Origin of the sequence: Mycobacterium sp. 29Ha (assembly GCF_032883055.1) — a bacterium.
In the GTDB taxonomy this organism is placed as follows: domain Bacteria; phylum Actinomycetota; class Actinomycetes; order Mycobacteriales; family Mycobacteriaceae; genus Mycobacterium; species Mycobacterium gallinarum.
In genome coordinates this window covers 168,249-256,849 of the sequence record NZ_JAMQTI010000008.1, presented here as the reverse complement: position 1 = coordinate 256,849, position 88,601 = coordinate 168,249, and the positions used below count along the sequence as shown (strand labels likewise).

Annotated in this window: 83 protein-coding genes and 1 pseudogene; 43 read left to right on the top strand and 41 right to left on the bottom strand. The window is 64.4% G+C overall.

Features of this window, described 5'->3' with window-relative positions; genetic code table 11:
• Positions 1–49: 49 nt before the first annotated feature.
• The gene (locus tag M1248_RS13295; protein WP_317148671.1) at positions 50–742 is read right to left on the bottom strand and encodes a guanylate cyclase; all 693 of its coding nucleotides are present in this window, start codon (positions 740–742) and stop codon (positions 50–52) included.
• 41 nt (positions 743–783) lie between these two features.
• On the opposite strand from M1248_RS13295, the gene M1248_RS13290 reads away from it, so the two are divergent.
• Positions 784–948: a hypothetical protein gene (locus tag M1248_RS13290; RefSeq protein ID WP_174262089.1), complete on the top strand. Its 165-nt coding sequence runs from the start codon at positions 784–786 to the stop codon at positions 946–948.
• On the opposite strand, the gene M1248_RS13285 is transcribed toward M1248_RS13290, so the two are convergent.
• On the bottom strand, positions 945–1,721 hold the full coding sequence (locus M1248_RS13285; protein WP_317148657.1) for an adenylate/guanylate cyclase domain-containing protein: 777 nt from the start codon (positions 1,719–1,721) through the stop codon (positions 945–947). The two genes, M1248_RS13290 and M1248_RS13285, sit on opposite strands and share 4 nt — an antisense overlap.
• 31 nt (positions 1,722–1,752) lie before the next feature.
• Between M1248_RS13285 and M1248_RS13280 the strand changes: the two genes are divergently transcribed.
• Both M1248_RS13280 and M1248_RS13275 read left to right on the top strand, forming a co-directional pair.
• Positions 1,753–2,751, top strand: coding sequence for a hypothetical protein (locus tag M1248_RS13280; RefSeq protein WP_317148656.1), 999 nt, complete (start codon positions 1,753–1,755; stop codon positions 2,749–2,751).
• 118 nt (positions 2,752–2,869) lie between these two features.
• Positions 2,870–3,727: a hypothetical protein gene (locus tag M1248_RS13275; protein WP_317148655.1), complete on the top strand. Its 858-nt coding sequence runs from the start codon at positions 2,870–2,872 to the stop codon at positions 3,725–3,727.
• Here the strand turns inward: M1248_RS13275 and M1248_RS13270 are convergent.
• Positions 3,724–6,633 (bottom strand): aminotransferase, encoded by a 2,910-nt coding sequence (locus M1248_RS13270; RefSeq protein ID WP_317148654.1) that lies wholly within the window; start codon positions 6,631–6,633, stop codon positions 3,724–3,726. The genes M1248_RS13275 and M1248_RS13270 overlap by 4 nt on opposite strands.
• Positions 6,630–7,502 (bottom strand): alpha/beta fold hydrolase, encoded by an 873-nt coding sequence (locus M1248_RS13265; protein WP_163730365.1) that lies wholly within the window; start codon positions 7,500–7,502, stop codon positions 6,630–6,632. Before M1248_RS13265 ends, M1248_RS13270 begins: the two co-directional genes overlap by 4 nt.
• 99 nt (positions 7,503–7,601) lie before the next feature.
• On the opposite strand from M1248_RS13265, the gene M1248_RS13260 reads away from it, so the two are divergent.
• The 11 genes from M1248_RS13260 (at position 7,602) to M1248_RS13210 (ending at position 19,932) form a co-directional block, all read left to right on the top strand.
• A complete protein-coding gene (locus M1248_RS13260) occupies positions 7,602–8,204 on the top strand; it encodes a TetR/AcrR family transcriptional regulator (RefSeq protein WP_232076152.1) in 603 nt (200 codons plus the stop codon).
• 30 nt (positions 8,205–8,234) lie between these two features.
• Entirely contained in the window at positions 8,235–8,705 is a 471-nt protein-coding gene (locus tag M1248_RS13255) for a VOC family protein (RefSeq protein WP_163730363.1), read from the top strand.
• A gap of 192 nt (positions 8,706–8,897) precedes the next feature.
• Positions 8,898–9,665: an MlaE family ABC transporter permease gene (locus M1248_RS13250; RefSeq protein ID WP_163730362.1), complete on the top strand. Its 768-nt coding sequence runs from the start codon at positions 8,898–8,900 to the stop codon at positions 9,663–9,665.
• A gap of 101 nt (positions 9,666–9,766) precedes the next feature.
• Positions 9,767–10,537: an ABC transporter permease gene (locus M1248_RS13245; protein WP_410506664.1), complete on the top strand. Its 771-nt coding sequence runs from the start codon at positions 9,767–9,769 to the stop codon at positions 10,535–10,537.
• Between the two features lie 4 nt (positions 10,538–10,541).
• Positions 10,542–11,999, top strand: a complete 1,458-nt coding sequence (locus M1248_RS13240) for an MCE family protein (protein ID WP_163730361.1) — start codon at positions 10,542–10,544, stop codon at positions 11,997–11,999.
• A gap of 34 nt (positions 12,000–12,033) precedes the next feature.
• Positions 12,034–13,065: a virulence factor Mce family protein gene (locus tag M1248_RS13235; RefSeq protein WP_317148653.1), complete on the top strand. Its 1,032-nt coding sequence runs from the start codon at positions 12,034–12,036 to the stop codon at positions 13,063–13,065.
• The gene (locus tag M1248_RS13230) at positions 13,062–14,414 is read left to right on the top strand and encodes an MCE family protein (RefSeq protein WP_163730359.1); all 1,353 of its coding nucleotides are present in this window, start codon (positions 13,062–13,064) and stop codon (positions 14,412–14,414) included. Before M1248_RS13235 ends, M1248_RS13230 begins: the two co-directional genes overlap by 4 nt.
• The gene (locus M1248_RS13225) at positions 14,411–15,736 is read left to right on the top strand and encodes a virulence factor Mce family protein (protein WP_317148652.1); all 1,326 of its coding nucleotides are present in this window, start codon (positions 14,411–14,413) and stop codon (positions 15,734–15,736) included. The genes M1248_RS13230 and M1248_RS13225 overlap by 4 nt, the downstream gene beginning before the upstream one ends.
• Positions 15,733–16,890 (top strand): virulence factor Mce family protein, encoded by a 1,158-nt coding sequence (locus M1248_RS13220; protein ID WP_317148651.1) that lies wholly within the window; start codon positions 15,733–15,735, stop codon positions 16,888–16,890. The genes M1248_RS13225 and M1248_RS13220 overlap by 4 nt, the downstream gene beginning before the upstream one ends.
• Position 16,891: 1 nt before the next feature.
• Positions 16,892–18,346, top strand: a complete 1,455-nt coding sequence (locus M1248_RS13215) for an MlaD family protein (protein ID WP_317148650.1) — start codon at positions 16,892–16,894, stop codon at positions 18,344–18,346.
• Positions 18,346–19,932: an AMP-binding protein gene (locus M1248_RS13210; protein ID WP_410506663.1), complete on the top strand. Its 1,587-nt coding sequence runs from the start codon at positions 18,346–18,348 to the stop codon at positions 19,930–19,932. The genes M1248_RS13215 and M1248_RS13210 overlap by 1 nt, the downstream gene beginning before the upstream one ends.
• Before the next feature lie 9 nt (positions 19,933–19,941).
• Here the strand turns inward: M1248_RS13210 and M1248_RS13205 are convergent, their stop codons facing one another.
• Entirely contained in the window at positions 19,942–20,124 is a 183-nt protein-coding gene (locus tag M1248_RS13205) for a hypothetical protein (RefSeq protein ID WP_317148648.1), read from the bottom strand.
• A gap of 20 nt (positions 20,125–20,144) precedes the next feature.
• Complete coding sequence (locus tag M1248_RS13200) at positions 20,145–21,065, bottom strand: spirocyclase AveC family protein (protein WP_317148647.1); 921 nt, start codon at positions 21,063–21,065, stop codon at positions 20,145–20,147.
• Positions 21,066–21,152: 87 nt separating this feature from the next.
• Here M1248_RS13200 and M1248_RS13195 point away from each other — a divergent pair, with 87 nt between their 5' ends.
• Both M1248_RS13195 and M1248_RS13190 read left to right on the top strand, forming a co-directional pair.
• Entirely contained in the window at positions 21,153–21,659 is a 507-nt protein-coding gene (locus M1248_RS13195; protein WP_317148646.1) for a MarR family winged helix-turn-helix transcriptional regulator, read from the top strand.
• Positions 21,656–22,846, top strand: a complete 1,191-nt coding sequence (locus M1248_RS13190) for a phosphotransferase (protein ID WP_317148645.1) — start codon at positions 21,656–21,658, stop codon at positions 22,844–22,846. Before M1248_RS13195 ends, M1248_RS13190 begins: the two co-directional genes overlap by 4 nt.
• 2 nt (positions 22,847–22,848) lie before the next feature.
• On the opposite strand, the gene M1248_RS13185 is transcribed toward M1248_RS13190, so the two are convergent.
• From M1248_RS13185 to M1248_RS13165, 5 genes are all read right to left on the bottom strand, one after another.
• Positions 22,849–24,054 (bottom strand): cytochrome P450, encoded by a 1,206-nt coding sequence (locus M1248_RS13185; protein WP_317148644.1) that lies wholly within the window; start codon positions 24,052–24,054, stop codon positions 22,849–22,851.
• Between the two features lie 11 nt (positions 24,055–24,065).
• Positions 24,066–24,752 carry a helix-turn-helix domain-containing protein gene (locus M1248_RS13180; RefSeq protein ID WP_317148643.1) on the bottom strand — a complete coding sequence of 229 codons (687 nt, stop codon included), beginning with the start codon at positions 24,750–24,752 and terminating at the stop codon, positions 24,066–24,068.
• A gap of 10 nt (positions 24,753–24,762) precedes the next feature.
• Positions 24,763–25,992 carry a CoA transferase gene (locus M1248_RS13175; RefSeq protein ID WP_317148642.1) on the bottom strand — a complete coding sequence of 410 codons (1,230 nt, stop codon included), beginning with the start codon at positions 25,990–25,992 and terminating at the stop codon, positions 24,763–24,765.
• 200 nt (positions 25,993–26,192) lie between these two features.
• Positions 26,193–26,984 carry a FadR/GntR family transcriptional regulator gene (locus tag M1248_RS13170; protein WP_317148641.1) on the bottom strand — a complete coding sequence of 264 codons (792 nt, stop codon included), beginning with the start codon at positions 26,982–26,984 and terminating at the stop codon, positions 26,193–26,195.
• A 78-nt stretch (positions 26,985–27,062) separates the two neighbouring features.
• Complete coding sequence (locus tag M1248_RS13165; protein WP_317148640.1) at positions 27,063–28,058, bottom strand: LLM class flavin-dependent oxidoreductase; 996 nt, start codon at positions 28,056–28,058, stop codon at positions 27,063–27,065.
• Positions 28,059–28,108: 50 nt separating this feature from the next.
• On the opposite strand from M1248_RS13165, the gene M1248_RS13160 reads away from it, so the two are divergent.
• The 9 genes from M1248_RS13160 (at position 28,109) to M1248_RS13120 (ending at position 39,055) form a co-directional block, all read left to right on the top strand.
• Complete coding sequence (locus M1248_RS13160) at positions 28,109–28,246, top strand: hypothetical protein (protein ID WP_317148639.1); 138 nt, start codon at positions 28,109–28,111, stop codon at positions 28,244–28,246.
• A gap of 1,259 nt (positions 28,247–29,505) precedes the next feature.
• Positions 29,506–30,216, top strand: coding sequence for an MlaE family ABC transporter permease (locus M1248_RS13155; RefSeq protein ID WP_410506662.1), 711 nt, complete (start codon positions 29,506–29,508; stop codon positions 30,214–30,216).
• The gene (locus M1248_RS13150; RefSeq protein WP_317148638.1) at positions 30,213–31,064 is read left to right on the top strand and encodes an ABC transporter permease; all 852 of its coding nucleotides are present in this window, start codon (positions 30,213–30,215) and stop codon (positions 31,062–31,064) included. Before M1248_RS13155 ends, M1248_RS13150 begins: the two co-directional genes overlap by 4 nt.
• A gap of 4 nt (positions 31,065–31,068) precedes the next feature.
• Complete coding sequence (locus M1248_RS13145) at positions 31,069–32,535, top strand: MCE family protein (protein WP_410506659.1); 1,467 nt, start codon at positions 31,069–31,071, stop codon at positions 32,533–32,535.
• A 45-nt stretch (positions 32,536–32,580) separates the two neighbouring features.
• On the top strand, positions 32,581–33,606 hold the full coding sequence (locus M1248_RS13140; RefSeq protein ID WP_317148637.1) for an MCE family protein: 1,026 nt from the start codon (positions 32,581–32,583) through the stop codon (positions 33,604–33,606).
• Positions 33,603–34,988 carry an MCE family protein gene (locus M1248_RS13135; RefSeq protein WP_317148636.1) on the top strand — a complete coding sequence of 462 codons (1,386 nt, stop codon included), beginning with the start codon at positions 33,603–33,605 and terminating at the stop codon, positions 34,986–34,988. The genes M1248_RS13140 and M1248_RS13135 overlap by 4 nt, the downstream gene beginning before the upstream one ends.
• On the top strand, positions 34,985–36,442 hold the full coding sequence (locus M1248_RS13130) for an MCE family protein (protein WP_317148635.1): 1,458 nt from the start codon (positions 34,985–34,987) through the stop codon (positions 36,440–36,442). Before M1248_RS13135 ends, M1248_RS13130 begins: the two co-directional genes overlap by 4 nt.
• Positions 36,439–37,578, top strand: a complete 1,140-nt coding sequence (locus M1248_RS13125) for a virulence factor Mce family protein (protein WP_317148634.1) — start codon at positions 36,439–36,441, stop codon at positions 37,576–37,578. The genes M1248_RS13130 and M1248_RS13125 overlap by 4 nt, the downstream gene beginning before the upstream one ends.
• A 1-nt stretch (position 37,579) precedes the next feature.
• Entirely contained in the window at positions 37,580–39,055 is a 1,476-nt protein-coding gene (locus M1248_RS13120; protein WP_317148633.1) for an MlaD family protein, read from the top strand.
• Positions 39,056–39,105: 50 nt separating this feature from the next.
• Here the strand turns inward: M1248_RS13120 and M1248_RS13115 are convergent, their stop codons facing one another.
• Both M1248_RS13115 and M1248_RS13110 read right to left on the bottom strand, forming a co-directional pair.
• On the bottom strand, positions 39,106–39,537 hold the full coding sequence (locus M1248_RS13115; RefSeq protein ID WP_317148632.1) for a hypothetical protein: 432 nt from the start codon (positions 39,535–39,537) through the stop codon (positions 39,106–39,108).
• 54 nt (positions 39,538–39,591) lie between these two features.
• Positions 39,592–40,206, bottom strand: coding sequence for an isochorismatase family protein (locus M1248_RS13110; protein WP_317148631.1), 615 nt, complete (start codon positions 40,204–40,206; stop codon positions 39,592–39,594).
• A 78-nt stretch (positions 40,207–40,284) separates the two neighbouring features.
• On the opposite strand from M1248_RS13110, the gene fadD4 (M1248_RS13105) reads away from it, so the two are divergent.
• Positions 40,285–41,802 (top strand): fatty-acid--CoA ligase FadD4, encoded by a 1,518-nt coding sequence (fadD4, locus tag M1248_RS13105; RefSeq protein ID WP_317148630.1) that lies wholly within the window; start codon positions 40,285–40,287, stop codon positions 41,800–41,802.
• Between the two features lie 7 nt (positions 41,803–41,809).
• Here the strand turns inward: fadD4 (M1248_RS13105) and M1248_RS13100 are convergent, their stop codons facing one another.
• From M1248_RS13100 to M1248_RS13090, 3 genes are read right to left on the bottom strand one after another with little or no spacing between them, the layout of a single operon-like run.
• Positions 41,810–42,991: a cytochrome P450 gene (locus M1248_RS13100; RefSeq protein WP_317148629.1), complete on the bottom strand. Its 1,182-nt coding sequence runs from the start codon at positions 42,989–42,991 to the stop codon at positions 41,810–41,812.
• 13 nt (positions 42,992–43,004) lie between these two features.
• A complete protein-coding gene (locus tag M1248_RS13095) occupies positions 43,005–43,802 on the bottom strand; it encodes an SDR family oxidoreductase (protein WP_317148628.1) in 798 nt (265 codons plus the stop codon).
• An 8-nt stretch (positions 43,803–43,810) separates the two neighbouring features.
• Positions 43,811–44,638, bottom strand: a complete 828-nt coding sequence (locus tag M1248_RS13090; RefSeq protein WP_317148627.1) for a mycofactocin-coupled SDR family oxidoreductase — start codon at positions 44,636–44,638, stop codon at positions 43,811–43,813.
• 166 nt (positions 44,639–44,804) lie between these two features.
• Between M1248_RS13090 and M1248_RS13085 the strand changes: the two genes are divergently transcribed.
• Positions 44,805–45,632, top strand: coding sequence for an enoyl-CoA hydratase/isomerase family protein (locus M1248_RS13085; protein ID WP_317148626.1), 828 nt, complete (start codon positions 44,805–44,807; stop codon positions 45,630–45,632).
• Positions 45,633–45,693: 61 nt separating this feature from the next.
• On the opposite strand, the gene M1248_RS13080 is transcribed toward M1248_RS13085, so the two are convergent.
• Genes M1248_RS13080 through M1248_RS13065 form a run of 4 tightly spaced genes read right to left on the bottom strand, consistent with a single transcriptional unit; the run spans position 45,694 to position 49,589 of the window.
• A complete protein-coding gene (locus M1248_RS13080; RefSeq protein WP_317148625.1) occupies positions 45,694–46,473 on the bottom strand; it encodes an SDR family oxidoreductase in 780 nt (259 codons plus the stop codon).
• Positions 46,470–47,576 (bottom strand): acyl-CoA dehydrogenase family protein, encoded by a 1,107-nt coding sequence (locus M1248_RS13075; RefSeq protein WP_317148624.1) that lies wholly within the window; start codon positions 47,574–47,576, stop codon positions 46,470–46,472. Before M1248_RS13075 ends, M1248_RS13080 begins: the two co-directional genes overlap by 4 nt.
• Before the next feature lie 60 nt (positions 47,577–47,636).
• Positions 47,637–48,785, bottom strand: a complete 1,149-nt coding sequence (locus M1248_RS13070; protein WP_317148623.1) for an acyl-CoA dehydrogenase family protein — start codon at positions 48,783–48,785, stop codon at positions 47,637–47,639.
• Between the two features lie 12 nt (positions 48,786–48,797).
• Complete coding sequence (locus tag M1248_RS13065; RefSeq protein WP_410506661.1) at positions 48,798–49,589, bottom strand: SDR family oxidoreductase; 792 nt, start codon at positions 49,587–49,589, stop codon at positions 48,798–48,800.
• Here M1248_RS13065 and M1248_RS33375 point away from each other — a divergent pair.
• From M1248_RS33375 to M1248_RS13045, 5 genes and pseudogenes are all read left to right on the top strand, one after another.
• Positions 49,549–49,641: pseudogene (locus tag M1248_RS33375) on the top strand (hypothetical protein); the annotation flags it as partial. The gene M1248_RS13065 and the pseudogene M1248_RS33375 overlap by 41 nt on opposite strands.
• A 133-nt stretch (positions 49,642–49,774) precedes the next feature.
• Positions 49,775–51,001, top strand: a complete 1,227-nt coding sequence (locus M1248_RS13060) for a Zn-ribbon domain-containing OB-fold protein (RefSeq protein WP_317148621.1) — start codon at positions 49,775–49,777, stop codon at positions 50,999–51,001.
• Positions 50,998–52,158: a thiolase C-terminal domain-containing protein gene (locus M1248_RS13055; RefSeq protein WP_317148620.1), complete on the top strand. Its 1,161-nt coding sequence runs from the start codon at positions 50,998–51,000 to the stop codon at positions 52,156–52,158. Before M1248_RS13060 ends, M1248_RS13055 begins: the two co-directional genes overlap by 4 nt.
• 11 nt (positions 52,159–52,169) lie before the next feature.
• Positions 52,170–53,009, top strand: a complete 840-nt coding sequence (locus M1248_RS13050; protein ID WP_317148619.1) for an enoyl-CoA hydratase/isomerase family protein — start codon at positions 52,170–52,172, stop codon at positions 53,007–53,009.
• An 18-nt stretch (positions 53,010–53,027) separates the two neighbouring features.
• Positions 53,028–53,423 (top strand): thioesterase family protein, encoded by a 396-nt coding sequence (locus M1248_RS13045; RefSeq protein ID WP_317148618.1) that lies wholly within the window; start codon positions 53,028–53,030, stop codon positions 53,421–53,423.
• Between the two features lie 37 nt (positions 53,424–53,460).
• On the opposite strand, the gene fadD4 (M1248_RS13040) is transcribed toward M1248_RS13045, so the two are convergent.
• The 7 genes from fadD4 (M1248_RS13040) to M1248_RS13010 all read right to left on the bottom strand — a co-directional run bounded on the left by fadD4 (M1248_RS13040) (position 53,461) and on the right by M1248_RS13010 (position 61,350).
• Positions 53,461–55,005 carry a fatty-acid--CoA ligase FadD4 gene (gene fadD4, locus M1248_RS13040; RefSeq protein ID WP_317148617.1) on the bottom strand — a complete coding sequence of 515 codons (1,545 nt, stop codon included), beginning with the start codon at positions 55,003–55,005 and terminating at the stop codon, positions 53,461–53,463.
• The gene (locus M1248_RS13035; protein WP_317148616.1) at positions 54,992–56,272 is read right to left on the bottom strand and encodes an alpha/beta hydrolase; all 1,281 of its coding nucleotides are present in this window, start codon (positions 56,270–56,272) and stop codon (positions 54,992–54,994) included. Before M1248_RS13035 ends, fadD4 (M1248_RS13040) begins: the two co-directional genes overlap by 14 nt.
• Before the next feature lie 28 nt (positions 56,273–56,300).
• Positions 56,301–57,137, bottom strand: coding sequence for a PaaI family thioesterase (locus M1248_RS13030; protein WP_317148615.1), 837 nt, complete (start codon positions 57,135–57,137; stop codon positions 56,301–56,303).
• Positions 57,134–57,874: a FadR/GntR family transcriptional regulator gene (locus M1248_RS13025; RefSeq protein WP_317148614.1), complete on the bottom strand. Its 741-nt coding sequence runs from the start codon at positions 57,872–57,874 to the stop codon at positions 57,134–57,136. The genes M1248_RS13030 and M1248_RS13025 overlap by 4 nt, the downstream gene beginning before the upstream one ends.
• 106 nt (positions 57,875–57,980) lie before the next feature.
• Positions 57,981–59,123 carry an acyl-CoA dehydrogenase family protein gene (locus tag M1248_RS13020; RefSeq protein ID WP_317148613.1) on the bottom strand — a complete coding sequence of 381 codons (1,143 nt, stop codon included), beginning with the start codon at positions 59,121–59,123 and terminating at the stop codon, positions 57,981–57,983.
• A gap of 8 nt (positions 59,124–59,131) precedes the next feature.
• Positions 59,132–60,082 carry an acyl-CoA dehydrogenase family protein gene (locus tag M1248_RS13015; protein WP_317148668.1) on the bottom strand — a complete coding sequence of 317 codons (951 nt, stop codon included), beginning with the start codon at positions 60,080–60,082 and terminating at the stop codon, positions 59,132–59,134.
• Between the two features lie 44 nt (positions 60,083–60,126).
• Positions 60,127–61,350 (bottom strand): acyl-CoA dehydrogenase family protein, encoded by a 1,224-nt coding sequence (locus tag M1248_RS13010; protein ID WP_410506658.1) that lies wholly within the window; start codon positions 61,348–61,350, stop codon positions 60,127–60,129.
• A 98-nt stretch (positions 61,351–61,448) separates the two neighbouring features.
• Here M1248_RS13010 and M1248_RS13005 point away from each other — a divergent pair, with 98 nt between their 5' ends.
• The 5 genes from M1248_RS13005 to M1248_RS12985 are packed head-to-tail and all read left to right on the top strand — an operon-like array spanning position 61,449 to position 66,763.
• A complete protein-coding gene (locus M1248_RS13005; RefSeq protein ID WP_317148611.1) occupies positions 61,449–62,954 on the top strand; it encodes an aldehyde dehydrogenase family protein in 1,506 nt (501 codons plus the stop codon).
• Positions 62,951–64,162 (top strand): CoA transferase, encoded by a 1,212-nt coding sequence (locus M1248_RS13000; protein ID WP_317148610.1) that lies wholly within the window; start codon positions 62,951–62,953, stop codon positions 64,160–64,162. The genes M1248_RS13005 and M1248_RS13000 overlap by 4 nt, the downstream gene beginning before the upstream one ends.
• A gap of 20 nt (positions 64,163–64,182) precedes the next feature.
• Positions 64,183–64,764, top strand: a complete 582-nt coding sequence (locus M1248_RS12995; protein WP_317148609.1) for a nuclear transport factor 2 family protein — start codon at positions 64,183–64,185, stop codon at positions 64,762–64,764.
• Positions 64,764–65,699, top strand: coding sequence for a VOC family protein (locus tag M1248_RS12990; RefSeq protein ID WP_317148608.1), 936 nt, complete (start codon positions 64,764–64,766; stop codon positions 65,697–65,699). Before M1248_RS12995 ends, M1248_RS12990 begins: the two co-directional genes overlap by 1 nt.
• Before the next feature lie 11 nt (positions 65,700–65,710).
• A complete protein-coding gene (locus tag M1248_RS12985) occupies positions 65,711–66,763 on the top strand; it encodes a dihydrodipicolinate reductase (RefSeq protein ID WP_317148607.1) in 1,053 nt (350 codons plus the stop codon).
• 19 nt (positions 66,764–66,782) lie between these two features.
• On the opposite strand, the gene M1248_RS12980 is transcribed toward M1248_RS12985, so the two are convergent.
• The 10 genes from M1248_RS12980 to M1248_RS12935 form a co-directional block, all read right to left on the bottom strand.
• A complete protein-coding gene (locus M1248_RS12980) occupies positions 66,783–67,700 on the bottom strand; it encodes an SDR family NAD(P)-dependent oxidoreductase (RefSeq protein ID WP_317148606.1) in 918 nt (305 codons plus the stop codon).
• A gap of 8 nt (positions 67,701–67,708) precedes the next feature.
• Positions 67,709–68,899: an acetyl-CoA hydrolase/transferase C-terminal domain-containing protein gene (locus tag M1248_RS12975; RefSeq protein ID WP_317148605.1), complete on the bottom strand. Its 1,191-nt coding sequence runs from the start codon at positions 68,897–68,899 to the stop codon at positions 67,709–67,711.
• Positions 68,896–70,026: an acyl-CoA dehydrogenase family protein gene (locus tag M1248_RS12970; RefSeq protein WP_317148604.1), complete on the bottom strand. Its 1,131-nt coding sequence runs from the start codon at positions 70,024–70,026 to the stop codon at positions 68,896–68,898. The genes M1248_RS12975 and M1248_RS12970 overlap by 4 nt, the downstream gene beginning before the upstream one ends.
• Positions 70,027–70,042: 16 nt before the next feature.
• Positions 70,043–70,282 carry a hypothetical protein gene (locus tag M1248_RS12965; RefSeq protein ID WP_317148603.1) on the bottom strand — a complete coding sequence of 80 codons (240 nt, stop codon included), beginning with the start codon at positions 70,280–70,282 and terminating at the stop codon, positions 70,043–70,045.
• Positions 70,283–70,288: 6 nt separating this feature from the next.
• A complete protein-coding gene (locus M1248_RS12960) occupies positions 70,289–71,440 on the bottom strand; it encodes an amidohydrolase family protein (protein WP_317148667.1) in 1,152 nt (383 codons plus the stop codon).
• 125 nt (positions 71,441–71,565) lie between these two features.
• Entirely contained in the window at positions 71,566–72,714 is a 1,149-nt protein-coding gene (locus tag M1248_RS12955; RefSeq protein WP_317148602.1) for an acyl-CoA dehydrogenase, read from the bottom strand.
• Positions 72,711–74,207 (bottom strand): class I adenylate-forming enzyme family protein, encoded by a 1,497-nt coding sequence (locus M1248_RS12950; protein ID WP_317148601.1) that lies wholly within the window; start codon positions 74,205–74,207, stop codon positions 72,711–72,713. Before M1248_RS12950 ends, M1248_RS12955 begins: the two co-directional genes overlap by 4 nt.
• Positions 74,208–74,357: 150 nt before the next feature.
• Positions 74,358–75,185 (bottom strand): alpha/beta hydrolase, encoded by an 828-nt coding sequence (locus tag M1248_RS12945; protein ID WP_317148600.1) that lies wholly within the window; start codon positions 75,183–75,185, stop codon positions 74,358–74,360.
• Between the two features lie 3 nt (positions 75,186–75,188).
• Positions 75,189–76,409 (bottom strand): cytochrome P450, encoded by a 1,221-nt coding sequence (locus tag M1248_RS12940; protein WP_317148599.1) that lies wholly within the window; start codon positions 76,407–76,409, stop codon positions 75,189–75,191.
• 23 nt (positions 76,410–76,432) lie between these two features.
• Positions 76,433–77,587 carry a thiolase family protein gene (locus M1248_RS12935; protein WP_317148598.1) on the bottom strand — a complete coding sequence of 385 codons (1,155 nt, stop codon included), beginning with the start codon at positions 77,585–77,587 and terminating at the stop codon, positions 76,433–76,435.
• 143 nt (positions 77,588–77,730) lie between these two features.
• On the opposite strand from M1248_RS12935, the gene M1248_RS12930 reads away from it, so the two are divergent.
• From M1248_RS12930 to M1248_RS12920, 3 genes are read left to right on the top strand one after another with little or no spacing between them, the layout of a single operon-like run.
• Positions 77,731–79,227, top strand: coding sequence for a fatty acid--CoA ligase family protein (locus M1248_RS12930; RefSeq protein ID WP_317148597.1), 1,497 nt, complete (start codon positions 77,731–77,733; stop codon positions 79,225–79,227).
• An 11-nt stretch (positions 79,228–79,238) separates the two neighbouring features.
• Complete coding sequence (locus M1248_RS12925) at positions 79,239–79,538, top strand: hypothetical protein (RefSeq protein WP_317148596.1); 300 nt, start codon at positions 79,239–79,241, stop codon at positions 79,536–79,538.
• 2 nt (positions 79,539–79,540) lie between these two features.
• Positions 79,541–80,428, top strand: coding sequence for an alpha/beta hydrolase (locus M1248_RS12920; RefSeq protein ID WP_317148595.1), 888 nt, complete (start codon positions 79,541–79,543; stop codon positions 80,426–80,428).
• A 56-nt stretch (positions 80,429–80,484) separates the two neighbouring features.
• Here the strand turns inward: M1248_RS12920 and M1248_RS12915 are convergent, their stop codons facing one another.
• Genes M1248_RS12915 through M1248_RS12905 form a run of 3 tightly spaced genes read right to left on the bottom strand, consistent with a single transcriptional unit; the run spans position 80,485 to position 83,913 of the window.
• Positions 80,485–81,432 (bottom strand): class I SAM-dependent methyltransferase, encoded by a 948-nt coding sequence (locus tag M1248_RS12915; protein ID WP_317148594.1) that lies wholly within the window; start codon positions 81,430–81,432, stop codon positions 80,485–80,487.
• Between the two features lie 46 nt (positions 81,433–81,478).
• Positions 81,479–83,101, bottom strand: a complete 1,623-nt coding sequence (gene fadD12 / locus M1248_RS12910) for an acyl-CoA ligase FadD12 (RefSeq protein ID WP_317148593.1) — start codon at positions 83,099–83,101, stop codon at positions 81,479–81,481.
• 5 nt (positions 83,102–83,106) lie between these two features.
• Positions 83,107–83,913 (bottom strand): 1-acyl-sn-glycerol-3-phosphate acyltransferase, encoded by an 807-nt coding sequence (locus M1248_RS12905; protein WP_317148592.1) that lies wholly within the window; start codon positions 83,911–83,913, stop codon positions 83,107–83,109.
• Between the two features lie 118 nt (positions 83,914–84,031).
• Here M1248_RS12905 and M1248_RS12900 point away from each other — a divergent pair, with 118 nt between their 5' ends.
• On the top strand, positions 84,032–85,417 hold the full coding sequence (locus M1248_RS12900) for a wax ester/triacylglycerol synthase family O-acyltransferase (protein WP_317148591.1): 1,386 nt from the start codon (positions 84,032–84,034) through the stop codon (positions 85,415–85,417).
• A 30-nt stretch (positions 85,418–85,447) separates the two neighbouring features.
• Positions 85,448–86,461: an NAD-dependent epimerase/dehydratase family protein gene (locus M1248_RS12895; protein ID WP_317148590.1), complete on the top strand. Its 1,014-nt coding sequence runs from the start codon at positions 85,448–85,450 to the stop codon at positions 86,459–86,461.
• 75 nt (positions 86,462–86,536) lie between these two features.
• Here M1248_RS12895 and M1248_RS12890 read toward each other — a convergent pair whose 3' ends face one another.
• On the bottom strand, positions 86,537–87,775 hold the full coding sequence (locus tag M1248_RS12890) for an amidohydrolase family protein (protein ID WP_317148589.1): 1,239 nt from the start codon (positions 87,773–87,775) through the stop codon (positions 86,537–86,539).
• A 148-nt stretch (positions 87,776–87,923) separates the two neighbouring features.
• On the opposite strand from M1248_RS12890, the gene M1248_RS12885 reads away from it, so the two are divergent.
• On the top strand, positions 87,924–88,535 hold the full coding sequence (locus tag M1248_RS12885) for a TetR/AcrR family transcriptional regulator (RefSeq protein ID WP_317148588.1): 612 nt from the start codon (positions 87,924–87,926) through the stop codon (positions 88,533–88,535).
• Positions 88,536–88,601: the final 66 nt, after the last annotated feature.

Here is an 88,601-nt window from a genome sequence, read left to right as displayed (position 1 = left end):
TTCCCAGCCGGAAACCGCTACTGCCATCACCTTGGACGAAAAATCGGGGCTAGCCGTCGCGCGGAGGATCGACGATGACCGAGATTTCCTTGCCCAGTTGGTATCCCGGCATCAGCGGTAGCTCGTCTCCGCTCCAGAACACCCCGGGGTCGAACCAGTTGTAGCTCTTCTCCGTCGACATCAATCCCATCTCCTCATAGGTGATCGCGACGGTCTCGGCGCAGTAGGCAGTCTCCACACCACCTTGCAGCTTCGCCTGCTTCTTCTTCTGGGTGGCCTCACTGACTTTCCGGTGCAGGAACGGAATTCCGCGCGTGAAGTCGGCGGTGTTCACCCGGCCACGAAACCACCGGCCGGTGAGCCTCGCCGTGCTGGGAAAGGGTGTGCCGTCCATGCGGGCAACCACTTTCAGCGCGCGGTCCTCCTGCTCGCGGGTGGCCTCCGGCGTGAGCTGACGAAACCAGCAGCGCTGGTGATAGTTGTGCACCCAACGTTCGACGACCTGGCGTGCATCGTTGAGCTGAACTCCGCGGTGGTTGCCGCCGGACCACATGTCGGTGAGCTTGTCGCCGAGTTCGGCGTGCCAGATCAGCGGTGGCAAATCCTCGATGGCGATCGTCATTCCGACGTGGTTGACCGGGCTGTTGCTCATCGCCTGAATGGCGCGATCGGGTCCCGACGTGCCCCGGAACAGCCAGAGATCGCCGGTCCGGGTCTCTTCGAGCGCCTTGGCCAGCGACACGGAGCTTGGATTCACGAGAGCAGCTTAGGCAGACTCTCGGTATGCGTGGCATTTGGAAGTGGGTCGGACTGGCCGGGGTCGCCGGTGTCGTGGCGGGCGGGGCGCTGGTGGCGCGCGATCAGCGGCGGCGCAATGCGTACACACCCGAGGACATTCGCGATCGATTGCACCAGCGCGTGGCCGAAGCCGAGAGGACCGGAAGTTAGGCCGCCACGGCGTAGAGGCGGTACGTCCCGCTGAACCCCTTGAGGTTCGCGTCGCGGCCACCGTCGAACGCGAACTCGTCGTTGAGCGAGTCGCGTACCTCCTTGCTGACCAGCACCTCACCGCCTTCGGCCTCGCCGGCCACGCGGGCGGCCATCGCGACGTTGCGCCCGAACAGGTCGTCGCCGCGCCGCACGGACTTGCCCACATGAATTCCGATTCGCACCCGAATGTTCTCGGACTCTCTGCGAAGCGAGCGCTGGATATCGAGGCTGCATCGCACCGCCTGATCCGGCTGGGCGAACGCGACCATGAAACCGTCGCCCTGGCTCTTCACCACGTGGCCCGAATGCTTCGTGACGTGCCTGCGCACCATTTTGTCGTGTCTGCCGATCAACCTGACCCACGCGCGATCCCCGATGCGTTCGTTGAGTGCCGTCGACTCTTCGATGTCGGAGAACAGGATCGCGACGCGACCGCTGGGCGCCAGTCGAGCCAGGTCTGGACGTTCGACCTCGGCCCAGTCGGCGAGGTCTTCGATCGAGGACCGCACCGCGGCGCCGAATCCGTCCTTACGCAGGATGTTGGCCGTCTGCCACACCGTCTTGACGGCCTCGCGACCACCGGTGAGCAGCATGTTCCTGGTGTCGACGCGGCTGCGTAGCGCTTCGAGTTCCTCCCGGTCGCGGTTGCGCTGCACGTAGAGCACGACGAGCGCGACGGCCTCTGCCATGGCGATCGCACCGAGCACGTAGGCCGCGATCTGTGCACCCATCACAGCTCAAGTATTGGATGCTGAAGCCGTGATGTCTGGGAAGTCTGGGATGTCGGCGCAAGCCCCCTATTACGAGAGTCGCTATATCCGCGCGAACCACCCTGACCGGCCGCAGGCGCTGTGGTTGCGCGAGACGCTACTGATGCCGACGGCGGGTGATCCCGTCGCGGACGTCTGGGTGATGGTGTTCGACCCCGGCGGGTCGGGTAACCGCGCGCTCAAGGAGCCCTACGCCATCGACGCGGCCTCCTACGAGTACGACGATTGGACCGCGCGGATCGGCGCCGCGACCCTCGATGATCGGTCCGCGCAGGGCGTCGTGACCGGCGGCCCAAGTCTGATTGCCGGCTCAGCCGGCGGTCGATCGGCGCGCTGGGATCTCCGGATCACCCCCGGACTGGACGCACCGGTCAAGCTCCTCACCGAGCGTGCGTACCGGGCGCGGATCCCGACGGCGAAGACCACGGTGCGACATCCGCTCGCGCGGTTCAACGGAGCACTCGAGCTCGACGACGCCCGCGTCGTCGTCGACGACTGGACCGGAAGCGTGAACCACAACTGGGGGACCAAACACACGCCGGCGTATGCCTTCGGCCAGGTGTGCGGGTTCGACAATGCGCCGGATTCAACCCTGGAGATCGTGACGGCGCGAGCTGCGATCGGCCGGTTCCTGACGCCGGCCGCCACGCTGTTCGTGTTCCGGCACGAGGGTGAGGAGTTCGCGGTCCGATCGATCCTGAGCAGTTTGCAGACGCACGCGCGTTATCGACCGTTCGCGTGGACCTTCGGTGGCCGGATCGGGGATCACATGATCGAGGGGGAGATCGTTGCCGAGCCCGAAGACGTCATCGGGCTGACGTACACCGATACCGACGGCGGGCAGAAGTACTGCTACAACTCGGCCATCGCGACGTGTCGAATCCAGGTGGCGGGCAGGGCATTTTCACGAGCGGAACTCGTGGCCTCCCAGCGTGCCATGTTCGAGATCCTCGCCGACACCCGTCATGACGCGGTGCCATTGCTGGCTTAGGTGAATGCCTTCGTCACCGTCATCCCGCGGATGTGAAGCCACTGCGTTTCTTCGGCCGATTTCTCGCAGTGGTTTCACACGCGCGGGGCTTGTCGGGGTGAGTCGGCACACTCACGCCATGGGGGAGTGGCCATTCATCGGTAGCGAGGCGATCGCAGGAGGACGGTTGACGCCTTACGCCCTCCGAAGCCGGTTCGCTTCGATGCATCCCGACGTCTACATCGCGAAGGGTGCAGAAGTCACGGCGGTCATCCGCGCCAAAGCGGCGTGGCTGTGGTCTCGGCGTAAGGCGGTGATCGCGGGACAGTCAGCCGCTGCGCTGCACGGGGCGAAGTGGGTCGACCGTCGCGGTCCTGCTCAGCTGATCTACGACAATCGACGTCCTCCTCGCGGTATCCGCACTTGGGCCGACCGCTTTGACGATGACGAGGTTCAACTGTTGAACGGCATGATGGTGACGACGCCTGCACGCACCGCGTTGGACATTGCCTGCCGCTACGACGTGGAGTCCGCGGTCGCCAAGATCGATGCGCTTGCCCGCGCGACGAAACTAAAGGTGGCCGACGTCGAACTGCTCATCGATCGGTATCGCGGTCGGCACGGGATCAAGAATGCGCGTGTCGCATTGGATCTCGTTGACGCGGGAGCCGAATCGCCACGCGAAACGTGGCTGAGATTGCTGCTCATCCGGGCGGGGTTTCCCAGACCCCAGACCCAGGTACCGGTGTACAACGAGTACGGCGTGCTGGTGGCGATTTTGGACTTGGGCTGGGAGGACATCAGGGTAGGTGCCGACTACGAAGGTAAGCACCACTGGAATAGCCGCAGTCAGATCGACCACGACATCAGGCGTTTCGAAGACATCGGCGAATCGGGCTGGATCGACATCCGAGTGACGGCACGGGACACCGAGGCTGGTGTCATCCGTCGTATCGCTGCCGCTCGAGCGCGCGGAGAGCGCGGAACTACCGGCTAGAAGCCTTCGGTCAGCACCCGGTCCAGTGTGTCGACGTAGAAGTCGGCGCCCTCGATGTCAATGCACAACGGCGGCTTGGTCTTCAGGATGTTCAGATGATCGCCCGTCGGCTGGATGATCACGCCGAGTTCGAGCATGCGGTCGCAGATCGCGGCGGTCTCTTCGGTCGCGGGCTCGAGGGTATGCGCATCGCGGACCATCTCGACGCCGAGGTACAGCCCGATCCCGTGCACGGTGCCGATGATGGGATGCCGCTGCTGCAGCGCCTGCAGCCCGGCCTTGAGATGCGCGCCGACGTGAGAGGCGTTCTGCTGCAGCGCCTCTTCCTCCAGTACGTCGAGCACCGTGATGCCAATCGCGCACGACAGGGGGCTACCGCCGGTCGACGAGAAGAAGTAGCCCTGCGACGCGAACCTTTCCGCGACTTCGCGACTGGTGATCACCGCCCCGAGCGGGTAGCCGTTGCCCGTCGACTTGGCGATCGACACGATGTCGGGCACGGCCTCCTGCTGCTGAAAACCCCAAAACCATTCGCCGAGACGGCCATATCCGACCTGCACCTCGTCGGAGATCGCGAGCCCACCGCCCGCCCGCACGGCCGCATACACCTGTTGCAGATAGCCGTCGGGCAGCGCCATTCCGCCCGCATTGCCGTACACGCTTTCGCAGATGAACCCTGCGGGCGCGCGGCCGGCGGCGATCAGTTCGTTGATCTGTCGCACCGCCTCATCGGCGTACCGCACCGCGTCGGCCCCGCGATACTTGCCACGGAAGCTGTTGGGCGATTCGACCGTGTGCACCCACTCCGGTCGGGTCGCGAGCGCGTTCGGGTTGTCGGCGATCGAGGTCGACACCGCGTCGGTGCCGTACGTCCAGCCGTGGTAGGCCTCCCTGACCGCGACCACATCGCGGCGGCCCGTCGCCGCCGTCGCCAGCCTGATCGCCAGATCGCTTGCTTCCGAACCGGAGTTGACCAGAAAGACCGTGTCCAGCGGGTCGGGCAGAGTCGCGGCCAGCCGCTCACTGAACTCGACCACCGCCTCGTAGTTGAACCGTGAGTTCGTGTTCAGCTTCCGCAGCTGACGGGCGGCGGTGGCGGCGACGCGGGGGTGTGCGTGGCCGAGCACGGTCACGTTGTTGACCATGTCGAGATAGCAGCGGCCCCGGGTCGACAGCAGGTAGTTGCGCCATCCGCGCTCGATCTGCGGGGGCGTGCGGTAGTAGTGCTCCTGCACCTGCGCGAAACTGGCCTCTCGACGCGTCAGCAGATCCGGCGCCGCCGCCACCTCCGTCGGGCCCAGCCCGAGCAGGGGACGTGGATCCCGGGTCAGCGCAAGCCATCCCGGCGCCAGCTCTGCGGTCGTGAACTGCGGCGCCGCAGGTGCACCTGTCGGCCGCACCGATACCTGCACCCAGCGTTGCGCCGACGCCTCCGCCAGGGTTTCGCCGGCGCGCAGGCTGCCCGACCCCACCGGACGCACCCCGGCGAGCATCAGCTCGTAACCGGAGCCCTGAAAGGTGATGCCATCGGCGGACGCGTCGGCGACGACACCATCCCACGGGGCGCGCAGCGCGATGTCCGATGCCGGCCACATACTGACGCCGGTTGGTACGACGGCCGGGCTGTCCTGGCTCAACTTCGGCGCCCGGTTCAGCCTTGGCTGACCGTAAACGGTCACCACCAGCTCGGCGCCGTCCCGAACGGCGGCGCGCGCCTGCGAATCCTCGAGATCTGCTGTGAGCCAGCCGCCGTCGTCGTAGCTGTCAGCCGTCGTGGACAGGTCGAGTGTCACCGCCGCGGCGTCGACGAGCGGCGTCGTCACCTCGATCGCCGCAGGTGTCCGGCTCAGCCCGAGGTCGGCCTTGACGATCTCGGTCATGACGTCCATCGGCACCGAGACGGCCTGCTCGAACATGCGCCATTCGCCGTCGGACTGCTCGGTCACGTAGTCGTTGTCGGGGTCGAGCGCCGCCTGCTGTGCACCGCTGACGATCAACACAGCGGTGCGCAACACCAACAAGGGCCACAGCGCGTCCGCTTCGACTGCGGTGAGTGGGCGAATGTCGTTGAACGCGCGGATCGCCGGCAGCACCGACGTCGGATCGCTGCCCGCATGCCCCAGCACACACGACGCCGTGATCGCGAGCTCGGCGACCGCCCAGCTGTCGGTCAGGTCGCCAAAGTCGATGACTCCGTCGGCATGGGCGCCCGACACCACCATGTTGGCATCGGTGAGATCCAGATGGACCGCCTGCCGCGGCAGGTCATCGGCCAGTGGCGCGATGCGCGACCACGCCTGCCGCGCCGCCGTCTCGAGTGCGGTCCGGTGTCCGGTGTCCGATACGTGCGAAATCAGTTCGGCGACAACGTCGGCGCCGTGCCGTAGATCCCATTGCAGGATTCGGTCCAGGCCGGGATGGGTGAAACCGGCGAGCGCACGGCTCACCCGGCCCGCCACCTCGCCGAGGCCGGCGACCGCTGTCGGCGACAGGTAGCCGGACTGCAGCAGGGTGCCGCCGGGAAGGTACTGCAGCAGCCGGACGTAGGCAGGTCCGTCGACCAAACCCATGATGGTCGTACACTTCTCGCCGGCGATGTTCGGCAGTGGGACCGCGACGCGTAAACCGGGTTCGCTCGAGGCGATCAGATCGGCCGCGAGGTCCTGAGCCTGCAGCTCGGTGGCGTTGAAGGCGGGGTTGGCGACCTTCAGCACACCGGCGATCGTCCCGTCTTCAGAAATGACGGTGAAGTTCCGGTCTTGCTGGCTGCCAAGGGATTCGGCGCTGGCCGACAGTCCGTAGTGCTCACGCAGGATCTGCTCGGCCTGCTCCTCGCTCACCTGCGGCGCGGGCAACCCCGGCTCTTCGAGGAAATTGAAGCCGACGGTGCGGCGATCTCCGGTCACTTGCAGACGAACTGAACAACGACTTCGGAGAAGGCATCGTTGTCGTCTCCGGCTGCGGTGTGCCCGGCGTCCGACAATTCGACGAACTCGGCGCGGGGTACCTTCTCCAGAAAGTCTTTGACACCTTCGGAACTGACCACGTCGGAAAGCTTGCCCCGGATGAGCAGGATCGGGATCGTCGACTCCACAACCGCGCGCTCGAGCTTCTCCACCCGGACGAACGGGTCGTCCATCGGTGCGGTGAGGAACGCCGGATCCCAGTGCCAGTACCACCGCCCGTCACGCAAACGCAGATTCTTCTTCAAACCCTCGGGGCTGCGCGGCTTCGTCCGGTAGGGGAGATATGCGGCGACCGCGTCGGCCGCCGCGTCGAGCGACTCGAAGCCCTCGATGCCGCTCGACATGAACTCGCGAATGCGGGCGCTGCCGTCCTTCTCGTAGCGCGGCACCACGTCGACGAGTACGAGTTTGGTCACCCGCTGCGGTCCGGCGGCGTGTGCGACCAGCATTCCGGTCATTCCGCCCATGCTTGCGCCGATCAGGATGACCGGACGGCCGATCTGGTCGATGACGGCCAGGGTGTCGTTGCACAGCGCATCGATCGTGTAATTGGCATCAGGTGCGCGGTCGCTATCGCCGTGTCCACGGCTGTCCAGAGCGACGACGTGCAGCCCGTGGTCGGCCAGGATCTGCCCGGTGCCCTTCCACGAGAAGCGGTTCTGGCCGCCGCCGTGGAGCAACAGCACCGTCGGCCGATCCTGCGCGGACGGTGCCCCGCGGTTCCACTCGTCGGCGACCAGGGTGATGTCGGCGTCGACGCCGGCTACCCGGAACTTCACCGTTTGCGGCTCACTGCGTGTGGCATCCAACCGACTTCCTCTCCGCCGATCCGGAGCCTCACGTTACCGAGGCAGAATTTGCGTGTAACTTCGGCCCAGCTGGCGAACGGCCTTCCTATGATTTGCGACGTGCAGCCAGAAACCGCCGAGGGTGATGACCGTGGTTGCATCATCGATGCTGCATATACCTGCCTGTCAGAGCCCCATTCCGGCGCGATCCCGATCGCGGCGATCCTGCAGCGTGCGGGTGTGTCGACGCGGGCGTTCTACCGCCACTTCGAATCCAAGGACGAATTGTTCCTGGCGATGCTGCGCCAGGAGACCGACTTGTTGGCTGAGCGCCTGGACCGCATCTGTGCCGAAGTCCCCGGCGGCCCGGCGGATCAGGTCAGGGCCTGGATATCCGGCATGTTCGGATTGATTCACGACGACCAGACCCGAATGCACTTCTCGGTAATCGATTCCGACGAAGTGCGCGCCGCGAAGGGATACCGCGAGACGCGCGAGCAAGCCCACGCCGACCGCGAGCGCTCGCTGGTCGGGATCCTGCGCCGCGGCCGCGACGACGGGACCTTCCCGCTCACGAATCCCGAGCAGGACGCGATCGCCATCAGCGCAGTGGTCAGCAGGGTGATGCTCAGCCAGCACTACGAGGACAGGGAAGGTGTGCAGCGGGCGCAGAACCGGGTCCTGGACTTCGCGTTACGTGCCCTGGGCGCCACCCCGCGATGAGTTTTGCTTGCGCCGGAAGTCGGTTCTGACATGCCTTCCATTACGCCAAGCCTGTGGTTCGACAACAATCTCGAGGAAGCCGCGGCGTTCTATACCGCAATCTTCCCCAACTCCTCGATCGAGGGGTTCGAGCACTACACCGACGCCGGCCCGGGTACGCCCGGTGAGGTCGCGTGGGGCACATTCTCGCTGGACGGGCAACGTTTCATCGGCATCAATGGCGGTCCGCAGTTCCCGTTTTCCGAGGCGGTGTCCTTCGAAATCCGCTGCAAGGACCAGGCGGAGGTCGACTATTACTGGGAGCGGTTGCTCGACGGGGGCGAGGAGTCGCAGTGCGGCTGGCTCAAGGATCGATTCGGCCTGAGCTGGCAGGTTGTGCCCGACCGGCTCTATGAGCTGCTTGCCGACCCGGACCCCGCACGCGCCGCTGCGGCAAACAAAGCGATGCTCGGAATGCGCAAGATCGTCATCGCCGAATTGGAGGAAGCAGTCCGTATTTGACGGTTACTGCATCTAAATAGCATCTCGGAAGTAGCCTTTCGTATGGCTTTCGGCGGGGTGCGACGTCAGTGTCACGGTCCAGATGGCGTGATTCAAATCCGTGATGCTACGGTCACCCGCGTCCCATCGCGCTGCCCAGATTCACAGCACTTGTGGGGGCAGGGGATCGGTTCAGGCGGAAGGAAGTAGCACGTGGTCGCTTCCGACGTCCTCGTCAAGCCGGTCCGCGCAGTCGGCGGTTTCTACGGGATGGCGCTCGACACGTTCGTCGCGATGGTCAGGCCGCCGTTCGCATGGCGCGAATTCATCACCCAAGCCTGGTTCGTCGCGCGGGTGTCGATCGTGCCGACCTTGATGTTGACGATCCCCTACACCGTGCTGCTGACGTTCACCTTCAACATTCTGCTCAGGGAGTTCGGTGCGGCCGATTTCTCGGGAACCGGTGCCGCGCTCGGCACGGTGCGGCAGATCGGTCCGATCGTGACGGTGCTGGTTGTCGCGGGCGCGGGCGCCACGGCCATGTGCGCCGACCTCGGTGCCAGGACCATTCGTGAGGAACTCGACGCGCTGCGGGTGATGGGCGTCGATCCGATCCAGGCGCTCGTGGTACCGCGCGTGCTGGCCGCGACCCTGGTGTCGCTGGCACTGTCCGCGACGGTGATCCTCGTCGGCCTCGCGGGCGCCTACTTCTTCTGCATCTACATCCAGAACGTGTCACCCGGTGCGTTCGCTGCGGGCCTGACGCTGATCATCGGCGCGCTCGACGTCACCATCGCGCTGATCAAGGCGGCCTTGTTCGGGCTCTCGGCCGGTCTGATCGCCTGCTACAAAGGCATATCCGTGGGCGGCGGCCCGGCGGGCGTCGGCAACGCGGTCAACGAGACCGTTGTCTTCACTTTCATGGCGCTGTTCGCGATCAACGTCGTCGCGACCGCGGTGGCAGTGCGGGTGACGATGTGAGCAGCGCACCTGTGGAACGGACCCGCCGGCCGATCGACCGGCGGTTCCCTCGCTTGGCGAAGCGGCTCGACGGTTATGCCGGAGCCTGGAATCACGTCGGCATGCAGACGAAGTTCTACGGCAAGACGCTGCGCAGCATCCCGTACGTGTTCACCAACTACCGGATCGAGCTGATGCGCATCATCGCTCAGATGGGCCTGGGCACAGGCGCTCTGGTGGTGATCGGCGGAACGGTCGCGATCGTCGGCTTTCTCACGGTGACCACCGGCGCCCTGGTGGCGGTGCAGGGCTATACCGACTTCTCCGAGATCGGCGTCGAGGCGTTGACGGGGTTCGCGTCGGCGTTCTTCAATGTCCGCCTCATCGCACCGGCGACCACGGCGATCGCACTGGCGGCCACCATCGGCGCCGGCGCCACGGCGCAACTGGGCGCCATGCGGATCAACGAGGAGATCGACGCGCTCGAGGTGATGGGAATCCGCAGCATCGCGTACCTCGCGTCCACCCGCGTTATTGCGGGCCTCGTGGTCGTGATCCCGCTGTACTGCGTCGGCGTGCTCGCCTCGTTCTGGGCCGCACGATTCGGCACCACCGTGATCTACGGCCAGTCGACCGGTGTGTACGACCACTACTTCCGCACATTCCTGAATCCGACGGACCTGGTGTGGTCGTTCGTTCAGAGCATCGCGATGGCCGTGGTGATCATGTTGATTCATACCTATTACGGCTTCTCGGCAAGCGGCGGACCGGCGGGCGTGGGGGAGGCTGTGGGACGTGCGGTGCGCACCTCGCTGATCGTCGCGGCTTTCGTGGTGATGATGATCTCGCTCGCGGTGTACGGGCAAACCGGCAACTTCAATCTGGCTGGATGACGCGATGGCTGACGCGAGGGACGACGAAGGGTTGCACCCGGCTTGGTGGACGCTGTTCTTGGTGCTGCTGGTGATTGGCGCCATCTGGTTGACGGCGGCGTTGTTCACGGGTTCGCTGGAGAAGTTCGTGCCGGTCACGCTGACGTCCGAGCGGTCCGGTCTGGTGATGGAAACCGACGCCAAGGTCAAGCTGCGCGGTGTTCAGGTCGGGCGGGTCGCCGCAATCGAGGGCGGCAGCGAACCGGTCAAGCTCAAGCTCGAGATCTACCCGGATCAACTCCAGTACATTCCGGCCAACGTCGAGGCGCAGATCCGCGCCACCACGGTGTTCGGCGCCAAGTTCGTGGATCTCGTCTATCCGAGCGATCCCAGCTCGGAACGGCTGAGGGCCGGCCAGGTGCTGGTGTCGCGCAACGTCAGCGTCGAGGTCAACACGGTGTTCGAGAACGTCGTCGGCGTGCTCGACCAGATCGACCCGGCCAAGCTCAACAGCGTGCTGTCGGCGCTCGCCGAAGGTGTCCGCGGCAAGGGCGAGCGGATCGGGGAGGCGACCACCGACGCCAATCAGGTCCTTCTCGCACTGAACCCGCGCAGCGAGACCATCCGCGCCGACTGGCAGTCGATCAAGAACTTCAGCGACACCTATAGCGTTGCGGCACAAGACATTCTCGCGACGCTCAACGCAGCCAGCACCACCAGCGAGACCGTCACCAGGAATGCGGACGCCTTGGATGCATTGCTGCTCAGCACAATCGGGCTCTCCAACAGCGGTATCGCGCTGCTCGCGCCGAGTCAGGCGAATCTGATCAAGGCCATCAACGTGCTCGAGCCGACGACCAACCTGCTGTACAAGTACAACCCCTCCTACACCTGCTTGCTCTTGGGCGCCAAGCATCTACTGGACCACGGCGGGTACGAAGCGCCGGGCGGCAATGGGCGATCGATCGTCCTCGACGCCGGTCTGGCCCTCGGGGATGACCCGTACAGCTTCCCGCGGCACCTGCCGATCGTCGGCGCCAAGGGCGGTCCCGGGGGCAAGCCGGGTTGCGGGTCGCTGCCCGACGTCAAGGAGAACTGGCCCGTCCGCCAGCTCGTGACGAACACCGGCTTCGGAACCGGAGTCGACTGGCGACCCAACCCCGGCATCGGCTTCCCCGGCTACGTCAACTACCTGCCGACCACTCGTGCGGTGCCCGAGCCGCCGAGCATCCGGAACCTGTTCGGCGGCCCCGCGATCGGTCCGGTCCCGTATCCGGGCGCCCCCGCGTACGGTGCGCCGCTGTACGCGCCGGACGGAACGCCGCTGTGGCCGGGCCTGCCGCCGGCCCCGCCACCGGGAGCGCCGAAGGATCCGGGTCCGCGGCCGGGGTCTGAGCCCTTCGTGGTGCAGGCGCCCGCCTTCCAACAACCGACACCGTTGCCACCGGTTCCGCTGCCGCACTTCGCGGCACCAGGACCGTGACCGCCCGACACTTCGACCGGAAAGGAATGCCGCAATGACCGCCAACTGGAAAAGCGCAGCCGTGCGTCTCGGCGTCTTCCTTGCCGTGTGTCTGCTCGGCGTGTTCGCGCTGTACGCGGTGTTCGGGCAGATGCGCTTCGGAGAAAAGGCCAACACGTACAAGGCCGAGTTCCTGAACGTGACCGGCCTGGAGAAGAACGACTTCGTCCGCATCGCGGGCGTGGAGGTCGGCAAGGTCGAGAACATCTCCATCCAAGGGGATACGACCGCACTCGTCGAGTTCACCGCCGACGACTCGGTCGTGCTCACCGACGGCAACCGGGCGGTGATCCGGTACGACGACCTGATCGGCGGCCGTTACCTGTCGCTGGTGGAGGGTGCGGGTGGCACCACGAAAGTCAAGCCGGGGGAAACGATTCCGCTGGCCCGGACATCGCCCGCACTGGATCTCGATGCGCTGATCGGTGGCTTCCGGCCGCTGTTCTCGGCGTTGGACCCCGACCAGGTGAATGCCTTGTCCGGACAGCTGATTCAGGCGTTCGAGGGCCAGGGCGCGACAATCGGCTCATTCCTGTCGCAAACCGCGGCGCTGACCAACACACTGGCCGACCGCGATCAGTTGATCGGTGAGGTCATCGTCAACCTGAACACCGTGCTCGGATCGCTCGGCAGCCAAAGTGACCAGTTCGCAAAGGCGGTCGACTCGCTCTCGGAACTGGTGCAGGGACTCGCGGAGCGCAGGACCGATATCGCCAACGGTGTCGCGTACGCGAATGCCGCAGCAGGCAGTGTCGCGGATCTGCTGTCGCAGGCACGTCCGCCGTTCGCGAAGACCATCCAGGAAACCGACCGGGCGGCAGGCATCGTGGTGGCCGATATCGACTACTTCGACAACCTGATCAACACCCTCCCCGACGCCTATCAGGCGTTGAGCCGGCAGGGCATCTACGGTGACTTCTTCTCGTTCTACCTGTGCGACATCATCCTCAAGCTCAACGGCAAGGGTGGCCAGCCGGTCTACGTGAAGATCGCCGGACAGCCGACGGGGAGGTGCGCGCCGCGATGAAGCCGTTCTCCGAACGTAGTCCGCTCGTCATGGGTGCCATCGGCCTCGGCCTGACCGCCGGGATCGTGCTCGTCGCGCTCCAATACGACAAGATCCCGTTCATCAACCAGACCAAGGAGTACTCGGCATACTTCGACGAGGCTGGCGGCCTGACAACCGGTGCGGGCGTGCAGGTTTCGGGCTTCCAGGTGGGCCAGGTCCGGTCGATCGATCTGGACGGGCCGCAGGTGCTGGTCAAGTTCACCATCGACGACGACATCGCGCTCGGGGACCGCACCGAGGCCGCGATCAAGACCAAGGGCCTGCTGGGCGCGAAAATCCTCGAGGTCACGTCGCGCGGCGACGGCCGCCAGGAGGGCACGATTCCGCGTGACCGCACGACATCGCCGTACCAGCTGCCCGACGCGCTGGGTGAGCTCGCGACGACCATCAGCGGTCTGGACACCACGCAGCTTTCCGATTCCCTGCGGGTGGTTGCGGATACGTTCTCCGAGACCCCGCCCGAGCTCCGGGTCGCCGTCGAGGGCGTTGCCCGATTCTCCGAGACCCTCAACCAGCGCGACGCCGAGTTGCGGGAACTGCTCACCAATGCCAACAAGTCGACGGCGGTGCTGGCCGAGCGCAGCGACCAGGTTGTCAGCCTGATCGCCGACACCAACGCGCTGCTGGCGGAGCTGCAGAACCAGAGCGCCGCCATCGACCAGATCTCGGGCAGCATCTCGGCGCTGAGCCAGCAGTTGGAGGGTTTCATCTCCGAGAACCGCGACACGATGAGGCCCGCGATCGACAAGCTCAACGGCGTGCTGACGGTCCTCGACAACCGCAAGGAGCGGCTGCAGAAGGGGCTGAAACTGCTGACCGGCTATGCGATGTCGCTGGGGGAGTCGGTCTCGTCGGGGCCGTTCTTCAAGAACTACATCGCCAACCTGCTTCCCGGCCAGTTCCTGCAGCCTTTCATCGACGTGGCGTTCTCCGACCTCGGTCTGGATCCCAACGTGCTGTTGCCATCCGAGCGCACCGACCCGCAGATCGGCACACCCGCAGTCCCGGCGATGCCGGTGCCGTACCCACGTACCGGCCAGGGCGGCGAGCCGAATCTTCAGCTGCCCGATGCCATCACGGGCAATCCGGGGGATCAAGGGTGTGGTCCGCCCGGTATACCGCTGCCCGGCCCGACCGGCTGCTACCCGTACCGCGAGCCGCTGCCGCCTGGACCGCCCGGCGGCCCGCCGCCCGGACCGCCCGCGGCTGCGCCGCCGGGACTGGGGTCCATCCCCGTCCCGACGCCAAGCCCGGTGATGGTTCCCGCGCCGGGTGAGGTCTACTCGGATCCGGTGGCCGGCCGATGAATCGCATTCGCAAGAGCTGGGTGGCCGTAGGGCTGGTCGTGCTGCTGGTCGCTGGTGTGGTCGTCCTGCTGCGCACCAGCGACACCATCAACCGCACGAATGTCGTTGCGTACTTCGAGAACAGCAACGGCATCTACGTAGGTGACGACGTGCGGATACTCGGTGTGAACGTCGGCTCGATCAGCAAGATCGAGCCGGAGCCCGACCGTGTCAAGATCTCGTTCTGGTACGACAGCAAGTACAAGGTGCCCGCGGACGCCAGCGCCGCGGTCCTGTCGCCGACGCTGGTGACCTCGCGTGCGATCCAGCTGACGCCGGTGTACACGGGCGGTGCCACGATGGCCGACAACACGGTGATTCCGCGTGAGCGCACGGTGGTGCCGGTCGAATGGGACACGTTGCGTTCTCAGCTCGAACGACTGGCCAAGGAGTTGCAGCCCACCGAGCCCGGTGGGGTGAGCCCGCTCGGCGCGGTGATCAACACCGCCGCCGACAACCTGCGTGGCCAGGGTGCGAACATCCGCGACACGGTGATCAAGCTGTCGCAAGCCTTTTCGGCTCTCGGCGACAAGAGCACCGACATATTCTCGACCATCAAGAACCTGTCGATCCTGGTGTCGGCTCTGCAGGACAGTACGAACCTGATGCGTCAACTGAACCAAAACCTGGCGTCGGTCACCGGCCTGCTTGCCGACAATCCCAATGAGGTCGCCGACGCGGTGCGGGATTTCAACGCCGTCATCGGTGACGTCCAGACGTTCGTCGCGGACAACCGCGAATCCCTGGGCACCACATCGGACAAGCTGGCCGGTGTGACACAGGCGCTGAACGACAGTCTCGACGACGTCAAACAGTTCCTGCATGTGGCGCCCAACTCATTCCAGAACTACGTCAACGTCTATCAACCGGCGCAGGGTGGCGCCAGCGCGATCCTTGCGGTCAACAACTTCGCCAACCCGATCAGCTTCCTGTGCGGTGCGGTGCAGGCGGCGTCGCGGCTGAACGCCGAGCAGTCGGCGAAGCTGTGTGTGCAGTACCTGGCGCCGATCATCAAGAACCGTCAGTACAACTTCCCGCCGATCGGCCAGAACCTCTTCGTCGGTGCGCAGGCGCGGCCGAACGAGATCACCTACAGCGAGGAGTGGATGCGGCCCAATTACATTCCGCCGCAGCCGCCTGTCGCTGCGCCGTCGCCGGCGCCGGACGGCTCTGCGCCGCCCCCACCGCCGGGACCCCCGCTTCCTGCCGAGGCCGTCGTGGCCACGAACCCAACCGACGGTCTGCAGGGAATGATGGTGCCGCATGGAACGGGGCCGCGATGACGACGCGACGAATTCGATTGCGCACCGGCGCAGCACTGCTGGCAGTCGCCGCGGTTGTTTCCGGCTGCGGTGATTGGCAGGGACTGAACTCGATTCCGCTGCCGGGGGTCGAGGGCCGCGGGCCCGGCGCGTTCACCATTCAGGCGCAGATGCCCGACGTCGACAACATCGAGCCGAATTCCCGGGTCCGGGTAGCAGACGTGACGGTCGGCAACGTGACCAAGATCGAGCGGCAGGGTTGGAACGCCCTGGTCACGATGGAGCTCAACGAGAATGTCCAGCTGCCCGCCAACGCCACGGCCAAGCTGGGGCAGACCAGCCTGTTGGGTTCGCTGCACATCGAACTCGCGCCCCCGACCGATGTGGCGCCGGAGGGCAGGCTGCACGAAGGTTCGCTGATTCCGCTGAAGTCGGCGAGCAATTACCCGAGCACCGAGCAGACGTTGGCGTCGGTCTCCCTGCTGCTCAATGGTGGCGGGATCGGGCATGTTCAGGACATCACCGAGGCGTTCAGCACCGCGTGGACGGGCCGCGAAGCCGACCTGCGCAGTCTCATCGAGCAGCTCGACATCTTCATCGGCTACGTGAACGACCAAAAGGGCGACATCATCGCCGCCAACGAGAGCATCAACAATCTGGTCGGCCAGATCGCCGAGCAGAAGCCGGTGGTGGACAGGGCATTACGCACTATCCCCGATGCGCTCGAGGTGTTGAAGGATCAGCGGAACAATCTTTCCGAGGCGCTCGTGCAGCTGGGCCGGTTCAGCGCGCTCGCCGCCGATTCGGTCGACCAGACCAAGGAAGCGCTCGTCCAGGAGCTGAGGGACCTCGGGCCGACGCTCGAACAGCTTGCCAATGCGGGCCCGGCGCTGACGCGGGCACTGAGCTTCCTGCCGACGTTCCCGTTCCCGAAAGAGACGCTGACCAACTGGATCCGGGGCGACTACGCGAACCTCTCATTGATCGTGGACATGACGCTGAGTCGCATCGACCAAGGTCTCTTCACCGGAACACGATTCGAATGCAACCTGACGTGGCTGGAGTTGTTCTGGGGCCGCACCGTCGGCCAGATGCCCAGCCCGTGCAACCACCACGTTCCACCCCCTGGCGGCAACCCGTTGCTCGAGGCGTATCGCTGGGATCAGGGGCCGTGACATGCGACTGACTCGACAGATCGTCATTCAGCTGATGATCTTCAGCGTGCTGGCCGTGGTGGCACTGGGCATCATGGTCATCTCGTACATGCGCCTGCCCGCGCTCATGGGCATCGGGGAGTATCGCGTCACCCTGGAGCTGCCGGAAGCCGGTGGGCTGTATCCGCGCGGGAACGTCACCTACCGCGGAACTCAGGTCGGCATCGTGAAGAGTGTCAAACTCACCGATAACGGTGTCGCGGCGGATCTTTCGCTTGATTCCGACGTGCCGATCCCCGCCGACCTCGAGGCCGAGGTACACAGCGTGTCCGCGGTGGGTGAGTTGTACGTTCAGTTGATTCCGCGCAGCGGCGACGGCCCGATACTCCGGGACGGCGATGTCATCCCGCAGGATCGCGCGCGGGTTCCCATCGACGTGAACACGGTCCTGGATGCCACCAACCGCGGTCTTGCCGCGATTCCGCGCGACAACCTGCGCACGGCAGTCGATGAGGCGTACACCGCGGTCGGCGGCCTCGGACCCGAGCTGTCCCGATTGGTCGACGGCGGTACCAACCTGGCCATCGATGCTCGCGAGAACCTCGACCCGTTGACGACCCTGATCGATCAGTCGCAACCGATCCTCGATTCCCAGACCGACACCGGTGGCGAGATTCAGGCGTGGGCGGCCAATCTCGCGTCGGTCACCGACCAGTTGCAGTCACAGGACGCCGCCGTGGCGGGCATTCTCGAAAAGGGGCCCGGCGCGGCCGAAGAGGTGCGGGCGCTGTTCGACCGATTGCAGCCGACGCTGCCGATCGTGTTGGCGAACCTGGTGAATATCGGCGAGGTCGCCGTCGCGTATCAGCCCAGCCTCGAGCAGTTGTTGGTGCTGTTCCCGCAGGGTACCGCGACGACGCAGGCGATCGGTGTGGCCAAGGCGAACACCAAACAGGACTACATGGGCGACTACCTGACGCTGAACCTCAACCTGAACCTGCCGCCACCGTGCACGACCGGATTCCTGCCGACCCAGCAGCAGCGGGTCCCCGCCCTGCAGGACTATCCGGACCGGCCCGCCGGCGACGTGTACTGCCGCATCCCGCAGGACGCGCCGTTCAACGTCCGCGGGGCGCGCAACCTGCCCTGCGTGACGGTGCCTGGCAAACGCGCCCCCACGGTGAAGATGTGCGAGAGCGACGAGACCTACGTGCCGCTCAACGACGGCTACAACTGGAAGGGCGACCCGAACGCCACCCTCTCCGGTCAGCCGATTCCCCAGCTGCCGCCGGGTACACCGCCTGCAGAAGTAGCTCCTCCGCCGGGTGTGGCGCCGCCGCCGATAGCGGCCGCCGAATATGATCCGGCGACAGGCACGTACGTTGGTCCGGACGGCAAGGTCTACGAGCAGTCCAACCTCGCCAACGGCGCCGCAGCACAGACGTGGCAGTCCATGCTGGTGCCTCCCGGGAACTGATGTCATTCGACTACTCCGGGCTGCGTGACAGGTGGTACCGCGAAGGCTGGTTCTCCGACCGCACCTGCCTGGATGCCTTCGAATCCGGTGCAAGGGAATACGGTTCGACTCCGGTGGTGTTCGCCACCGCCGATGCGGTCGACACGACGACGGTCGCTGTGATCCACGACCGCGCGCGTGCGTTGGCGGCGGCACTGCAACACCTGGGCACCCGTAGCGGTGATGCCGTCGCGGTCCAGTTGAACAACCGAGTCGAGTGTGCGATCGCATACCAGGCGGTGCTGCTCTGCGGTGCGGTACTCGTTCCGATCGTCCACATCTACGGTGTTGCCGAGGTCCGATTCATTCTCGAGGAGTGCGGTGTAAGGGTCCTGGTCATGCCCGAGCGCTTCCGCAGCGTCTCCTATACCGAACGCATACCGGAGTTTTCGCGCATCGACACCCTGGACCATGTTGTTGTCGTTGACGCCGCCGAGGGTGACGGCTATCTCGCATGGTCGCAACTGCAGGCCTTCGGGGACTATCGACGGCCATCGGTATCCGCCGACGCCGTCTGCCTGCTGATGTACACATCGGGCACGACGTCGGCCCCAAAAGGCGTGCAGCACAGCCACAACACGGTTCTCGCTGAGCAGCGGACCTTACCCGCGTTGATTGCGAGTGCGCCCGACGACGTGTCGCTGGTGACCTTTCCGCCGGGGCACATTGCCGGAGTCGGAAGCGTGCTGCGACCGTTGATGTCGGGTAATCGCACTGTGTTCCTCGATGGATGGGATCCCGCCCGCGCGGTCGAGTTGGGTCACGCGTACGGCGTTACCTCCACGGCGGGCGCTCCCATTCACCTGCAGGACGTCCTCGAATTGGGGGAGTCCGGCGTGAAGCTCCCCACGCTGCGTGAATTCCTGGTCGGTGCCGCGCCGGTCAGCGAGGAACTCGGCAAGCGAGCGGCCGCAGCCGGTATTGCCACGTTCCGTTCCTACGGCGCCACCGAACATCCCACAGTGACCGGAGAGCATTCGGGTGAGCCCCAGTGGGCACGACATGGCACAGATGGCAAACCACTTCCTGGTTCGTCGGTGCGCATCCTCGGGCCTGACGGGTATGAGGTGCCGGCGGGGACCGATGGCGAGGTCGTCGTCCAAGGGCCAGAACAATTTGTCGGTTACCGCGACGCCGCACTGAACGCCGATGCTTTCACGTCCGACGGCTGGTTTCGCATCGGCGATCTCGGTCATGTCGACACATCTGGCCGACTGACCATCACCGACCGAATCAAGGACGTCATCGTCCGCGGCGGTGAAACGATTTCGTCGGGCCAGGTCGAAGACGTACTCAACAGCCATCCTGCGGTGGCCGAAGGGACGGTGGTGGCGGCGCCGGATCCACGGTTCGGCGAGGTGGTCGCGGCCGTCGTCGCGCTCAAACCCGATGCGGCACTTGATATCGCCTCCCTGAGGGAGCACTTTGCGGCGGCCGGCCTGGCGAAGCAGAAGACACCCGAACGGCTTGTTTTCGTCGACGTGCTGCCGCGCACAGCGCTGGGCAAGGTGCGCAAAGCTGAGCTTCGCCGCGCGCACTTCGCGTGACGACCCGCACTACACCGTGATTACGATGCCCTGTGTGAGTGCGACGATGATCCCGAGGATCACGATGAACGCCACGCATCCGCCGAGCAGCTTCCAGGTTTCGTTCCACAGCGCAGCATTGGTCTGCGGCGGCAGAAAGAACTCGGCGGGAAGGTCTTTCGTGTTGATGCGGTGTGATGGATGAGTGTTCACGTTGGTCATTTCCTTCGGATTCACGGAACGTAGGCGCTGTCGGCACCGGTAACCGCGCGCAACACAACGAGCGGCAGCACCAGGAGGAAGAAGAAGCTGACCTGAAATCCGACGAACCAGGCGCCTAATCGCATGAGTTCGAATCGCCACCGTGGAATCGTCACGTCGTAGTTGAGGTACGCGTCGAACTCCTGCTGCTTGGTCAACGTCGCCGACTTGGTGGCAACGGCAAGACTGCCCGAACCTGATGCGCCGGTGGGCGCGCCGGCGGCCGGGGCCCCTTTCGGCACGGTGAAACGGTCCAGCCTGCAGAACCGCTCCAGGTGGTTGAGACCCCGGATGGGGGGCTTGCCGGTCCAGTAGGCGATCAGGTTTGGCCAGGTGCACATGATGCCGATGGTCCAGAGCAGCGTGATTCGGCCACCACTGCCCCATTCGAGCACCGGACCGATCCCCGGGTCATACGTCCACCAGCCCATTGCGGTGGCGGTGCCCTCGACAACGAAATCCCAGATGTAGTTGACCGGAATGGCCAGCACGATCATCGACTTGAGCATGCTCCACCCGGTGCGGGATGACACCCACTGGCTGAGCCACAGCACGAGCAGTGCGTGCACACCCCAGTACACCGCGTATGCGAAAGGCATGAAGAGTGGATCGTTGGGTGTCTTGAGCGGCAGCCAATCCAGCAGATGGTGCTCGGCGAAGGCGGGGCTGTAGAAGAGCATCTGGCCCCAATCGCCGACGGTTTCCATCCAATAGACCGCGATGCTGTTGAACAGGAACAGGAAGCCCCAGGTGAGCCGGCGGCGGCGAACCACATCGGCGATCGCCAGCACGATGAAGATGCTTCCGGCGATGGGGATCACCCAGTTGAAGAACCACACGCCGGTCGGAGCAGCAGTGACGGCCGGGACGAGTTGCTCGGCTGCAAAGACCATTGGCGACCTCTTCGTCGTTCGATATAGTGAAGACAGCTTCACTAAATTTCGTTGTGGTGTCAACTACCCAGAGACGGAGACAGCACATTGAGCGCATATCCCGCCGAGCCGGGCATGCCGAACGAGCGGCAGGTGCGGGAGTTCCAGGCGGACTCGCTGCAGCGGCATGCCATCGAGTTCGGCGAGTGGATGGTGCGCGCCAGCAACAGCCACGCTCATGACTTGGGCCACTACAACTTGCGGCCCGCGCATGCTCGACTCATGGTCTTTCTCGGCTGGGAGGGGAGCCGTATCACGGACATCGCACGGGCCCAGGACGTCACCAAGAACGCGGTCGGTCAGCTCGTCAGCGAGCTAGAGGAGCTCGGCTATGTCGAGCGCGTGCCGGATCCCGCCGACGGCCGGGCCAAGATCGTGCGCTATACCGATCAAGGCGTCGCCCTGATCGGTGATGCGGCTCGTATCGCAGAACGACTCAACACCGAAATCGAGAACATCATCGGGCCGCGGCGTCTTGGAGAGCTGCGGGCGACGCTGGCCGATGTCTGCCACCACCTCGGGCTCGGTCCGGCGATGAACGACGGGGAGCCATGAGGTACGCGACGGGTTTGGGAAATGCGTTGGCGAACGCGCGTGCGATCGCAGAGCTGGCGGCATCCGCATCCCCGTGGGTTCCGACGCGGGGGCCGTCGAAGTCGTCGGACGTCACGGCCGAATGGCTCACGAGCCACCTCGGCACCCAAGCCGCAGGCGCGGTTGCGCTGTCAGCGACTCCGCTAGACGGGACGACAGGGACCACAGATCGTCGACGGCTGGCGGTGGAGTGGAATGAGGCAGGGAAGCGCGCGGGCTTGCCTGCCAACGTCTTCGTCAAGAGCAGTCCTTTGTCCGCCAAAAACAGGGGAATGGTCGCCGCACTCGGGATGTCGCACAACGAGGTTCGCTTCTACCAGCAGATGGCCGACGAGGTGGTGGGCGTGTGCCCGAACGCTTGGTACTCCTACGCTGGGATAGGGGCGCGATTCCTCATCGTGCTCGACGACATCGTCATAGACGGCGCGCGTCCGTATGCTCTTGCCGATCGTTGCGAGATCGAGCACGCCCGGGGACTGATCAACGCGTTCGCCGAACTTCACTCCAGATTCTGGGAATGCCCGCGATTCGATGCCGACCTCAACTGGGTTCGGACGTGGAGCACGCGGCCCGGCAACGCGGTGCTCAAGAGGTTCTACAAGCGTGGCAGGCGCGGTGCGCTGAAGCTGAACCGCCCCGAAGCGACGCCGGCCGTCCATTCGACCGCTGCCGCACTGGATGCCAACATCGATGCCTACTACCGCGAGTTCGAGGCGGGGCCGTTGACGCTGCTGCACGGCGATTCTCACCTTGGCAACACCTACTCACTGCCCGACGGCCGCTCGGGTCTTCTTGATTGGCAAGTGATCTGGCGTGGACCAGGACTACGTGAGGTCACCTACTGGATGGTGACCGGATTGGAACCCGTCATCCGCCGTGCCCACCAGCGGGAACTGCTCGACCAGTACCTCGACGGTCTGCGCGCCGGCGGGGTCACCGAATTGCCGAGTGCGGACGCGGCTTTCGAGAGGTACCGGTTGTTCTCGGCAGAAGCATGGGACGCCACGGCGATGACCATCGCTTGGCCCGGCTTGCAGGCACCGGAAAACGCCGAGGCGGCTTGGCGGCGCGCCTGCGCCGCCGTCGAAGACCTCGACGCCGCCGGCGCGGTCAACGAAATCGCCCAGAGGCGCGACTATGCCTTCTAGTTCTAGTTGTCCCATCGCAGCTTGAGGGTGTTCAGACCCCACACCTGGCCGCCGTGCTCGATCGCCTCCTCGGCCAATTCGTAGTCAGGGATGCGGCGGTGCCACTCCTCGAGCACGATCGCCATTTCCTGGCGGGCTAGGTGTGAACCGAGGCAACGGTGTGGGCCACCGCCGAACGACAGGTGACGCGTGACGCCGCGGTCGAAGTCGACCTTGCGCGCGGCAGGGTACATGTTCTCGTCGCGCCCTGCAGCGGCCATCGGGAACGAGGCCATGTCACCGGCCTTAACAGGACAGCCGTGGAAGTCCATGTCCTGAGTGGCCTTTCGCGCAGTTTGCACTATCGGATAGGCCCTCAGCATTTCCTCGACAGCCTTGGGAATGATCGTCGGCTCCGCAGCGATCCGTGCGCGGTCGGCAGGATGGGTCGCAAGGTGCAGCATCGCGTACGACAGCTGGCTCGCCACGGTGTCAAGCCCCGCCATGAATAGCAGCAGCAAACAGTTCAACAGGTCGGTGTCGTTGATCGGCTCGCCGTCGATCTCCCACCGGATCGCGTTGCTGACGATGTCGCGAGCCTTGGGATCGGGGTTGGCGCGCCGCTGCTCGATCAGGCCCGAAAAGTACCCCATCACGGCCATCATGCCGTCAAGCCGAGTCGCGTTCACGTCGTCACTGGACCCGAGGGTGTGCAGGATCTTGTCCTCCCACACCAGGAATGCGTCGAGCTCCTCTTCAGGCATGCCCATCAGCCGGGTGAAGACGATGGAAGGAAACACCCGCGCCATCTGCGTCACGAAGTCACAGGAGCCTTCTGGCGCAAGCTTTTCGATGAGCTCACCGGCGAGTGAGTGTTGTTCATCACTCAGGCTTTTCACCAGACCGGGGGAGAAGTACTCGCCCAGCACATGTCGCCACTTGGCGTGGTCAGGCGGGTCGATCATGATCGGTATCCACTTGTAGGGCGGATTCGGATCCGACGGCACGATCACGCTGCTCGACCAGAGGTCGGGGTGCTGCAGACCGTCGAGGATCGTCTCGTAGTCGGTGAACATCCAATAACCAGGCCCCTCGGTGTTGCGGAACACCGGGCGCAGATCATCCTGGGTGGCGTCCAACATCCCGAAATGCGTCAGGGCCGGAGCCGACGGCGAGTTGAGATCCAGGTTCTTCTCGACCGGACACTGCGTTGGCTGAGTATTGCTCACGATCTTCCCTTTCATTGACGGCGACCTCGGTTGAATTGGTCGGCAAGATTGCTCAATGCGTCGATGGCGGTGTTGACCGCGTCTTCGACTTCTCTTGTCCGAGATAGGCGTTCGCCGCTGGAGCCACCCGACGCGGCCAGGGCGGGGATGATGAAGTGACGGAATCGCCGTCGTACCTCGTCCGCGGATCGGTCGAGTTCCTCGGCCGCTATGTAGGTCTGTTCCACCATGAAGTCGACGAGTTCGTCGATCTCCAGGTCGTTTCGCACCTCGCCATTTCGCCGACCCTCCTCCAGCACGTGCCCGACGGCTTCGACCGCGACCCGGTGTACATGCGGATCGTGCACCGATGCGGAGTGCTGGGCGATCAACGCGGAGATCGAGGGATCGGTGGGTAGCTCACGCGTCGTGTAAATCATTGCGGCCTCGAGCTTTGCGAACGCACCGGCCTTTGCGGCCATCAGCGACTGCACCTCCGCCACGTGCCTGCGGGCCCGCAGGAGTGCCACTTGCACCAGCAGCTCCGAGACGCTGCCCAACTGGCGGAACGCGGTGGCGCGAGAAACGCCCGCGATTCTGGCCACGGTATCCATCTGCACGGCGGCGATTCCGTGCTGTGCGATCTCGGCGTCGGCGGCACGTATCAACCGATCTCTGACGGTGCCGTCGTCGCGCGCAGTCACGTCGATGGTGGTCATGGTCGCCGGCTCACGTGATCGCTCCGGCGATTTTGAGTTCGATGAGCCGGTCGTCGTCCAGACCGAGCTCGCGCAGCACGTCGTCGGTGTGTTCGGCGAACTGTGGAGCCCGTGACAACGTGACGGGCTCGTCGCCGAACTTGACGGGACTGGCGACCAGCTTCTGCGAAATGCCTTCAGCATCAACGATGTCGGCGATGCGGCCGTTGGCGATCAGCGCCTCGTCGTTGGCAAGCTCCCAGGCGTCCTGAACCGGTGCCCATTGGCCAGTGCCGCGATCGAGCACCGCCTTGCACTCGGGATAGGTCAGCTTGCCTATCGCGTCGGCGACGATGTCATGCGCGGCGTCCGCGTTGGCAGCCATTGACTCCACCGACGCGAATCTCGGATCCTGGGCGCAACTTTCCAGACCCATCAGCCGACAGAACTCGGGCCAGTATCGGGTTGGCTGCAGCATCGACAGCTGGACGAACCGACCGTCGGAGGTGCGGTAGGCCCCCGTGAGGGGATTGCCCGGCGCCTGTGTCTTGCGCTCGAACTTCGGCAGGGGGCCGTCCATCAACATCGCCATGTTGACGCTGAACTGAGTTGCCCATGCACCGACGGCGAGCAGCGAAACATCAAGCACGGCAGGCTCGCCCGTGACCTGCCGACCGAAGAGCGCCGCCGCAACACCACCTGCGATCGCCAGCCCGCCGATGTTGTCGCCATAGGCGCCGGCGGGCATGAACGCGACGGAGTCGGCGTCCGGCGGTGTGACACCGTCGGCGCTGCCGCCGCGCGCCCAGAACGCCGTGGCGTCATAAGCGCCGGAGTCGCGATCGGGTCCATTCATTCCGAATCCATTGCCGGAGACGTAGATGATGTCGGGATTGACTTGCCGGATGTCGTCGACGTCGATACGCAACTGGGTACGTGCCGAGGGCAGATAGTTGGTGAGGAAGACGTCGCTTCGTCGGATGAGTTCTTCGAGCACGGCGCGAGCGTCGTCGTTGTCGAGGGCGAGACCGATACTGCGTTTGCCGCGGTTCGGCGCCTCCATGATCGGTGCGAATGACGAGCCAGGCGCGCTGGCGGCCCGGCCGAGGACCTTCACCAGCCCGCGCTGCGCGTCGCCGGTCACGGGGTGCTCTACCTTCACCACCTCAGCGCCCCAATCTGCGAGCACCGCCCCCGCCGACGGCACGAAGGTGAACTGCGCGACCTCAAGCACCCGGACACCGGTCAACGGCCTGGCCACAAAACCTCCTGCGATCAGAATCATTGAGTGACGCATTTCTGCGACGCAGCAGAATGAAAGTATCAGCATCGCGTCGGGAATGCGAGACCTGGATCACAGAGAGTCACGGCGAGGACGTCAAGTGAACGTGGTTAAGGCCGGCCGATGTACGCACAGCGTCGGTCGCGGCTGTCGGCAGGTCTGAGAGGTTTAACCCTTCGTCAGTCCATGATGTCGCGGACGCGGGTCTTCTCGTGGCCCCGCAGCATCGCTGCGCTCGCTGCCTCCATGTGGCGGCGCCAATGGGTTTCGGCCTCAGCGCCCTTGCGGGCCTGGACTAGGTCGACGAGCCGCGAGTACGACTTGACCAGCCTCCCGTACTCCGCCTTCGCGATTTTGTTGGTGTTATCGGCCCCGAGAATCGCTGCGGCCGTGTGGCGTTCGCCGATCTCATGCAGCATTCCGGCGATGATTCCCAGCGTCGCGTTACCCGAGAGCTCGACCATCCGGCGATGAACTTGAGCCGATGCGGACGCCAGCTTGCCCGCCTCATAGGCGCGGGGCACGTCGTCGACCAGCCTGGCCAATTCCGCATGGGCCTCTTCGGTGCCCTCCTCGGCGAGCAACTTGGCCGCCGCGGGTTCGATCGCGGTTCGTGCGGTCATGACGTCCGCCAGCGAGGCGCCTGACAGCGCGAGAAGGAGTCCCGCAGGTCGCGCGACGATCTCGGGACCGGGCACCCGCACTTTGGCACCCGTGCGGGAACCACGGCGAACCTCAACGAGTCGCTCGGACTCCAGCACGCGCACAGCCTCTCGCAAGGTGGGCCTGCTGACTTGAAAGTGGGCAATGAGATCCGCTTCGTGCGGCAGGAAATCGCCGTCCTTGAGCTGGCCGTCGACGACCATGCGGCGCAATGTCCTGGCGACCAGCTCCGCCGTCTTGGGAGAACGGACGGCGCCTGACGCCGAGTCGGGCGAGATCATCGGTGCAAGCGAATCGGGTCGAGACACCGTGTCCCTCCTACGGGATTGCAGTTGTACTACTCAGTAAACCATGTTGTGCGGCACCGCGACCGGTCGTCAACGCCTTCAATGCAGCTCGGATGCCAGGCGGATGGCTGCCGCGTCGTACTCCACGCGTCTGCGACGACCGACCAGAAAGCTGGGCGCCGCGACGAACACGGTGTCGGGCAGGCGCTTGCGTTGCGAGATCATCTCGCGGGCTTGGCCAGCATCGCCGCAGACGGCGATGGCCCACAACATGTCATCGGTCACGTGGTCGGCCATCGCCTTCGGCCGCCCATTTCGGAATTCCGTGCGGATCGCGGCGACCTCGTCCTGCCACCCATGCAGCTCGACCAGGGCGTCGTAGGTTCGCACCGTCAGGTAGAAGGCGATCTGGAGCCGCGCATCGTTGATGGCACGTTCGGGTTCGGCATCGTTGATTGCGGTGATCTGCCACCCCCATCTGTGTAGGTTGCCCGCGTCGCGTCCGGCGGCGGCGGCTCCACAGCCGAGTTCCGGGTCGACCACTTCGTCCCACCAACGGTCGGTGAATAGGCCGTGGCCCAGTACTCCGTCGGCGGTGCGCCCCGCGGTCCGGATCATGATCTTGTTGAACGCGCCGATCAGAATCGGCACGTCGAGCCTGCCGAAAATCGGCGCCCTGATGTCGGCGTCGATCGTGTAGTACTCGCCGCGGTAGCGGATCGGCTCGCCGTCCTCCGCGTGCAGGAACGCCCGCGTCGCTTCGATGAGTTCGGCCATGCGCGGCGCGGGGTGACTGGCATCGACCCCGAACCAGTCCCGATTCATGCGTGACGTGCCCGCACCAAGGCCGAGGAACAGCCGACCGCTCGCGTGCTTTGACAGGTGACGGATCGACGAGGCGTGGACGAACGGGGACCGCGCGAATGCGTACGCGATACCGGGACCGATCATCGCCGTCGTCGTGGCGTGGGCCATTTCGGTGGCGGCCACATATGCGTCGTGGTCGGCGAATTCGCCGGAGCAGAAGGCTGAAGCGCCTGCGGCCTCTGCTTGCCCGGCGAGTTCCGGGCCGGGCCAGGGTAGTCCCCACTTCATCGCGGCGGAAGCCTCCTCAATCGTTTGAGATCGCTTACTTAGTAAGATATGTGACTCTACATCTTCCCTCGCTCGCTGAGACCGAGATTCTCGACACCGAGTCGAAAGAGGTAATGGTGACGGCCCGCACCGCGGCCGCACTCGGCCGACGGCTCTACAAGACTCCCGCCAACCCTCCGGCACCGTGACCGGTCTGGCCGTTACGGTCTGCCACAGCGTCGTCGGGTCGACGCTTCGTGAGTCCGTACTGCCCGCGATCAGCAAGCTGATCTGGCGATTGGTCCACCGACCGCACACTCTGAGGAAACTTCGGCGACGTGCTTCGCGGATCCGGACCGGCCCACGAGCAACCGCGCCGTAACGCATATACGCATTGACCATCGAGCGCCCGAGATGGCATGGATTTTCGCCTGGCAACACATTCTAATTAGCTATATAGATATATCTTTAGTTTTCTTTGTCGAAGCTACGGAATCCGATGCTGACCGTCCATAGTCGTCGCGCTTAGGGACGGGCCGGCGGCGATTTCGCCCGCCGCAGAGGCTAGTCGTTCCGTTGGCCCGCGGGGGCAACTGCGCGGACGGTGGGCACGTCGTCGCGGGTGTGGCCTGAGGGGATCGGCGACCGGGTCGACGGCCTGGGTGATCGGCCGGCGAATGTGGGGCCGTTAAAGCCCGGCCCCGATAGTGGAAAAATCACTTCTAATTAGTGAATTAGGAACAATTTAATTGCGCGCAGAATCGGGTCAATTCCTTATGCCTTGGCGATCTCTAATGGGATAGGTTTACAGCAAGCCTTTCCGCTTCGTTATTCTTGCTGTGAATTGTCGCGCTTAAGACTTCCGCCCCGATTCCCGGCATCCACAGCAAAGATCAAGGTGACGCGGCTAGCCGCTTGCAGTCGGCCTCAATCGTCAACCTGTGCTGGCGTACGAAGCGGCCCGCCCGGGGTACTAGTCACACACTGCAAAGCTCTCAGCTGTGTAGATGATCTCAGCACCGAGTCCTAGTCGGGTATCCGCCGCGACACAACCGCGCAATCCGGGTCATGCCGAGTGGCTGGTGAGACGATCCCGTTAGATCTGTCACACGCGAACTCCGCAAACCCAACGTATCGAACTAGGTGAACTGAGCTGTCGCGCTTCGGGTTGATGCGAAGTTGTTGCTATGGCCGAAAAATGTGGTGTACGGTTTGTCCCCAGTTGCGTGTGTGTTGAATCACAACTCGACCGACAGGTGAAAGCGCCGATCTTGATAGGGGATTCGCAATCTATGAAGTGTGGCACCGCCAAGGCGTTTAATCCTCCCGAAGAGGATGGCGTCTGTGCCTGCGCTGGGACTCGAGCGATCTGCGGGCCTGTTCTCCTGCCGGAGAGGGTTCGCTAGTGGGCGCCACCAAGCAGTGGGATGCAGTGAAACCACTTCGGATGCTTGGCGAGTTCTTCGCCATGTCGATGGACACCGTGGTGCAGATGTTCAAACCGGCGTTTCCCTTTCGCGAGTTCGTGGAGCAGACGTGGTTCGTGGCGCGGGTCTCGATCCTGCCGACCATCCTGATGTCCATCCCGTTCGTCGTACTGACTGCATTCATCCTCAACTTGCTGCTGATTGAGATAGGCGCGGCCGACGCGTCAGGTGCTGGCGCGGCGCTCGGTGCGGTCCTCTACATCGGGCCCATCATCACGGTGCTGGTGATCTCGGGTGCCGGGGCGACGGCCATGTGCGCTGATCTCGGTTCACGGACCATCCGCGAAGAGATCGACGCGATGCGGGTGCTCGGCCTCAATCCGATTCATCGCCTGGTGGTTCCCCGCGTACTGGCCGCAACACTTGTCGCGACGATGCTGACATCAGTCGTGGTCGTAGTGGGTCTGTTCTTCGGCTTCCTGTTCTCTGTCTTCCTTCAAGGCGTCACCCCGGGTGCATTCGTCTCCAGCCTCACCCTGTTGGTCGGAATTCCCGAGCTGGTCATCGCGCTGGCCAAGGCGGTGCTGTTCGGCTTCTTCGCCGGCTTGATCGCCTGCTACAAAGGCCTCTCGGTGGGCGGCGGACCCCAGGGTGTTGGCAACGCGGTGAATGAAACGGTGGTTTTCACCTTCCTGGTGCTGTTCTTCATCGGCACGATCGCTACGGCCGTCGGCGCGAAGGCGACGCTGTGAGCACGCCCGCGCGCGCTGTCCTGCCTCGGTTGCAGAGGACCGCCAGGGGCTGGGCCGGCGCGTGGAACACTCTCGGCGAGCAGGCCCAGTTCTACGGCAAGACGCTCGCCGGGATCAAGGACGTCTACATCTACTACAAGGTCGAACTTCTGCGGCAGATCGCCCAGATGAGCCTGGGCGTTGGGGGGATGGCGCTCATCGGCGGCACCATCGTCGTCGTACTTTTTCTGACCTCACAGGTTGGCTCGCTGATCGCGATCCAGCTGTACGGCTCGCTCTCGAACATCGGCGTGGAGGCGCTCAGCGGCTTCGCATCGGCTTACATCAACACCCGATTCGCCGCCCCGGCCGTCGTCGGCATCGCCATGGCAGCGACGATCGGTGCCGGCTGCACCGCACAGCTGGGTGCGATGAGGATCAACGAGGAAATCGACGCGCTGGAAGTGATCAGCGTCCGCACTGTGCCTTTCCTGTGCTCCACCCGCCTGGTTGCCGGGGTCGTGCTGTCGATCCCGTTGTTCTGCTTGGGCTTGCTGGCCGCATACCTCGCCACCCGGCTCGGCACCACCATTGCGTACGGGCAGTCGACGGGAGTCTACGACCACTACTTCAATACTTTTCTGAACCCCATGGACGTGATCTTGTCCTTCACCGAGGCAGTCGGAATGGCGACCATCGTGATGTTCATACACACCTATTACGGCTACACCGCCTCGGGCGGACCTGCCGGTGTTGGGGAGGCCGTGGGCCGAGCTGTCCGGGCCTCGTTGGTCGCCGTGATCGTCGTACTCCTACTCGTTGCGCTGGGCATTTATGGCCAGGGCGGCGGTCTGAATCTCTCCGGGTAGCGGCGTGGCAGCAGCGCGTAAGACAAGAGCCGGTGAGTCTCGCATTCACCCGGCCTGGTGGGCGTTGGGTCTGGTGTTGACCCTTGCAGGGGTGCTCGTCGTGGACGCGGTTCTTTTCACGGGCAGCTACAAGTCCTACGTTCCTGTCACTCTGAAGGCTGAGCGTTCTGGGCTCATCATGGAACCCGGTAATGACGTCAAGCTCCGTGGCGTCGTCGTCGGGCGGGTGGACGGCATCGCCGCGGGCAGCGCGCCGATCAGCCTCAATCTGGACATCAATTCTGATCAGCTGCAATACATTCCGGCGAACGTCGAGGCGGAGATCAAGGCGACGACGGCGTTCGGCAACAAGTTCGTGGAACTGATCGTTCCCGAGGACCCGAGCCCAAAGCGGCTGGCCCGGGGTGACGTGGTGATGGCGCGCAACGTCGCCACCGAGGTCAACACCGTCTTCGAGAACCTCGTCGGAGTGCTCAAGCAGGTCGACGTCGCAAAGCTCAACGGCGCGCTGTCGGCGTTGGCCGAGGGTTTCCGCGGTCAGGGGGAATCGTTCGGCGAGGCGATCACCGCCGGCAATGATGTGCTTTTGCAGCTCAACCCTCGCAGTGAGACCATCAGGCAGGACTGGCGAGCCCTGAAAGATTTCAGCGACACCTATGGCGCTGCCGCGCAGAACATCGTCGATGTCCTCGACGCGGTGAGCACGACCAGCACCACAATCACCGAGAATCAGAAACAACTCGACTCGTTGCTTCTCAGCGTCATCGGCCTGTCGAACAGCGGCATTGACCTACTGGGTCCGAGCAAGGACAACCTGGTCCGCGTTGTCAATTCACTCGAGTCGACCACCAGCCTCTTGATGAAGTACAACCCCGAATTGACCTGTCTGTTCACCGGCGGCAAGAACGTCATCGATTTCGGATTCGAGGACATCTCCGGCGGCGCGACGGGCAAATCCGTGGTGCTTGACGTCGCCTTGCTGTTGGGGGACGACCAGTACAAGTATCCAGATCACCTGCCCATCAACGGAGCGAAGGGCGGTCCGGGTGGGAAGCCGGGGTGTGGGTCGCTCCCTGATGTCGCGCAGAACTGGCCCCTGCGTCAGCTGGTCACCAACACCGGGTGGGGCACCGGCGTCGATATACGGCCGAATCCCGGAATCGGCTTTCCCGGCTACGAGAACTTCTTCCCGTACACCCGCGCCAACCCGCAACCGCCGACCGTCAACCGGATCGGACCGCCGGCGCCGGGCCCGATTCCCTACCCGGGTGCCCCGCCGTACGGCGGACAGCAGTACGCGCCCGACGGCACTCCGCTCTATCCCGGACTACCGCCCGCGCCACCACCGGGGGCTCCCAGGGAGCCGGGCCCTCGGCCGGGCCAAGAGCCGTTCGTTGTCCCTTATCCCGCGCAGGTCCAGCCCGTCCCGCCGCCGCCCATCCCGCCCGGACCGGTGGTACCCAGGCCGTGACCAACCAGCACACGAGAAAGCAGAGAATGAAAGACCACCGCCGCCATGGCTAGCTTGCGAGGCCCGCTGGTGCGCATCGCCATCTTCGTGTTGGCGTGCACGTTGGGCTGGTTCTTGATGGTGGCGGTCTTCGGGCAGTTGCGCTTCGGCGGAGAGTCGACATACAAGGCGATCTTCTCGAACGCTTCGGGACTGGAGGCCGGCAATTTTGTGCGCATCGCCGGCGTCGAGGTCGGCAAGGTTAAGAAGGTCGAGGTCCAGGACGACGCCACTGTCCTCGTGGAATTCGCGGCAAACGACTCTGTAGTACTCACCGAAGGAAACAGGGCTTCGATTCGCTACGAGAACCTGATCGGCGATCGCTTTTTGGCGATCGAGGAGGGCGCCGGCGGTACGAAGAGGCTGAACCCGGGCGCCACCATACCGCTGGTCCTGACACAACCCGCGCTCGATCTTGATTCGTTGATCGGCGGTTTTCGCCCACTCTTCAATGCGCTCAATCCCGACCAGGTCAATGCGCTGACCGGCCAGCTCATCGAGGCTTTCCAAGGGCAAGGCGCGACCATCAGCTCGTTCCTTAACCAGACCGCATCATTGACCAACACCCTGGCCAACCGGGATCAATTGATCGGAGACGTCATCGTCAACTTGAACACGGTCCTGGGTTCGCTCGGCGATCAGCAGGACCAGTTCGCGAAGGCCGTCGACTCGCTGTCGGAGCTGGTAAAAGGACTCGAACAGCGCAAGCAGGACATTACCAACGGAGTGGCATACGCCAACGAGGTCGCCGGGTCCGTGGCGGACCTGCTGCAGCAGGCCCGCCCTCCGTTGAGACAGGTCGTCCCCGAGGCTGACCGGCTGGCGGGAAACATCGTCGCGGACACCGACTATCTCAACAACCTGCTGGACACGCTGCCCGACGCCTACCGGATCCTGAACCGACAGGGTCTCTACGGCGACTACTTCAGCTTCTATCTGTGCGACGCCGTGCTGAAACTCAATGGCAAGGGTGGCCAGCCGGTGTATGTGAAGGTCGCGGGCCAGTCGACGGGGAGGTGCACGCCCCGATGAAATCTTTCGAGGAACGGAATCCGCTCGTCATCGGCGCCATCGGGCTCGGATTGTGCCTGGCGATCGTCGTGGCCGCCCTGCAGTACGACAAACTGCCGTTTTTTTCTGCAGGCGATGGTTACTCGGCCTACTTTGCCGAGGCCGGCGGACTTAAGTCGGGTGCCGACGTACGGGTGAGCGGCGTCGCTTCGGGCAGTGTGGAGAGCATCAAGCTGGACGGCGGGCGAGTGCTGGTCACGTTCAAGGTCAATGACCGGATCCGGCTCGGCGAGCGCACCGAGGCCGCCGTCAAGACCAACAGCGCGTTGGGCAGCAAGGTCCTCGAGATCACTCCGCGCGGAGACGGCAGACTGGACGGCCCGATACCTATCGACCGGACGACGTCCGCCTATCAGCTGCCGGATGCGATCGCCGACCTCACCACGGCCATCAGTGGACTGGACACCGACCAATTGTCCGAATCGCTGACCGTGCTCTCGAAGACATTCGCCGACACGCCGCCCGACGTGCGCGCCGCCGTCGAGGGCGTGGGCCGGTTTTCACAAACACTGAACGAGCGCGACGCTGAGCTTCGCAGCCTATTGTCCAATGCCGATAAGGCCACCGATGTCCTCGCTGAGCGCAGCGACAAGATCGTCAGCCTGGTCCACGACACCAATTCGCTTCTCGCCGCGCTGCAGAGTCAGGGCGCCGCGCTCGACCAGATCTTCAACAACCTCTCGACGCTGAGCCAGCAGTTGAAGGGGTTCATCGCCGAAAACCGCACTCAGCTCAAGCCCGCACTGGAGAAGCTCAATGGCGTGCTTGCGATCGTCGATAACCACCGCGAACAGGTGAAACTGGCCGTGAAGGGGCTCAACAGATACGCGCTGGGGCTTGGTGAGTCGGTGTCGTCGGGACCATTCTTCAAGGCCTATGTCGCCAATCTTCTCCCTGGGCAGTTCGTCCAGCCGTTCATCGACGCTGCCTTCTCCGACCTCGGGATCGATCCCAACGTCCTGTTGCCCTCAGAAATGACCGATCCGCAGGTAGGCCAGCCGGGCACACCTGCGCTGCCGGTTCCCTTCCCACGCACCGGCCAGGGTGGAGATCCGAGGTTGACGATTCCCGACGCCATCACAGGTAACCCCGGCGACCAGGGATGCGGTCCGCCCGGCGTGCCCCTGCCGGGGCCCACCGGTTGCTATCCGTACCGCGAGCCGCCACCCGCCCCACCACCGGGTGGCCCGCCGCCCGGGCCGCCGGCGGTCGCGCCACCGGGAACGGGATCGACGTTGACTCCGCCGCTTTCGATCCTGGATCCCGCGCCCGGCGAGCAGGGTTCGGTCAACCACGGTGCCGGATCCGTGCCCGCACCCGCGCCTGCGGAGGGAGGCCGGTGAACAGGCTGAACTCCCGTGTGGGAAGGATCGGACTGGCCGCTGTCCTAGTGGCGCTGTTGATCGTCGGGATCGTGACGATCAACACCTACGGGGTGGGACAACGCGCCACGATCATCGGCTATTTCGACAACAGCAACGGCATCTACGAGGGCGACGACGTGGTCATCCTCGGGGTCCCGGTCGGCACCGTCGAGAAAATCGAACCGCAACCTCTCCGGACGAAGATCACCTTCTCGGTCGACGAGGAGTACAAGGTGCCTGCGGACGCCAAAGCCGTCATCCTCTCGCCGGCGCTGGTGACCGCTCGGGCCATCCAACTCGTCCCCGTGTACAGCAGTGGCCCCACGCTGCAGAACGGCGCGGTGATCCCACAGGACCGCACGGCCGTGCCGGTCGAATTCGACCAGTTCCGGCAGCAGCTGGAACGGCTCGCCGACACGCTGCAGCCGACCACGCCGGGCGGCGTGAGCACCCTGGGTGCGTTCGTCTCCACTGCGGCGGACAACCTGCGCGGTCAGGGCGCGAACATCCGAGAGACGCTCATCAAGCTCTCGGATGCCTTCTCGGCCCTCGGCGATAACAGCAAGGGACTATTCGGGACCGTGAAGAATTTGTCGATCCTGGTTTCGGCGCTGCAGGACAGCACCGATCTGCTTCGGCAGCTCAATCAGAACCTGGCCGCGACCACCGGACTGCTCGCCAATGATCCGAACGAGGTCGGCGCTGCTGTAAGGGATCTCGCGGATGTCGTCGACGACGTTCGGACCTTCGTCGCCGAGAATAGGGAGACCCTCGGTACCACGTCCGACAAGCTCGCCTCGGTCTCCCAGACGTTGCACGACAACCTCGGCGACATCAAGCAGCTGCTGCACGTCGCCCCCAACGCGTTCCAGAACTTTTTGAACATCTATCAACCTGCGCAAGGCGCGCTGACCGGTGCGCTGTCGACCAGCAACTTCGCGAATCCTCTCCAATTCATCTGCGGCGCCGTGCAAGCGGCATCGCGGCTGGGAGCCGAACAGTCGGCGAAGCTGTGTGTGCAGTACCTCGCGCCGATCTTCAAGAACCGCCAATACAACTTCTTCCCGCTCGGGGAGAACCTGTTCGTCGGGGCGCAGGCCCGCCCGAACGAGATCACCTACAGCGAGGACTGGATGCGGCCGGACTACATACCGCCGGCCGGTTCGCCGGGGGCGTTGCCTGCAGAGGCGCCTGCGCCGCCTCCAGCCGGGGGTCCGGCGCCTGGCGGCCCGCTGCCGCCGCCGGGGGGCGTGTTCACCAACTTCGGCGAGCCGGCCAATCCGTACGACGGTCAACCGCCGTTCGTACCCGGGAGGCCGCTCACCCCGGTGCCGCTGAACCCGGGCGACAACCCTGCCGTTCCCGCGCCGGTCCCGACGGACCCATCCGCCGGGTTGACGGGCATGATGGTGCCCCCTGGGGGTGGACAGTGAGGCGAAATCAACCGTGGCACCGCGTCATTGGTCTGTCGGCGATAGCGGCGGTGGTGCTTTCCGGTTGTGCCGACTGGCGGGGCCTGAACTCTCTGACGTTGCCGGGGACCGCGGGTGGAGGGGCGGGCGCATATACGATTCAGGCACAATTGCCGCAAGTCGTGAGCCTGGAGACCAATTCCCGCGTCAGGGTCAATGACGTCACCGTAGGCAATGTCACCAAGATCGAGCGTCAGGGCTGGCACGCGCTGGTGACCATGCGATTGAACGGCGATGTGAACTTGCCCGCCAATGCCACTGCGACGCTGGGGCAGACCAGCTTGCTGGGCTCCCTGCACGTCGAGTTGGCACCGCCGGCCGACGCGCCGCCAGAGGGCAAACTCAAGGAAGGCTCATTGATTCCACTTTCAAACGCGAGTGTCTACCCGACCACCGAAGAGACACTCAGCGCGCTGTCATTGTTGCTGAACGGCGGGGGCGTCGGACGGATAGGCGAGATCACCAAAGAGCTGAGCCGGGCCTTTGCCGGCCGCGCCGACGACTTGCGGAGCCTGCTCGAGCAGCTCGACCTGTTCGTCACATACCTCAATGACCAGAAGGACGACATCCTTGCAGCCGCAGACAGTCTCAATAATTTGGTGGGTCAGATTGCAGAGCAGAAACCCGTCGTCGACCAAGCGCTGAAAACCGTTCCGCAAGCGCTGGCGGTCCTAAACGACGAGCGTGACACTTTGGCCGATGCAGTCGATCAACTCGGGAAATTCAGTGCGCTGGCCGCTGATTCGGTGAACCAGACGAAAGAGAATCTGGTCAAGGAACTCAAGGATCTCGGACCCGTGCTGAAGTCGCTTGCCGATGCTGGGCAGGACCTGACCCGTTCGCTGGACTTCTATTCCACCTTCCCTTTCCCGAAGCCGACGCTCAGCAAGTGGCTGCGCGGTGACTTCGCCAACTTGACCGCTGTCATCGATCTGACGCTGAGCCGCTTGGATGCCGGGCTCTTGACCGGCACTCGCTTCGAGGGCGAGCTAACCGAGCTGGAACTGCAGTGGGGCCGGACCATCGGCCAAATGCCCAGCCCGTACACGGCGCGCAACCCACTGGTCGTGCCTTATCAGTTCAATCAGGGACCGTGACATGCATCTGACGAGGCGGATCTGGACTCAGTTGGTCGTTGTGGCCGTCGTGATGGTGTTCGGCGTGGCAATTATGTTCTTCCCCGTCCTGAAATTGCCCGCGAAGTGGTTCGGCGTTGGCCGCTACAACGTCACGGTGCAACTGCCGCAGGCCGGCGGTTTGTACGAGCGTGCCAATGTCAGCTACCGCGGCTATAACGTGGGCCAAGTGAAATCGGTTCACTTGACCGACACCGGGGTCGAGGCCGTGATGTCGCTGGACTCCGACATCAAGATTCCGTCGGACGTGGAAGCCGAGGTACACAGCGTGTCGGCGATCGGAGAGCAGTACGTCGACCTCTTGCCACGTTCCGCAGACGGACCGATGCTGCGCAACGGCGATATCATACCCAGTGACAGGACCACGGTACCGCCGAACATCAGCACGCTTTTGGACGCCACAAACAAAGGGCTGCAAGCGATTCCCCGCGATAACCTGAAGACTGTGGTGGACGAGGCCTACCTCGCTTTCGGTGGTCTCGGTCCCGAGATCGCCCGATTTGTCAAGAGCGCCACTGCCCTGGCACTCGACGCCCGCACTAACATCAACGAGCTGAACACCCTCGTCGATGAATCCAGACCCATTCTCAATTCTCAGACGGACACGTCGGATTCGATTCAAGCCTGGGCGGCCAACCTGGCGACGATTACAGCGCAACTGCGCACCGAAGACGGCAGTGTCGCCAAGTTGCTTCAGGACGGTGCGCCTGCCGCTGAGGAGGCACGCGCGCTCTTCGATCGTCTACGGCCGACGCTGCCGATTGTGTTGGCCAACTTGGTGTCTGTAGGCGAGGTCGCGGCCGTGTACCGCGGCAATATCGAGCAACTGCTGGTGCTACTCCCGCAGGGTGCCGCGGCGGTTCAGGCCGTCGGCGTGGCGAACCGAAACACCAAGCAGGACTACAACGGTGGCTTCCTGAGCTTCAACTTGAACCTCAACCTGCCGCCGGCGTGCAACACCGGATTTCTGCCAGCCCAGCAGATAAGGTCCGCGGCTCTCGAGGACTATCCGCCGGCACCCGACGGTGACCTCTATTGCCGGGTGCCTCAAGACTCGCCCTTCAATGTGCGCGGTGCCCGGAATACGCCGTGCGTGGAGAAACCGGGCAAACGCGCCCCAACAGTGGCTATCTGCGAGAGCGACGAGAACTACGTGCCGCTCAATGACGGTTACAACTGGAAGGGCGACCCGAACGCCACGCTCTCAGGGCAGGCCGTTCCCCAGCCGAGGGATCCATCGGCGCCGGGGACTGGCCCCGTGGAGGCTGCACCACCTCCGCCTCCGGCCGCACCGGCACCGGTAGCAGCGGTGCCGTACGACCCTTCCACCGGAAGTTACGTCGCACCGGACGGACGCGTGTACACCCAGTCGGACCTTGCCGCCGGTGCCCAAGAGGGGCAAACATGGCAAAATATGCTGGTCCCGCCGGGAAACTGACCCCTCACCGAAAGGCGCTCGGCAGCAACCAGATTCGGTCGATTAAGGAACTAGAGCGTAGAGGTGACCGGCTCGGTCGTCCGACACTCTGATCTGAAGGACCCGAGTATGTCCTGCCAGCAGACCTCGCCGGTGGCCGTGTAGGTGGCGTCTGGGGACGTCGAGGGGATGATGATCTCCGGGGTGGCCCAGCCCGGCAATCTCTTGCAATTGCCTTGACTGACGGGGGTCGACAGACACACGGTCACACCGGTCACTTGTGCATTCGGCGTGCACGTCTTCGGGGTCAGGGTTGCCCGCACCGATTTGGCGCCGCCGGGCACGATGACCAGCTCCGGCGATGTCAGCACGTACTGACAGTCTGCCGCGCCCCTAGATCCGTCGTCAGGTGAGGCTGAAGCCAGGGCGGTGCTGCCGCCGATCGCAATTGTGACGACAACGGCCATCACGGCGGACGTGGACATCGAACGACGCGCGATCATCCCCGCATTCTAGCCCTTATTGGGCTGCAGCAAAGCCGCTTTCGCTCTACGGACCTAGGTAGCGGCGTCCCATTCGGCGATGAGATGGTCGACTGTGGTGATTCGGCCGAGCACTGCAATGCTGTTGTCGAGCACCTGATTTGCATAGTCGGCAGGTGTGCCACCGACGGCATCGCGCGGAACGACGAGGCTAAATCCCGCCTGCGCGGCGTGACCGGCCGTAAACGGCAGCGCCAGGTTCAGTGAGACCCCGGTCAATACAACGGTGTGCACGCCGAGCCCCTTGAGCACAGGAAGAAGCTCGGTGTCTAGGGTGGGGAAGAGCCCATGGTGCCGCGGAAGTATCAGGTCCGTCGGCGCCAAAAGCTCGGGCAAGACCTGTGTTTCGGCGGAGCCGGATTCCCAGTCGGCAGTCGCAGGCCCAAGCGCGCGCCACAATCGCGCAGTGCCCGTGTGGTCGCCAGCCAGCAACCCCTCGTAGGTGGCGTGCACCACTGGCACGCCGCGAGCGCGGGCAGCGTCGAGTAGCCGGCGCAGAGCGCCGATCAGATCGGCGGAATCGGCCGCCAACGCAGGCAAGACCGACTGGGGACCGAGTACGCCGTTCTGGCACTCCACACAGAGGACGGCGACGGTGGCAAGTTCTGCATGTTCCGGTGACTTCGGCATGCTGAAGATTCTAGTGTAAATGGTTATTGGAAAAGGGATTTCGCTCCGACGATACTCACCGAAACATAGAATGTCGGCATGCAGATCCGTGAGTATGTCGACTCCGGTAAGCCCGCCTTGATCCTGTATCCATCGGGGCAGGCGATCGACTTCGCGGAGTTGGAGGCGCGAGCAAATCGGCTGGCACACTTCTTCAGGCAAGCGGGTCTACGTGAGGGCGAAACGGTCGCAGCGATCCTGGAGAACAACCAGCACGTACATGCGGTGATGTGGGCAGCGCGGCGCAGCGGCCTCTACTACGTAATGGTCAATACTCATCTCACGGCGGCAGAAGCGGCATACATCGTCGACAACAGTGGGGCCAAGGCGGTGATTGGGTCGCGGGCGATGCGCAAGGTGTGCGAAGGACTTTCGGAACATCTGCCAGGTGGTCCCCCGTGCATGTTGCTCATTGCCGACGACGATCTGGAGGGATGGCAACGGTATCCGGAATGCGTTGCCGATCGACCGTCAGACCCGATCAGTGATGAACGCGAAGGTGATCTGCTCCAGTACTCCTCGGGTACGACTGGCCGGCCCAAGGGGATCCGCCGTGAGCTGCCCCGGGTCGCCCCGGCAGACGCGCCCAACATCCTGATGCCACTCATGAACGCGGTCGGAATCAACCGTGAGTCCGTGTATTTGAGCCCAGCGCCGCTGTATCACACGGCGCCGTCATATTGGTCAATGGTGGTCCAGTCGTTGGGTGCCACGACTGTCATCATGGAAAAGTTTGATCCGGAGCTCGCGCTTGAATGCATCCAACGATACCGGGTTACACACGGTCAGTTTGTCCCGGCAATGTTTGTTCTTATGTTGAAACTGCCTGAGGATGTTCGGAATTCGTATGATGTCTCCTCTCTTCAGAGAGTTGTGCACGCCGCGGCGCCATGTCCGGTCGAGATCAAGCGGCGGATGATCGAATGGTGGGGTCCGATCATCGACGAGTATTACGCCTCCTCGGAGGCAGTGGGTGCGTCGTTCATTCGCGCCGACGACTGGTTGAGCCACCCGGGGTCGGTGGGCCGGCCGCTGGTCGGCGTGCCGCACATTCTCGATGAGGACGGCAACGAGGTGCCGAGCGGTGAGGTCGGCGAGATCTACTACGAGGGTGGGCATTCGTTCGAATATCTCAAAGACGAGGCGAAGACCGCAGACTCGCACGACAGACACGGCTGGGCGACCGTCGGTGACCTCGGCTATCTGGACTGCGAGGGCTACCTCTATCTGACTGACCGCCGACACCACATGATCATCTCGGGTGGAGTGAACATCTATCCGCAGGAGGCCGAGAACCTGTTGATAACTCATCCGAAGGTGCTCGACGCTGCGGTGTTCGGCATACCCGACGACGAGATGGGTCAGAGCGTCAAGGGCGTCGTGCAGACGGTCGATCCCGACGACGCCACCAAGGAATTCGCCGACGATCTTCTGGTCTGGTTGCGAGAACGCCTAACGCACTACAAGTGCCCGCGCTCGATTTCGTTCGAGCCGCACCTGCCCCGCACCGACACCGGCAAGCTTTACAAGCAGGAACTCGTGAAGAAATACTCCTGACAGCCGGTCACCCGAGCCGAAGCGGCAAACGTGCGAGCGCGAAGGTGTTTGCCGGAAAGGTGATTTCGGGAGTGTAGTCCGGTGCCAGTTCGAAGGCGGGGACTCGCTTCAGCCATTCACCGACGATCAAGGTCAGTTCCATACGCGCCAAGTGCGAACCAAGGCAGCGGTGCGGACCACCGCCGAACCCCCAGTGTCGGTGTACCTTTCCGTCCATGACAACGTCATTGGTGGAGATCGCATCGCTGTCGTCGCGGTTGATCGCGCCCAATAGCAGTCGAACCTGTGTGCCCGCCGGCAGCGTCACGTCGCCGATGGTGACGGCTTCCGTGATGACCCTGGGCACCAGTGGCGCTGGCGGTTCCAAGCGCACGATCTCCTCGACAAAGACCTTGATTTGTTCGGCATCGCGGCGCAGAGTCGCCTGCAATTCGGGGTTGCGAGCCAGTTCCAGCAGTGCAGAACCCATGGAAGAGGTGACGGTGTCGAGTCCCGCGAGCACGAAGAGGTAGCTCAGGCCGATCGCCTCGGCATCGTCGAGGGGATGCTCCCCAGTGAGCACCTGGGACAGGACATCGCGGCCGGGGTTCTGTCGGCGTTCGTTGATCGCGTCGGTCAGGTAGGAGAACAATTCAAGCGCTGGGGTGAGATCCACGCCCTCCAGCGACGGCCGGTCGGCCAGGTTTATGACGGCGTCTTTCCACGCTATCAGGCGGTCCCGATCCTCCAGTGGAAGCCCGAACAGCGTCAAAAACACCTGCGATGGATAGGGAATCGCGATGTCTGCCATGACCTCGCAGTCGCCTCCGGCGGCGACAGCATTGACGATGTCCACCGCTTGACGCTGCAATGCCGGCAGCATCTCGCCCAACGTATGGGGGCTGAAGAACGGCTGAAGGACATGGCGGAACCTGGTGTGTTCGGGCGGATCGAAGGCGATCGGCACCAACGGCAGTGGACTTCCGAGCATGTCGAACGCCTGCTTCGACGAGAACACTTCAGGTTTGCGTAGTGCGTCGAGCACGTCCTCGCGACGGGTCAGATAGAACCAGCCGTCCATGTACACGACGGGCCCGGCGTCGCGCGCGGCCGCCCACCCGACACCTCTGTCGGCCGCCATCGGCAACTTCGCCCATTCGAGCGTCGGGGCGCCGCACGTATCGACCACATCGTCGCTCTTGGCGCTCATGGGACTCCCGTTCTCAGAACGCCGACCGGTGCAGGCCGCCGTCGACCTCGATCCAGCTTCCGGTGATGTACCCGGCCAGATCCGAACACAGATACGTGACCAGCGAGGCTATTTCATCCGGTTTGCCCATGCGTGCTGCCGGCACCCTGGCCTCACCCAGCATGAAATCGCGGCGCTCATCGTCGGTACCTGCGCCCAAGTTTTTCTCCAGATACGCGATGGAGTTGGCGGTCTCGATCCAGCCGGGAGCGACGGTGTTCACCGTGACGCCGTAACGGGCGTATTCGTCGGACACCGTCTTCAACAGCCCGACCGTCGACGGCCGGCTGGTATTGGCCACCGCGTGATGGATATTGCCCGCAGGCTCCTTGGCGGTAGCCGACCCGATGTGCACGAAACGTCCCCAGCCCGCGTCCCGCATTGCCGGAAGGACAGCGCGCAGCAGGAAGATCTGACTCATCGTGTGCGCCTCGAACGACTCTCGGTAGGCATCCAGATCGCCGATGTCGGCGAAATCGCCCGGCCGCTGGTACTTCGCCTGGCCGATCACGATCAGCGGTGGCCCGTGCTCCCCGGCCACCTCTCGCACGGCGTCGTCGAGCTGGTCCTGGGCGCTGACGTCCGCGCAGACTCCCGTTGCCGCGCCGCCCTCAGCGCGAATCGCCTCCACCGCGGCATCGATATCGGCTTTGGTCCGTGCGAGTATCGCCACCCGGCAACCCTCTGCCGCAAGCATTTTGGCGACTTCGAATCCGATTCCCTTGCTGCCGCCGACGATCAGCGCTGATCGCCCGTCGATCCCGAAGTGCATGGTTCCGGCTAGCGCTTGACGTCCATGCCGGCGTCGACTTTCAAGACGCTGCCGGTGAACGAGCGGCCCGCGTCGCTGATCAGGAACAGGATCGCATTGCTGACATCGAGGGGCTCGATCATCGGGAAGTCCGGCAGTGCGGTCGACATCGCGTTGACCAAATGCGGGTTCTCCTCGATCACCTTGAACAAAGCAGGGTTGTCGGTGATCATCGGTGTATTGCAGTTGGTCGGGGCCACGCCGTTGACGCGGATACGGTCGGCGGCGAGCATGAGCGCGTAAGAGCGAACCAGGCCGGTGACCGCGAGCTTGGACGTCAGATAGGCATCGGTGCCACCGCGGCCGTCGGTGAGATCCAGTAGCGCGATCATCGAACTGGTCGCGATCAGATTGCCGCCCTGGCCCCGTGCCTTCATGTGCGGTATCGCGATCTGGAAGGTGTTCCATACCCCGATGAGCATGATGTCGAGCCCGAGCCGAAGCGCCTCGCTGGCATCGCGCTCGTCGGCATTGGTCAGCACCACGCCGGCATTGGCGATCACGGTGTCGATGTGGCCGAACTTCTCCACACCGGCATCGAAGACTTTCTGGAGCCCCGCCAGGTCGCGGACGTCGGCCTTCTCGAACAGCATCTCCTGACCGGTCTTCTCGACCAGACGAGCGGTCTCTTCGAGCTCGTCGTAAGTGCCCAGCTTGTAGGGCACCACGTCGAGGTCTTCGCAAATGTCGATTCCGACGATGTTGGCGCCCTGCTCGGCACACAACACCGCATGCGATCGGCCCTGCCCGCGGGCGGCTCCGGTGATGAAGACGACCCTGCCGTCCAGTGAACCCATTCGTATGCCTCCAGTAGCTCGCTATCGCCCGCGCTCGGCGGGTAACCACGCGCACGCTGCAGTGACGTGCGCCACGTGACGGATGTTACGCCGCGAAGTTGGAATCATACAACTATTTCGCTAATTTAATATTCGACGAATTATCGATGCTCTGGAAGGGAACCCCATGACCGACACCCTCAACGGCGGCCCCCGCCCCCCCGACGGCGACTGGCTCGGAACCCCCTACCTGACGTTCAAACGAGAAGGGCCGTTTGCGATCTGCACGCTCGACCGTCCCGAGGCGCGCAATGCGATGACCCCGGCCATGTACTTCGGCATTCGGTACGCGATCAGCCGGGTGAACGCTGACCCGGACCTCGCGGGGCTGCTGATCACCGGGACCGGTGACGTCTTCGCGCCCGGTGGCGACCTCGGTCAGGCCGCCGCGGACAACTGGATGGACTTCGCCTCGACCATGGGTATGGACGTGACGCCGTTCGACGTCCTGCGGCAATCGCCGAAACCGGTGGTTTCGGCGGTCAACGGGCTCTGCCAGGGCGGCGGACTGCAGATTGCAATGTGCAGCGACTTGGCCGTCGTGAGCGACCGAGCGACCTTCCGCGTACCGGAGTTGTTCCGTGGTATCGCCGATACGTATTACAGCCAGGTTCTTGCTCGCATGATCGGACCGGTCCGGACCAAGGATCTGATGTTCACAGGGCGCACGCTGAACCCAGCGGAGGCCGTCGAGTGGGGGATGGTCGCCAGGGTCGTGCCTCACGACGACCTGCTCGATGTGGCGAAGGAGCTTCTAGGGCAATGCTGCCGGACCGCACCGGCAGCGCGCGGCGTGGTCAAGGCAAGCCTGGACAACTACCTCGGACTCTTCGACCGGATCGGCATGCAGACCAGCTTGTTCGGACCCGAGGCACGCGAGGGCTTCCGCGCGTTCAAGCAGAAGAACTCGCCGAACTGGGTGCACCCCGAACTCCAAGTGGACGCTCGGCTCTGAGTGTGAGCCGGCGCGGCCTGGCCGGCGGGGTGGTCGGCCAGACCGCGACGGTTGCCCGTGCCTACTTCGGCGTGAAGCGCTGTGCGCCATCGAGGCGCATCACTTCGCCGTTGACGTAGGTGTTCGTGAGGAGGAACGCCGCCGCGTCGGCGTATTCGGCCGGTGTGCCCAGACGCTTGGGAAATGGGATGTTGGCGGCGAATTTGGCGATAGCCTCTTCGCCAACCGATTCCATGATCGGCGTCTTCATGGTGCCCGGCGCGATGGTGTTGACCCGGATGCCCACCGAGCTCAGGTCGCGGGCGGCCGCGATGGTCAATCCGATCACACCGGCTTTGGCTGCGGCATAAGCGGTCTGCCCTATCTGGCCTTCATAGCCGGCCACCGAGGCCGTCATCACGATGGCGCCTCGCTCACCGTCCTCGCGTGGATCCTCGGCGGCCACTGACGCCGCCACCAGACGCGTCAGGTTATATGTCCCGGTCAGATACAGATCGATGGTCTTGGTAAAGCCGCCCATGTCGGCCGGGCTGCCGTCGCGCTGCACGATCCGTTGGGCGACACCGAAACCCCCGTGCGCGACCACGGCGTAGCGCAGTTGGCCGAGCTGCTTGGCCTGCTCGATCGCCCCGAGGATGCTGTCATCGCTAGTCACGTCCGTACTGACGAACAGTGCGCCGCTACCGAGCTCGTCGGCCAGCGCCTTGCCCTTGTCGGCGGCCAGGTCGGCGATGACGACACCGAGTCCGTCGGCATGTAACCGCCGCACGGTTGCCTCGCCCAGGCCGCCCGCGCCGCCGCTGACGATCGCCGATGCACCCTCGAATTGCTTGACTGTCACCAGTTCTCCTTCTTGTCAATTGTTTTCAGATTGTCTAGATTTCCGATCACCAAATCCCACGGATCTTCTGCCGTCAGTGCCATTCGGCCTAGACGGCGTGCGAAATGCGCAGTGGTCCCGTAATCCCCGGCCCAGCTCTGGGCCCGCAGGGTGAACAGCCAGAGCGGGTGCTCGCTGGTCACCCCAATGGCACCGTGCAGCTGATGAGCGGTGGTGCTGACGGGAATGACGGTCCGCCCGACCGCGATCTTGGCGATTGTGACGGCGTAGTCGGTGTGTGGCGAGTCGAAGCCGTGCTCGGCGGCCGCGGCAACGGCTAGTTCGACAGCGGCGCGCGCGCGTTCGATATCTCCGGCCATACCCGCAAGGGACTGCTGTACGGACTGAAATGCGCTGAGCGGGCGGCCGAATTGGACGCGCTCGCGAGTGTGCGCCACCGACAGCGCCGCGGCCGCGTCGAGCGCACCCATGACCTGTACACACCGCGACCACGCGCCCCGTCGCATGAGCTGGGCCTCCAACGCCGAGTCCACAGTGTGCAACGCGTCGCTCGGTACATCGAATGCAATCGCGTCCCGTGGCTCTCCGGCGAGGTTGTGAGCCTCATGTCGGCTGCCCGCTGTCGCGTCCAACATGCCGATCTTCAATCCGTCGCGACTCCGCACAGCGAGGACCGTGGTGCACGGCCGCGCCCACGGCACGGCCTCTGCGGTTCCTGCGACTCGCCCGTCCCGGACGTCCGCGTCGGCGATCGCAACGGTAAGTGGTCCGTCGGGGAGCTCGATGCCGGCCTCGCGCCCGAGCCAACCCGCGAGCGCATCGGTTTCGGCAAGGGGAACCGCGCCGGCATGGCGTGCCACGCCGTAGAGCACGATCGCCAGCTCGTGGGGTCCCGCGCCCATGTCGGGATTGCTCGTCAGCCGGGCCAGGCCCGTCTCTTCGAGATTACGCCACAGGTCGGTGTCGAACCGGTCGGGCACCCCGCGGCGGCCCAGCCCCGCGTCGTACGAGCGCTGCCCGAGTTCGTCTACGAGGGAACGCAATTCGGCATCGTCATCTTGGATTGCGTTGGCAGCGAAAACACCACCAGCAAGCGCGCTCATGGCAATCTCCCGCTCTTCGCGCCAGCGCTCATCTGAATCTCCCGCTCTTCGCGCAAGCGCTCATCGCAACCCCATTCCGCGAGCTACCACGCCCCGCAATACCTCGTTGGTGCCGCCGCGCAGGGTGAACATCGGCTTGTGCAGCCAAGCCGTGGTGAGCATCGCTGTCAGCTCCGGGTTCACTGTCGAGCCCTCCAGCACGTCGGCGATCAACTCCACCGATTCAGCCTCGAAACGGGTACCGAGGTCTTTCACCAGCGCGGCGAGGCTCGCCGCGTCGCCGCCATCGGTGAGTGTGCGAGCCACTGACAGCGACAGCTGGCGCAGCGAGATGAGCCGCGCGAGCAGATCACCGACGGCGACAGCGGTCCGGTCGTCGGGGACCGGACCCCCGCTCAGCGCGCGGATCGCCGACAGGAGCAGGGGGCCGGCGGACAGGATTCGCTCTGGGCCACTGCGCTCGAACGACAATTCCGACGTGACCTGGTGCCAACCGTTGCCGACCTCACCGAGCACATCCGCGTCGGCGACGAAAACAGAATCCAGGATGACCTCGTTGAAGTGATGTGCCCCCGACATCGACAGGATGGGTTCAATCCGCACGCCCTCGGCATCGCACGGCACCAGGAACTGGCTGAACCCGGCGTGCCGATGCTCCGGATCCGGTGGGCTGGTGCGGGCCAGCACCACCACCTGGTGAGCGTGGTGGGCGCCGCTCGTCCACACCTTGGTGCCAGAAAGGAGCCAACCACCTTCGGCGCGAACCGCTTTGGTGGCAACGGCGGCGAGATCCGATCCTGCGCCGTGCTCGCTCATTCCGATGGACGAGTAGAGCGTGCCGGCAACGATTTTCGGCAAGAGCCTCGCACGCTGCTCTTCGGATCCGTACGCCAGCAGACTGGGCGCCACCTGACGGTCGGCGGTCCAGTGCGCGGCCACCGGCGCACCCGCGGCGATCAGTTCCTCTGTCACGACATAGCGGTGCAGGTGCCCCAACTCGTGGCCGCCGTAGCGCTTGGGGACCGTCAGTCCCAGGAAACCCGCGGCGCCCAAGCGCGCAGAGAACTCCTCGTCCCACTCGCCCATCCAGGCGTCGACAGCAGGCGCCCAACCGAACTCAGCGCGATCCGACGCCAAGAAGTCGCGAATGGCGGAACGCAGCTTGACCAAGTCCGTATCACGGGCGCTCAGCGCGTCAAAGGAATTCACCGGACCACTCGCCTACACCGCGGGAGTTCTAGGCGAGTCGAGATAGAAGTTCGGAGTCAGATCCTCTTCACGCTCGGCGAGCCTGTAGCCCGCGATATCGCCGGCATCCCAGCCCTCGTCTCGAAGGATCTGTTCGTCGGTGTAGAAGTTGCCGGTGCATTCGGCGGCGGCCCGGGTGACCAGCGCGTGTACTGCGTCGGACATGATCCTGGGAGTGCGTGCCTGGGCATGGACGACGTCCTTGCCCATCGCGACGATCATCCCCGTGCTGGCGATGGTGGTCGCCGGCCACACCGAGTTCACTGCGATCGGAATCGACGCGAACTCCGCAGCCCATCCGAGAGTCAGCAGGCTTTCGGCGTACTTGCCCACCGTGTGTCCGACGTGCGCCCCGACCCAACGCGGGTCCAGGTTGAGCGGCGGCGACACGTTGACGACGTGGGCGTTGTCGGAGTTTCGCAGGTAGGTGAACGCCGCCTGAACGACCGCGAAGGGTCCTTCGACATTGACGGCGAGCAGACGGTCGAAGTTCTTCGGCGGCAGTTTCGGTGTAGGGCGAAGGTCAAGTGCGCCAGCGTTGTTCACCACGACGTCGATGCCACCGAACTCCTCGGCGGCAGCGGCGATCGCGCCCGCCACCCCGTCGGCGTCGCGGACGTCGACCGCGAGTGACAGTGCCCGGCCACCAGCGTCGCGGACTGCCTGGGCGGTCTCGGTGAGGGTGCCGGCGATTTTCGGGTTCGGCGTCTCGGTCTTGGCCAGCAGCGCGACCGCCGCGCCGTCTGACCCCGCCCGGATCGCGATCTCGCGGCCGATGCCGCGACTGGCACCGGTGACCACGACGACGCGGTCCTTGAGGGTGCGGGGACCGAGAGTTTCCACGACGCTGTCTTCTCCCTGGCTTAGGTGGCGATGGAGCAGAATGCTATAACTATATAGCGCATTAAGAATGCGACGGATCGCGGTACCCGGTGGAGGAGAATCGAACCATGACGCAGGTCGTCTCGATCGGCACCTACCTGCCGCCATGGACCGTCCGCGAGCGTCGCGTCAAGGGGCCGGACGAGGATGCACTGACCATGGCGGTCGCCGCCGGACGTGCCGCCGATCCCGATGCGACTGCCGAACGCGTCGTGTTGGTGTCGCGTGACTTTCCGCTGCTCGAAGGCGGCAACGGCGCGGTGCTGCTGGCCGCGCTGTCGCTGTCGGCCGATATCCCGGTCACCGAAGTGCTCGGTGGCGCGCCCGCCGTGCTCGACCAACTGGTCAGCGCTTCGCCGGGCACGTTGGTCATCGGTGCCGACGACAACGATCTCGCCGTGGGCGCGGCGGCCGCGCTGACCGGAGACAGCGGCGCGACCGTGACGGCCACGGGCCGCCAAACCCGCAGCCTGCCGTTGACCGCCCGCGCAGAGGACGGCACCCGTCACGCCTACGTCGACCCCCGGCTGCAGCGCGAGGTCGGCGTTCGGTCGACCCTCGCCCGACTCGGCTTGACCGGGACACCCTCGGTTGCCGCGGTGGCAGGCGTGCCGCCGGCTCAACTCGGCAGCGGCTTCGACACCGCGAGTGCCCTTGCGGACGCGACGGCCTCGGCCGCCGCGATCATCCGACTGCTGGCAGAGGCGATCGAGGCGCACATTCCGGGCCTGCTGCTCGGCGTCGAACAGTCAAGCATCAGCGCAGCCGAACTCGCGCTCGACGATGCGTCGCCGCGGATATCCCGCGACGAGGCTCCGCCACGCGACCTGCCGAAGCTCCGTGTCGCCGACGGCGTCGGCATCCCGATCTCGATGCCGGCATATGCGCGCGCGTTCGAGCCGAAGATTCGTTGGGAAGCAGCAGTGTTCGACGAAAGTCCGGGCATTGACTCCGCCCCGCAGTTCCCGCCGAGGCTGCGCGTGAACAACGCCGGGCAACTGGCCACCGAATACAAGCTCGAGCCGCTGCCGCGGACCGGCACGGTGTACACCCACACCACCATCCGGATCCCGGTGCCCGACCTGCCAAGCCCGTACTCACTGGCCGTCGTCCAGCTCGACGGCAGCCCGGTGCGGGTACTGCTGAAGGTGACGGGCGTGCCCGCGGGCGAGGCGACGATCGGGCAGGAGGGTGCCGTCGTGCTGCGCAAGATCGCGACGCGAGCAGGCATCCCCGATTACGGGTACGCGTTCTGGCCGGGGCGCACACTGAGCTCGGAAGGAGTCGAGGCATGAGGAATGTCGCCATCGTGGGCGCCGGCATGACGCCGTTCGCCGAGCACTTCGAGCTCGGTATCAAGGACCTGGTGCCGATGGCCTACGCCGAGGCGGTGTCCGGCGTCGACAAGGGCATCGACAAGTCTGAAATAGAGGCGGCTTGGTTCGGCGAGCTGTCCACCACCGACGGATTCCCGTCGGGCATACTCGCCGACACGCTCGACCTCACTGATATCCCGGTCACTCGCATCGAAAATGCGTGTGCCACAGGCAACGACGCGATCCGCAACGGGACCATGGCCATCGCCTCGGGTCTTTACGACGTGGTGCTGGTCGTCGGCGCCGACAAGGTTCGTGAGACGTCGTCGACCTCCACCTTCTGGGACTGGGCGGCGATGACGCGCGATAACGCATGGGATTACCCGCTGGGCCTGGTCGCGCCCGCCAATTTCGCGCTGCACGTCATCCGATACCTGCACGAGTCGCCTGCGACCAAGGAGCACATGGCGATGGTGGCGGTGAAAAACCACTTCCACGCGCTGAACAACCCCAAAGCTCAACTGCGCTACGAGATCACCGTCGAGCAGGCCTTGGCGGCACCGATCGTGGTTGAGCCGTTTGGGCTCTACGACTGCACCCCGCAGAGCGATGGCGCCGCCGCGGTGATCCTAGCGGCCGAGGACGTCGTCGACCGCTACACCGATCGGCCGGTGTGGGTGCGTGGCGTCGGGCTCGGCATGGATCGCGTGATGCATCAGCACAAGACCGACATGACGACGTTCCCCCCGACGGTGCGTGCGGCCAAGACGGCGATGACGATGGCCGGTGTCACGCCGCGCGACATCGACGTGGCCGAGGTGCACGACTGCTTCACCGGTGTCGAACTCATCAGCTACGAGGACCTCGGCTTCGCCAACCGGTTCGAGGCCTACAAGCTCGTCGAGGGTCGTGAGCACTACGTCGGCGGGTCGATCCCCATCAATCCCAGCGGCGGCCTGAAGGCCAAGGGGCACCCGCCCGGTGCAACCGGCGTGGCGCAATGCTATGAACTGTTCAACCAACTGCGCGGCGAGGCTGAGAACCAGGTTGACGGCGCCCGCGTGGCGTTGGCGCACAACATCGGTGGACCAACCGCGGTCTCCGCGGTGACGATCCTCTCCAGCGAGAAGAATTGACGGGACAACACATGACGACTTCCGACGTAGATTCCTCCCCCCTCGCTCCGCTCGACCCGGCCACTCTTGCCGGCTACGAGCAGTTTGCGCCGTGGCTGCTCGTGGAGAAGCGCGGCAACGTCCACGTCGTGAGCATCAACCGCCCTGAGGCGCTCAACGCCGTCACCGAGGAGGTGCATCACGCCTTCGCCACCATCTGGAAGGTGCTCGACGCCGATGACGACGTGAAGGCCGTGGTGACCACCGGTGTGGGCAAGGCGTTTTCGGCCGGTGGTGACATGGTCATGTTCGGCCGCCTGATCGAGGACGAGGTCGCTCGCACGTTCCAGATCCACGAGGCCCGAACGGTCTTCCTCGAGGTGATCAACTTCCCGAAGCCGCTGGTGTCCGCTGTCAACGGTCCCGCCGTTGGACTTGGATGCTCTATCGCCCTGTTGAGTGATCTGCTGGTGATGGGGGAGAGCAGCTACCTGGCCGATCCGCATGTCGCGGTGGGCCTGACCGCCGGTGACGGCGGTGCTGCGATGCTGCCTCTGCTGATCGGCATGATGAAGGCCAAAGAATATGTGCTGCTTGGCGATCGGATCACCGCCGAGATCGCGGAGAAGCTGAACTTGGTCACCAAAGTGGTCAGCGACGATGCCGTGCTGGACGAGGCACTGGCGCTCGGTGAGCGATTCGCCGCCCTGCCGCCCCAGGCGCTTCGGTCGTCGAAGGTGGCGCTCAACATGCACCTCGCCCGCGCCGCGCAGGGTGTCCTCGAATACGCGCTTGCCGAGGAGCTGACATCGTTCTCGACGCCTGAGTTCAAGGAGCGGGTGGCCGCATTCCGCGCCCGGTCCAAGAAGTAGCGGAGACACGGGGCTGACATGTCCGCAGTGCTGCGCGTCGAGCCCCGCTGGACCGACCTCGACCCTGCCGGCCACGTCAACAACAGCGTGTACCTGGTTTACGCGGAGGAGGCACGTGCCCGACTCCTCCCGCAGGCGCTTCCCAGTGCGTGGGATCGGGTTGTCGTGGTCCACAACGAAATCGACTATCACCGCCCCGTCCTTTTGTCGGATTCTGTAGAGGTGACCTGCGCAGTCGAATCCTTCGGCACGTCGTCATTCACCACGGTGCACGCCGTCACCGCGGCCGGCCACAAGTGCGCCACGGTGCGCACCGTTCAGGTCGTGCTGCGCGAGGACCGTTCCGGAGCGCGACCGTGGACAGTCGACGAGCGTGTCGCCCTGAACGACCTCATCGTCCCCGCCACGACATAGTCGTCACCGGTGGCGTCGCAGCGGCTGCGCCACGGCCTCAACTTTCGGGACCCGTTGAATCACCCCGCGAGTACTTCGCGACCAGTTCCTGCTTGTACAGCGTGCCCGCATCGGTGCGCGGCAGCTGCGACTCGAAAGAGATGGTCCGTGGACATTTGAAGTGTGCCAAGCGTTCCCGCAGCCAGGCCAACAGCTCTTCGGCAGATTCGTCGGTGGCATCAGCGGGGTCGATGGTCTGCACAACTGCCTTGACACTCTGCCCCATCGACTCGTCCGGAATGTCGAAGACCGCGGCGTCCATCACCTTCGGATGGGTGATGAGCAGATCCTCGGCCTCCTGCGGGTAGATGTTGACCCCACCGGAAATGATCATGTGATGGCGCCGATCGGTCAGGAAGAGGTAGCCGTCGTCGTCCAGATAGCCGATGTCTCCGACGGTGACCCACCCGTGGGCATCGCGGGCCTCGGCCGTCTTCGCTTCGTCCTTCAGGTATTCGAACGGATGCCCGCCCTCGTAGTAAATGGTGCCCGGTTCGCCGGGCGGCAGCTCGATGCCGTCGTCGCCGAGGATGTGGGGGATTCCGACCAGCGGCTTGCCGACTGACCCCGGATGCGCCAGCCAGTCTTCCGCCCGGATGAACGACGCGCCGACCGCTTCGGAGGACGCGTAATACTCGTCGACGATCGGCCCCCACCAGTCGATCATCTGCCTCTTGATCTCCACCGGGCATGGTGCTGCTGCGTGCACGACACGCTGCAGGCTTGACACGTCGTATGAATCTCGAACGTGCTGAGGCAATTTGAGCATCCGGACGAACATCGCCGGCACGAACTGTCCGTGGGTGATCCGGTAGCGCTCGATGGCGGCCAACGCCGACTCGGCGTCGAACTTCTCCATCACCACCGTCGTGCCCCCCAATGCCTGCACCGACAACGACCAGAACGACGGTGCGGTGTGGTACAGCGGAGCGGGACTCAGGTACACCGCGTCCCCCGACAATCCCACGGCCATCAGCAGCGGTGCCAACATGTTCGGCGCTTCTGCCGGTGACAGGTGGGCCAGGGGACGCCGAATGCCCTTGGGGCGCCCGGTGGTTCCCGACGAGTACTGCAGCAGGTCGCCTTCGCTCTCGCCGACGATCGGGGTATCCGGTTGGTCGGCTACGCATTCCGGATAGCGCAACCAACCATCGAGGTCGTCGTCTGCAATCAACAGCAGATCGGGCGGACCGCCGTGTAGGTGCTCGGCGATTCCTTCACAGACTCTGCGCAACTGACGCGAACCGATGATCGCCTTCGCTCCGCTGTTGTCGACGATGTAGGCCGCTTCGGCGGGCGTGAGGTGGGTGTTGATCAGGGCGTAGTAGAGGCCGCTGCGCCGGGCCGCCCACATCACGGCGTGGATGTGTTCGTTGTTTTCCATCAGCACCGCGATGGTGTCACCTTCGCGAAGGCCGGCACTGCGCAAATAGTGTGCAAGTCGGTTCGCCCTGGCCTCCAACTCGGCGAAGCTCACCTCGGTGCCCGACGGGTGCAAGATGACCGCCGGTTTCACCGACGAAACCCACTCACGAATCTGCATGTTGTACTCCCTTACGGACGAGTGCCCGCTCGGCTGCTCGGTACTTCGTATAGATTTCGGCGAGGAACTGTTCCACCGCAACGGCGGCATGTGCGGCGCGGGCGGAACCGAAGGTGTCGAATGCATGCTGTGCGTAGGGCATTTCGGCGTATACCACCGGCTGTTCACTGACCTCACGGAGGCGCGCAACGAAGCTTCGAGCCTGTGCGACAGGAATGAAGGAGTCGTTGCTGCCGTGAAGCACGAAGAACGGGGGAGCCCCGGGGTGCGCATAGGTTATCGACGACGCCGCCTCAAACGCATGGGGCGCTTCGGCGCGGGTCTGCTTGATCACCAGTCTCTCCAAGAAAGGCACCATGGCAGGGTTCAGCGAATCGTCGGTACGCGTGAAGTCGTACACGCCGTAGAACGGAACCGCGGCCTGCACGTCGGTGTCGGCGTCCTCGAAGCCGGGCTGAAACGCCGGGTCGTTCGCGGTCAACGCTGCCAGCGAGGAGAGGTGGCCGCCCGCCGAACCGCCGGTGATCGCGATGAAGTTGGGATCACCGCCGTACTCGGCGATGTGTTTCTTGACCCAGGTGATCGCCGCCTTGACGTCGACGATCTGATCCGGCCAGGTGCTTCGTGGACTGAGCCGATAGTTGATGGACGCGCATACCCAGCCCAACTCGGTGAGGTGGCTCATCAGCGGATGTGCCTGCCCGCGCTTGTTGCCCGTCGCCCATGCACCGCCGGGAATCTGCAACAGCACCGGGGCACGGGCGTCACGTGCCAGATCGGGCCTGCGCCAAATATCGAGCTCATTCTTGCGCCCGTGGGCGCCGTAGCTGATGTCCGAGTCATGGGCATAGTCGCGATACACCCGCATCATTCGAAGCAGCCCAGGTGACTTCGCCGTGCCGCTGCCCGGCGGCCGCCCGCTCCACAGTCCCGCCGACTGCTTGCGGCGATCGCGCCCGAGTTGTTCGTCCAGTGCAGTAGTCAAAGGTGTGTCGGCCGACTGGCCGATCCGGTGCAGTCCCAGCAGACCCAGCCAGGAACCGGCGGCCGACAACCACACGAGTGTTCGGGTGCGCGACCCGAGGCGGCGCGTCGTCGCGATGAGCGGGACGACCTGAGCCGTCACGACCTGGAGTGGAAGCTCGGATACGAACAGGCCGGACATGAACGCGAACACCGAGGGTATCGCTCGTCTCGACAGCGGCCGATACCCGTTGACGGTCGCTACCGCGCCGAGGACGCTGCCGAGGACGACGGCTCGTCTCATTCGAATTTCCTTCTATGTCACGCGATAGTCAGCGGTACGACGTAATCCTTGCGGCGAGCGCGACCTTGCCGTCGTCGCCGATGGCCTGCGCGTCGGCAATCCCGGTGGTGCGCCCGACGCGAACCGGCGTCCCGACATAGCGCGAGGTGCTGCCCGCGTAAAACGGGCGCACGAAGTTCACTCGCAGTGAGGCTGTGTGGAATAGGCCGGCGGATTGATCGCCGTTGATCGCCGCCGAAGCCGCCAGTTCCAGTCCCGCGGAGGCCATCCCGCCGTGCACGATGCCAATGTCGTTGTTGAGATCGGGATCTCGACGCTGATACAGCACCCTTGAGTCGTCCTCGCTGTCTTGCACTCGGACTGCCATGAGATCCTCGAGGGTGGGTGTCTCGCCAACCAGGGTCAGCGGCGGTTGCTTGACTGCGACGCCATCGGCGGGAATGAAAGCGGAACGCACTGTGCCGGTGCCGATTACGGCGCCACCGCACGTGAGCGTGCAAATCGACAGAGGCGTACTCCCGGCGGAACCCACCGCGTGGGCGCTGGCCACGACGGGCGGAGCGTCGTCGCGCATCGCGTCGGCGGCGTTGGAACTGACTTCCAACGCGAGTTCACTCGAGACCGTCCACCGGTCGATACATCGACGATAGTGATTGACCATGCCGGCTGCCGCGTCGACGAGGATGGCCAGCGGCCCGACGGCGGGAGCGCCGGTGAACGGATTGCGCAAACCCGACACCGGCATCGACATCACAACTGTCGCGTCGCGAAGGCTCGCCGCAAGAAACTCGATTCCGAACCGAACCTGTATCGCGGCTGGTGTCTCGATGTCGTACCGGACTTCGCGCTCGTCGACACCGGTCATTCGAGAAGGTCTACGACCGTTGACATTTCGGCTCCCGACAGCACAAACGCCTCGGCCTTCTGCAGATGTTTCTTCCACAGCTCGCCAGCCTGCTCGGCGTCGCCTGCCTTGATCATGTCCAAGACCATGCGATGGGTCTTGACCGAGCGATTCACCGCCTGCGCCGCGCGGGTGCCTTCGGTCGGCTGCAGAGAACGATTGCCCTTCTCGATGATGTGGTGGAGCATGTCGCTGACAATCTGCAGAGTCCTGTTGCCCGACAGACGCGCGATCGCGGCATGGAAATCCGTCAACTGATCAACTGTATCTCCGCCCGGCTGCAGCTCGGATTCCCGCTCAACAATCTGCTCGAGCTCGGCGATCACAGCCGGGTTCCGGTCCTTCGCGAGCTGGACAACCATCGGAGTCTCCAGGGTGACCCTGGCGTCGTAGACATCCTTGAGCGTCACGCCTTCGTACTCGAGAATGAGCCCGGCGTAGCGAGCCAGCGTCTGGCGTTGCGGTCGGGTGACGCGGGCGCCGCCGCGCACTCCGCGCTGCACCTCGATGAGCGACTCGGATTCCAGCACCCGGAACGCCTCGCGCAGGGTCGGCCGGGACACCCCGAACCGCTCCATGAGCTCCGACTCCGGCGGCAGCATGGTGCCCTCGGTGATCTCGCCGCGGATGAACATCCGGCGCAGCACGGTGGCCACCCGATCGGCCATCTTCGGCTCCCGAAGGCTGGTGACCTCCATATCGACCTCCCCGACTAAGTACTGAATCAACTAACTATTTTGGCAGGTTAACTGAATTATCGGGACCAACCGGGCATCCGCGGCCGGTGCGTGACCAACCTCATGACTAATAGCCCATCGCCCGGCCCATCAGGTCCTTCATGATTTCCGTGGTGCCTGCGTACAGCCGCTGAACCCGCGAATCGCGCCACAACCTGGCGACCTCGTACTCGTTGATGTAGCCGTAGCCGCCGTGCAGCTGTAGACAACGGTCGAGGATCTCCCACTGCACTTCCGAGGTCCACCACTTCAATCCGGCGGCGTCCTGATCCGACAGGGTGCCGTCGTTGACGGAGAGCACGCACTGGTCGAGATACGTCTGTGCGGCGTCGAGCTTGGTCTGCATCTCGGCCAGGAAGTGCCGGTTGACCTGGAACGTACCGATCGGCTGCCCGAAAGCCGTGCGCTCGAGTGCGTAGGCCTTCGTCAGGTCCAGCGCTCGCCGCGCCGCCGGCAGCGCGTAGCAGGCGACACCCACGCGCTCGCTCGGCAGGTTCGAGACCAGGTGGTAGAAGCCGCGATTGAGCTCGCCGACGAGATTCTCCTTGGGGACCCGGACATCCTCGAAGAACAACTCGGCGGTGTCGGCGGAGTATTGACCGATCTTGTCGAGCTTGCGTCCGCGCGTGAAGCCTTCCATACCGTCTTCGATCATCAGCAGGCTGATGCCCTTGTGTCGCGCCGATGGATCGGTTTTGACGGCGGTGAGCACCAGTTTGGAGAGCAGTCCATTGCTGATGAACGTCTTCTGCCCGTTCACCACCCAGTGGTCGCCCTCGTCGCGGGCGGTGGTCTTGATGCCTGCCAGGTCGGAGCCTGCGGCAGGCTCAGACATCGCAATCGAGCCGATGTACTCACCGGAGACGAATTTGGGCAGCCAGCGTTCCTTCTGTTCCTCGGTGGTGAGGTTGTTCATATACGGCATCAGAATGTCGTTCTGCACGCCGAGACCGATGCCGACCGATCCGGTCATGAACATCTCTTCGGAGATGATCTGGTTGAATCGGAAGTCCTTCACGCCGAGGCCGCCGTATTTCTCGTCGAACTCCCAACCGATCAGGCCGTGCTCACCCGCCGCCAGCCACGCCTCGCGGCTGACCTTGCCGTCACGTTCCCACTTTTCGGCGTTCGGTACGCATTCACGCTCGAAGAAGGCGCGCGCGGTCGCGCGGAAATCCTCGTGTACTTCGTCGAAAATGTTGCGCCGCATACGTTCCCCTAATCCCAACTGACAATCGCGGGTAGCGCGCGACCCGGCGTGTAGATGTCGAACAAGCGCTCGGCGAGCAGCGATTCGAGCTGTTGATACGAACCGCACAGCGCATCGATCTGAAACCCGCGCGCCACGTACCGGTGCAAGTCATGTTCGGCGGTGAGCCCGATCGCCCCGCACACCTGAAGCACCGCATCGCTGACCCCGCGATGGGCCCGGCCCGCAGCCACTTTCGCGGTCTGTGCGGACAAGACCCCGCCGTAGCGCCACGATTCGCTGAGCAGTGCGCGCGCCCCCTCCAGCTTGGCTGCAGCGTCGGCAAGGGAGTGGCGAGGTGACTGCAGCGACCCGATCGGGGAGCCGAACTGGACTCGTACGCTGATGTGCTCGACCGCGATTCGCAATGCCCGGTCGGCGAGACCGATCAATTCGGTGGCTATCGAGCGATGCGCCGCCGCGATCGCGCGTCCCCATTCGGTCGACGCGTCAATCAGTACGTCCCCGGTCGAGCCTTCTACTCGGGTCCATACGACAGAAGGATCGAAGGTGTCCATTTGTTGGCCGTGCAGTCGGTCGGCATCGATGACGGCAATCGATACGGTGCCCATCGCGCGCGAGACCGGCACCACGACGCGGCCGCGAAGCGGGCCGAGCACAATGCCTTTCACCTGATCCTCGGTCGAGCTCGGCGCATGGCCGCGGGTCAGGCCTGGCAGCACGATGGCGTCGACTGGTGCGTCGAGTAACGGCATCAGCTCGGCGAGCATGACCCGATCCAGCGCGTCGGTGAGGGCCAGTGATCGACCCTGGGCACGGAACAGCAGCGCGCATGCCTCGACCGGGTACTCGGACTCGATCTCTGCCCAACCCAGCTCATCGAGCCGCGGACCGATGACGACGTGTTCCTGCTTCGCGGCGAGGTCTTCGAAGAGTCGGAACACCGCCTCTTCGATCATGGGCCATGCTTCGTCTTCGGGATTTGTTCCGTGCGTGCGCGTGGTCACGATGCGCGCCTCTCCTTCGGCAGCCCGAGGAGATGGTCGGCGATGATTCCGCGTTGCACTTCTGCAGTACCGCCCATGATCGTTGCGGCGCGTGAGTACCACCATTCCGCGCGTGCCGTGTCGAGTTCGGCCTCGCGATGGACACCCGGCGGGCCGCCCGCCACCATGTAGTTACGTGCGACGTCCAGGACGAGGTCGTTGACCTCCCTTTCGGCGCCGGCGCACAGTAGCTTGTCGATACTGCTTTCGGGACCGACCGGTTCGCCGGCCGCGAGTTTGCGCACCGTTGTCGCGGCGCGGGCCTGTGCGGCGATCACGTCCACGTACACGCGGGCGAATCGCTCACGCAGCGAGGCATTCGCGGCGCTGGTGACCATGTACTCCCGTAGGCGTCCTAGCTCGGTGAGCACCTTGTTCAACACCGCATAGCCGTACATGCCCCGCTCGTACTGCATCAGGAACATCGTCACGGCCCAGCCTTGGTCCACGTCGCCGACCAGCCGCTCACGGGGCACGCGCACGTCGTCGAAATACATCTCGGCAAGTTCGCGTCGGCCGCTGGCCAGTGCGATCGGCCGGATGGTCAGGCCGGGGGTGTCGGTGTCGATCAACAACATGGTCAACCCACGGTGGCGGCTTTCCGGGGAACCGGTACGCACGAGCACACAGACCCGCTTGGCGGTACCGCCCTGGCTGGTCCATATCTTCTGGCCATTGACGATGAAGCCGCCGGCCCCATCGTCGGCTGCCCGGGTACGCAGTGACGCCAGATCGCTGCCGGACTCGGGCTCGGAGAACCCCTGCCCCCACCATTCCGACCCAGCGAGGTAGCCGGGCAGGTACCGTGCGGCCAGCTCCGGCGCGAACTTGAGCACGGCCGGGCCCATCACTTCCAGCGTCCACGCCTGGGCGGGGATGGGCAGCATGGCGTGGCCGAGCTCCTCGAAGTAGACGGCCCTGTGCACCTCATTGCCGCCGAAACCGCCGGCGTCCTCTGGCCACCCGTACCGATTCCACCCGTCAGCATGAAGTCGGGCCATCACAGAGGCGTCGTGCTCCAGGCCCTGCTCGGCAGTCATACTCGCCGCCTCGCGCCATTCCTCGGCGCAGTCCAACGTGCTGAGGTACTCGCGGAGATCCTGACGGTACAACGCGACCTGCGTGACGTAATCGTCGCGGCGGTCACCGCTGACAGGAGACGACACCGCTACTCCCTTCATGCTTTCGCGGGGTTGGCTCCGAAGGGGCGAATCCGCTAAACAATTATCTATACCAGGTACACTAACGCACGACCCCAACTTCGCCATAGGGAGCGCCAATGACGGCATCACCGGTCGCCACAACCACCGTTTCGTTCAACCCCGAATCCCGCCTCTACATCGACGGCAGGTTGCGTGAGTCGTCGACGGGTAAAACCGCCGACAACATCAACCCAGCCACCGAGGAAGTGCTCGGGGTGTGCACCGACGCGGGTTCCGATGACATGGACGAGGCCATCGCCGCTGCGCGCCGCGCGTTCGACACCACGGACTGGTCGACCAACCACGAGTTTCGACAGCGCTGCCTCATGCAGCTTCACGAGGCGCTGCAGGAGGAGAAGGAGGAGGCGCGCGCGGAGCTGGTCGCCGAGGCAGGCGCTCCGCTGGGCATGACCTACATCGCCCAGCTGGACTGGCCACTCGCCGACGCGGTTCGCTGGCCCGCGCAGCACATCTCGGAGTTCACGTGGGAACGTCAGCTCGCCGTGGACGCCAAGATGGGCGAACCCTACAACCGCGTGGTGGTGAAGGAGCCAATGGGCGTGGTCGGGGCGATCACGCCCTGGAACTTCCCGGTCGAAATCATCAGCAACAAGGTCGGTCAGGTCCTGGCCACGGGCAACACGATGGTGCTCAAGCCCGCGATCGAGACGCCGTGGAGTGCACTGCGCTGGGGCCGGATCATCGCCGAGAAGACCGACATCCCGGCGGGTGTGGTGAACATCGTCACGGCGTCCGACAACGACGTAGCTCAGCGGTTGGTCACCGATCCTCGCGTGGACATGATCTCCTTCACCGGCTCGACCGCGGTGGGCGAACTGATCGGCCGATTATCCGCCAAGACAATGAAGCGCAACCTGATGGAGTTGGGCGGCAAGTCGGTGTACCTGCTGCTCGAGGACGCCGATCTGGCGACGACCGTTCCGGGCTGCATCGGCGCGCTGATGCATTCCGGTCAGGGCTGCGCGTTGACGACGCGAATGTTGGTGCCCCGCAACCGCTATGAGGAGGCCGTCGAGCTGGCCACAGCAACGTTCGCCTCTGTCACCGTCGGCGATCCGTCCGATCCTGCAAACTTCTGTGGCCCACTCGTCTCGGCCAAGCAGCGCGACCGCGTGCTGGGGTACATCGAGGTGGCCAAGGAGCAGGGCGCCCGGGTCACGGTCGGCGGCGGGAAGCCCGATGGATTGGACCGCGGGTATTTCGTTGCGCCGACGGTCCTGGCGGATGTGACACCCGACCACCGGGTCTTCCAAGAGGAGATCTTCGGTCCGGTCATCACGATCACGCCCTATGACGGAGGCGATGACGGCGCGGTCGAGATGGCCAACAACTCGATTTACGGCTTGGCCGGCACGGTGTTGGGGTCCACCGAACGGGCGATGGCGGTCGGACGGCGCATACGCACCGGATCGGTGTGTGTCAACAGCGCGATCTTCTACGGTGCCGATGCACCGTTCGGTGGCTACAAGATGAGCGGCATCGGCAGGCAGAACGGCATCGAGGGTTTCGAGCAGCACTTGCAGACCAAGGTGATTGCCTACCCGATCGAGTCGGCGAAGTGAGCGACATCCTCAACGGCATTCGAGTGGTTGAACTGGCCGCGTGGACATTCGTGCCGGCGGCGGGGGCGGTGCTGGCCGACTGGGGCGCCGACGTCATCAAGATCGAGCATCCGGAGACGGGCGATCCGCAACGCGGCCTGATCAGCTCCGGGATCGTCACCGCCGCAGGGGGAGTGAACCACTTCATCGAGCAACCCAACCGCGGCAAACGCAGCATTGGTTTGGACACCTCCACCCCCGAGGGGTTGGAGCTGTTGATGAAGCTTCTGGAAACCGCCGATGTGTTCGTGACCAACCTGCTGCCCGACTCGCGGCAGCGGATGGGAATCGACGTCGAGCAGGTGCGTGCGCGCAATCCGAAAATCATCTACGCCCGTGGACACGGCTACGGCACCAAGGGTGACTTGGCATCGCAGGGCGGCTTCGACCTCGCGGCGTATTGGGCCCGGGGTGGGATCGGCGAGGGGTATGCCGCAGGCGACGGCTCGTATCCGCCGATACAGCGGCCGGCATTCGGCGACTCCTACGGAGGGCTGGCCATCGCTGGAGGCATCGCCGCAGCGCTGGTGAAGCGAGAGCGCACCGGTGAGCCGTCAGTGGTGGACGTCTCGCTGCTCAATGCGGCGATCTGGCAACTGGGCCCCGACATCGTCGGATCGGGCGTGACAGGGCAGGACATCCCGAAGTTCAACCTCGACGAGATGCCCAACCCCGTGGCGAGCATCTACAAGACCCGCGACAACCGGTTCATCGCGTTCGTGCTGTTGCAGGCCGACCGGTTCTGGGCGGACTTCTGCACCCGCCTGGGGCGGACGGACCTGATCGACGACGAGCGATTCGCGAACGCCATGGTGCGCTTCGAGAACCGAAAGGACTGCATTGCGCAAATTCGTAGCGCCTTTGCCGCCGAGGATCTTTCCCACTGGGAGAAGGCGTTTTCCGGCTTCGACGGGGTGTGGGACATCATGCGCACAGCCCACGAAGTACACGCTGATCCGCAGGCGATCAAGAACGGTTACCTGCCGCGGGTAACCGACGCGAACAACAACGAGTTCGCGCTGGCGGCCAGCCCCGTGCAGTTCGACGAAACGCCGCTTGACCTGAGTTGCGCGCCGGGCCACGGAGAACACACGGACGCCCTGTTGGCCGAATTGGGTTACAACGAGGACGAGATCATCGAGTTCAAAATCAACTCGGTCGTGCTGTAGTGGGTTCGACAAGGCCGTCGATGGCGGATCGCGCTGAGATCGAACGAGAATTCCGGCACTACTACATGACCGGTCCTGTGATGGAGGATTGGGTCGGCTGGGCCAACCTCTTCACGGATGATGCGACGTACTTCGACCACTATTACGGCACGTTTGTCGGGCCCGACGAGATCGCGCCCTATCTCGAGGGCACGATGGGTGCATCCCCAATGGTCTACACCGTTTTGAAGTGGTACGTAATCGACGGCGACAGAGTGGTCTACGAATGCCTCAACCGGGCCGACAACCCCGAGCCCGGCGCGCCTGCGTTCGAGTTCCCGTCGTTTCAGATCGTCGACTACGCCGGCGATGGCCGTTGGAGCCGAGAAGAGGACATTTGGCTCATGGGTGAGATGAAGGAATTCGCCCGTCGCTATCGAGAGGCGGAGCAGGCGTTTCCGCAAACTATCGAAGACAAATTGAGTCGGGCCGACTGGGGTCCTTGGGTCGACTGGGCGAGGCCTGCACCGGGTCATCAAGCACGTCCATCCTGGTGCGGCAGGCCAGGTTTCACACCGTTCGGGCGGATCGATGACATCCAGTTCGGGACACGTTCCCATTGATGGCACTCGCCAGACGCTTCTTGCACGTCAATCTGAACTGCGACTCCCTTGATGCGACCGAAGACCTCTACGGGCGTCAGCTCGGGCTTACCGCGCGAATGCGGACGGATGCCAATGTGGCTACCGATGGCAGCATTCTCGGACTCGACGGGGAAACCTTCTGTGAGACATCGTTTCTCTACGACTCACGGGGTGGTAGGGGCGGCTGCGCGCTGGAGGCCATCGAGTACCGCTCACCAGCGCTGAAGCGCGACATCAGCACCGACCCGGTGCGACCCGGCATACGCTCGGCGATGCTGACTGTGCGCGACCTCGAAAGCACGGCAGCGGCCTTGGGGGTCGCCGGCATGCAGGTCGGCACTCCGGTCGAAGGTCTGATCAGCGGTGCGAAGTCGGTGTTGGTGACCGATCCCGACGGTGTTGTGATCGAGCTTGCCGAGGGTGCCGACGACGGCAACGTGGTCGGTGCTCTGTTCTCAGGTATCAGGATCGCCGCGATCGATGCGGTCGCCACCGGAAAATTTCTCACCGCGATCGGCTTCACGGAAATGGATGCGCCCAAGCCGATGTCGGTCGAAGCCCAGCGATTATCGCCCGCCGGCGGTTCCGATTCCGCGGACTGCACAGTAGCGCACTACGGCTTGGCCGAGGACGGCGACCAGTTCCGCTTGACGGTTGTCCAACACCCCGACACCGCGAACTCGCCGGTTCCCTGGGGTGGAAATCGGCAGGGATTATATCGATGCGCGCTACGGGTGGAGAGTGTCGAGGAGGCACTGGCATCCGTACCGGATTTCGTTGAACGATGCGGTGATCCGGTGTGGTGCCCATTGCCCGGCACCAAGATCGAAGGCCTGTTTATCGCGTTTCTGCGATCGCCGGACGGCGTGGTGTTCGAATTCGTCGAACGCCCGCTGAAGTACTTCAGCCGCTAGGAGTTGACAGCTTGCGAGTCCTGGTTTGTTACACGGGAGGCGTTGGCTCCCAGGCAGTTCGCCTTCTCTTGGATCACCCCGACTATCAACTGGTCGGGGTGCTGGTGCACAGCTCGGACAAGGTCGGCCGAGACGTCGGTGATTTGGTCGGCAGGCCCGCGGTGGGAATCACTGCCACCCGGGACGTCGACGAGCTGGTGGCGATGCGCGCGGACTGCGTGCTCTGGCACGGAGCGGCATGGGAGCCCGACATCGTCGCGGCGTTTCTCCGCGCCGGGTCGAACGTCTACACGGGGACGGCCATCTTCGAAGTTCCGCTCGCCGAAGACAAGCTGCTGATGGCCGCGTGTCGGGAAGGGCGGAGCAGCTTGGCCAGTGGAGGCAACATTCCCGGGTTGATCAGCGACGTGCTGCCATTGTTTCTCAGCGGGTACAGCGGGCGGGTCAAGAAGATCCGTGCCACCCAGCTTAATCATGTGGCGGATTATCCGTCGGCTCAACAGCTTTCCATGTATCTATCGATCGGAACTTCGATCGAGCAGGCGCGACAATCCACCATGGTTGACGACGTCTGGCTGCGGGCGCAGCGGGATTCGGCGCGCCTCGTTGCGGCGGGCTTGGGAATCGAATACGGGGACACCGTGATAACCGAAAAGGAACACGCGCTCGCAAACTCAGACCTGGTGCTGCAGGCCAGTGGCTTGAACGTGTCGGCGGGTGCGGTGGCCGGCATTCGGTGGACGTTCAGCAGCTACGCCGTCGACGGCCATCCGTTCCTCGAAGTCATCAACGAGCAGACCGCAGCGCTGGGACTGGGGCCCGACTGGAGGCAAGACACCGATGATCCGAACTGGCGGATCAATATCGAAGGCACCCCATCGATCGAGTGTCAGCTGTCCTTAAGCCTTGACGGAGACGCTGAGACCGACCCGTCCACCGCGTTGAATGCGGCACGTGGTGTCAACTTCATACCACAACTGGTTGCCGCCGAACCGGGTTGGACATCGGTGCTGACGATCCCGGCGCCTCGGGGCACCGCGGTAACCCGAGGCTCGATGAAGTGATCCGATGTTTCGGTTCCTATTAGGCAGGTAGCGGGCCGGCGAGGCCACGCGGTGATGTGCCATACAGCCAGCTCACCGCTTGGCCGATCTCGGAAAATTGCAGCGCCGCATCGTCTTTGGCATGGTAACGACCCGGCGCCTCGGAATAGCCCTCGATCCGGCTGAGCGTGCCGCCGTCGATCCGCAGGATCTGACCGGTCAGCCATGCCGACTCCGGGGACTGCAGCCACGCGACTAGGTTGGAACTGCGGGCCGGATCGAGCGCGGGGTCGTCGGCTCGGTCGCCGAAGACTGTTTCGGTCATCCGCGACATCGCCAGCGGTGAGATCGCGTTGACCGCGACGCCGTATCGCGCCGCCTCCATGGCGGTGACGACAGTCAGATTTGCGATCGCGGCCTTCGCCGCGCCGTACGCACTCTGCCCGACATTGCCCCAGAGCCCGGCGCCGGACACCGTGTTGACGATGCGGGCGTCGATCTGATTGCCCGCCTTGGACTGCGCCCGCCAGTATTCGCACGCATGCCTGGATACGGCGAAGGTACCTTTCAGGTGGACCGCGATCACAGCGTCCCAATCGGCTTCGGTCGAGGTCGCGACCATCGAGTCGCGCAGAATGCCCGCGTTGTTCACCACACCGGTCAGCGTTCCGAACGTCGACACAGCCGTGGTGACCATGTCGGCGACGTCATCCCACGAGGAGACCGATCCGGTGTGGGCGACGGCCTTGCCGCCCGCGGCCTCGATCTCGGCGACCACGGCCGCAGCGGGTCCGGCCCCGTCACCGGCCGTGCCGTCGCGGCTGACGCCGGGATCGTTGACGACGACCGACGCGCCCTGAGCGGCTAGCGCAAGGCAGTGGCCGCGCCCGATCCCTCGTCCCCCGCCGGTGACGAGGACGACACGTCCGGAAAGTGGTGCACTCTCAAACTTTTTCACAGCGCTCCTTATTCGAACAGCGTGGTGATGAGCCGTTGTCGTTGCGACCAGTCCGCGCCGCGCAGGTCGGCATGGCCGGACTCGGTGACGATCAGGTCGACGTCGTGGGCGGGGGTGGACGCGGGACGACTCAACCGATCAACCAGCGGCGAGTGCCCATTGACCGTCGACGGCACCGCGATGATCGACAGCCCGCGGTGGCTCATCGCGGCAGCCGCGCAGTAGTCGGGATGCCCGCCGATGCCGCCAACGATTTTCTCGCCGCGACCCTCGACGTTGACCTGACCGTATGAGTCGATCTCGATCGCGGTGTTGACGGCGATGAAGGGCTCCCCACTGGACAGCCGAGTGAGGTCGTGCGTGTAGTCGATTCCGCGCAGAATCGGTTTACCGTCCGCCCAGCTGTACAGCTCCTCAGTACCGAACAAGTAAGTGGCCGAGGGTGTTTCAATGAGCATGCCGCGCTTGTCCATGTCGATCACCGCGTCGGTGAGCAGGCCGGTGTCGATGCGTAGCGGAACCGGCGTCCGACGCAGCAGGGCGGTTCCGAGTTGACCAGGCCCATATTGCAGCCGCGCGCCCTCGGGCACGAACCGCAACACCGCGTCGGCGAGTGCGTCGTGCACGGGTTCCGGGTTTTTCTGCGGCATGCCCGCCGGGCCCTCGCTGCTACGGCCGGACACGTGGACGATCGCGGGGTCCAGCGGAGGACCCGCGTCAGCGCACGGCGCGGCGTCGTCGACGATCGCGAGCATCGGCACACCGACGTCCACGAGTCCCCGCTGCCAGGACACCTCGGTGCCGAAATGCAATTGGCCGCCCCGTTCGGCCACGCGGGTGACAAGCACGTCGGGCCGCAGCACCCCGGTCAACAGCGCAGGTATTCCGCTGAGCCGGGTGGGCACGAAACGTGCTGTCGGGTAGCCCAATACGGAACGCAGACCCCACCCCGGCATCAACGCGACGATCTCCGCGAACGCGTCGGCTTCAATGCCTTCGAGTGGTGCCGGTGTCCATCCCAGTATCAGCCGAACTGAGCCGACCTGGCGGGCGACGGCCGAGACCACAGCCCCAACCGATGTGCCGTCTTCGAGATAGCGCAACGCGCCGACACCGTCGCCGAGTGCGACGGTGGCGCCTGAACGCAAGTTGGCACGCAAGTCGGCCGCGAGCGGCGAGCCGACGAGGTCCGTTGTCAACGAGGCTCTTTGGGGAGTCCCAGCACTCGCTCACCCAGAATGTTGCGCTGGATCTCGCTGGTGCCGCCGAGGATGGTCTGGGCCCGACCGACCAGCATGTGCTGCACGAGGTCGTTTTCCGCGGGATCGGCACAGGCATCGGTGCCGAGCACCTCGGTGGCCAGGTCGCCCAAATCGCGGTCGGTCTCCGAAGTCATCAGCTTGAGCACTGAAAACGCCGCCGAGGATGTGTCGCCCGCGTCGATGGCCCGCTGCCAGGTGTATCGCAGCAACCACATTCGCGCCCACAGCTTGGTCATCGACCGGGCCAGCGTGGGATCCAGCAGGTCGTGGTCCCTCGCTGCGTCGACCATCCGTTCGTGAAGCCGAAACATCGCGACGGCCTGCGAACCCAAGGTCAGCCGTTCACGCCCGAGCGTCATGATCGCGATTGCCCAGCCCTGGCCGACCTCGCCGATCAACGCGTCGTCGCCCACCTCGGCGCCGTCGAAGAACACCTCGTTGAACTTGCTCTCCCCATCCATCTGCATGAGCGGCCGCACGCTGATGCCGGGGGCATCCATCGGAACGACGAACATCGAAAGCCCGCGGTGCTTGTCGGGCCCCGTACGGGCCAGCAACAGACCATATTTCGCGGACTTGGCGGCCGAACTCCAGACCTTCTGGCCGTTGATCCGCCACCCGGCCGGCGTCTTCTCCGCCTTGGTGCGGACGCTGGCAAGGTCGGAGCCCGCACCAGGCTCGGAGAACAACTGAGTCCAAATGTCGTCGCCGAGTCGGATGGGTTCCAGGTAGCGTGCCCTCTGCTCGTCGGTGCCGAACTTGATCAGGACCGGTCCGACCAGGTCGATGGCGGTGATGCCGAGCTGGCGCGGAACCCCGGCGCGTGCACACTCCTCAGCGAAGATCGCCTGAAAGGCGACCGATGCGTCGGCACCGCCGAATTCGACGGGCCAGTGCAGACAGACGTATCCGTGCTTGGCCAGGTGTTTGTGCCAGGCCCGGCCGGGTCCGACGTCGTCGGCGGTCGGCGTCGGTCCATAGTTGCGCAGACCGGCCGGCTTGGGAGCGCTCTCCAGGAACGAGTGAATCTGAGAGCGAAGAGCGGCAACGTCTTCGGTGCTCACAGCGGCTCCCGACACGTCACTTCCCGCCGAGGTAGTCGGTGTATTCGTCGCGAACGGACTCCATCGCATTGAGCCGCCGCTGCAGCAGCGTGACCTCCGGATCGTCGGCGTTTCTTGCCGTTACTTCGTCGAGCCTGGCCCGGGTGCGACCGATTTCGTCGACGAGGCGCTCACGCGCCTCGTCCTTGGTCAACAGATCCTGATCGGTCCAATCCGAAACCGGAAGCTGCTCAATCTTTTCCAGGTCGTCGTCCATGACGCGTTACGCCGCACGCGGGAAGTTATAGAACTCGCGCGCATTCAGCTCGACGATGCGATGGACCTCATCGTCGGGCACTTTCTCCAATGCCTGCGCAGCGCGCTCTCGGCTCTGCGGCCAGAACGAGTCCGAGTGCGGGTAATCGCACTCCCACGTGATCTTGTCGATGCCGATCATGTGCCGCATCTCGACACCGAAGTCGTCCTCGATGAAACAGCCGTGGATGTGCTTCTTGAACAGGTAGCTCGGCGGATGATCCTGGTTGATGTTGTTGTAGAACCGGTGCTTTCGCCACACGCTGTCGCAGCGCTCCAGGATGTAAGGAATCCAGCCGATGCCGCCCTCGGACAAGCCGATCTTCAGCTTCGGGTGGCGATACAACGTGTTGGAGAACAGCCAGTCTGTCATCGCCGTCATCGACATCGTTCCCATCAGCGTGATGAACACCGCGAACGGCGCGTCGGGAGCGATCGGCGGCGGGAAGCCCCCCGAGCCGAAGTGCTGGGCCAGTACCAGGTCGGTTTCCTCCATGGCGGACAGCAGTGGATCCCAGTGGTCCGAGTGCACCGATGGCAGTCCCAGCCGGTCGGGTAGGTCCGGGAAGGTAATGCACTTGGCGCCCTTGGCCGCCACGCGGTGGATCTCCTTGACGCTGGCATCGATATCCCAGAACGGCAGCATCGCCACCGGAACGAAGCGGTCCGGCGCGGTCGCGGCCCACTCGTCGAGGTGGAAGTCATTCCAGGCTGCCGAACACAACCTCGCAAGTTCCTTGTCCTCACCCTCGGCGAAGACGGCGCCTGCGAAGCGCGGGAACGACGGGAAGCACGTCATCGCCTGCACGCCGTCGATATCCATATCGGCGACGCGGGCTTTCGGGTCGTAGCACCCCGGGATCATGTCGTCATAACGGACCGGCTCGATGCCGTACTCCTCGGGCTTCTTGCCCGCCACGGCGTTCAGTCCGATGTACGGATAGATACGGCCTTCGTACTCCCAGACCTGGCACATCTGGCCGTTGTCGGGACGCTCCCACTCGATGATCTTCGGACCGGCCTCGAGGTACTTCTTGGGCAGCCGGTCGCTCCATACCTTCGGGTGTTCGATCAGATGATCGTCGACAGAAATCAATTCCATCCAGGGCTGCAGCGGCATGGGTGCCTCCTCGTGTGAACTGATGGTCATCAGTAAAACATAAAAACATTTAGTTATTTAGCTGTAACTCTAGCCACCGGGTCGGTGCCCGGCAACCACCGTCAGCGCTGTCGGCGAAGCGGTGCTCACAGCAGTTTCTTCCGCTCGGCGAGCCGGTCCCAATGCTGTCCGGGCCCGCCGAACAACACCTCGTCGGTGCGGGCGCGCCGCAGATAGAGATGCGCCGAGTCCTCCCACGTGAACCCGATACCGCCGTGAATCTGCACGTTGGCCTGGGCTGCATCACGCAGTGCCTCCGAGCACACCGCCTTGGCCATGCTGGCGCGCCAATCCGATTCGCCCGCCGCGTCGCCCGCATCACCGTCAACCGCCTCCAGTGCCCCCGACGACGCCGAACGTGCCCACTCGAGGTCGACGAGCATGTCGGCGCACTTGTGCTTGATGGACTGGAAGCTGCCGATGGGACGGTCGAATTGCTCACGCGTGCGGGCGTATTCGCAGGCGATCTCCAGGACCCGCTCGCAGGCACCGACCTGCTCGGCCGATAGCACCGCCAACGCCAGGTCGACGTTGCGCTCGATGATGTCGTCGACAGGTCCTTCGCCCGACAGTTGTATCGCAGGCGCACCCGTGAAGGTGATGGTCGCCATCGGCCGGGTGCCGTCCAGCACCCGCTCGGTTTCGACAACCACTCCGTCGACGGTGGGGTCCACCAGAAACACTGCCGGCTCGCGCGCCGAGGTCGCGACCACGACCAAGTCATCGGCGGCCGCACCATTGAGCACGTGGCGCGCCTCACCTTCGACGGTCCAGACATCTTGGCCCCGGGTGGCGGTGAGCGCCACCGCGGTGCGACGCCAGAGTCCGCCGTCACCGGTGATCGCTGCCGCGGCGGTGCGTCGACCGTCGAACAAGCCAGACAATCGTGTCGCCGCATCGGGATCCGGCGCCGGCATGTCGAGCAGGAGACCGGTAGCGAGCACCGCGGATGCCACGAACGGCACCGGCGCCAGAACGCGACCCAGTTCGTGCGCGACCACGCCCAACGCGGCGGCTCCGAAGCCCGCTCCGCCCAAGCCCTCCGGCGCCGCGATTGCCGCGACACCGACCTGCTCGCAGAGCACCCGCCAAAGCTCGGCGTCGAAGCCGCGGAGCGGTTCGTCGGGATGGTCGTAGGCCACCGAACGTACGCGCTCTTCGGACGCGAACTTCTCGCACGCCGCGCGCACAGATTTTGCGAGCTCGTTGCGTTCGGCGAGAGACAACGCCGTCATTGGCTTCCTCCTGAAACAAGTTGCGCCAATTCGGCTTTCGCGACTTTACCCAGACCAGTCAGCGGGAATTCATCGACAAAGAGCAAGTGCTCCGGCCACTTCTGTTTCATCAGCCCTCGCTCGTCGAGAAATGCGCACAGCTCGTCGAGCGTGACGTCGCGGTGACGCGAAGATCGCCGCACCACCGCGCACACCATCTCGCCGCGCAGCTCGTCGGGCTTTCCCAGCACCGCGACCTCGTCGACGAGGGGATGCGCGAGCAGTTCGTTCTCGATCTCGTCGGGTGCGATGTTCTCGCCCTTACGGATGATCAGGTCTTTGGTCCGGCCGGTGACCACGATGCGGCCGTCGGGACGCAGATAGCCGCTGTCGCCGGTACGGAACCAGCCGTCGCGCGTCAGCGCCTGCCGCCATTGACTGTCGTCCACATAGCCCGGGGTCAGGTTGGCCCCCCGCACCTCGATCTCCGAGGTGGCGCTGATGCGGACCTCGGACCCCGGAATCGGTCGACCGCAGCTGTAGCTCTGTTGCTCCTCGGTGTCGGTGGCCGGGCTGACACACACCATGGCCGCCTCCGTCATGCCGTAGGCATGCACGATTGGGACGCCCATCTGCTCGCGCACCTGCTTGTGCAACTCCGGCGGGCAGGCTGCGCCGCCACCGATCAACATGCGGAGCGAAGGAATGATCGGCTCGCGGCTTCCGCTCGCAAGCTGTGCCGAGAGCAGCATCTGATAGAAGGCGGTGCTTGCGCCGGTGACCGTCACGCGATGTTCGGTAAGCAGTCGCGGCAGAGTTTCGGCGTCGACCTTGGGGACCATGAGCACCGGGAAGTCTGCGGCCAGCGCACTGATCAGATAGACCATCCCGCCGATGTGCGCGATGGGAAACGCGATCGTGCCGACCTCGTCCGAGTGCTCACCCAGGCCGAGGTATTGGGCGTATCCGCGCCCGGCCGCCAGCAGGGTGGCATCCGAGTGCCGCACGCCCTTGGGGCGGCCGGTGGTCCCCGAGGTGAAGTAGATCCAACGGGCGTCCTCGGGTGCGCGGTGTTGGTCGAGCTCAGGATGCTTACCGGCGGGCAAGGCTTGCAGCTGCGCGACGAAGTCTCTCGGCAGCGTGACGACGCATGTTCCCTCGGGTGGCGCGTTGACGGCTGTCGACTCGTCGACGATCAGGATGTCCGCGCGGGCCACATCGAGTGCCGCGCGGACTTCGCGCTGCCGGTAGATGTGCAGCACCGGAGCCTGGGTGACGGCGCTGCGGGCCAGGGCCAGCATGAGCAGGGCCGCCGCACTGTGTGAGGGCAGCTGCCACGCGACGGTCATGCCCGGCCGGATGCCTGCCTCCCACAGCCACCGGGTGCCTGCGCCCGACAGGGTGGCGACCTCGGCGACTGTCAGGGTGGCGCCGGCACAGTCGCGCAGCAGAGGCCGGTCCGGGTGGTTCGCGGCGGACGCCTCAAGCAGCCCGACGACGGTGTCAGCCGTCACCTGCGCGACCTCCTCCGGACGTTTCGTAAGCTCTAAACATTTAACCATTTTGCCCGCGGTTCCGGACATCGAATAAGGCCGTCGAATGCACGGTTCGCAGCCGACTCCGCGTTGCAGTCGGGGCCGGGCAATACCGAAGCGGCGTGGCGCTTAGACAAATTCACGTATGGCAATGGCGGTCTGTTCCGGCTGATCGAGCATCACGTAGGTCGAGCTGTCCTCGATGGCACGCACGACGGCGTTGGGGAAAGTCTCGGCCAGCCGTTGCGCATGCGAGACGGGAAACATCTTGTCGCCGGTTCCCCACGCCATCAGCACAGGTCGATCCCACCGTCTCAGCGCGTCTACCGCCGCCATGGTGTAGCTGGGCCTGAGGTCCGCGGTGAACCTCGCCGCCTCCCGGCGCACCGCGGACGAAGTCAGGAATCCGCCAAAGATCTGGGGCCGGCGCGCGGCGTCGACGCCGTGGCGGGTCACCGCCGACGTGAACACCTTCAGCCCGGGCGCGGTCGTCAACCCCTTCAGCACGATCGAGCCCAAGGTCTGATTCAGCCCGCACAACCGCACGATCGGCGCGAAGGCACTCGGCGGGAAGTGTTCGAAGCTATCGGAGTTGGTGAACACCAGCTTCGACACCCGGTCCCAATTCAGCGTCGCGTTACCCAGCGAGGCGAGCACGATCCCACCGCCGGTGTCGTTGGCCACCAGACTGACGTCCGTCAGATCAAGCGCCTCGAGGAGGCCGAGGATGCGCTGCCCCGATGCGACGACTCCGAGATCGACGTGCGCGCCGACCGGTTCGGCCTGCGCCCCGAACGGCAAGGTCGGCGCGATGCACCGATGGCTGTCGGACAAGCGGTCCACGACGTCCTGCCACAGCCGCCCGGTGACGTAGGCGCCGTGGACGAACACTACCGTCGGCCCCGAACCCGCATCCGTGTACTCGATTTCGACATCACCGACGGCAATCGATGCCATCGGTCAGCCCAAGCGGGGACCGGGGGTGAATGTCACCGGCAATTTCCGCACGGCGTACACCTCGCCCGCGTCCTCGAACAACTCTGGCTCGTCCGCGAGCTGGAAGTCTGGCAGGCGCTTGAGCACCTGCGTCACCATGACGTCGAACATCATCTTGGCGTAGTGGGATCCGAGGCAGCGGTGCATCCCGACCCCAAATGCCATCTGCTTCTTGGCATTCGCACGCGACAGGTCCAACGTGTCGGGATCCTCGAACATCGCCGGGTCGCGGTTGGCCGCCGCCCACATCAAAATCGCCCGGTCGCCCTTGCACAGGGGTTGTCCGTGAAATTCGGCGTCTCGGGATACGGTCCTGGCCAGGCCCAGGGTCGGGGTGTATAGCCGCAGTAGCTCGTCGGTGCCCTTCTTGACCAGACTCGGATCGTCGATGAACTGTTGGCGCAGTTCGGGATCGCGGCACAGTCGCACCAGCACATTGGCGGTGAACCCGCTGGTGGTATCCATGCCGCCGAGCATCATCAGGACCGTGTACATGGTGATCTGGCCGTCGTCGAGAGGCTTGTCGTTCAGCGTCCCGCGAAGGATGTCGCTGAACAAATCGTCGCCAAGGCCCTCGGCCCGGCGCTCCTCCATGTGCTTGACGATCTCGCCGAACATCTCCATGCCGGCGATACCGGCCTTCTCAGGGTCGTGAGCGCGATCGTGCACGGTGCTGTGCACCCAGTGCACCCAATCCATATGCCGCGACTCGTCGAACTTCATCAACCGCAAGATCAACCGGGCCGGCAGCGGCGTGGTCAACTCGCCAACGAGGTCACATTCGCCCCGCTCGATGAACTCGTCGATGGCCTCGTTGGTCATCTCGATGGCGGCGTCTCGGAATCGCTCCGCCGAGCCCGGTGAGAACCGCTTCAGGGTGACCTCGCGCAACTCCTGGGTTTCCGGCGGATCCGACTCGATCGGCAGAATCGGTAGCGGCAGCTCGCTGGCGGGCACGCCGACCGACGGGAACGAGTTGAACAGGTCGTCGTCGCGGGCGGCCTCGAACACCGATGCGTAGTCGACGAGCGCCCAGAAACCCTCGTAATGATCTGAATGTGCTACCGGACAACCTGATTCGCGCATCTCGCGGAACGTGCCGTAGGGGTCTTCGCGGAACTCGGGCGAGTGGTGGTCCAGGTCCACTTCAGCGCGGCGCTGAGCTTCGGCCTGAGTGTCGGTCATTGGCACTACTCCCTTTCGTTGGGCTACCTGGAGAGGATGGCGACCGCCGCGGTACCCGGCGCCCCGTAGAGCTGAGCCAGAGCCACCCGCGGATCGTTGGGTACTTGGCGATCGCCCGCTGTCCCGCGCAGCTGGTGTACCAATTCGAAAACCTGCCGCAAACCGGACGCACCGACCGGCTCTCCGTTGGCCAGCAGGCCGCCGTCGGTGTTGATGGGCAGCCTGCCCCCGATCTGGGTTGCCCCGTCAGCGAGTAGGGCCTCCTGTTCGCCGTCCTTGCACAACATGGTCTCTGCCATGTGAATGACTTCGGAGCCGGAGTCGGTGTCCTGCAGCTGCGCGATGTCGATGTCCTCCGGGCCTATGCCCGCAATCTCGTAGGCGGCCTTGGCGGCCTCGGCGGTGGTGCCGGGAACGATGGGCAGCTCGATGGAGGTGCGCAGCAACTCGTAGGCACCCTCGCGGCGGCTGCGCAGTGCGCTCGACCGTAGATAGATCGGGGTGTCGGTGTACTTCTTGGCCACATCCGCACGGCAGACCACCACCGCGGCGGCGCCTTCATTCGGATTGCAGTACATGTACTGCCGCAGCGGGGCATTGACGACCGGCGAGGCCAGGATCGCCTCCTCGCTCATCGGTTTGCGTCGCCAGGCGTTGGGATTGCGTGCCCCGTTGTCGAAGTTCTTGGCGGCGACGCGAGCCAGTGTCTGCTCGGTGATGCCGTGGTCATGCATGTAGCGCATGATCTTCGTGCCGAAGTAGTGAGTGGTCAGGAACATGCCTTGGTCGCCGTACCACTGCGGCAGCCCGGACACCGAGGGGTCGGCGCCGAACGCGCCGCGGGGATGTTTGTCGAGCCCCACGCCGACCGCGATCTCCGCCTCGCCGAGCTGGACGTCTCGGGCCGCCAGCGTCAGCAGCGAGTTCCCGGTTGCGCAGCCACTCAACGTCGCACGCGCGGGCAACCCCGTCATGCCGACCAGACCCGTGACCGCTTCCGGGTTGGCCACCTCCAGGCTGCCCGCATAGAGGCTGCCGACGTCGGCGAAGTCCACGCCGGCGTCGCGTAGAGCTCTGCTTATCGCGACTGCGCCCATTTCCAGCGCCGAGCGGTCCTCGTATCGTCCGAACGGGTGAAGGCCGACGCCGATGATCGCGATATCGGGCGTGCTGCTCATTGCGCTCCTTCTGAATCTGCGCGCGGCTGATCTCATTGATCGGAGAGGTGCGCCTGAATTTGACGTCCGTAAGTCTATAACTATATACCTGATTCTCAGGCGGGAGTCTAGAATCGTCGTACTCGCGAGTGAAGGCTGAGGCGTTGAGCATTTCGTTGCTGCTGGAGATGGCGGTTTCGGGGGAACCCGACCGTTTGGCGCTGGTGGACGGTAACCAGCGGTTGACCATCGGAGAGCTGAGCGAGCTGGCCGACGGGGGAGCGGGGGTGGTCGCCGCATCGGGTGCCGAGCACGTCGCCTATGTCGGACCCGGCGGCATCATGGCGCCGCTGCTGATCTTCGCCTCGGCTCGAGCGGGGACGGCGTACACGCCGATCAACTACCGCTTGAGCGCCGAGGGCATCCATGAGCTGATCGAACGGCTGCCGGCGCCGCTGGTCGTCGTCGACGGTCGCTACCGCGACGTGGTTGGCGACGTCGGCAAGCTGGTGATGGACTGCGACGAGTTCCTGGCCGCGGCGCGCACCGCAGAGCCGGCCGCGGAGTTCGCGGATCCCGACGACGTCGCGATCGTTCTCTTCACGTCAGGAACCACGTCGAAACCGAAAGCCGTCGAGCTGTCACATGGAAACCTGACGAGCTACATAACCGGCACTGTCGAATTCGGCTCGGCCGATCCCGATGACGCGGCGCTGATCTGTGTGCCGCCCTATCACATCGCCGGCGTCAACGCAGCGATATCAAACCTCTACGCCGGACGAAAGATGGTTTACCTGACCAATTTCGAAGCGCGCGAGTGGATACGACTGGTCGCCGACGAAAAGGTGACAACGGCAACGGTTGTACCGACGATGCTGGACCGCATCGTGACCGCGCTTGAGCAGGAACCAATCGAGTTGCCGTCGCTGCGCAACCTCGCCTATGGCGGGTCGAAGGTGGGACTTCCTCTGGTACGCAAGGCACTCGACCTGCTGCCCAACGTCGGATTCGTCAACGCCTACGGCCTCACCGAGACCAGCTCGACTATTGCGGTGCTCACGCCCGACGACCATCGCGAGGCGCTCGGTCACGCCGACCAGCGCGTTGCGAAGCGGCTCGGTTCGGTCGGCCGTCCGGTGCCGGGCGTCGAGGTCCAGATCCGCGACGAGAACGGTCGTGTCCTCGGGGCTGGCGAGCCCGGGGAGCTCTACGTGCGAGGCGAGCAGGTGTCTGGCAGGTACACCGGCATCGGATCGGTGCTCGACGACGAAGGCTGGTTTCCCACCAAGGACATTGCGACGCTTGACGATGCTGGCTATTTGTTCATCACCGGGCGTTCCGACGACACCATCATCCGCGGCGGTGAGAACATCGCACCCGCCGAACTGGAGGATGTGCTCATTGAGCATCCCCAGGTGCACGAGGTGGCCGTGGTGGGTGTGGAGGATCCGCAGTGGGGCCAGGCCATCGTGGCTGTGGTGGTTCCTGCGGCGGGCGTCGACCCCGATCCCGAAGAACTGCGTTCCTACGTTCGGAAATTCCTGCGAGGATCACGGACCCCGGACCGCGTAGTGTTCCGCGACGAGTTGCCAACTAACGCGACAGGCAAGTTGCTGCGCCGGCAGATCGTCGACAGCTTGAGCGCTACCGCCGAAAAGTAAGGGAAGTCAACATGATCAAGAACGGCACTCGCCTGCAAAGCCAGGTGTGTGACACGCAGGTCATCGTGGTCAGGGCCGCCGACAGCCTCGACGACCTGCGGTGCGGTGGGCACGAGATGGTAGCCATGGACGCCGAGAAGTCCGGCGGCGCACCTGATCCCGCCTTCTCCGACGGCAACGCGATGGGCAAGCGCTACGTCGACGAGTCGGGCGCCGAGGTACTGGTGACGAAGGCGGGAGCGGGCACGCTGAGCGTGGGGGAGACGCCACTGAGCCTCAAAGAGGCGAAGCCGCTGCCGGCCAGCGACTGACGATGGCGATTCAGCAAGCGACGCTCAGCATTCCGTCCGGCGACGTCACGATGATCGCGGACGGGTACGGTGATCCGGCTGATCCGCCGGTGGTGCTTCTGCATGGCGGTGGCCAGACCCGGCATTCGTGGAAAGCGACCGCGGCAGATCTCGGCGGGCAGGGTTGGTACGCACTGACCGTCGATCTACGCGGGCACGGTGACAGCACGTGGTCGCCCGACGGGCGGTACGGTCTCGACCGTTTCGCGAGTGACGTGATCAGCATTGCCGAGTTCCTCGGCCGCCCACCGGTGCTCGTCGGCGCGTCGCTCGGCGGCAATGCCTCCCTGGCGGCCATCGGCGGCCGGCCCGACCTCGCGCTGGGCCTGGTCCTGGTTGACGTGTCGCCGTTTCTACAGCCGTCCGGGACGAGCCGGATCCGCGACTTCATGGTCTCGCACGCCGAAGAAGGTTTCGGCTCGCTTGAAGAAGTTGCTGATGCTGTCGCGGCCTATGTTCCTCATCGGCCCCGTCCGCGCAATCTTGATGGCCTGCGAAAGAACGTGCGGTTGCGCGACGGACGGTATTACTGGCACTGGGATCCCGCATTCATGGGATCGCCGGAAGACCAAGCGGTGCAACGTAACCAACTTATCGATCCCGCGTCCCTCGGCGCGGCTGCCAGCAGCCTGCGATTGCCTACACTGCTCGTGCGCGGCGGCGAATCCGACGTCCTCAGTGTCGACGACTCGATTCGATTCCTGGAATTGGTGCCGCACTCAGAGTTCGCGACTGTCGTCGGCGCGCACCACATGGTGGCCGGCGACGACAACGCGGTTTTCGAGAACGTGCTCGGCGACTTTCTCGAGCGGCGGGTTCGGTCTCGACTGCGATTGCTGGACGGGCGGTAGACGAGTTGTGACCAACTCGTAGGTGAATGCCGAAGTTGTCCGCGTGGACGGCGGAATCAGGATGCCCCGGAAATAGCTTCGACGAACACACTTTCCGGGACGGCGTCATCGAGACCGGGCGGGACAGCCCGATTGTTGGACGCCATCAGGTCGGGTGCGCTGGTCGCGGTAGTGACAACCCACCCGTGCGTGCGCAGCCAGTCCACAACCTCCGTGCGTTCCTCCTCATACAGCAAGTTGCCGGATTCGGTGATATCCCGTCCCCCGAGTTTCGTCGCCGCTGCCCGATAGCGATCCATCTGCTCTTCACGACGCGCGAAGCTCTCCTGGCTGAAGAAGTCGTTGGTGAAGGCCTCCACCGCGACGCGACTTCCCGGCGCGCTGAGCGATTGGATGCGGTCGAACAGCAAGTCCTGGGCATCCGCAGTCAAATAGGGCAGCAGGCCTTCTGCCAACCACGCCGTCGGAATCGATGGATCGAACCCGTAGTCCGCCAATGCTTTTGGCCAGTCCAGACGCAGATCGATGCCGACGCTGACATGCGACGCGATCGGGGTGACCTGGTGGGATTCCAGGGTGCTCGTCTTGAAAGCCAACACCTTGGGTTGGTCGATCTCGTAGACCACACAGCCGGCGGGCCAGGCCAGCCGCCAGGCACGGGCGTCCAGCCCGGCAGCGAGGATCACGGCCTGTCGGATGCCGTCGCCGGCCGCCGCGGCAAAGTACTCGTCGAAAAACTTCGTCCGGCATGCCGTGTAGCCCAGCATCGCGTGCATGCGCTCGGTGAATTGGGGATCGAGATCGGCTATTTCGGCCGGCAACTCGGTGTCCAGATATATCCGCCAGATGCCATCGCCTGCCGCTTCGAGAAACAGGTGTGCGTAGGGGTCGCTGATCAACGGATCAGCGCTGTTGGTCTCGGCTGCCCGTCCGCCGGCGACTCCTAATGCGGTCGCGCCGACGCTCTCATTGATGTCCCACGTGTCGTCGTCAGTTCTAGCCATAGCGCGAGCATATACGAAACTTAGCACTACTTACTAAATGAAGCGGTCAGGATTCAATGAGTGCCTGTAGTTCGCGACGGACAATTTTGCCCGTGCTGCTGCGGGGCAGATCGTCGAGCACTGTGATCGACCGCGGCACTTTGTAATTCGCGAGATTCTCGCGGACATGCTCCTTGAGCGTCTCCGCTGTGACAGAGGCTCCGTCGGCAAGCACGACGAATGCAGCCAACCGCTGGCCGTATTGCTCATCGTCGACGCCGAGCACCGCGGCCTCAGCCACCTCGGGATGCGCGGCCAGCGTCTTCTCCACCTCGATCGGGTAGATGTTCTCGCCGCCCGAAACGATCATCTCGTCGTCGCGGCCGACAACGAACAATCGCCCGTCTTCGTCGACGTATCCTACGTCGCCGGAATTCATGTAGCCGTCGTGAAAGTCCTTGGTGGCGCCCGATGTGTAGCCGTCGAACTGGCTGGAGTTCCGGACATAGATCGTGCCGACTTCCCCAGCAGGTTGTTCGCGGAAATCGCTATCGAGAATGCGGATGTCGGTTCCCGCTGCGGGTCTGCCCGCGGTGTCGGGCGCAGCACGCAGGTCCTCGGGTGTGGCCGTCGCGATCATGCCTGCCTCGGTGGCGTTGTAGTTGTTGTAGATGACGTCGCCGAACCGATCCATGAACTTGATGACGACGTCCGGACGCATCCGTGAACCCGACGCGGCCGCGAACCGCAGCGTGCGTCCGCTGTAGCGGGAGAGCACGTCCTCGGGCAGGTCGACGATGCGGTCGAACATGACTGGTACCACGCAGAGTCCAGTGGCGCGGTGCTCGTCGATGAGGGCCAAGGTCGCCTCGGGGTCGAACTTGCGGCGGGTGATGACGGTGCACGCCATGAAGGCCGCGAACACCAGTTGCCCGAAACCCCAGGCGTGGAACATCGGCGCGACGACCACGGCGGCCTCCTCGGCCCGCCATGGCGTCCGGTCGAGGATCGACTTGAGCTCTGCGGGTCCACCGCCGGAATGTTTGGCGCCCTTGGGTGAGCCGGTGGTACCCGACGTCAGAAGGATCAGCTTCGACGTCCGCCCGGTCGGCGAGGGGCGTTTTCCCGTGTACTCGTCGATCAACCCGGCGACTGTGAAACCGTGCGCGTCGGGATCATCCGTCCACGCCACGATCTTGGTCGCATCCGGACGATCGTTGAATGCCTGGGAAATGGACGGGCCGAATTCCTCGTCGTAGATGACGGCGTCGACCGCCTCACGGGCCACCACGTCGGCCAATGCCGGACCGGCGAACGACGTATTCAGCAGCAGAACATCCGCACCGATTCTGTTCGCGGCGATGAGCGACTGCACGAACCCGCGATGGTTGCGGGCCATAATCCCGATGACGCTGACTTCGCCGGGCAGGTCTTGCAGGCCGGCGGCCAGCGCGTCGCTGTGCTGATCGAGTTCACGCCAGGTCAGCGTGCCGAGTTCGTCGATGAGCCCGGGTCGGTCGGGGCAGCGTTGGGCGGCGATCGCGAAACCCGTCGCCACGGACATGCCCTCGCGTCGCACCGCACCTGCGATGCGCACATATCGGTCGGGCCGCATCGGGGCAAGTACGCGCGCGCGGGCGAAGGTGCTGACAAAGCCGGCGGTCTGGTTGAAACGTTCAAGGAGCGCCATTGGTCTCAACCGATCACTGGGAGTCGTCGTTCGGCGGCGAGCAGGTCGAGGGCCTCCTGCATGACGTGACGCACGTGGGCGTCGACCTGGTGGATGTCGGGGTCCTCGCCGAATTCCGCGACGACGTCGACGGGGGGCAGCACCTGGGTGACGATCTTGGTGGGTAACGGCACATTCACCGGCAGGATCATGCTCAATCCAAGGGGGAACCCCAACGAGATCGGCAAGATCTTTGCGCGCATCAACCTGTCCATTCGTGTCGCCTTGGCCAACCACTCGCCGCGGGACAAAAAGAGTTGGTTCTCCTGTCCGCCGATCGAGACCGACGGCACAATCGGCACGCCGGCATTGAGTGCGGCGCGGACGTACCCGGTGCGGCCGGCGAAATCGATCGTGTTCGCCGACAGCGTCGGCCGGTAGACGTCGTAGTCACCGCCGGGAAACACCACAACGACGCCGCCTGCGCGCAACGCCTCGTCGGCGTTGACGTGGCTGACCGGAATGAACCCGGTCCTCCGCAGGAGATCACCCAGCGGCGTGGAGAACATGATGTCGTGGGTCAGGGTGTAGACGGGCCGGTCGTAGCCGAACCTGGCGTAGAAGTCGGTGATGAAGACGGGCACGTCCATCGCGAACAGCCCACCCGAGTGGTTGGCCACCACCAGTGCACCACCTGGCGGAAATTCGTCGAGTCCCCGCACTTCGGCGCGGTGCCAGCCCTTGATCACCGGCCGGATGAGACCCGTCAACCGTTCGGTGAGACTCGGATCCCACTTCGTGAAGGCGGACGACTCGATGTCAGACGAAGTCACCTGACCCCCTTATATCGCAGAAATCGTTAGATATTTAATTATTATTCCTCTCGCGAGCCGGGTACCCGCTTACCGTGAACACGTCACATCGATGACCGATCCACGGCGAGGGAGGGTGTTGAAGAGGCTCGGAGGCTGGGACGCGGTCCTGCTGTACAACGAGACCCCCAACCTGCACCAGCACACGATGAAAGTCGCGGTCGTCGACGCATCGAAGTGCGACGATTTCGGTTTCGACCGCTTTCGTCAGACGCTCGCGCGACGGCTGCATCTCCTCGAACCGTTGCGGTACCAGCTTGCCGAGATTCCGGGCAAGCTCCACCATCCGATGTGGCTGGAGAACTGCGATGTCGATCTCGACTACCACGTTCGGCGGATGCAGATCAGGCCACCGGGGGGTCGTCGGGAGTTCGATGCGGCGATCGGCGAGGTGGCGTGCACCCCGCTTGACCGCAGCAGGCCGCTGTGGGAGTTCCATTTCGTCGAGGGCATGCCCGACAACCGGTTCGCCATCATCGGCAAGGTCCACCACGCGCTCGCTGACGGCGTGGCGTCGGCCAACCTGATGGCGCGCGCGCTGGACCTGCCCGGTTCCTCGCAAGCTGAACGAGACGATTACCGGCGGGACGCCTGTCCGTCCAATTCGCAACTGCTAGGTGCTGTCCTTCGCGATCACGTCGTGCTGCTCGGTGAGCTTCCCCGTCTGGTGTGGGACACAGCGAAGGGAGTTCGGCGGGTACGCCGCGAATCCAGGTCCGCCCCCGACCTTGCCCGCAACTTCCATCCGCCGGAGACCTTTCTCAACCACGTCGTTACCCCGGGCCGCACCTTCGCCAGCGCCACGCTCGACCTCGCCGAAATCAAGAAGATCGGCAAGGACCTCGGCGTCACGATCAACGACATGGTGCTGGCCATCAGCACGGGAGCGCTGCGCACCCTTCTGCTCAAGCACGACGGTCACGCAGACGAGCCCCTGTTGGCCGGGGTGCCGATGAGCATCGACACGTCGCCGGAGCGGATATCGGGGAACGCGATCGGCACCATCGTGGTGTCGCTACCGGTGCACGTCACCGATCCGCTGGACTGGGTGCGGCTGGCCCGGGTCGGCGCGACGATCGGCAAGGAGAACGCCCGCCTGCTCGGCCACGAGCTGGTGAGTCGCTGGGCGAGCTACGCTCCACCAGCCTTGACCGAGTGGGGTTTTCGCCGCATCGCGGTCAGTGGACCCAATAAGCTGGTCAACGCCGCCATCTCCAACGTTCCGGGGCCGCGCGAATTCGGCCGGATCGCGTGCGCCCCGATGGTGGAGCTCTATTCGGTAGGACCGCTCACGTTCGGCGTCGGAGTGAACATCACGGTCTGGAGCTACGTCGACCAGCTCAACATCTCGGTACTCGCCGACGATGTGACATTTGCCGATCCGCATGAAATGACCGACGCGATGGTCGACGCGTTCGGCATCATCCGGAAAGCGGCCCAGTTACGGACCGAGGCCGCGCGCTGACGGCGCGCGCCCCTAGCGAATACGACCATGATGGCAGGTTCGACGAAACTGGTGATCGGCGCAAGCGGGTTTCTGGGATCGCACGTCACGCGACAACTGGTGGAGCGTGGCGAGCGGGTGCGAGTCCTGTTGCGGCGCACCAGCTCGACCCTTGCGCTGGACGACCTCGAACTCGAGCGGCACTACGGCGACGTCTTCGACGACGCGGCGCTGCGCGGCGCGATGGCCGGCTGCGACGACGTCTACTACTGCGTCGTCGACACCAGGGCCTGGCTCCGTGACCCGGCCCCGCTGTTCCGCACCAATGTGGCCGGCCTGCGCCACGTTCTCGAAGCCGCCGTCGCCGCAGACTTGCGACGGTTCATCTTCACAAGCACCATCGGCACGATCGCTCTGAGCGAGAACGGACAAGCCGTCACCGAGGAAGAACCGTTCAACTGGGCGGACAAGGGGGGCGGCTACATTCGGTCGCGAGTCGGGGCCGAAAACCTGGTTCTGCAGTACGCCAGGGAACGAGCATTGCCAGCGGTCGCGATGTGCGTCTCGAATACCTACGGCCCCGGTGACTTTCAACCGACGCCGCACGGCTCACTGGTGGCTGCAGCGGCCGAAGGCAAGATGCCGGTGTACGTCAAAGACATGTCGATGGAAGTGGTTGGAATCGAGGATGCGGCCCGCGCGCTCGTCCTGGCCGCCGAAAAGGGCCGCGTTGGTGAGCGATACATCGTCTCCGAACGTTATATCAGCGCGTGCGAGCTCTATGGGACGGCGGCCGAAGCCGGCGGAGCGAAACCTCCGCGGGTCGGGATTCCGCTGAAAGTCATGTACGCGTTGGGTTTCGGCGGGGACATCGTCGCCAAGGTGCTGCGCCGCGACATGCTGCTGTCTACTCTGTCCGTGCGGCTCATGCACATCATGTCACCGATGGACCACGGCAAGGCCGAGCGGGAACTCGGGTGGCATCCTGAGCCGATCCACGACGCGATCCGCCGGGCCGTGGCGTTCTACCGAGCGCAACGGAGGCTCAGCCTGCCACGGAGGTAATCCCCCGCGGCTGCCGGCGCAGTAAGGACCGCATCGGTTTCGACACGCCTTGGGGCGCCTACGATCAGGGAGGCGTCAAGCGTGCGCGAACTCCGGTGGCTTGACGGCCTCAGGGTCGGGGTTGGCGATCGGCAGGCCCATGAATCGCCGGGCGTTGTCGCCCATGAAGTCGTAGGTGCGCCGCTTGTCCATCCCCTCGGCGTACTTCCAGTAGCCCCTTGGCTCGGCAAGGCCTTCGGGATGCGGCCAGTCGGAACCGAACATCACCTTGTCCCAACCGACGGTCTCCACGACGTCGGCGACGGAGCCCTCCCAGAACGGGCTGACCCAGCAGTTCCGTCGGAACACCTCGTGCGGGTGCTCAGGGAAGTTCTGCGGCATCTTGCCGTAGGTCGACGCCAGGTCGTCGAACAGCGGCTTGATCCACGCGCTGCCGTTCTCGACACTCGCGATGCGCAGCTTGGGGAATCGGGTCAGGGTGCCGTGGCAGATCAAACTGGTGATCATGTCGGCGATCTCGCGGTGACCCAGCGCCGTCCACTTGAACGCCGACATCTCGAATGCGCTGGCCGTGTCCGCCGGTTCCCACTTCTCGATGTACTCCTGCAGTGGCGGTTGGCTGGCGTGCAACACGATTGGCAGCCCCGCGGCTTCGACGTCGCGCCAGAACGGATCGAATTCGGGCAACGCGGGGGAGCGCCACCCCTTGTAGCCGTACACCGGAGCCGGCTTGATCAACGCGACCTTGGCGCCGTTGTTCAAGATGTACTCGAGTTCCCGGCGACCCTCCTCGACGATGCCGAGATTGATGACCGGCGTCGAGTAGATGCGGTCCTCATGGCTGAACCCCCAGTGTTCGAGCATCCACTGGTTGAGCGCATGGATGATCGCGGCGGTCAACTCCGGATCCTCGGCCGACGAGTGCTCGACGAGGTTGGCCAGCGTCGGGTAGTTCAGGCATGCGTCGACGTTCTGGCCGTTGAGTTCGGCTATCCGGTCTTCGGGATTGCGCGCGCCCGGCGGGGTATCGATGCCACGGCCCGACATCTCCCGCATGGTCAGCCCCTCAGGGTTCTGGCCGGAATAGAACTTCTCGTGCGCACCCGGTGCCGCGACGCGTTCGAACGTCGGGTTCGGCATGTAGTCGGTGATCTTGTTCAGGATCGCAATTCTGGTGTGCCGACCGATCTGAACGAACTGCACCGCCTTCTTGTACTTCTCGGGCAGGTACTTCAGCAGCGCGTCCGGCGTCTCGTACATGTGCTGGTCGGCATCGAAAATCGGTGCGTCGGTGAACTGATTCGGCTGCGTCATCGGTGGCCTCTCGCTGCTCTGACATCGGTCTTGCGTAAGAGCTTGGCGTAACTTGACGATTGTGTCAAGTTGTTTGGTTCCGATGGAGCAATTTACCCTATGAAGTGTAGTGATTGCACTTGACGATACTGTCATATAAGGTCGGCGCATGACGGTGAGTTCCGGTGTATCGGCAGTGGGGCAACTGGACGCCGGCCGCGGCGAGCGCACGCGTTCTGCGATTCTCGACGCGAGCCGTCGGTTGTTTCTGGAGCGTGGCTACGCCGGCACGCCGATCAACGCGATCACCGAGGCGTGCGGCATCTCGCGCGCCGGCTTCTATACCTACTTCAAGGACAAGCGGGAGATTTTCAATGTCCTCGGCGAAACGGCCTATCACGAAGCCCTCGCCGTCATTGCCCAGTGGGCTGATGCCGAGGACACCTTTGGTCCGGTCGAGATCTCGGCGTGGGTCGGCCGCTACTTCGACTACATGGACCACCATGGCGCATTCGTACTGGCGTCGGCACACTCGGCGCCCGACGACGACGCGTTCCGTAAGTCGCGCAACCGCATGGTCACTCGCGCGTCATGGAAGCTCGGCCAGGCGATCGCCGGTGACGGGGCGCACTCGCCGGACGTGATCGGCGTCGCGGTGATGGGCTTGCTGGACCGGGCCTGGCACACCGTGCACCGGCAGACCGTAGCCGTCGACCGCGACGAGATGATCGCAGTAGTCACCGAGATGATCGTGGCGATGACGCTGCCCACAACCGTCTAGCCAACCGATGATGCGGGTACAAAGTCAGAAGTGGGCGGCGTAGGTCGGCTTCGCGCCACTCATGTC

Bases quoted from the DNA above. Each gene is read 5' to 3' on its own strand.
- M1248_RS13290 (WP_174262089.1), top strand. From the start codon at position 784: ATGCGTGGCATTTGGAAGTGGGTCGGACTGGCCGGGGTCGCCGGTGTC.
- M1248_RS13285 (WP_317148657.1), bottom strand. From the start codon at position 1,721: ATGGGTGCACAGATCGCGGCCTACGTGCTCGGTGCGATCGCCATGGCA.
- M1248_RS13280 (WP_317148656.1), top strand. From the start codon at position 1,753: ATGTCTGGGAAGTCTGGGATGTCGGCGCAAGCCCCCTATTACGAGAGT.
- M1248_RS13275 (WP_317148655.1), top strand. From the start codon at position 2,870: ATGGGGGAGTGGCCATTCATCGGTAGCGAGGCGATCGCAGGAGGACGG.
- M1248_RS13255 (WP_163730363.1), top strand. From the start codon at position 8,235: ATGCCTTCCATTACGCCAAGCCTGTGGTTCGACAACAATCTCGAGGAA.
- M1248_RS13245 (WP_410506664.1), top strand. From the start codon at position 9,767: ATGCAGACGAAGTTCTACGGCAAGACGCTGCGCAGCATCCCGTACGTG.
- M1248_RS13240 (WP_163730361.1), top strand. From the start codon at position 10,542: ATGGCTGACGCGAGGGACGACGAAGGGTTGCACCCGGCTTGGTGGACG.
- M1248_RS13235 (WP_317148653.1), top strand. From the start codon at position 12,034: ATGACCGCCAACTGGAAAAGCGCAGCCGTGCGTCTCGGCGTCTTCCTT.
- M1248_RS13230 (WP_163730359.1), top strand. From the start codon at position 13,062: ATGAAGCCGTTCTCCGAACGTAGTCCGCTCGTCATGGGTGCCATCGGC.
- M1248_RS13225 (WP_317148652.1), top strand. From the start codon at position 14,411: ATGAATCGCATTCGCAAGAGCTGGGTGGCCGTAGGGCTGGTCGTGCTG.
- M1248_RS13220 (WP_317148651.1), top strand. From the start codon at position 15,733: ATGACGACGCGACGAATTCGATTGCGCACCGGCGCAGCACTGCTGGCA.
- M1248_RS13215 (WP_317148650.1), top strand. From the start codon at position 16,892: ATGCGACTGACTCGACAGATCGTCATTCAGCTGATGATCTTCAGCGTG.
- M1248_RS13210 (WP_410506663.1), top strand. From the start codon at position 18,346: ATGTCATTCGACTACTCCGGGCTGCGTGACAGGTGGTACCGCGAAGGC.
- M1248_RS13200 (WP_317148647.1), bottom strand. From the start codon at position 21,065: ATGGTCTTTGCAGCCGAGCAACTCGTCCCGGCCGTCACTGCTGCTCCG.
- M1248_RS13190 (WP_317148645.1), top strand. From the start codon at position 21,656: ATGAGGTACGCGACGGGTTTGGGAAATGCGTTGGCGAACGCGCGTGCG.
- M1248_RS13180 (WP_317148643.1), bottom strand. From the start codon at position 24,752: ATGACCACCATCGACGTGACTGCGCGCGACGACGGCACCGTCAGAGAT.
- M1248_RS13165 (WP_317148640.1), bottom strand. From the start codon at position 28,058: ATGAAGTGGGGACTACCCTGGCCCGGCCCGGAACTCGCCGGGCAAGCA.
- M1248_RS13155 (WP_410506662.1), top strand. From the start codon at position 29,506: ATGTCGATGGACACCGTGGTGCAGATGTTCAAACCGGCGTTTCCCTTT.
- M1248_RS13140 (WP_317148637.1), top strand. From the start codon at position 32,581: ATGGCTAGCTTGCGAGGCCCGCTGGTGCGCATCGCCATCTTCGTGTTG.
- M1248_RS13135 (WP_317148636.1), top strand. From the start codon at position 33,603: ATGAAATCTTTCGAGGAACGGAATCCGCTCGTCATCGGCGCCATCGGG.
- M1248_RS13120 (WP_317148633.1), top strand. From the start codon at position 37,580: ATGCATCTGACGAGGCGGATCTGGACTCAGTTGGTCGTTGTGGCCGTC.
- M1248_RS13115 (WP_317148632.1), bottom strand. From the start codon at position 39,537: ATGATCGCGCGTCGTTCGATGTCCACGTCCGCCGTGATGGCCGTTGTC.
- M1248_RS13110 (WP_317148631.1), bottom strand. From the start codon at position 40,206: ATGCCGAAGTCACCGGAACATGCAGAACTTGCCACCGTCGCCGTCCTC.
- fadD4 (WP_317148630.1), top strand. From the start codon at position 40,285: ATGCAGATCCGTGAGTATGTCGACTCCGGTAAGCCCGCCTTGATCCTG.
- M1248_RS13100 (WP_317148629.1), bottom strand. From the start codon at position 42,991: ATGAGCGCCAAGAGCGACGATGTGGTCGATACGTGCGGCGCCCCGACG.
- M1248_RS13095 (WP_317148628.1), bottom strand. From the start codon at position 43,802: ATGCACTTCGGGATCGACGGGCGATCAGCGCTGATCGTCGGCGGCAGC.
- M1248_RS13090 (WP_317148627.1), bottom strand. From the start codon at position 44,638: ATGGGTTCACTGGACGGCAGGGTCGTCTTCATCACCGGAGCCGCCCGC.
- M1248_RS13085 (WP_317148626.1), top strand. From the start codon at position 44,805: ATGACCGACACCCTCAACGGCGGCCCCCGCCCCCCCGACGGCGACTGG.
- M1248_RS13075 (WP_317148624.1), bottom strand. From the start codon at position 47,576: ATGAGCGCGCTTGCTGGTGGTGTTTTCGCTGCCAACGCAATCCAAGAT.
- M1248_RS13060 (WP_317148621.1), top strand. From the start codon at position 49,775: ATGACGCAGGTCGTCTCGATCGGCACCTACCTGCCGCCATGGACCGTC.
- M1248_RS13055 (WP_317148620.1), top strand. From the start codon at position 50,998: ATGAGGAATGTCGCCATCGTGGGCGCCGGCATGACGCCGTTCGCCGAG.
- M1248_RS13050 (WP_317148619.1), top strand. From the start codon at position 52,170: ATGACGACTTCCGACGTAGATTCCTCCCCCCTCGCTCCGCTCGACCCG.
- M1248_RS13045 (WP_317148618.1), top strand. From the start codon at position 53,028: ATGTCCGCAGTGCTGCGCGTCGAGCCCCGCTGGACCGACCTCGACCCT.
- fadD4 (WP_317148617.1), bottom strand. From the start codon at position 55,005: ATGCAGATTCGTGAGTGGGTTTCGTCGGTGAAACCGGCGGTCATCTTG.
- M1248_RS13035 (WP_317148616.1), bottom strand. From the start codon at position 56,272: ATGAGACGAGCCGTCGTCCTCGGCAGCGTCCTCGGCGCGGTAGCGACC.
- M1248_RS13030 (WP_317148615.1), bottom strand. From the start codon at position 57,137: ATGACCGGTGTCGACGAGCGCGAAGTCCGGTACGACATCGAGACACCA.
- M1248_RS13025 (WP_317148614.1), bottom strand. From the start codon at position 57,874: ATGGAGGTCACCAGCCTTCGGGAGCCGAAGATGGCCGATCGGGTGGCC.
- M1248_RS13020 (WP_317148613.1), bottom strand. From the start codon at position 59,123: ATGCGGCGCAACATTTTCGACGAAGTACACGAGGATTTCCGCGCGACC.
- M1248_RS13015 (WP_317148668.1), bottom strand. From the start codon at position 60,082: ATGATCGAAGAGGCGGTGTTCCGACTCTTCGAAGACCTCGCCGCGAAG.
- M1248_RS13010 (WP_410506658.1), bottom strand. From the start codon at position 61,350: ATGAAGGGAGTAGCGGTGTCGTCTCCTGTCAGCGGTGACCGCCGCGAC.
- M1248_RS13005 (WP_317148611.1), top strand. From the start codon at position 61,449: ATGACGGCATCACCGGTCGCCACAACCACCGTTTCGTTCAACCCCGAA.
- M1248_RS12995 (WP_317148609.1), top strand. From the start codon at position 64,183: ATGGCGGATCGCGCTGAGATCGAACGAGAATTCCGGCACTACTACATG.
- M1248_RS12990 (WP_317148608.1), top strand. From the start codon at position 64,764: ATGGCACTCGCCAGACGCTTCTTGCACGTCAATCTGAACTGCGACTCC.
- M1248_RS12965 (WP_317148603.1), bottom strand. From the start codon at position 70,282: ATGGACGACGACCTGGAAAAGATTGAGCAGCTTCCGGTTTCGGATTGG.
- M1248_RS12960 (WP_317148667.1), bottom strand. From the start codon at position 71,440: ATGCCGCTGCAGCCCTGGATGGAATTGATTTCTGTCGACGATCATCTG.
- M1248_RS12955 (WP_317148602.1), bottom strand. From the start codon at position 72,714: ATGACGGCGTTGTCTCTCGCCGAACGCAACGAGCTCGCAAAATCTGTG.
- M1248_RS12945 (WP_317148600.1), bottom strand. From the start codon at position 75,185: ATGGCATCGATTGCCGTCGGTGATGTCGAAATCGAGTACACGGATGCG.
- M1248_RS12940 (WP_317148599.1), bottom strand. From the start codon at position 76,409: ATGACCGACACTCAGGCCGAAGCTCAGCGCCGCGCTGAAGTGGACCTG.
- M1248_RS12935 (WP_317148598.1), bottom strand. From the start codon at position 77,587: ATGAGCAGCACGCCCGATATCGCGATCATCGGCGTCGGCCTTCACCCG.
- M1248_RS12925 (WP_317148596.1), top strand. From the start codon at position 79,239: ATGATCAAGAACGGCACTCGCCTGCAAAGCCAGGTGTGTGACACGCAG.
- M1248_RS12920 (WP_317148595.1), top strand. From the start codon at position 79,541: ATGGCGATTCAGCAAGCGACGCTCAGCATTCCGTCCGGCGACGTCACG.
- M1248_RS12915 (WP_317148594.1), bottom strand. From the start codon at position 81,432: ATGGCTAGAACTGACGACGACACGTGGGACATCAATGAGAGCGTCGGC.
- fadD12 (WP_317148593.1), bottom strand. From the start codon at position 83,101: ATGGCGCTCCTTGAACGTTTCAACCAGACCGCCGGCTTTGTCAGCACC.
- M1248_RS12895 (WP_317148590.1), top strand. From the start codon at position 85,448: ATGGCAGGTTCGACGAAACTGGTGATCGGCGCAAGCGGGTTTCTGGGA.
- M1248_RS12890 (WP_317148589.1), bottom strand. From the start codon at position 87,775: ATGACGCAGCCGAATCAGTTCACCGACGCACCGATTTTCGATGCCGAC.
- M1248_RS12885 (WP_317148588.1), top strand. From the start codon at position 87,924: ATGACGGTGAGTTCCGGTGTATCGGCAGTGGGGCAACTGGACGCCGGC.